Origin of the sequence: Pseudanabaena sp. FACHB-2040, from assembly GCF_014696715.1 — a bacterium.
Classification (GTDB): Bacteria; Cyanobacteriota; Cyanobacteriia; order Phormidesmidales; family Phormidesmidaceae; genus JACVSF01.
In genome coordinates this window covers 112,858-228,200 of sequence record NZ_JACJQO010000010.1, presented here as the reverse complement: position 1 = coordinate 228,200, position 115,343 = coordinate 112,858, and the positions used below count along the sequence as shown (strand labels likewise).

General features: G+C 52.6%; 102 protein-coding genes, 1 tRNA gene and 1 pseudogene (1 of these 104 running past the window's edge). 63 read left to right on the top strand and 41 right to left on the bottom strand.

What is annotated here, in order from left to right; translation table 11 throughout:
• The 4 genes from H6G13_RS13720 to ggt all read right to left on the bottom strand — a co-directional run.
• Nucleotides 1-640 carry the start of an aminotransferase class I/II-fold pyridoxal phosphate-dependent enzyme gene (locus H6G13_RS13720; protein ID WP_190483772.1) on the bottom strand. The gene continues 848 nt to the left of window position 1, outside the view, so only the first 640 of its 1,488 coding nucleotides appear in the window; its start codon is at nucleotides 638-640; the stop codon falls past the left edge of the window.
• A gap of 5 nt (nucleotides 641-645) precedes the next feature.
• Nucleotides 646-1,098: a VOC family protein gene (locus H6G13_RS13715; protein ID WP_190483771.1), complete on the bottom strand. Its 453-nt coding sequence runs from the start codon at nucleotides 1,096-1,098 to the stop codon at nucleotides 646-648.
• Between the two features lie 126 nt (nucleotides 1,099-1,224).
• Nucleotides 1,225-1,947, bottom strand: coding sequence for a PrsW family intramembrane metalloprotease (locus tag H6G13_RS13710; RefSeq protein WP_190483770.1), 723 nt, complete (start codon nucleotides 1,945-1,947; stop codon nucleotides 1,225-1,227).
• A gap of 117 nt (nucleotides 1,948-2,064) precedes the next feature.
• A complete protein-coding gene (ggt, locus tag H6G13_RS13705; protein WP_190483769.1) occupies nucleotides 2,065-3,621 on the bottom strand; it encodes a gamma-glutamyltransferase in 1,557 nt (518 codons plus the stop codon).
• 237 nt (nucleotides 3,622-3,858) lie between these two features.
• Here ggt and H6G13_RS13700 point away from each other — a divergent pair, with 237 nt between their 5' ends.
• A complete protein-coding gene (locus H6G13_RS13700) occupies nucleotides 3,859-4,683 on the top strand; it encodes a sulfite exporter TauE/SafE family protein (protein WP_347277478.1) in 825 nt (274 codons plus the stop codon).
• A gap of 110 nt (nucleotides 4,684-4,793) precedes the next feature.
• On the opposite strand, the gene H6G13_RS13695 is transcribed toward H6G13_RS13700, so the two are convergent.
• The 3 genes from H6G13_RS13695 to H6G13_RS13685 all read right to left on the bottom strand — a co-directional run bounded on the left by H6G13_RS13695 (nucleotide 4,794) and on the right by H6G13_RS13685 (nucleotide 6,705).
• Nucleotides 4,794-5,471, bottom strand: a complete 678-nt coding sequence (locus tag H6G13_RS13695; RefSeq protein WP_190483768.1) for a phosphoribosyltransferase — start codon at nucleotides 5,469-5,471, stop codon at nucleotides 4,794-4,796.
• A gap of 20 nt (nucleotides 5,472-5,491) precedes the next feature.
• Nucleotides 5,492-5,830: a hypothetical protein gene (locus H6G13_RS13690; RefSeq protein ID WP_190483767.1), complete on the bottom strand. Its 339-nt coding sequence runs from the start codon at nucleotides 5,828-5,830 to the stop codon at nucleotides 5,492-5,494.
• Between the two features lie 338 nt (nucleotides 5,831-6,168).
• On the bottom strand, nucleotides 6,169-6,705 hold the full coding sequence (locus H6G13_RS13685; RefSeq protein WP_190483766.1) for a hypothetical protein: 537 nt from the start codon (nucleotides 6,703-6,705) through the stop codon (nucleotides 6,169-6,171).
• 232 nt (nucleotides 6,706-6,937) lie between these two features.
• Between H6G13_RS13685 and H6G13_RS13680 the strand changes: the two genes are divergently transcribed.
• Nucleotides 6,938-8,383, top strand: coding sequence for a carotenoid oxygenase family protein (locus H6G13_RS13680; RefSeq protein WP_190483765.1), 1,446 nt, complete (start codon nucleotides 6,938-6,940; stop codon nucleotides 8,381-8,383).
• Here H6G13_RS13680 and H6G13_RS13675 read toward each other — a convergent pair.
• Nucleotides 8,380-9,147 (bottom strand): DUF1350 family protein, encoded by a 768-nt coding sequence (locus H6G13_RS13675; RefSeq protein WP_190483764.1) that lies wholly within the window; start codon nucleotides 9,145-9,147, stop codon nucleotides 8,380-8,382. The genes H6G13_RS13680 and H6G13_RS13675 overlap by 4 nt on opposite strands.
• Before the next feature lie 152 nt (nucleotides 9,148-9,299).
• On the opposite strand from H6G13_RS13675, the gene H6G13_RS13670 reads away from it, so the two are divergent.
• The 4 genes from H6G13_RS13670 to H6G13_RS13655 all read left to right on the top strand — a co-directional run bounded on the left by H6G13_RS13670 (nucleotide 9,300) and on the right by H6G13_RS13655 (nucleotide 16,614).
• A tRNA-Val gene (locus H6G13_RS13670) sits at nucleotides 9,300-9,373 on the top strand.
• A 618-nt stretch (nucleotides 9,374-9,991) separates the two neighbouring features.
• Nucleotides 9,992-12,076 carry an N-6 DNA methylase gene (locus H6G13_RS13665; RefSeq protein WP_190483763.1) on the top strand — a complete coding sequence of 695 codons (2,085 nt, stop codon included), beginning with the start codon at nucleotides 9,992-9,994 and terminating at the stop codon, nucleotides 12,074-12,076.
• On the top strand, nucleotides 12,073-13,386 hold the full coding sequence (locus H6G13_RS13660) for a restriction endonuclease subunit S (protein ID WP_190483762.1): 1,314 nt from the start codon (nucleotides 12,073-12,075) through the stop codon (nucleotides 13,384-13,386). The genes H6G13_RS13665 and H6G13_RS13660 overlap by 4 nt, the downstream gene beginning before the upstream one ends.
• Before the next feature lie 3 nt (nucleotides 13,387-13,389).
• Complete coding sequence (locus tag H6G13_RS13655) at nucleotides 13,390-16,614, top strand: DEAD/DEAH box helicase family protein (protein WP_190483761.1); 3,225 nt, start codon at nucleotides 13,390-13,392, stop codon at nucleotides 16,612-16,614.
• A gap of 119 nt (nucleotides 16,615-16,733) precedes the next feature.
• On the opposite strand, the gene H6G13_RS13650 is transcribed toward H6G13_RS13655, so the two are convergent.
• Entirely contained in the window at nucleotides 16,734-17,366 is a 633-nt protein-coding gene (locus H6G13_RS13650) for a tyrosine-type recombinase/integrase (protein ID WP_206756524.1), read from the bottom strand.
• A gap of 438 nt (nucleotides 17,367-17,804) precedes the next feature.
• Here H6G13_RS13650 and H6G13_RS13645 point away from each other — a divergent pair.
• Nucleotides 17,805-18,526 (top strand): IS1 family transposase gene (locus H6G13_RS13645; protein ID WP_190483759.1). Its coding sequence is split into 2 segments (ribosomal slippage): nucleotides 17,805-18,111 and nucleotides 18,111-18,526, totalling 723 coding nucleotides; the frame shifts between segments, so codons are not numbered across the junction.
• Complete coding sequence (locus H6G13_RS29475; protein ID WP_347277482.1) at nucleotides 18,448-18,789, top strand: YkvA family protein; 342 nt, start codon at nucleotides 18,448-18,450, stop codon at nucleotides 18,787-18,789. Before H6G13_RS13645 ends, H6G13_RS29475 begins: the two co-directional genes overlap by 79 nt.
• A gap of 53 nt (nucleotides 18,790-18,842) precedes the next feature.
• Here H6G13_RS29475 and H6G13_RS13635 read toward each other — a convergent pair whose 3' ends face one another.
• From H6G13_RS13635 to H6G13_RS13620, 4 genes and pseudogenes are all read right to left on the bottom strand, one after another.
• Nucleotides 18,843-19,217: a hypothetical protein gene (locus H6G13_RS13635; protein ID WP_190483758.1), complete on the bottom strand. Its 375-nt coding sequence runs from the start codon at nucleotides 19,215-19,217 to the stop codon at nucleotides 18,843-18,845.
• Between the two features lie 129 nt (nucleotides 19,218-19,346).
• Nucleotides 19,347-20,052, bottom strand: a pseudogene (locus tag H6G13_RS13630) (IS1 family transposase).
• Between the two features lie 180 nt (nucleotides 20,053-20,232).
• Nucleotides 20,233-20,469 (bottom strand): hypothetical protein, encoded by a 237-nt coding sequence (locus H6G13_RS13625; RefSeq protein WP_190483757.1) that lies wholly within the window; start codon nucleotides 20,467-20,469, stop codon nucleotides 20,233-20,235.
• A 286-nt stretch (nucleotides 20,470-20,755) separates the two neighbouring features.
• Nucleotides 20,756-21,307 carry an ankyrin repeat domain-containing protein gene (locus H6G13_RS13620; RefSeq protein WP_190483756.1) on the bottom strand — a complete coding sequence of 184 codons (552 nt, stop codon included), beginning with the start codon at nucleotides 21,305-21,307 and terminating at the stop codon, nucleotides 20,756-20,758.
• 456 nt (nucleotides 21,308-21,763) lie between these two features.
• Between H6G13_RS13620 and H6G13_RS13615 the strand changes: the two genes are divergently transcribed.
• Nucleotides 21,764-22,828, top strand: a complete 1,065-nt coding sequence (locus H6G13_RS13615) for a hypothetical protein (protein ID WP_190483755.1) — start codon at nucleotides 21,764-21,766, stop codon at nucleotides 22,826-22,828.
• Nucleotides 22,829-22,931: 103 nt separating this feature from the next.
• Here H6G13_RS13615 and H6G13_RS13610 read toward each other — a convergent pair whose 3' ends face one another.
• Nucleotides 22,932-23,999: an NADH:flavin oxidoreductase/NADH oxidase gene (locus H6G13_RS13610; RefSeq protein WP_190483754.1), complete on the bottom strand. Its 1,068-nt coding sequence runs from the start codon at nucleotides 23,997-23,999 to the stop codon at nucleotides 22,932-22,934.
• Nucleotides 24,000-24,283: 284 nt separating this feature from the next.
• Here H6G13_RS13610 and H6G13_RS13605 point away from each other — a divergent pair, with 284 nt between their 5' ends.
• The 4 genes from H6G13_RS13605 to H6G13_RS13590 all read left to right on the top strand — a co-directional run bounded on the left by H6G13_RS13605 (nucleotide 24,284) and on the right by H6G13_RS13590 (nucleotide 29,266).
• Nucleotides 24,284-25,864: a hypothetical protein gene (locus H6G13_RS13605; RefSeq protein ID WP_190483753.1), complete on the top strand. Its 1,581-nt coding sequence runs from the start codon at nucleotides 24,284-24,286 to the stop codon at nucleotides 25,862-25,864.
• A 545-nt stretch (nucleotides 25,865-26,409) separates the two neighbouring features.
• Nucleotides 26,410-27,369: an orange carotenoid-binding protein gene (locus tag H6G13_RS13600; protein ID WP_190483752.1), complete on the top strand. Its 960-nt coding sequence runs from the start codon at nucleotides 26,410-26,412 to the stop codon at nucleotides 27,367-27,369.
• 369 nt (nucleotides 27,370-27,738) lie between these two features.
• Nucleotides 27,739-28,065: a hypothetical protein gene (locus H6G13_RS13595; protein WP_190483751.1), complete on the top strand. Its 327-nt coding sequence runs from the start codon at nucleotides 27,739-27,741 to the stop codon at nucleotides 28,063-28,065.
• Nucleotides 28,066-28,951: 886 nt separating this feature from the next.
• The gene (locus H6G13_RS13590) at nucleotides 28,952-29,266 is read left to right on the top strand and encodes a hypothetical protein (protein WP_190483750.1); all 315 of its coding nucleotides are present in this window, start codon (nucleotides 28,952-28,954) and stop codon (nucleotides 29,264-29,266) included.
• 270 nt (nucleotides 29,267-29,536) lie between these two features.
• On the opposite strand, the gene H6G13_RS13585 is transcribed toward H6G13_RS13590, so the two are convergent.
• Nucleotides 29,537-30,265 carry a hypothetical protein gene (locus H6G13_RS13585; RefSeq protein ID WP_190483749.1) on the bottom strand — a complete coding sequence of 243 codons (729 nt, stop codon included), beginning with the start codon at nucleotides 30,263-30,265 and terminating at the stop codon, nucleotides 29,537-29,539.
• 307 nt (nucleotides 30,266-30,572) lie between these two features.
• Here H6G13_RS13585 and H6G13_RS13580 point away from each other — a divergent pair, with 307 nt between their 5' ends.
• The 4 genes from H6G13_RS13580 (at nucleotide 30,573) to H6G13_RS13565 (ending at nucleotide 33,926) form a co-directional block, all read left to right on the top strand.
• Complete coding sequence (locus H6G13_RS13580; RefSeq protein WP_190483748.1) at nucleotides 30,573-31,277, top strand: cytochrome b/b6 domain-containing protein; 705 nt, start codon at nucleotides 30,573-30,575, stop codon at nucleotides 31,275-31,277.
• Between the two features lie 250 nt (nucleotides 31,278-31,527).
• A complete protein-coding gene (locus tag H6G13_RS13575) occupies nucleotides 31,528-32,022 on the top strand; it encodes a hypothetical protein (RefSeq protein ID WP_190483747.1) in 495 nt (164 codons plus the stop codon).
• A gap of 27 nt (nucleotides 32,023-32,049) precedes the next feature.
• Nucleotides 32,050-32,934 (top strand): SAM-dependent methyltransferase, encoded by an 885-nt coding sequence (locus H6G13_RS13570; RefSeq protein ID WP_190483746.1) that lies wholly within the window; start codon nucleotides 32,050-32,052, stop codon nucleotides 32,932-32,934.
• 581 nt (nucleotides 32,935-33,515) lie between these two features.
• The gene (locus H6G13_RS13565; protein ID WP_190483745.1) at nucleotides 33,516-33,926 is read left to right on the top strand and encodes a hypothetical protein; all 411 of its coding nucleotides are present in this window, start codon (nucleotides 33,516-33,518) and stop codon (nucleotides 33,924-33,926) included.
• A 176-nt stretch (nucleotides 33,927-34,102) separates the two neighbouring features.
• Here the strand turns inward: H6G13_RS13565 and H6G13_RS13560 are convergent, their stop codons facing one another.
• The 3 genes from H6G13_RS13560 to H6G13_RS13550 form a co-directional block, all read right to left on the bottom strand.
• Complete coding sequence (locus tag H6G13_RS13560; protein ID WP_190483744.1) at nucleotides 34,103-35,737, bottom strand: hypothetical protein; 1,635 nt, start codon at nucleotides 35,735-35,737, stop codon at nucleotides 34,103-34,105.
• 126 nt (nucleotides 35,738-35,863) lie between these two features.
• Nucleotides 35,864-37,432: a hypothetical protein gene (locus H6G13_RS13555; RefSeq protein ID WP_190483743.1), complete on the bottom strand. Its 1,569-nt coding sequence runs from the start codon at nucleotides 37,430-37,432 to the stop codon at nucleotides 35,864-35,866.
• A gap of 374 nt (nucleotides 37,433-37,806) precedes the next feature.
• A complete protein-coding gene (locus H6G13_RS13550; protein ID WP_190483742.1) occupies nucleotides 37,807-38,613 on the bottom strand; it encodes an aldo/keto reductase in 807 nt (268 codons plus the stop codon).
• Between the two features lie 230 nt (nucleotides 38,614-38,843).
• Between H6G13_RS13550 and H6G13_RS13545 the strand changes: the two genes are divergently transcribed.
• On the top strand, nucleotides 38,844-40,037 hold the full coding sequence (locus H6G13_RS13545) for a virulence factor (RefSeq protein ID WP_190483741.1): 1,194 nt from the start codon (nucleotides 38,844-38,846) through the stop codon (nucleotides 40,035-40,037).
• 166 nt (nucleotides 40,038-40,203) lie between these two features.
• Here H6G13_RS13545 and H6G13_RS13540 read toward each other — a convergent pair whose 3' ends face one another.
• The 3 genes from H6G13_RS13540 to H6G13_RS29470 all read right to left on the bottom strand — a co-directional run bounded on the left by H6G13_RS13540 (nucleotide 40,204) and on the right by H6G13_RS29470 (nucleotide 42,621).
• On the bottom strand, nucleotides 40,204-40,536 hold the full coding sequence (locus H6G13_RS13540; protein ID WP_190483740.1) for a hypothetical protein: 333 nt from the start codon (nucleotides 40,534-40,536) through the stop codon (nucleotides 40,204-40,206).
• An 84-nt stretch (nucleotides 40,537-40,620) separates the two neighbouring features.
• Entirely contained in the window at nucleotides 40,621-41,823 is a 1,203-nt protein-coding gene (locus H6G13_RS13535) for a sodium-dependent bicarbonate transport family permease (RefSeq protein WP_190483739.1), read from the bottom strand.
• 555 nt (nucleotides 41,824-42,378) lie between these two features.
• Nucleotides 42,379-42,621, bottom strand: a complete 243-nt coding sequence (locus H6G13_RS29470) for a hypothetical protein (RefSeq protein WP_347277477.1) — start codon at nucleotides 42,619-42,621, stop codon at nucleotides 42,379-42,381.
• 391 nt (nucleotides 42,622-43,012) lie between these two features.
• Here H6G13_RS29470 and H6G13_RS29165 point away from each other — a divergent pair, with 391 nt between their 5' ends.
• From H6G13_RS29165 to H6G13_RS13475, 12 genes are all read left to right on the top strand, one after another.
• Entirely contained in the window at nucleotides 43,013-43,405 is a 393-nt protein-coding gene (locus H6G13_RS29165; protein WP_190483852.1) for a Mut7-C RNAse domain-containing protein, read from the top strand.
• Nucleotides 43,406-43,784: 379 nt separating this feature from the next.
• A complete protein-coding gene (locus H6G13_RS13525) occupies nucleotides 43,785-44,753 on the top strand; it encodes a sodium-dependent bicarbonate transport family permease (protein WP_190483738.1) in 969 nt (322 codons plus the stop codon).
• 4 nt (nucleotides 44,754-44,757) lie between these two features.
• The gene (locus H6G13_RS13520) at nucleotides 44,758-45,069 is read left to right on the top strand and encodes a P-II family nitrogen regulator (protein WP_190483737.1); all 312 of its coding nucleotides are present in this window, start codon (nucleotides 44,758-44,760) and stop codon (nucleotides 45,067-45,069) included.
• Nucleotides 45,070-45,186: 117 nt separating this feature from the next.
• Nucleotides 45,187-45,909, top strand: coding sequence for a carbonic anhydrase (locus H6G13_RS13515; protein WP_190483736.1), 723 nt, complete (start codon nucleotides 45,187-45,189; stop codon nucleotides 45,907-45,909).
• A gap of 504 nt (nucleotides 45,910-46,413) precedes the next feature.
• Entirely contained in the window at nucleotides 46,414-47,781 is a 1,368-nt protein-coding gene (locus H6G13_RS13510; RefSeq protein ID WP_190483735.1) for an ABC transporter substrate-binding protein, read from the top strand.
• Nucleotides 47,782-47,855: 74 nt separating this feature from the next.
• On the top strand, nucleotides 47,856-48,704 hold the full coding sequence (gene ntrB, locus H6G13_RS13505) for a nitrate ABC transporter permease (RefSeq protein ID WP_190483734.1): 849 nt from the start codon (nucleotides 47,856-47,858) through the stop codon (nucleotides 48,702-48,704).
• 77 nt (nucleotides 48,705-48,781) lie between these two features.
• Nucleotides 48,782-50,785, top strand: coding sequence for a nitrate ABC transporter ATP-binding protein (locus H6G13_RS13500; protein ID WP_190483733.1), 2,004 nt, complete (start codon nucleotides 48,782-48,784; stop codon nucleotides 50,783-50,785).
• Nucleotides 50,786-50,917: 132 nt separating this feature from the next.
• Nucleotides 50,918-51,754 carry a nitrate ABC transporter ATP-binding protein gene (locus H6G13_RS13495; protein WP_190483732.1) on the top strand — a complete coding sequence of 279 codons (837 nt, stop codon included), beginning with the start codon at nucleotides 50,918-50,920 and terminating at the stop codon, nucleotides 51,752-51,754.
• Nucleotides 51,741-52,607: a DUF6671 family protein gene (locus H6G13_RS13490; protein WP_190483731.1), complete on the top strand. Its 867-nt coding sequence runs from the start codon at nucleotides 51,741-51,743 to the stop codon at nucleotides 52,605-52,607. Before H6G13_RS13495 ends, H6G13_RS13490 begins: the two co-directional genes overlap by 14 nt.
• A 292-nt stretch (nucleotides 52,608-52,899) precedes the next feature.
• Nucleotides 52,900-53,673, top strand: coding sequence for a PspA/IM30 family protein (locus H6G13_RS13485; protein WP_190483730.1), 774 nt, complete (start codon nucleotides 52,900-52,902; stop codon nucleotides 53,671-53,673).
• A gap of 290 nt (nucleotides 53,674-53,963) precedes the next feature.
• Nucleotides 53,964-55,166, top strand: a complete 1,203-nt coding sequence (locus H6G13_RS13480) for an LL-diaminopimelate aminotransferase (RefSeq protein WP_190483729.1) — start codon at nucleotides 53,964-53,966, stop codon at nucleotides 55,164-55,166.
• Nucleotides 55,166-55,564 (top strand): response regulator, encoded by a 399-nt coding sequence (locus H6G13_RS13475; RefSeq protein WP_190483728.1) that lies wholly within the window; start codon nucleotides 55,166-55,168, stop codon nucleotides 55,562-55,564. Before H6G13_RS13480 ends, H6G13_RS13475 begins: the two co-directional genes overlap by 1 nt.
• Here the strand turns inward: H6G13_RS13475 and H6G13_RS13470 are convergent.
• Nucleotides 55,559-55,759, bottom strand: coding sequence for a hypothetical protein (locus tag H6G13_RS13470; RefSeq protein WP_190483727.1), 201 nt, complete (start codon nucleotides 55,757-55,759; stop codon nucleotides 55,559-55,561). The two genes, H6G13_RS13475 and H6G13_RS13470, sit on opposite strands and share 6 nt — an antisense overlap.
• Before the next feature lie 428 nt (nucleotides 55,760-56,187).
• Here H6G13_RS13470 and uvrC point away from each other — a divergent pair, with 428 nt between their 5' ends.
• From uvrC to H6G13_RS13415, 11 genes are all read left to right on the top strand, one after another.
• The gene (gene uvrC / locus H6G13_RS13465; RefSeq protein ID WP_347277476.1) at nucleotides 56,188-58,089 is read left to right on the top strand and encodes an excinuclease ABC subunit UvrC; all 1,902 of its coding nucleotides are present in this window, start codon (nucleotides 56,188-56,190) and stop codon (nucleotides 58,087-58,089) included.
• Nucleotides 58,076-58,504 carry a hypothetical protein gene (locus H6G13_RS13460; protein ID WP_190483726.1) on the top strand — a complete coding sequence of 143 codons (429 nt, stop codon included), beginning with the start codon at nucleotides 58,076-58,078 and terminating at the stop codon, nucleotides 58,502-58,504. The genes uvrC and H6G13_RS13460 overlap by 14 nt, the downstream gene beginning before the upstream one ends.
• 209 nt (nucleotides 58,505-58,713) lie before the next feature.
• Complete coding sequence (locus H6G13_RS13455) at nucleotides 58,714-58,986, top strand: acylphosphatase (protein ID WP_190483850.1); 273 nt, start codon at nucleotides 58,714-58,716, stop codon at nucleotides 58,984-58,986.
• Nucleotides 58,987-58,997: 11 nt separating this feature from the next.
• Nucleotides 58,998-59,486, top strand: a complete 489-nt coding sequence (locus tag H6G13_RS13450; protein ID WP_190483725.1) for an MOSC domain-containing protein — start codon at nucleotides 58,998-59,000, stop codon at nucleotides 59,484-59,486.
• Between the two features lie 156 nt (nucleotides 59,487-59,642).
• Nucleotides 59,643-60,233 (top strand): LemA family protein, encoded by a 591-nt coding sequence (locus tag H6G13_RS13445; RefSeq protein ID WP_190483724.1) that lies wholly within the window; start codon nucleotides 59,643-59,645, stop codon nucleotides 60,231-60,233.
• Between the two features lie 15 nt (nucleotides 60,234-60,248).
• On the top strand, nucleotides 60,249-62,201 hold the full coding sequence (locus H6G13_RS13440; RefSeq protein ID WP_190483723.1) for a M48 family metallopeptidase: 1,953 nt from the start codon (nucleotides 60,249-60,251) through the stop codon (nucleotides 62,199-62,201).
• 40 nt (nucleotides 62,202-62,241) lie between these two features.
• Nucleotides 62,242-62,478, top strand: a complete 237-nt coding sequence (rpmB, locus tag H6G13_RS13435) for a 50S ribosomal protein L28 (protein ID WP_190483722.1) — start codon at nucleotides 62,242-62,244, stop codon at nucleotides 62,476-62,478.
• A gap of 586 nt (nucleotides 62,479-63,064) precedes the next feature.
• Nucleotides 63,065-68,005 carry a hormogonium polysaccharide biosynthesis protein HpsA gene (gene hpsA / locus H6G13_RS13430; RefSeq protein ID WP_190483721.1) on the top strand — a complete coding sequence of 1,647 codons (4,941 nt, stop codon included), beginning with the start codon at nucleotides 63,065-63,067 and terminating at the stop codon, nucleotides 68,003-68,005.
• A 29-nt stretch (nucleotides 68,006-68,034) separates the two neighbouring features.
• On the top strand, nucleotides 68,035-68,805 hold the full coding sequence (locus tag H6G13_RS13425; RefSeq protein WP_190483720.1) for a type II secretion system protein: 771 nt from the start codon (nucleotides 68,035-68,037) through the stop codon (nucleotides 68,803-68,805).
• 37 nt (nucleotides 68,806-68,842) lie between these two features.
• Nucleotides 68,843-69,892 (top strand): prepilin-type N-terminal cleavage/methylation domain-containing protein, encoded by a 1,050-nt coding sequence (locus tag H6G13_RS13420; protein ID WP_190483719.1) that lies wholly within the window; start codon nucleotides 68,843-68,845, stop codon nucleotides 69,890-69,892.
• Nucleotides 69,893-69,928: 36 nt separating this feature from the next.
• A complete protein-coding gene (locus H6G13_RS13415) occupies nucleotides 69,929-70,456 on the top strand; it encodes a prepilin-type N-terminal cleavage/methylation domain-containing protein (RefSeq protein ID WP_190483718.1) in 528 nt (175 codons plus the stop codon).
• 156 nt (nucleotides 70,457-70,612) lie between these two features.
• On the opposite strand, the gene H6G13_RS13410 is transcribed toward H6G13_RS13415, so the two are convergent.
• The 5 genes from H6G13_RS13410 to H6G13_RS13390 form a co-directional block, all read right to left on the bottom strand.
• A complete protein-coding gene (locus tag H6G13_RS13410) occupies nucleotides 70,613-70,915 on the bottom strand; it encodes a hypothetical protein (RefSeq protein WP_190483717.1) in 303 nt (100 codons plus the stop codon).
• Nucleotides 70,916-71,254: 339 nt separating this feature from the next.
• Nucleotides 71,255-71,743, bottom strand: coding sequence for a crossover junction endodeoxyribonuclease RuvC (gene ruvC / locus H6G13_RS13405; RefSeq protein WP_190483716.1), 489 nt, complete (start codon nucleotides 71,741-71,743; stop codon nucleotides 71,255-71,257).
• 6 nt (nucleotides 71,744-71,749) lie between these two features.
• Nucleotides 71,750-72,859: a magnesium chelatase ATPase subunit I gene (bchI, locus tag H6G13_RS13400; RefSeq protein ID WP_190483715.1), complete on the bottom strand. Its 1,110-nt coding sequence runs from the start codon at nucleotides 72,857-72,859 to the stop codon at nucleotides 71,750-71,752.
• Nucleotides 72,860-72,935: 76 nt separating this feature from the next.
• A complete protein-coding gene (locus tag H6G13_RS13395; protein ID WP_190483714.1) occupies nucleotides 72,936-73,217 on the bottom strand; it encodes a hypothetical protein in 282 nt (93 codons plus the stop codon).
• Complete coding sequence (locus H6G13_RS13390; protein ID WP_190483713.1) at nucleotides 73,199-74,227, bottom strand: ParM/StbA family protein; 1,029 nt, start codon at nucleotides 74,225-74,227, stop codon at nucleotides 73,199-73,201. Before H6G13_RS13390 ends, H6G13_RS13395 begins: the two co-directional genes overlap by 19 nt.
• A 284-nt stretch (nucleotides 74,228-74,511) precedes the next feature.
• On the opposite strand from H6G13_RS13390, the gene H6G13_RS13385 reads away from it, so the two are divergent.
• Both H6G13_RS13385 and H6G13_RS13380 read left to right on the top strand, forming a co-directional pair.
• A complete protein-coding gene (locus tag H6G13_RS13385; protein ID WP_190483712.1) occupies nucleotides 74,512-74,985 on the top strand; it encodes a phycobilisome protein in 474 nt (157 codons plus the stop codon).
• Between the two features lie 177 nt (nucleotides 74,986-75,162).
• Entirely contained in the window at nucleotides 75,163-75,885 is a 723-nt protein-coding gene (locus H6G13_RS13380) for a phycobilisome rod-core linker polypeptide (RefSeq protein ID WP_190483711.1), read from the top strand.
• A 1,049-nt stretch (nucleotides 75,886-76,934) separates the two neighbouring features.
• Here H6G13_RS13380 and rpe read toward each other — a convergent pair.
• Nucleotides 76,935-77,642 (bottom strand): ribulose-phosphate 3-epimerase, encoded by a 708-nt coding sequence (gene rpe, locus H6G13_RS13370; RefSeq protein ID WP_190483709.1) that lies wholly within the window; start codon nucleotides 77,640-77,642, stop codon nucleotides 76,935-76,937.
• A 373-nt stretch (nucleotides 77,643-78,015) separates the two neighbouring features.
• On the opposite strand from rpe, the gene H6G13_RS13365 reads away from it, so the two are divergent.
• From H6G13_RS13365 to H6G13_RS13355, 3 genes are all read left to right on the top strand, one after another.
• A complete protein-coding gene (locus tag H6G13_RS13365; protein ID WP_347277481.1) occupies nucleotides 78,016-79,584 on the top strand; it encodes a S8 family serine peptidase in 1,569 nt (522 codons plus the stop codon).
• 31 nt (nucleotides 79,585-79,615) lie between these two features.
• A complete protein-coding gene (locus H6G13_RS13360) occupies nucleotides 79,616-80,359 on the top strand; it encodes a lipase family protein (RefSeq protein ID WP_190483707.1) in 744 nt (247 codons plus the stop codon).
• Nucleotides 80,360-80,451: 92 nt separating this feature from the next.
• Nucleotides 80,452-81,732, top strand: a complete 1,281-nt coding sequence (locus H6G13_RS13355) for a serpin family protein (protein ID WP_190483706.1) — start codon at nucleotides 80,452-80,454, stop codon at nucleotides 81,730-81,732.
• Nucleotides 81,733-81,786: 54 nt separating this feature from the next.
• Here the strand turns inward: H6G13_RS13355 and H6G13_RS13350 are convergent, their stop codons facing one another.
• Complete coding sequence (locus H6G13_RS13350; RefSeq protein WP_190483705.1) at nucleotides 81,787-83,088, bottom strand: hypothetical protein; 1,302 nt, start codon at nucleotides 83,086-83,088, stop codon at nucleotides 81,787-81,789.
• A gap of 201 nt (nucleotides 83,089-83,289) precedes the next feature.
• Nucleotides 83,290-83,745, bottom strand: coding sequence for a CAAD domain-containing protein (locus H6G13_RS13345; protein ID WP_190483704.1), 456 nt, complete (start codon nucleotides 83,743-83,745; stop codon nucleotides 83,290-83,292).
• Nucleotides 83,746-84,301: 556 nt separating this feature from the next.
• Between H6G13_RS13345 and hflX the strand changes: the two genes are divergently transcribed.
• The 6 genes from hflX to H6G13_RS13315 all read left to right on the top strand — a co-directional run bounded on the left by hflX (nucleotide 84,302) and on the right by H6G13_RS13315 (nucleotide 88,842).
• Entirely contained in the window at nucleotides 84,302-85,987 is a 1,686-nt protein-coding gene (hflX, locus tag H6G13_RS13340) for a GTPase HflX (RefSeq protein ID WP_190483849.1), read from the top strand.
• 270 nt (nucleotides 85,988-86,257) lie between these two features.
• On the top strand, nucleotides 86,258-86,449 hold the full coding sequence (locus H6G13_RS13335) for a hypothetical protein (RefSeq protein WP_190483703.1): 192 nt from the start codon (nucleotides 86,258-86,260) through the stop codon (nucleotides 86,447-86,449).
• A 9-nt stretch (nucleotides 86,450-86,458) separates the two neighbouring features.
• On the top strand, nucleotides 86,459-86,941 hold the full coding sequence (locus H6G13_RS13330; protein ID WP_190483702.1) for a gas vesicle protein K: 483 nt from the start codon (nucleotides 86,459-86,461) through the stop codon (nucleotides 86,939-86,941).
• A gap of 88 nt (nucleotides 86,942-87,029) precedes the next feature.
• The gene (locus H6G13_RS13325) at nucleotides 87,030-87,773 is read left to right on the top strand and encodes a GvpL/GvpF family gas vesicle protein (protein WP_190483701.1); all 744 of its coding nucleotides are present in this window, start codon (nucleotides 87,030-87,032) and stop codon (nucleotides 87,771-87,773) included.
• 2 nt (nucleotides 87,774-87,775) lie between these two features.
• A complete protein-coding gene (locus tag H6G13_RS13320; protein ID WP_190483700.1) occupies nucleotides 87,776-88,018 on the top strand; it encodes a gas vesicle protein GvpG in 243 nt (80 codons plus the stop codon).
• 113 nt (nucleotides 88,019-88,131) lie between these two features.
• The gene (locus H6G13_RS13315; RefSeq protein ID WP_190483699.1) at nucleotides 88,132-88,842 is read left to right on the top strand and encodes an SDR family oxidoreductase; all 711 of its coding nucleotides are present in this window, start codon (nucleotides 88,132-88,134) and stop codon (nucleotides 88,840-88,842) included.
• A 2-nt stretch (nucleotides 88,843-88,844) separates the two neighbouring features.
• Here H6G13_RS13315 and cutA read toward each other — a convergent pair whose 3' ends face one another.
• Both cutA and H6G13_RS13305 read right to left on the bottom strand, forming a co-directional pair.
• Entirely contained in the window at nucleotides 88,845-89,165 is a 321-nt protein-coding gene (gene cutA, locus H6G13_RS13310) for a divalent-cation tolerance protein CutA (protein ID WP_190483698.1), read from the bottom strand.
• 114 nt (nucleotides 89,166-89,279) lie between these two features.
• Nucleotides 89,280-90,269, bottom strand: coding sequence for a pentapeptide repeat-containing protein (locus H6G13_RS13305; protein WP_347277475.1), 990 nt, complete (start codon nucleotides 90,267-90,269; stop codon nucleotides 89,280-89,282).
• 292 nt (nucleotides 90,270-90,561) lie between these two features.
• On the opposite strand from H6G13_RS13305, the gene H6G13_RS13300 reads away from it, so the two are divergent.
• The 3 genes from H6G13_RS13300 to mnmH all read left to right on the top strand — a co-directional run bounded on the left by H6G13_RS13300 (nucleotide 90,562) and on the right by mnmH (nucleotide 94,663).
• A complete protein-coding gene (locus tag H6G13_RS13300; RefSeq protein ID WP_190483847.1) occupies nucleotides 90,562-91,224 on the top strand; it encodes a DUF2834 domain-containing protein in 663 nt (220 codons plus the stop codon).
• Nucleotides 91,225-91,295: 71 nt separating this feature from the next.
• Nucleotides 91,296-93,581: a selenide, water dikinase SelD gene (gene selD, locus H6G13_RS13295; RefSeq protein ID WP_190483697.1), complete on the top strand. Its 2,286-nt coding sequence runs from the start codon at nucleotides 91,296-91,298 to the stop codon at nucleotides 93,579-93,581.
• A complete protein-coding gene (gene mnmH / locus H6G13_RS13290; protein WP_190483696.1) occupies nucleotides 93,575-94,663 on the top strand; it encodes a tRNA 2-selenouridine(34) synthase MnmH in 1,089 nt (362 codons plus the stop codon). Before selD ends, mnmH begins: the two co-directional genes overlap by 7 nt.
• Nucleotides 94,664-94,933: 270 nt before the next feature.
• On the opposite strand, the gene H6G13_RS13285 is transcribed toward mnmH, so the two are convergent.
• The 3 genes from H6G13_RS13285 to H6G13_RS13275 form a co-directional block, all read right to left on the bottom strand.
• A complete protein-coding gene (locus tag H6G13_RS13285) occupies nucleotides 94,934-95,269 on the bottom strand; it encodes a WGxxGxxG family protein (protein ID WP_190483695.1) in 336 nt (111 codons plus the stop codon).
• A gap of 413 nt (nucleotides 95,270-95,682) precedes the next feature.
• A complete protein-coding gene (locus tag H6G13_RS13280; RefSeq protein WP_190483694.1) occupies nucleotides 95,683-97,173 on the bottom strand; it encodes an MBOAT family protein in 1,491 nt (496 codons plus the stop codon).
• 4 nt (nucleotides 97,174-97,177) lie between these two features.
• A complete protein-coding gene (locus H6G13_RS13275; protein ID WP_190483693.1) occupies nucleotides 97,178-100,366 on the bottom strand; it encodes a DUF1574 domain-containing protein in 3,189 nt (1,062 codons plus the stop codon).
• A 439-nt stretch (nucleotides 100,367-100,805) separates the two neighbouring features.
• On the opposite strand from H6G13_RS13275, the gene H6G13_RS13270 reads away from it, so the two are divergent.
• The gene (locus H6G13_RS13270) at nucleotides 100,806-101,024 is read left to right on the top strand and encodes a hypothetical protein (protein WP_190483692.1); all 219 of its coding nucleotides are present in this window, start codon (nucleotides 100,806-100,808) and stop codon (nucleotides 101,022-101,024) included.
• A gap of 141 nt (nucleotides 101,025-101,165) precedes the next feature.
• On the top strand, nucleotides 101,166-101,564 hold the full coding sequence (locus H6G13_RS13265; protein ID WP_190483691.1) for a hypothetical protein: 399 nt from the start codon (nucleotides 101,166-101,168) through the stop codon (nucleotides 101,562-101,564).
• 171 nt (nucleotides 101,565-101,735) lie between these two features.
• Here the strand turns inward: H6G13_RS13265 and H6G13_RS29160 are convergent, their stop codons facing one another.
• Nucleotides 101,736-101,867 (bottom strand): hypothetical protein, encoded by a 132-nt coding sequence (locus tag H6G13_RS29160; protein WP_277882513.1) that lies wholly within the window; start codon nucleotides 101,865-101,867, stop codon nucleotides 101,736-101,738.
• A 244-nt stretch (nucleotides 101,868-102,111) separates the two neighbouring features.
• Between H6G13_RS29160 and ppc the strand changes: the two genes are divergently transcribed.
• The 4 genes from ppc to H6G13_RS13245 all read left to right on the top strand — a co-directional run bounded on the left by ppc (nucleotide 102,112) and on the right by H6G13_RS13245 (nucleotide 108,791).
• Complete coding sequence (ppc, locus tag H6G13_RS13260; RefSeq protein ID WP_242028311.1) at nucleotides 102,112-105,165, top strand: phosphoenolpyruvate carboxylase; 3,054 nt, start codon at nucleotides 102,112-102,114, stop codon at nucleotides 105,163-105,165.
• 220 nt (nucleotides 105,166-105,385) lie between these two features.
• Nucleotides 105,386-105,925 carry a hypothetical protein gene (locus H6G13_RS13255; RefSeq protein WP_242028302.1) on the top strand — a complete coding sequence of 180 codons (540 nt, stop codon included), beginning with the start codon at nucleotides 105,386-105,388 and terminating at the stop codon, nucleotides 105,923-105,925.
• Between the two features lie 88 nt (nucleotides 105,926-106,013).
• Nucleotides 106,014-107,744, top strand: coding sequence for an ATP-binding protein (locus H6G13_RS13250; protein WP_190483689.1), 1,731 nt, complete (start codon nucleotides 106,014-106,016; stop codon nucleotides 107,742-107,744).
• A 63-nt stretch (nucleotides 107,745-107,807) separates the two neighbouring features.
• On the top strand, nucleotides 107,808-108,791 hold the full coding sequence (locus H6G13_RS13245; RefSeq protein ID WP_190483688.1) for an MBL fold metallo-hydrolase: 984 nt from the start codon (nucleotides 107,808-107,810) through the stop codon (nucleotides 108,789-108,791).
• On the opposite strand, the gene H6G13_RS13240 is transcribed toward H6G13_RS13245, so the two are convergent.
• Both H6G13_RS13240 and H6G13_RS13235 read right to left on the bottom strand, forming a co-directional pair.
• Entirely contained in the window at nucleotides 108,780-109,580 is an 801-nt protein-coding gene (locus tag H6G13_RS13240) for a glutathione S-transferase family protein (RefSeq protein ID WP_242028301.1), read from the bottom strand. The two genes, H6G13_RS13245 and H6G13_RS13240, sit on opposite strands and share 12 nt — an antisense overlap.
• A gap of 12 nt (nucleotides 109,581-109,592) precedes the next feature.
• Nucleotides 109,593-109,949, bottom strand: coding sequence for an SMR family transporter (locus H6G13_RS13235; protein WP_190483686.1), 357 nt, complete (start codon nucleotides 109,947-109,949; stop codon nucleotides 109,593-109,595).
• Nucleotides 109,950-110,083: 134 nt separating this feature from the next.
• Here H6G13_RS13235 and H6G13_RS13230 point away from each other — a divergent pair, with 134 nt between their 5' ends.
• Complete coding sequence (locus tag H6G13_RS13230) at nucleotides 110,084-110,680, top strand: TetR/AcrR family transcriptional regulator (RefSeq protein ID WP_190483845.1); 597 nt, start codon at nucleotides 110,084-110,086, stop codon at nucleotides 110,678-110,680.
• 16 nt (nucleotides 110,681-110,696) lie between these two features.
• Here H6G13_RS13230 and H6G13_RS13225 read toward each other — a convergent pair whose 3' ends face one another.
• Nucleotides 110,697-111,758, bottom strand: a complete 1,062-nt coding sequence (locus tag H6G13_RS13225; RefSeq protein WP_190483685.1) for an NAD-binding protein — start codon at nucleotides 111,756-111,758, stop codon at nucleotides 110,697-110,699.
• 216 nt (nucleotides 111,759-111,974) lie between these two features.
• Nucleotides 111,975-113,210: an NAD(P)/FAD-dependent oxidoreductase gene (locus tag H6G13_RS13220; RefSeq protein ID WP_190483684.1), complete on the bottom strand. Its 1,236-nt coding sequence runs from the start codon at nucleotides 113,208-113,210 to the stop codon at nucleotides 111,975-111,977.
• A 217-nt stretch (nucleotides 113,211-113,427) separates the two neighbouring features.
• Between H6G13_RS13220 and H6G13_RS13215 the strand changes: the two genes are divergently transcribed.
• On the top strand, nucleotides 113,428-114,165 hold the full coding sequence (locus H6G13_RS13215; protein WP_190483683.1) for a 4'-phosphopantetheinyl transferase superfamily protein: 738 nt from the start codon (nucleotides 113,428-113,430) through the stop codon (nucleotides 114,163-114,165).
• Between the two features lie 176 nt (nucleotides 114,166-114,341).
• Here H6G13_RS13215 and H6G13_RS13210 read toward each other — a convergent pair whose 3' ends face one another.
• Nucleotides 114,342-115,268 (bottom strand): glycosyltransferase family A protein, encoded by a 927-nt coding sequence (locus H6G13_RS13210; RefSeq protein WP_190483682.1) that lies wholly within the window; start codon nucleotides 115,266-115,268, stop codon nucleotides 114,342-114,344.
• Nucleotides 115,269-115,343: the final 75 nt, after the last annotated feature.

The following is a 115,343-nucleotide window of genomic DNA, read 5'->3' as shown; positions in this document are numbered from 1 at the left end:
CGGGATGAAAGGCAAAATGTGGCCCGTGAGCTTCGTCTACCAGCAGAGGAATTCGCCGCTCGTGGCACAGACCCGCAATCGCTGCTATGTCGGAGCAGATCCCCTGGTAGGTCGGCGAAACTAAAAGAACAGCGCAGCAGTCGGGATGAGCCGCTAGGGCTTGTGCGATCGCATCCACCTCCACTCCCTGCACCAAATCCCAGTCCGGGTCCACCCAGGGCTGCACCCAGACCGGCACCGCTCCCGTCAAAATCAGGGCCGAGACCACGGACTGATGGGCATTGCGAGGCACAATAATCTTGTCACCAGGCCGACAGACCGCCAGCAGCGCTGCCTCGATGCCGCAAGTTGAGCCATTGGCTAGAAACCAGGTCTGCTCAGCGCCAAAGGCTGCTGCTGCTAGAGATTGGGCTTGTGCGATCGCACCCTCGGGCGCAAACAGATTGTCCAGTTCAGGCAGCTCCGGCAAATCTGCCCTAAAGACCGATTCCCCCAGCAATGCTTTTAGCGGCGCGGGAGTGCCCTGCCCCCGCTTATGCCCCGGCGCATAAAACGGCGCATGATCCCGCCGAATACTTTGGGCCAGCGCCTCCAGTAGCGGAGCCTGACTCTGTTCCTCAAAATGCGGCCTGTTCCCCACTGGCTCTACCCTGCCATCGCCGGATCACAGCGAATCTCAACCAAAAAACCGTCTGGGTCATAGAAGTAAATTCCTCGCCCAGTCGGTCGACTGACTGGCCCATGATCAATGGGCACCTGATGCTGATGCAGCACCTCTACGGCAGCATCGAAATCTTCTGGGGCAATGTCAAAGGCCAAATGATTCGCCCGAGTAAAGGCTTTCTCAGGGTCAGGGTGAGGTGGCAGCAAGTCTGGGGTGCAAAACAGGTCCAGCACCGTCCCATCAGGCGTGACAAAGTTAGCCACCTTACCACTAGCCACCAGCTCCTTCAAGGTGCTGGGAACGTCCTCTCCCGTCAGCTCATGAAGGCCCAGCAGCGTGCCATAGAAGCGGCGGGATGCCTCTAAGCTGCGCACATTAAGAGCAATATGGTGGACTCGTCGAAGGAGGCCAGGTTTTAGGGTGGGGTGGGGCATGGGGTGAGGGGTGGATGGGTGAAGGGGTGGATAGGTGGGAGGGTGGATGGGTGGGAGGGTGGATTAGGGGCGGGGAAGCGGGGGAAATAGTAACGCCATCTTGATTCCCTGCTCCTACTCTCCGCCTCACTCTCTCAACGGCGACATCTCCAGCGCCCGCCCCATGCCTCGCATGACGGCGAACCAGGAGATTGCCAGCAGCAGCACCATGGCCAGTCGGGGCAGCAGACCGGGGGATAGGGCCAGCGCGTTGAAGAGGGCGTAGGACAAGATCGCGGCTAGCAGGCCTTTGCCGACTAGACCTTTGGAGTGGCCATCTGGAAACTTAGTGAAGCCTAACCCGTAGCCCCAGAAGCTAGACCAGAGGGCGTGGCCGAGTGCACCTAGCAGTCCTCTGACGGCAAAAAGATCGAGCACGGCCTGCAGCGGTGAGAAGGGCAGCCCGGATCCAGGAACGGTGACGCTGGTGACAGTGAAGTAGGTCAGCAGCAAGACGACAATATTTTCTAAAGTGGCAAACCCCAAGCCCACAACAGCAGCAAAAATGATGCCGTCTACAGGTTCGTCAAATTCTGCTGAGTCGTAGGCTCCCCAGCGCACCATGCAGTATTTTGCAATCTCGGCCACGATTGGCACAATTGCGATCGCAACCCAAAACCGAGGAAGGGGCAGCAACCACTGAATCAGCACGACGGGAATAGCTGCCAGCATCCCCAGCAGAAAGATTTTGAGAATCAAACCGCGCGGTTCGGGGTTGAGCTTGTCGCGGGTATAGAAGAACCAGAGCAAAAAGGCGATGGGGGCAATTGCTAAGGCAATAATACCGATGACGGTACCCAGAACATTCATGAGGCTTGACTCAGAAAAAGCTGTCTAGATAATACCTGGCTCGGTCATTTTCAGCTTCAGCGCTAGGGGGGTGATTGAGGTAATGGGTTCGAGGCTATTGCGATCAGGGCTGTGCGATTAGGGCTGTGCGATCGCACCCGCACGTCGGGCATCGCCTGCTCCCATAAGCGAACCGTCAGACTGAATTGCCACTGAATGAACACCGCCAAAGAACATATTGGGCTGCTGCCACCAAATCTTTTTGTCAGCCATTCCCACGCTCGCAGCCTCCAGCGCTGCGCGATCAAACCCCGGCTCTAGGTGGAAGGTATCGCGCTCCCAATGGACACGGGGGGCACTAACGGCTTCTTCCAAAGACATCCCGAAATCAACGGTATTGAGAATAACCTGCAAAATTGCCGTCCGAATGCGGTTGGAGCCGCCTGACCCCATCACTAGCTGAGGTCGATTACCCTGCAGCACCATTGTCGGAGCCATCATGGAAGAGATTCGCTGGTTGGGCTGCCACTGGTGAAATCCCTGCGGGTTGAGGTCTTCTTCCCCCAACATATTGTTCACCATAATGCCCGTGCCAGGAATAACGTAAGACGATCCTTCCCCGTTAGAGGTTGTGACGCTAGCCGCATTGCCCTCCCCATCGACAACGCTGACGTGGGTAGTGCTGCCCCACTTATTCACAGCCCCCCGGTAGGAGTCATGGTAGTAGGCCAGGTGCGATTCTCCTAAGAACCACTCGGCAATATTGGCCTGATAAAGATTAGCGTCGTACCCATCCCGGCGGGCCTGGTTGGTCAGGCTCATGGCCTCTCGCAGCAGGGCCAAATAGGCCGGACTGCCAGGCTGCAGCGAGTTTACAGGAGCCTGCTCCAGCACCTTCAGGGCAAAGGCAATCAGCGTGCCCCCGGTACTGGGAGGCGGGTTGGTCAGCAGAGTCGTGCCCCGGTACCGAATGCTTAGGGGTTTGCGTTCAATCACTCGATAGTTCTGCAGGTCTGTCAGGCTTAGATAGCCGCCTGCCTGCTGACAGTCATAGACAATCTGCTGAGCCAGTTCACCCTGGTAAAAGTCCTCTGGCCCAGCTTTGATCAGCCGAGTCAAAAAGTCGGCAAACTCTGGCATGGCCAAACAATCCCCCTGCCGCAGCAGGTGCCCCTGAGGCGCATAGAATGCACGAGCCCCAGCAGTCGCCGTCAAAATAGGGGCCAGCAGCTCAAAGCAGTAGGCTCGGAATTCGTCAATTTCAACCCCCTGTTTGGCCCAGTGCACAGCTGGTTCTACCACAGCTGCTAAGGGCAGTCGGCCCAAGCGACGATGCACTGTCAGCAGTCCGGCCAGGTTGCCAGGAACCGCCATCGACCCCAGCCCCACATGAAACTCCTGCACTGCATCGCCAAAATTGGCCTGAATGGGGTAGAAGTCAGGCGGTTTGCCAATGTTTTTGGCAGCAGGGGTCTGGCAAAAAAAGTCAAAGAGAACGTCTTCCCCCTCCGCAGTATGGGCCAGCAGAAAGCCGCCACCTGCCACCGAAGTCAAGGTCGACTCTGTGACGCAAGCTGTAAATACGGCAGCAACAGCGGCATCAAAGGCGTTGCCGCCCTGCCGCAGCATGTCTGCACCGGCTGCGGCTGTAAGTGGGTGCCCGGCGGCTATCACTCCCTGGGTCGGCTGTCCCATGAGCGTCTCCTGTGCGCTGTTGACAATCGTTTCAGCTTATCAAACGGTCACCTCAAAAAGGCGGCGACAGCAACAGTTGCAATTCTTCACAAATGTTATTTGTATTACCTCTGACCAATTTCTAATAATTAGAAATGCGTCAATTATGGGCATTTGAATGCAAAGAGGCAGATGGCTTAATACCCCTTTTCTGGGCAGATGGGCTAGAAACGCGAACAGCCTTTTGGAGTGCGCGCAGTGGCTATAGATAGCGCCTTGAATCTGCTTTTGTTTGCTGGGCTAGGACTGATTGCAGGAACGCTGTCGGGACTGTTTGGGATTGGTGGCGGGATGGTGATTGTGCCAGGGTTGTTCTATCTGTTCAGCCTGATGGATCTGCCGCACACAGCCTTGATGCATTTGGCTGGCGGCACCTCCATGTGCATCATGATTTTTACTGCCGCCTCTTCGACCTGGTTTCATCACCGCCGGGGGGACGTGCATTGGCATATTTTTCGCGCCATCATGGGCTTCATCGGGATTGGGGTAATCCTGGGCGGCCTGATGGCTAACCACCTCTCTACAGACTGGCTAGAGCTGGTCTTTGGCCTGTTTCTGCTGTTTGTCTCGCTGAAAATGCTGCTAGATTGGCGAGTCATGCCTCGGGAAGCGAGCACCCCTCGGCCCTGGCTGACGGCTCTAGTGGGGATAGCAATCGGTTTTAAGTCAGGCATTTTGGGTATTGGCGGCGGCGCAATTAGCGTGCCGTTTTTGCTGCTAGCTGGACTACCCATCAGTCAGGCTAGCGGCACCTCGGCCTCTTTTACGCTGCCTATTGCGCTGATTGGCACGCTGGCCTGTTTGCTGACGGCGGGGCAGACTGACGCTATCCCCCTGGCGACTGGTTATGTCTACTGGCCTGCGGTGGGGATTGTTGCGCCCTTCACGGTGCTGGGAGCACCGTTAGGAACACACCTATCCCACGTGCTGCCCGGACAACAGCTCAAGGTAGCGTTTGCGCTGTTTCTGCTGTTTTTGGGACTGCAGCTCAGCGGCAGCAGCTTCGGTCATTTGTTGGTGTGATCGTTGCGCTCACAGCAGTTCTCTCTGTTGGAGCCGTAGGCGTTGCACTAGGTGCAGGCCCCTGCCCCTCCAGTGCAGACCATCCGTAGCTAGACTTCAAAGAATTGGTGTTAGTTGAGCTGGCTATTGCGGTTTTGCTGTAGGAGTTTACAGACGGTTTCATCGCTGGTTTGGTCGAAGTGCCCATACCACAGGCTGATGGAGTAGAGCGGGTCAGGCTGGGCTAGACAAACAACTTCGTCAACCTCCTGGCGCAGTTCTTCAACAGTGCTGGGAGGCGCGACCGGCACGGCCACCACGATGCGCTGAGGCTGCTGCTGCCGCAGCACACTAATAGCGGCTTTTAGAGTAGAGCCTGTAGCAATGCCGTCGTCTACTAAGATTATGGCCTGACCCTGGATATCGAGCGGCGGCTTGTTGGGGCGGTAGGTGCGATCGCGTCTTTGAAGTTCCTCAGCTTCGGCGGTTGCTACACGCTGGATATCCTCTGTAGCAATGTTCATGCGCCGGATGATGTCGTGATTAAGAATTTGCACCCCGTGGGAGGCAATGGCTCCCATTGCCAGTTCCGCCTGCCCTGGCACCCCCAGTTTCCGCACTAGGCACACGTCTAGCGGCAGAGAGAGGGCCTTAGCAATTTCTGCTCCCACCGGGACACCGCCTCGCGGCAGCGCCAACACCCAGGTCTGAGGCTGGCGTTCGTACTTTAGGAGCGCTTTGGCGAGGTGTTGCCCAGCCTCTACCCGGTCCCTAAAAGCTGCCGATGGGGAATGCGGTATTTTGCTCATACCACAGTCTTAACAAGCTATTAGAAGTTTGAGCCAAAACCAATGGAGGGATCTCCCAATGTAGTGAAGACAGTAAGGCCCATTGGCAGGGCGATGTCTCCATTCTCATCCAGCAGATCATTAAGAAATGGCATCTCGTCGGTGACACTCACTATGCCAGTATCTGCAGGGGTGAGTGATTGATTGATTTGATCAGCTGCCGTAGTGAGATTGTTGGTATCGGGCTCGGCTGAAACAGCTCTCAGTTCCAGGGGCATCAGGCTGCTGGCCCCTTCGGTTGCAGTGTTAGCTTGAGCCACAGCGGGACTAAGCACAATAGCTGGAACTAAAACCGCCAGCCAACAGAGATCGCTTTGCATGGGTGAGTACCTGTGTGTGGAAGCAACGGAGTCGAGCATTGGGGGCTTGAGCTGTTGCCCAAGGCTTGGGGATAAGTCTTGGTGATTTTTACGATTTATAGCCTGTCTTAGGGAGCTTCTAAGAAAACTTAGTATTGGTTCACCAACAACAGACCGAATTCAACAGCCGATTGGCTTTAACTTAACAACGGGCTGCCTAAGCGAAATCTCTCGGATGACGAGTTGTGCGGAGGAAACTCATTGCTCCGGTATCTGTCTTTTAGGATAAAAAGCTGCTGCGAAAGCTCCTTCAAAATCTGTCGAGCGATTCAGAAACCCCGGATCAGGTAAACGCTCCTTTAGGTCAGCGGCAAAACCTGATGACAGATCCAGTGGTCGTCTTGATTTCTCTGGTAGTAGCGGAGCTCCCAAGTAACAGCAGCGGCGGGGTCGATCAGCTCGGTAGCCATTTGAGATAGACCTTTGGCCTGATCGGGCGAGAACTCGTAGGCTAAGCTCAGGTGCAGCCAGTCTTTCAACCGGAGTCCGCCTTTACGGGTGGGAGAGTGTGTGGTGGAGGCAAAATTGACCATTAGCTGCCTAAGCCAGGGCGATGCTAGCTCCAGCCCGTGCCAGTCAGGCCGAAAGGCAAATCCTGTCACAGCGATCGCAGGTGTAGGTTGCGATCGCAACGCCCGCTTATAGGCCCGCGTTAGCGACTGAGTATAGAGCGGCACCGAGTTTGGAGTTTCTTCAAAAAAGCTAAGCAGGGTGCAATGAGGCATATAGGCATGGGCTGCATTGGGGCCAAAAACCCGGCGGCTCTCTTCAAAAAACCGCTGCACCTGACTCGCCAACTCCCCGGTGGGGCAAGCGTACACAATAAACTTGGGCATAGGCTGAGGGCCAACGGCTGCTTTCGACAGCAGAATACTCCAGTCAGGCAGCCTCCCGATTAAAGGGGGTTTATTGGGGGATTAAGGTTTTGGGCTGGGAGATGGGGAGGATTTCTTGCGGGTAGGGGTGCCTTGCTTTGAAAGCAGAGTTGGGGTGAGTGATCTAGAGTGTAGTTGAGGCGCGGTTTTGGGATTGTGCCGGATGCTATGGGCTTGATTGAGTAGGGGTTCTATGGTTTTGAAGTCACCTCCTAGGCAAGGGACTGCAGGCAAGAAAGCGTGGGCGGGTGCGATCGCATCTCCAGCGGTCGAATTTGCGACGACGACACTGCCGGTATTGGCAGGCCAGGTGCCCTCGGGGTTGCGGGGGGTGCTCTATCGCAACGGGCCTGCTCGGCTAGAGCGCGGCGGTGATCGGGTGGGCCACTGGTTTGATGGCGACGGGGCCGTGCTGGCCGTGCGGCTTACGGGAGAGACGCCAACGGGCACTTACCGCTATGTTCGCTCTGCGGGTTACGAAGCTGAGGCAGAACAAGACTGCCTGCTTTATCGGGGATATGGCACGTTGCCTGCCCAGGGTTTCCTGAAGCGGCTAAAATCTCAACTCAAAAATCCGGCCAATACTTCGGTGCTGGCGCTGCCAGATCGGCTGCTGGCGCTGTGGGAAGGCGGCTTGCCCCATGCCCTCGACCCAGAGACCCTAGCCACGCTAGGGTCAGACAGTTTAGATAGCCTCAGTGGCGGTGAACCCTATTCGGCCCACCCCAAGCGCCACCCGCGCACAGGCGACATCTTTAACTTTGGCCTAGTGGCTGGAGCCAATGCCACTCTCAATGTGTATCGCAGCGGGGCCGATGGCCGCATTCAGACCAAGCACAGCCTTGATCTCAACGGCATTCCGCTGATTCACGACTTTGTGCTGGCCGATCGCTATCTAGTTTTTTGCGTACCTCCGGTGCGCCTGAATGCTCTGCCTGCTGTGCTGGCCCTGCAAAGCTTCAGCGATTCGCTGATGTGGCAACCCAAACGCGGCACTCAGATCGTGGTGATCGATGCCGACAGTGGCGAAGTGGTTGGCTGGAATCAGGTCGATCCGTGGTATCAGTGGCATTTTGGCAACGGCTACCTGAACCAAGACGGCGATATCGTGCTGGATGTGGTGGCCTATCCTGACTTTGCCACTAACCAAAACCTCAAGGAGATTGCTAGCGGGCAGATCAAAACCTCTGCTCCTAGCCAGCTTTGGCGGCTGCGAATTGCTCCTCAAACGGCTGAAATTCTGGAACGCCAGCTGCTGGTTGACCGCCACTGTGAGTTTCCGGTTGTCCCTGCCGACGCCGATCCAGAGACGGCTCCTATCTTTCTCTCGATAAATCGCCCAGAAGATGAGGGTCAAGGAGAAATATTTGGTGCGATCGCACGCCTCGACCCAGCCACCGGCACCCTGACTGTCGCTGATGCTGGCACCCATCGCTATCCGGCCGAACCCATCTATGCATCCGATGCCACCGACCCTCAGCAGGGTTGGATTCTCACGGTGGTCTACGACGGCAACACCCACAGCAGCGAAGTCTGGATTTACGACAGCGACAGGTTAGATCAGCCTCCCGTCTGTCGGCTAGGGTTGCCTCAGGTCATCCCTCCTAGCTTTCATGGCACTTGGCAACCCTGCAGCTAGGGCAGTGGGTCTAGCCAGGTCAGCATCACCTCTTTCAGCCGGTTCAAGTCCCGGTAAAGCTCCTGCTTCATGAACTGGCCCAGGGCATCTAGTGGCGTAAAAGAGCTGCCCGGTTCCCAGGCAATATCTTGGGCGATGGGAGTGGTATGGCTGCCCGGCAAAATCTGTATCGCAGTCAGATCGGGGAAGCGCCGCACCAGCACTTCCGACAGGGGCCGAGTTTGGTCAATGTCGTCGTTGCGGAACTTGACCAGCAGGTTGCGCCGAATCATGTATTGCTCAGCCACCAGCGCCAGCGTTTCCTCTGGCGACGGGGTAAATTCGACGTTAAAGGCTGGGTTGAACTGGATGAACTGCTCTAGAAAAGGAATCGACCGCTTGGCTGGGTAGTTATTGAAGCTCAGCAGAATGTTACCCGCCCGCTCGACCTGCCACAAGGTGTTGATCAGCAGATGCACCTTACAGCCCATGCTGTGCCCCAAGCCATATACGGGCAAATATCGCGGCCCCAAGACCCGGCCCTGTAGGTAATACAGCCCTTGGTCAAAGGTGAGCAACACCTCTTTGGCAATGGCTTCGTGGTCAAACGTGTTTACGAATGGAGTCGCAATGATTACGTAACCGGCTCGCCCCAGGTTTTCCAGCAGCCAGCGGTAGGTGAGGTGAGGGGCAGCCGCCACAAAAGCCCCTCCCAAAAAGTGAATAATCCCTCGGGGATTGCGCGGCACCAAAATCCAGTTGCCCGATACCTCCTGCCAGTCCATACCAGTCCCTGCTTGCGTCTTTCTTTATCCTAATAGGTCTGCCAGAAGGCTTCAGCGGAGCGAACGGCAGTGCTGCCACCTTACGCTCTCAGGATTTTTTGGGCAGCACATTGACAGGGCTACATTCCATGCGTTAATTTAGTTCTCTGCAAGGACATATAGCTCAGTTGGTTAGAGCACCACGTTGACATCGTGGGGGTCACTGGTTCGAGTCCAGTTATGTCCATACCCTGAAAAGCATCTCTGACAAGCGTTTTAGAGCTTGATCTAAGATCGCTGTACTAATCAGCAAAAAAGTCCACCGTCATTTTGCCGCCATTTTTTAGGTGGCACAGTACCTGTCTGCCTTCTGAATCGCCCTTGCTTATGGGGTGGGCATGACCATAGCTACCTAGCAAGGGGTATGGAGCACCAACACCGCCAATTACTCTGTCCTAATTCATACAATCGAACATGAGCGGCTTGAGGGCGTTTGGCAACGTCTCTCCAGGGAGGCTGAGGGCTGTACCGATATCGATAAGTTGGTTAAGCTCACTACGGCAATGCACCGCAATAGTGAGCTGAGACAGCGCTTGCATGGCCTGGAGTAGTCGAAACAGGACTTGGCTGACCAGAAGATGGCTGATTAGTGATGAGTTTGTGGGGTATCTGGTGGGGAGATTGTCTCCCAGCGCCTTTCAAGAGTTGCTGGAAATTATTGGCGATCAGGTAAGGGATGGGAACCTGCCTGTAAGACTTGGGCAGCCTAGGTGAAAACGCCTTGATTGTGTTTCGTTGTCCGGGTAGTTCAACACCGACAGCGATCTCTAAAATAGATTCTCCACCTGACGACAGATCGCCCCTTATGCCTGACACCACCCCTAAGCAAAACATCCTGCAATACGAATCAACGATTTGGTCAACGGCTGACCTGTTGCGGGGGTGTGGCATCAAAGAGTCTGAATGGCCGCAATACATGATGCCATTCTTTGCCCTGGTGATGATTGAGAGCCGTTTGCTGCGGATGTTTGATGAGCTAAAGGCGGAACTGGGGGAAGACACCCTTGATGAGATTGAGCAGGATGACCTGATCGAGCTGATTCAGGACAAGGGGCAAGGCTACAACGCCTACATCTTTGAGAAACACCAGACCCTAAAGGACATCTGCCAGAACGATAAATCCTTTGATGTGGACTTTGATGCTTACTTGAGGGGATTTGACGGGGAGACAAAAGACCTGTTGGGGGTGGATGCCTTTGAGGGGGAAAAGTTTCTCGACATCAAAGGGGTGGTTGCCAGTCTCAAGAAAAAGCGGGTGCTGTTTAGCTATGTCAAAGCGTGGAGCAGCATTAACCTGAAGACGTTTAACAACTCTGACATCACCACCCTAGAAGAACACATCAAACGCCGTTGGGCGGATATCTCAGCAGATACAGCGGGGGAACAGTACACGCCGGATGATGTAATCGCCCTGATTGCAGAGATTATCGCGTCTAAGATTGAGGACTCTAACCGCCTGCTGAAAATCTATGACTGTACCTGTGGGGGCGGGAACCTGCTGTTTGGGGTGGAAGATCGGATTAAGGAGAAGGTGAACCGCCTGACTCAGACCTTTGGGCAAGACTGGAATGATGCCCTATACGCCCTAGCCAAGATTGAAAGTCGGTTTCGGGTGGATTCTAAAATCGAGCATGGTAACACCCTAACCGATGACAAGTTTTTTGCGGATGAGTTTGATGTGGTGGTGGCGAACCCGCCCTATGGGGTGGACTGGAAGGGCTTTCAGAAAGACATCCGCAATGATAAGACTCAACGGTTTCACCACTTACCCTCGGTGGGGGATGGGCAGTTGTTGTTTATGCAACACCTGATTTCAAAGATGAATGCCACAGGTATGGGGGTGGTGGTTCACAATGGCTCAACCCTGTTCAGCGGGGATGCAGGATCGGGGGAAAGCAACATTCGTAAATGGATGCTGGATAACGATTTGGTGGAAGCGGTGATCCAGTTACCAACAGATGAGTTTTTTAACACCAACATTTACACCTATCTGTGGGTGCTAAATAAGCGGAAACCCGATAAGCGGAAGGATCGGGTGATGTTGATTAATGCCAGTGAGAAGTTTAAGCCCCTGAAGAAAAATAAAGGCTCGAAGCGGAAAGAGGTGGATGAAGCCAACCGCTTAGAGATTGTGGCGACGTTGGAGCAGTGGGCGGATAACGACTATGCCAAGGTGTTTGACAAGGAGTTTTTCTATTTCAATAAGCAGGCGATCATGCTCACGAATGTGGATGAGCAGGGCAGAACGTTTGCTAGTCGTCTGAAGGAAGGGAAAAAGAGCCTGAAGCTGAACCCTGTAAAGCTAGACAACGGGAAACGGACATTAACGGAATTTACAATTTTGAGTCCTCCCAATCCTGAACTTGAAGAGGGGATAGATAACGAGAAAGTCTTAGCGGTGTATCACGAACTGGATATTAAGCCCTTTGTGAGTTCTTTGGACTACAAGGAACAGCCGTTGGTAGTGACGACGGAGAAAGCACAATACAGCTTTGACACTGACCAAGAAACGCTGATTAGAGAGGTGTTGGGCAAGCGGGAAGCGTTGGGCTGTGGAAAGATTGTGGTGAAGTCGGCGTTTAAGAAAAGGACGAAAACGAAGCCGGAAAGCATTGTGATCACGGTGGAGCTAACGCCGGATTATCAGAAGGATTATGAGATTATTCCTTATCATCGTGACCCGGATGAGAATCAGGCTGCGATCGCAGCATTTATGGAGAAATACATCACGAAGCCGTTTGAGTATTTGGAAAATGTGGTGGGGGTAGAGATCAACTTTAACAAGGTGTTTTATCAGCCTGAGCAGTTGCGAAGTGTAGAAGAAATTTTAGATGAGATAGACGCTTTGAATGATGAGCTGAAAACGTTAGAGGAGGGACTAACGCTATGAGAGAGACACTACAGACTTATGAAGAATATAAAGACAGTGGGCTTGCTTGGTTGGGCAGTATCCCCTCAGATTGGCCTATCGTCCGAAACAAAGAAATTTTCAAAGAGCGGGGAAGTGTTAGCAATACTGGACAGGAAACATTATTAACTGTTTCTCACATCACGGGGGTAACTCCTCGCAGCGAGAAGAATGTCAATATGTTCATGGCAGAAACAATGGTGGGTTACAAAATCTGCCATGAGGGTGATCTCATCATCAATACCATGTGGGCATGGATGGGGGCTTTAGGGACTAGCAACGAACTTGGAATATGCAGTCCTTCCTATAACGTCTATATGCCTCAAAAAGGGATTCCGTACAATCGCAGATACTTTGACTATCTGTTTAGAATTCCTAATGCAGTCATGGAAATGACGAGAAATTCCAAAGGGATTGTTTCGTCTCGACTGCGTTTGTATGCAAAAGACTTTTTTCAGATAGAGATAGTTTTACCGTCTTTACAAGAACAAGAAGCGATCGCCCACTACCTCGACACCAAAACTGTCCAGATAGATCGCAAAATTGACCTGCTAACCCAAAAAGCCCAACGCTATGAGGAATTGAAGCGATCGCTCATCAACGAAACCGTCACACGCGGTCTTGATAAGTCTGTGCCGATGAAAGATAGCGAGATCGAATGGATAGACGAAATTCCTGAGCATTGGGAAATCAGGCGGATTAAGGATATTACTATATCAGATGTTTCAGTAAAAACGCCATCTCAATTAAAGGGTGCAGATTTAATTGAGTTCGTTCCTATGAGTAATGTTGATGAAAGCCTTGGGGCAATCAAGGAATACAGTTTTGTAGAACTTGATAGTGTTTCTAGTGGCTATACAAAATTCAAAAACGACGATGTAATTTTTGCCAAGATAACACCTTGTATGGAGAACGGAAATGTAGCTTTAGTGAAAGATCTGAGATATGGAATAGGCTTCGGAAGCACTGAATTTATGGTCTTTAGATCTCGCAAAGAACTATTTCCAAAATATTTGCATTATTTCTTTCACAACATCCTATTCAGAAAAAATGCTGAACCTTTTATGAAGGGCACTGCGGGTCAAAAAAGAATTACAAGTTTATATATGTCAACACATGGTTTTGGCTTGCCACCGCTTGATGAACAAAAAACGATCGCTGATTATTTAGATAAAAAGACAGCGCATATTGATCGAGTAATAGCAAACATTAATTCCCAGATTGATATACAGAAAGAACTCCGTAAAACCCTGATCAACGATGTCGTTACAGGTAAAATCAAGGTGGCTTAACCCATGAGTGAACTACACCTGCAAGACAAATTCCTCGTTCCCTTCATCAAGTCAGAGTTAGGCTACCGAGAAGTCAAACCCAACACCGTCACCAACTCCCTCATCATTGAGGAAGACCTGCAAGAGTTTATTTCTACCACCACCCTCAACCAAAAGCCCTACGAAACCCTGCTGAGGAAATACAACGGCGACGCCAAAGCCCTACGAGATGAATTGATCGAACTCATCCAAGAGCGGATCGCCAGCAGTCGGAATATGGCACTGTTCATCAATGCCAATAAATCCGTTACTCTGCGAGGCGTTAAGCTCCATCTGTTCTATACCGATGACAGCGTGATTCACGGTAGCGACCTATTTCAGCAAAATATATTTTCCGTTATTCAAGAACTGCCCTATCAATGCAGCTATAACAACAAAAAAGTTATTTCTTTTCGTCCTGACCTCACCTTCTTTGTCAACGGTCTCTATCTAGGCTATAGCGAACTCAAAGCCAACTTTAGCAACCAGACCGCCAAGAAAAATGGACGGGGCAAAGTCACCAAAGACTACTTTGAAGCCGTCAGAAAATATTACGAAGTCTTTGACCAAAATCCTCACCTCAGCGATGCCGAAAAAGAACGCTACCGCAGAGACTTCCTGAAAATTTTTGAGAAGGCAATTCACATCACCACCACCGATATTGCCGAAACCTATGTTATCCGCACCATCGATCAATTCTTTGACGAGGCTCTAGCCACCTGTAAAACCGGAAAATATGACCTTGAGGAATTCAAGAAAAAAGTCACTGAAGTCTTTAAGCCCTATCCTCTGCTCAACCCCGATGCCGACAAAAAAGATAAGCTGAAAGAGCTGTTCACCTTCCACTACGGCAAAAGCTTCATGGAGAAAGAAATTCTCTACTACAACTTCATTGAGCGGGAAGTTCAAACCATCAACGGTCGCAAAGAACTCAAAGACGAAAAAGGGCAACTCATTTGCCCCCGTCCCAAACAAAAATTTGGCACCGATAAGATCCTGGCAAAAATTGACGAGTTCCTAGAACACGAAACCGAAGACGATTATTTCATTCACCAGCTAGAGCAACAGCTTGCCCACGTTGCCCCCACTAAACGCGCCGAACTCATCGAAAAACGTAGGTCATACGCTAACAACAAAAACGTCTATTCCCTGTTGTTGCAATATGCCGCTGGGTTTGGCAAATCCAACATTATCGGCTGGACAGCCCTACAGCTCAAAGACCTACGCCGCAATGATGAGTATGTCTACGATAAGGTCATGATCGTGGTCGATCGTCTGCAACTCCGCAGTCAGATTGACGCCAAAATGCGGAACATGAACATTGAAAACTCCATGTTCCTTGAGGCTCACGATAAAAAGACCTTTCTCGAAGCCCTCACTTCCGATAAGCGCTTAGTCATCATCAACCTGCAAAAGTTTCAGGACGTGCGGAAAATCCTCGATGCTGACACCCTGCAAAGACTGGCTGACCTCCGTATTGTCTTCCTCATTGACGAGATTCACCGCTCCAACAGTGGCAGCCAACACGAAGAAATGGTCAATATCTTCAATGTGTTGCAAACCCCCTTTGATGCCAACGCCACTTATAACCAAATCCGCACTAAGAAAAACCTGATCATCGGCTTCACCGCCACCCCCGACGATAACACCCTGGCAAGGTTCGGAGAATTCAGCGGCTATGCCGAAAGCGAAAAGCTATGGGTGCCCTTCGATGCCTACACCATGAATGAGGCCATCAAAGACGGCTTCATCCTCAACCCCATCAAGAACATTGTTCCCGTTGCGTTAAAGATGCTGTTTGACAAACCCAGCAATGACCTAGAGGGCTTTGAGGAACCCAACTATAAAGACGCGGATAAGAAGCAAATCTACGAAGAACCCGAACGGATAGACGCGATCGCCAAATACATCGCTGATTTGCTCGTCAAAGATGTCTATCGACAAATCAGGGGCACAGGCAAAGCCATGCTAGCGGTGTACTCCATCAAAGCCGCTCGACTATATGCTCAGGTCGTTAAACGTCACTTTCAGACCATCACCCAACAACGCAAATATGAGAAGTATGCGGATGCCCCCATCTATGTGGTGTATTCCAGCAGTCAAGACCAGCAAAGCGCTACCGGGTTAAATGATGGACTCAGCGAAGAAAAAGTCTTAGAAAACTTTGCCCTCAGAAAAAACGGCTTAATCATCGTCGTTGCCAAACTGCAAACCGGATTTGATGAGCGGCGATTACACACCCTATTCCTCGATAAAGAAATTAGGGGCATTGCTGCCATTCAAGCCATTTCCAGGGTTGACCGTACCGCCAAATACAAAAACGACTGTAAGATCGTTGACTTCTCCTATAACAACGTCAACGTTCAAAACATCACCGATGCCTTCGAGCATTTCTCTGATGTGGTGGTGAGTGATTCTGACCCGTTTAGCGATCGGCAGGTGTTAGACTTCCTCTTTTCAGAACTTAAAAAAACTGCGATTTACAACCAGTTTTTTGACCTATTCCTGCAAATCTTTAATGACGAAGCCAAATGTAACGATCCAGAAAGATATCTGGATTTAGAAAGTAGCATTGAGAAGCATATCTCAGCCAACCCTGAGCATACGGCTGATGCCAAAGCCAAAGCAGCGCAATACTTCACCATCTTTAACCGCATCGAGTATGTGATCACCCTCGATGACAAATATAAAGAACCTAGCTTTCTCGCCTTCCTACGACTGTTCAACCGACTCTATAACCAACTGCATCGCACCGATGATGTCAAAGACCCCATTGAAGTCTACTTTGACAACCAAATCGGCATCGTTGAAGTTGAGCCTCAAGAAACTGAACCTAAGAAAAAGCGAGAAACTAAAATTGCAAAAGGTAAACCACCAGGAGATACAGTTTACCAATTTGATATTTTGGCAGTTATCGAAGCTCGCAATGAGCAGGAAGAACTCAAGGCAGAACGTATCAAAGAGTTTGAAGGTAAGATTCAAGACTTGTTCAAATATGTCAGAGGCTCTGATGAAGGTAAACGCTTGATCATCAAAATCAACTCTGATGTACCAGAAGACGAAATCTATGAAGACTTCGCTAAAATCTACCGCAAATACAAAGTTCTGAATCGAAGAACTGTGGGAGAGTATTTTTTCAAAGAAATGGAAGATCTCGTCAACAAACTTTGTGATGACTTTGAAGCTTTAATCCGTAGATCCTATGATTAGGTTGCTTCTAAACAAGCAATGGAATTGACTGAATTATTTCTTTGGTTGTTTTTTCTATCTATTATGAATAAGAAAAAACAGATGTTCTAACATTCACTGACTACAACTAATCGCTGAAATTAATCCACCACATCCCGAAACTGGGCAGCGCTAAGGGCTGTATAGCGTACCGTATGCTGAATCTGCTTATGGCCTAGCCATTCCTGAATAATTCTCAGAGGATATCCCTTCTCAACCATCAGATAACCTCTGGTATGCCGTAGAACGTGAGGGTGGCTTAGCTCCTCTGGTAAGGCGATCGCAGCAGCAGCAGCCTTAAAAACCTTAGATACAGCCTTACCACTGATACCCTTGCCCCCATAGCCAGCAAAGATGAAAGGGGCGGCTGGGTATTCTCGCTTTAATCTCCTCAATTTCCTAAGCTCCTGACCGTCCAGCGGGTGAGTGTTTGATTTTGACCCCTTGAGGCGGTGAATGTAGATCTCGCCCTGATCGAAGTTGACATCTACCCATCGCAGCAACCCGATCTCTTCGCGACGTAGACCGTAGCGATATGCCATGTAAAGCATGAGCCAGTTACGGTAAGCATGTTTGCCCTTGCCCTGCTTGATCGTGTTGAGGAACTGGGTTAGCTCACTCTCAAATAGGTGCTGTCGATGCCCACCATAGGGATCGGCTTTTCGTTTTCTAGCTGGCTCTAGTACTGAGGTGCGAACGCCCTTGATTTGCAGCTCTTCAGAGACAATCTTCAAAAGTTCCGTTTTTGGTGATTGAAGCACTTCGCTAGACATCCCTCAAACTCCTATAGTGTTGTGGCTAAATAGGCGGAAAGTTCCGAAAAGGGTTATAAACGGAACTTGGCAGTTTCATAAAATTTATGAGCACAATTGCTCTGTTGGTGAAGATTTGATGTGGTTTAGCAATTAATGCTGATCAGCCTCCTGTTAGTTGGCTTTCTATAGGTATAGAGAGCTATGCAAGGCAAGGCGTTAACCAGCATATGGAAGAATATAACCGTCATTATTCAGATAATTCCTTCTGGAAGAAGATAAAGGCTGTTGCTGCCTCTGCAGGGAAGGAGATTACAGGGTAGTGCCAAAGAGGTAAGGATAGCCAAACTCTAGCTGAGGTCGGATGCGGCAATAGCTGTTGAAGCCGTAATGCTGGGATGGTGCCACTTAAAGTTACCAATGTCATTAAGACTCCTCCACTGCCCCAGTTGCTCCTCCAAAAACACTGTCAAAAACGGCAAGATCCATAATGGCAAGCAAAACCATAAGTGCAACGACTGTGGTCGCCAGTTCGTTCAAGACCCCCAGAATAAGATTATCGATGAAGCCACCAAACGACTGATTGACAAGCTCCTGCTTGAGAAGATCCCGCTTGCCGGCATCGCTAGAGTAGCCGAGGTCTCAGAAGTGTGGCTCCAGCAATACGTCAATGCTAAATATGGGCAGGTGCCCCGACAACTGGAGGTCAGCGCCAAAAAAAGGGGCGCTTGACGCTTGAGTGCGACGAGGCCTGGTCGTTTGTGGCTAACAAAGCGAACAAACAGTGGATTTGGCTGGCCCTCGACCGCAGCACACGTGAGATTGTGGGCGTTCACATCGGTGATCGCAGCCAGGAGGGAGCCAAAGCCCTCTGCTCTTCTTTGCCCCCGGTCTATCGTCAGTGCGCCGTCTGCTACAGCGACTTCTGGCAGGCCTATCAAGCGGTCTTACCGAGTAAGCGGCATCGTGCTGTAGGCAAAGACAGTGGGCAAACAAATCATATTGAGCGCTTTAACTGCACCCTGCGGCAGCGAGTTTCAAGGTTGGTTCGCAAGACCCTTTCATTTTCCAAGAAACTGGAGAATCACATTGGTGCTATCTGGTTCTTTATCCACCACTACAACGCATCCTTACCTCTTTAGGACTACCGATTACAGAAAAGGTCTTAACCCTTTATTACTGTTTTTGCGATCGCGATACCCCAGCCTGGGCTAAAACTGTAATTGTTGGTGCCCTAGGGTATTTCATCCTTCCCCTAGATGCAATTCCTGACATTACCCCAGTTGCTGGTTATACCGACGACTTTGGAATGCTTGCTTCTGCCTTTGCTATGGTTGCAGTTCATATTAAGCAGGAGCACGTCGATCAAGCTAGGGAAAAGCTCAAAATTTGGTTTCAACCATAGAAACCTAAAAGTATCAACAGAGCAGCTATAAAGAATCGCCCTATGGAAATTATTTAGTAATCACTGGGTAGCAGGATGGTTGTATAACCTTCCTCATCCAAGTAAGTACTTACCCAAACATCTTCACCATTGATGCAGTAGTAAGACATGATCTGACCGTCGCCAGTTTTGATGGCGATCGCATTGAGTTTGCCATCGTCGCTAGTGGCTAGCGCTTGCAGAGAAATTTCTTCTTTGGTCAGCTCTGGCAAAATGTCGTTATAGTGCCCAGCCTTACCAAAATCGCCTGAAACATGGCGTTTGAGTAGATCGTTAGGGGAAATACCCGCTTGTTCTAAAACATCTAGAGCGGCTGGTGTGGCGGTGCATTGTTGTAGGTCAAACAGCATGGTGAAGTCTTCTTTGGTTTCATGAAATAAATTAAGCAAAGGGAAAGGGGCAGGATGAATGATTAACCCTGCCCCCATAGTGGTTAACTAGCGGCTAAGCATTGACCTATTTGCTCATACTGATCAGCCGAGACATAATCCTTTTTGGGTAGTAAAGAATAGTAATGGTTAAGAACGCAAAGAGGCATTGTAATGATGCACAAAATACCAAATTGCACCAACGTGATTACTCAACTTTTTGGAGAACGACAAGGTCTTACGAACTAAGCGTCCTACTCGCTGTCGCAAGGTGTTGTTGAATCGCTCAATGTAACTGGTTTTTCCGTTTCTTTGCCAACTGCTCGATGCCGCTTGCTGGGAAGTACCCCCTCATAAGCCTCCCAGAAATCGGTGTAGCAGATCGCGCACTGACGATAAACCGGTGGTAAGGATTGCCAGAGTCCTTTTGCGCCTTGCCGAGAACGTGCACCGACAAATACCCCAACAATTTCACGGCTATCGGCATCCATGGCTAACCAAATCCACTGCTTGTTCGCTTTAGAGCCAACAAAAGACCACATCTCATCGAGCTGAATCGTCAGCCGTCCCGGTTTTTTTGGGTGACTTCGATGGTTCTCGGCGTTTGGTAGAACTTCTGATTGACATACATTTGCAACCACCGTTGAGAAACACCTGTCACCCGTGCAATCGCTGCCAGTGCTAGGCGTTCGAGCAACAACTTATCAATCAATTGGCGAGTCGTCTCATCAATCGGTTGCCGGGTTGCCCCCTCAACAAATTGCCGTCCACAATCCTGGCACCGGAATCGGAGTTTGCCGTAATGGGTATGTCCGTATTTGATGATTTGAGGAGATTGGCACTTAGGACAGTTCATCGATTTGGCTGCAATGCTTGATGCTCCTAGCATATCAACTCGCCATTACTATTCATTACTACCATTTCCTCAATATCGATACGTAATAATCCCTTCTAAACAAAGTTCCCCAATCCTTCTAAAAGGAAACCCCTCTCAAATCATGAGAAGGGCTTCGATTTCTGGAATTAGGGCGCGGTTTTAGCTTTTGATGTCTTGGTTTGGAGCGCTCCGTTTAATCAAGACACTGATGTACTCGCCAGTCGTTCCTATGGGTTGTGGCTGAGTCCAAAAAGTCTTGTCAGCGTAATTCAAAGTAGCCAGCAGTTTTTGCGTTGCAATGATCGCTCCGTAATCCCCAATGAGGATGTGCTTAAGCGTTTCCTGGCTAGAGAGAACCGGAATGGAGCGCAGTAATTCAGTTTTGCTAGTGATCATGTTCCTACCTTCTAAAAGAAAACAGGGAGACCTCTAGGGCTCCAAGAAGGTATGAAGATGGGCACTAGGGCTAAAATGAGCCTAGCGCTTCCTTTCTACCTGCATTAGATTGGGAGCGTTAGGGGGATTGGAAAGGGTCCAAGCTTTCCTTTCTCCCGTCTAGGCTCTCCCTGCATCTAAAACGGTATCAGAACAGTTCAGTGAGTTCAACCGTATTCAAAAAAGTCTTGAAAGCTAGGGCAAAATAGGCAAATAAAAAATGCGAAGTGCGATCGCACTAAGTCAGCTACTGAGCACCTGCCTCAACCAGCATTTGAATAATCTCATCGTATGCTTGCTGTCCAGTTCGAGTTTCCTGCCGCTGAGTTCGAGCTTCCTCCAGCACAGACCCACTGGATTGAAGATTTGGATTAGCGCCATGCTGTAACAACAGCCTCACCAAATCGGAACGACCTGCAGCAGCAGCATCCATCAGGGGGGTTCTACCAGCGGCAAGCTGATTGGGATCGGCTCCATGCTGCAAAAGATGTTCAGCTATTTCGTAAAAGCCTCGATTTACAGCTTCTACCAGTGGGGTATATCCTTCATCCCCATATAAGTTGACGTTCGCGCCTCTCTCTACCAAGAGCTTGACCATCTCACTACGACCTCTAGCGGCAGCGTGCATCAGCGCATGACCGTCAATGTAGCCTCCAGCATTAGGATTAGCGCCTTCTGACAGGGCAGCTTCTGCTCCTGCTAGATCGTTGTCATGAACCGCCTGCAATAGCCGATCATCCAGAGTTGGCCGTGTGCTGGCTGCAGCATTAGATCCGGGAGTTTCGGGGGCAGCACCCACTGATACAGGACTCGTAGAAGGCTCAGGAAAATTTGCTTCTGGAGGTGTTTGACAGCTTGCAAGGCTTAAACTTACGAGGCCCATGATGAAAAAAAGCCTTTGCTGAGGAATGCCAGCCATCCCGATCTCCTTGTGGCCGATGATTTGTACTCTGGTTCTAGCAGAGGAAATGGCATCGCCAGAAAATTGCAACCTTTCGCAATTGGGGTGTGCGATCGCAACCCCGTTCTCCCCTTGAGGATGAGGACAGCTTGTTTCTCAGACTCAGATGCAGAAAAGCGGCTACCTACATTTCGCAGGTAAACAGAATATTTTCCCAGAGGTTTTACAAGATTCTGCTAACGCTATACCCGGCTAGTAGGGTTTAGGCTGGCAATTTTTCATCTGGGCAAAGGCTAGGCCTGTGCCTAGAATGGCATCATTTAAGGCGTGCCATTTCACCAGGATTTGATACCGATGCCTCTGCCCTTTGATGCGGCCTCCACCCAAAAGCGGGTTGATCGGTTTTGGCAGCTCTCCGCTAGTTTTGGCATGGAGCGCAATGCTTATCACAATTATCTCAACGAGATCGTTAGCGATCGCTATGCCCTAATCAACGGTCTTCAGATCCTACGAGACGAACTGCAGCTTGCGGCAGACAGCCCTACAGACATGAAAGCCTGCGGGGCAGATATGAGCCTGCCCAGTGTAGTGACAACCCTGGCCTATACAAACTGCGGCGATCGCATCCACCAAGGCGAAGCCACCAAACGCTACCGTGATGTGGTAGCCTCCCGGTTTGCCACCCTCTCAGAAATCGGTGAACTGAAGCTAGAAGCCTTTTTCCCCGCTGGCGGCGGCACCGATAATGGAGCCACCCTGGCCCACGTAACCGTCGCCCACGAGTTAGATGAGCACCTAAAACAGCTCGTTTACGAAGGCAACCCCCAGTCTATTTCGCTGGTCGCGATTGATCTCAAAACCCATGTAGGGCGATTGCGAGAGAATGGCAAACAGGTCTACGGAAAAACGCGAGAGTCTCCCTGGCGCGAACCGCGTGCGGCCTGTGGTGCCATTGTCGGAGCGCTGAGCCATTACCACCCCGAAAATTTTATTCATCGCCGCATTCGCAACGACCTGGGAGAGCGAAATTTTCAATATCTGTCGAGCCAGCAAATCTTGACTGAAGAGGGGGTCGATATCACGATGGCGGTGGCAGCCGCCATTGTCGCCATTCGGGGCATTCGTAATACTGCAATGGCCCTGTCGCAAGAGATGGATGAGCGGGGACTAGGGCACCTTACGGCCAGTATGACGGTCAATCGCCCTTCGCGAGATGACCTGGTGGTTTATCTTGCCCGCGCCACAGTGTTTAACGGCAAAGTGCGAATTCAGAGCATGGGCACCGAGGCCAAACGGTACAGCGGCAAGCTGGTGGAATATGCCGGAGAAAAGCGATTACAGCTTCGGTATGACGATTGGGACAGCGAAGACGTACCGGTAGAAGAGATCGACTACAAAGCTCGACCGTCGGGATTATGAGACAGCAATCCTGTAAATTCTGGTATTGGGGAAGAGGTAGCGGCTTAAATAATCCGACAAGCCAGGTCTGGAAACTTATCGCTCTGATGGGCGAGTTCCTGCGCTACCAGGCTCTCTGGTACTGTACCGGATAGCTATGGCTATCTACTTGAAGAACTTTAGCGGCTCTATGCGCCCAGTAGGGATCTCGCAGCAGTTCTCTGCCTAGCAGCACCATATCAGCCTGCCCAGTTCGCAGAATATGGTCTGCCTGCTCTGGTGAAGTGATCATGCCTACCGCTGCAGTGTCAATATCTGCTTCTCGCCGAATGCGATCGCAAAAAGGAGTTTGATACCCTGGCCCTGTAGGTACTCGCACCCCAGGAACCAGCCCTCCTGATGAGCAATCGACAACATCTACTCCCAGCGTCTTGAGCTTCTGGCTCAACAGTACGCTCTGTTCAATGTCCCAACCGCCTTCTGCCCAATCAGTGGCTGAGATGCGCACCCAAAGCGGAGTACTGTCGGGAATGGTCTTTCTGACAGACTGCACCACCTCAATCAGGAGCCGAATCCGATTGTCAAAGGTTCCTCCATACGCATCACTGCGCTGATTGCTTAGGGGAGAGAGAAATTCATGCAGCAGATAACCGTGGGCAGCATGGATCTCAATTACCTGAAAACCGGCCTCTAGTGATCTTTGGGCTGCATTGACAAAAGACTGCTTGACTTGCTCAATCCCGGCTGCATCAAGTGCTTCAGGTGTAGGGCTGCTCTCATTAAAGGGAATGGCACTGGGTGCAAAGACAGGTCGCCAGCCACTTTCGTCTTCAGCAAGGGGCTTTCCTCCCTCCCAAGGCTTAGCGCAGCTCGCTTTTCTCCCTGCATGGGCTAGCTGGATACCTGCGACTGCTCCCGTTCCTTTCAGCAGAGCTGTAATTTTTGAAAGCATCTCGATATGCTCATCCGACCAAATGCCCAAGTCAGCAGGCGTAATTCTACCCTTAGGCTCTACAGCCGCTGCTTCTGTAAACACTAGACCCACTCCCCCCACCGCTCGGCTAACCAGGTGAACGAGATGCCATTCATGAGCAAACCCATCTTGACTGGAATACTGACACATGGGAGACATGCCGATCCGATTTCGGAAGGTCACACCTCGCATTTGGAGGGGCTGAAAGAGGGGTGTCATGGAGCTAAATCTCTTTGCTGATTGGGATTTTGCTGTTTTAGGCTAACGTTTCCACCTAGAAGTTGAAGTTATCTGGCGGTATAAAAAGTTTTTGCAGTCTTATCGATTTAGCCCTATCTAGGAGTGGTTGGCCCGCTCACTCCAGCCCGAAACGTCTCCATGCAACAGCAATAACGTTTTGTGTTGCGATCGCAATGGGCATAGGCATTCTCGATATCTAGCGTTATGACTAAGGTTCACAGGGTTCAAGTAGTTCTACCGATTTTTGGGAAGGGGAGTTGATTATGAGCCAGCTAACAGGAAGACAAGAGGGAACTCCCCGAGCAGATTTGTTGTCCGGTATAGTCGAGCTTTCTGGTTTAACAGACCTGGCTGAAGCCGCGATCGTCAACGCCTCGATTGTTACCTTTAGTGGTGACGACACCATCAAAGGCACGGCCACTGTAGTCTCCAGTGAGGGCAGCGCTAAGGCAGATGGTATAAAGTCCAGCTCGCTAGATGCGGGTTCTGGCAATGACGTATTCACAGTTAAGGCCAACGCCACTGGGGCAGAGCAAGCCCTCGCCTATGGGGTACGCTGGGCCTCCCTTCGCGGCGGATCAGGGATCGATACGTTCTCTATTTTTGCCGAGGCAACCAGCCCCAACTTAGCTAAAAGCTATGGGCTTTACCAAGCCTCGGTTTTCGGCGGTAACGGCAGAGATGCCATAAAAATTACCAGCGTGGCAGGCGGAGAGCAGCCCGAAAGTTATGGAACCTACAAGGCTGCAATCTTTGGAGAAAACGGCAACGATACTATCACCGTTAGCAGCACTGGTAATGGCAGCCTAGCAGGCCAAGTCTATGGGGTTTATGGAGGCCAAGTCAGTGGCGGCAACGGCAATGACACCCTTGCCGTTAAGAGCATCAGCACTGGCGTCAATACTGCCTCCAGCGTAGGGGTCTATGCAGCCTCTATCGAGGGAGGTCGGGGTAATGACACTATTCGCATTTTAGGGGACAGCCGGGGTGTTTTTAGCGGCAATGGTTTTGGCCTGCAGGGGGGGACTGTCAGCGGCGGCAGCGGCAACGATGTCATCACCATTTCAGGCTTTGGTAGTGGCAGGGGAGCCAACGGTACCGGAGTTGATGGCGGCTCTGTGAGTGGCGGTAGCGGTAACGACCGGGTCACTATTTCTGGCACCGGTAGTGGTGGCAACGGAGGATCAGGCATCGGCCTCTCCCGAGGCTCGATCGATATGGGCGAAGGCAACGATACTATTACCATCTCTAGCTCTGCGTTTGGGAGCCTTGGGCTCGGCAGTACTGCCGTGAACGAGTCAACCGTGCGGGGCGGCGATGGCAACGATGTTATTGCCATTACTGCGATCGCAAAGTCAAGCAACCCCATTCTCGGCACAGCCTCTGGGGTGAGCAAGTCCCAGGTTGACGGCGGTCGAGGAGATGACTTGATTAGAATTTCGGCTCAGGTTGGGGATAGCTTTTTGCTGGGCTATGGAGTGTCCCAGTCAAAGGTCAACGGCGGCGATGGTAATGATGTGATTACTATCAGCGGTACCACCCTGGCCCTTGATGATGCGCTGATCTATGGAGGCAAAGGCAACGATGTCTTTAACACTGGCAGGGGCGACGGCACTATAGACGGTGGCGCGGGCAAAGACCTAATCTTCCTAGATTTCTTTGATGCAGCCACCATGACCATCATGGCCCAAGGCAATAAGGGTTTGCAGATTACTGGCGCTGTAGAAGTGGCTGGTAAGCCAGTGGGCTGGAGCCAAACCATCCTAAACATGGAGCAATTCCAGGTAGGCAGCACTATTTTTACCACTGCTGTGGAAGCAGCCGCTTTTTTGCAGCCCGCTTAACCCTACCCCAAATTACTGGTCAGCACTAAAGTGGATAACCCTCACAGACAATTCGGCCTGCCAGGATCGTGTCCTTTTGCCTGCGGTTGCTGATAGGTAGCCAGAAATATTCATTGCGAGCAAAGCGAAGCAATCCCTGAGGCTGCTTCGCTTTGTTTGCAGCAACAAGCATGTTTAATTTAGGCTACTTACTAAGTTATTACTGTCTTAAAAGTCTTGAGCCTACATCACTATTCCAAGATATTGAAAAGCTTCAATACATACTCTAGGATTTCGCTCTAACAATCTTTTTGCAATTGCATAGAACTGCCGCAAACTGCTAGCGCTGAGTTTAAATCACTTACCGCTGTTGCAGGGGAGCGTTATCCTGCCAGGGTTTTCACTTCCTGCAGCTTCAGGTTCCCCTTAGCAAAACAAACTTGTTAATTTTTGTAAAATTTTGTGTTCGTGTTATTGTGGAGGTGTAAAGAGTTCAGTTTTCCTCTCTAGAAGCTTTCGATTTCCACCTTCTGCTGAACTAAAAATTTCACAGGTAGATCCGCAATATGTCATTTACAGTCGATTCTGCACGTGGAATTTTTCCTAGCACGTTAGCTGCCGATGTAGTGCCTGCCACTATCGCCCGCTTTAACCAACTGAGTGCTGAAGATCAGCTTGCATTAATTTGGTTTGCTTACCTTGAAATGGGTAAAACGATTACTATTGCTGCTCCAGGAGCAGCTAGTATGCAGTTTGCTGAAACAACCTTAAATCAGATTCGACAAATGTCGTTTCAAGAGCAGTCGCAGGTCATGTGTGACCTCACAAACCACGCCGATACACCCATCGGGCGAACCTATGCGACTTGGTCTGCCAACATCAAACTAGGCTTCTGGTATCAGCTTGGGCAATGGATGGATCAGGGCCTAGTAGCTCCTATTCCAGCCGCTTACAAGCTCTCAGCCAATGCTGCAGCTGTCTTGCAAACCATCAGAGGTTTAGAGCCAGGTCAGCAAATTACGGTTCTACGAAATACCGTGGTTGACTTGGGGTTTGACTCAAGCAAGTTAGGAACCTACACCAAGATTTCTGAACCCGTTGTTGTTCCTGCAGAGATTGATCAACGAACTCAAGTCACCATTGATGGTGTAGATAATCCAATTATCTTGAGCTACATGAACAATCTCAATGCGAATGACTTTGATGCGCTAATTGAGATGTTCGAGCCAGATGGCGCTCTCCAACCCCCCTTCCAAAGACCCATCGTCGGCAAAGAATCTGTGCTTCGGTTTTTCAGAGAAGAGTGCCAAAATCTGAAGCTCATCCCCGAGAAGGGAATTGCTGAACCCGCTGCCGATGGTTATACCCAGATAAAAGTCACCGGCAAAGTGCAAACTCCTTGGTTTGGTGCAGGTGTGGGCATGAATATGGCCTGGAGATTCTTGCTTAGCCCTAACGATAAAATTTTCTTTGTTGCTATTGATTTGCTGGCATCTCCCAAAGAACTGTTAAATCTTGCCCGCTAAATTAATAGATGAGTAAACGCTAGATAAAAGCGATTGCTCGATCTAGCAATAGGCGTTCTCTCTTAGGGAGGACGCCTATTGCTTTGAGCCTTCTCCTCCTGCCGCCTTAAGGAGTAAGCAGCTAACTTCTAATACCAATTCCAGAAAAAAGTGCTGCAGATAAGAGGGTGAGAGAGTGGATGAGTAGCGGCTATTTAGAGAGTTGGCATAAGAAAAGCAATAAACAAGTGAAACTATCCCTCATTCTTGTGAGTTGACAATTCCAAAAATCGCGAAATATCAGGTTAAGTTATAAAATTATGAGACAGAACTTATTATAATGTTACATATGACAATCGTGCCCAGCTCAATATAGATTCCGGCTTTAGTATGCAAGCAAGTGACGTTCAATGGTCTCAGACAGAGAAAAAAGCAGCTCAAGCCGCTTTCGATAAAGCTTATGAACGTGAGATCAAAGCTTTGATAGAAGAAGTTCATGAAAGAGCAGGTAGGATTTCAGAGCTTGATGAAATTTGGCGTTTGCACGATTTTTTAAGTGCTAGGCGACATGACATAGACGGCAAGTACGACTATAGCTATTCAGTTCTTATCTTTACCTTTGCTAGATTGGTCAAAGAGGGGTGGCTACATCTCAGCGAGTTAGATGGGCTAGAGGCCGATAAACTGACTAAAGTGGCGGCTCTTACCCATATGTGAAAATCAGGTCAGCCTAGCTCTTTTGTACTTCCTACGCTAATTGCTAAAGGGCTAATCATGCGAACATTTAAGACGATCAGTAGCCGCTAATTAGGGACGCCAACACAATGGCGTCCCTGCCCTTTGTGCTGGCAGATTTATAGCCACGTAACAGCCAGGTTTGAAAGCTGTTTGATAAGACATTAAGTACTGCGTTCGCCATTACTCTGCCACTTCGATCATGACTACATTAGTGCTTCGTTCGCAATGGCAGCGCCATATTATAAAATTTTAGAGATTTCAGATCGCTATGCAAAGCCTTATCTCTGGCTTTATGAAGCCTACGTTAATGCATATTTTTAGTGCGATCGCAAACCTAGCCAACCTTTACTAATACGGAAATTAGTAAAGGGAAATCCCTTGCAGCTTTAGCTGCAAGGGAACTCAATGACTCTCTAACTACCACTACCTTTCTAAAATTCCCACAAAGGCAGATCAGCCACCGCTTAAATGGGCATAGAAATAGATGTAGTTACTTTTCTATGACTGGTTTTGACCGCCACAGTTCCAGACGTTATGGTTATGACATTGTGAAGAATCTGCTTGGCAGTAAAGGCTATGCCGTGAAGGCCTCTAGCTTTCCAACGCAGTAGGCAAATGGGATGCCGCTTCTCGGTTACGCATATAGAGTCAGGACAGGTGTACCTTATTTTGCAACCCCCACCGTCGAGACAGTGGGGGTTGCGTTTGTTCTAAAGACGGCTGGGGACTGACCTGCTCACACCTTCGGCAATTCTCAGCTAAGTTTTACTCTCCACTCATCTGAACATCAACGCGTTCTCAGATTGGCTTGCAATTCTATGTCCTGTAAGCGACAAAGCTTACGGCCTAAACAAGGACTAAATTTATGAAAAACTCAATCCTAGGCGGCATTTCTTTACTTCTCTTGGTTGGCCTAGCCCTTCCAGCTAATGCCGCAGAAACTCTAAATGCGACTCAAGTATCAAATCTGGCCTATCAAGGTCAGCTCAGAACTCAGGGCATTAACGGCTACAGCAGCCTTGTCCAAGGCGTCTTATCTCGTGAAGTCACAGGTCAATCCGTAGTTGAAGCGGCCGTTGCCGGTGGTCGCTTGCCAGAGAGCGCCCTTCAAGATGCTAAGTTTATCAGCAACGTTAACTCTATCCTTAACCAGATCGCTCGGGGAGCGACTAATAGCTAAATCGGGTACTTCACTCGGCAGTACTTCTTACTAGTCAAAACATATACGCCTTGCCCTGCCCAACGGCAGGGCTTTTTTAGGCACTAGCAGGCAGGATGGTTTGAGGGATGGGTTGCGATCGCAACCCATCCCCCACCATCCCCCAGCTCATAAGCTACTCGATCAGCCTGTCTGATACACAGCTGAGGGATTACAGCAGAGAAAGGCAGAACGACACGACTCGTCAATACTGCATCCCACGCGGCCCACGTGTACTTAAAGAAAACAGATTCAGGGTTGATGCTTCTCTGCCAAGGCCAGCAGTTCTTCTAGCAAGATAGGCTTGTCAAACTGAGAGATAACCCTAGGGGTTTCCCAGGCTAATACCTCTAGTCCTGCCAATACGTCTATTTCCCAGACAACAGCCCCCTCCCGATACACTCGAATCCACTGGCCATCGCAATCCACATCGACCTGAGGCCGAAAGATGCCGTTGGCGATGTCAATACCCATAAACTGCAGCTGTTCTGGGCCATAGAGGCTAATCGGATGAGAATCGCCAGAAAGCAGACTGGCATCAAACTGTGGGTAGCCAAACTCTTCCTTAAGAGAAGTATTCAGTTCTGGGCACTCCAACGGATGGCACCATCCCATCTTTTCAATCACCTGCAGCCCCCAAGCTCTGGCCCCAAATTCATTAGGGGTAGGATCTAGCTCATACACCCAGATGTAGTTAGGCGATAGCTGTTGCTCTGAACCATCAAACCAGCGCACGGTAGGCCCGGTTTGCCAACGCATGACTTCATCGGCATCAGGCACCGAGTTGAGCGGCACGGAGGGAGCATAAGGCTGCACCTTATCCAAGTAGCGCTGAATGTAGCTGTCTGGTTTAACGGCCCAGTGGGAGAGCTCGTGGAGCGTGGTGGCCCAATTATTGCCTGCTCGAAACCAGTCCGGCAGAGGCACCCCAATTTGATGGGCCAACTCAAAGATGTCATCAACGGTGGGAATAGTCTTCACAACAGCCTCCAGTTGCAAAAATGCAGTTAAAGCTCGAAATTCTCTCATAAGTGAGCGAATTGAGCAAGCAAGATAAAGAGCAATACCTAGCTAGCCGCATTCGGTTAGCCCTTTACGCAGTTTTCACCGTTCTAGCGAGGGCCTAGCGAGGGCCTGGCCTCGATGAGTTGGAGTGCTGACAGGCGCAGAACCCAGCCATCTCAGGAGAATTGCTCAGCGTCCTCAATACGATTGAACTCCTTAGCTGATTCTGATACTTTTTTAGTGCAAGGCTACTGTTTAAGCAACTCGCTACTGGTTGCCGTCTATGAAACTGGCTCAACCTTATCAGCCACTACTTCTTCGCATCTTACACGGGCTTACTGGTCTGTTTCTAGTGGCTGCAATCCTAACAGCTTTCTGGACCTACGATACCTATGATGGGCGCTGGGGAAGAATTCCACTGCCCTCCTATAAAGACATTGAAGGGATACATGGAACTTTTGGATTGTATACCTTACTGATATTTCCCGCGTTTGTGATCTACGCATTTCACAGAGGGCAAAAGCGGCTGATTCAACCCGATTCGTTTACTAAATTAACTCAGGTCAACAAACCTATTTGGTGGTACACGCTAAACCGTTTTACCAACACGGCTGTCCTCCTTGCCCTAACGTTTGCGCTATTTAGCGGCAAGATGATGGATGAAACCTGGTTGCCAAAAGGGGAATTAAATCATGCTTGGTACTATGCCCATTTAATTTCATGGTTGATTATGGTGATTGCGATCGCACTTCACCTGTTGATAAATGCCAAAGTTGGCGGCGCTCCATTATTGCTATCCATGCTCAACCGGCAATTTCGTGATAAAGATAGTCCTACTTATTGGTCTGCCCATCTCGCTCAGTGGTGGTTGAGCGTTCAGCAAGGCGCTTGGTCAAACTGGTTTCAATCTTCGCGTACGCTAGTTTTTTTGGAAGTGGCTATCTTAATCAGTCTGGTTGCTGCCTGGATTATTCCACTGTTTAAGTAGCTGCCATTTATTAGCAGAGTGCATTAGCGGAGAGTACATAACGCCAGAGGCGCGGCTTCGCCTACGGCAATGTTCTGAATGCACTGCCTTAAAGGAATTTCAGCCGCTGAGCACTCAAAGCCCCCGCGCAGTTGGAGCAGCTCTTTACGCAATTCATAAAGCTGCTGCCCGAAGGCACAAGCCTATAATCAAGGCAAGCCGGAAAAAGTTGACTCGCACCAAGCGACCCTTTCCGTGAACCGGGAAAACCATGCTGACACTCAAGCAACTCAGGCAAGACGCCTACCAAAACTGGGAAGTCATCTGCATTGAGCGAGGAGTTTATAACCCTGCTCCAGATTCCATCGGCCTTCCCCCAATCAGGGCCGAACAACTGCCCATCACCAACACCGCCTTCAAAAACGAAATTCGTAAACGCTTTGGCGACCTGCGGCGACACGCTACCTGGAAACAAGCGGCTGTGTGGATGGCCGCCCAAGGCGTGTCTCAGAGCTACCTAGAGCCCTACCAAATCGTCGGCTACCTGGTTTCTCCTGGCTACATGAACGATCTCGTTCGCCAGCACTATGGGAAAGAAGTCATTGAAGCCATGCTGCAATTCCCTGAGGTGTTGGGTTTAATTCGAGATGGACTAGAGCAGATACAGCAAAACGCTGAATATCACCGTGAGCGGGCGCTAGTGGAGCAATTTGTTCGAGAAGGGCACCCGCTTCCTACTGTGGGCGCGATTGCGATCGCAGCCTAACCACTCATCCGTTCAGGGCATTATCCTGTGTCGTCTGCCGCTTCCGACCCTATTTCTTATACCGCTCGCATCGTAGCGGCGAAGCGAGCCATTGAGCAATCTCACCCAGGCCGACTGTTTGAAGACCCCTATGCGGCTCTACTGGCAGGCGACGAGGTAGAGAACCTGCTGGTCAAATGGCGAGAAGTCGCACGCAGGCAGGATCGGCCCTTAGAAGATGTGATTGTCAAACGCACTCGCTACATCGCTATCCGCACTCGCTTCTTTGACGATCTTTTGCGGTCTGCCCTTAGTGAAACAGACAACTCACAAATAGTCATCCTGGGAGCAGGACTCGATACCAGAGCGTTTCGGTTTGGTTGGCCCCTAGCAACTCACGTGTACGAGGTAGATCACCCAGAAGTTTTGAACTACAAAGTACATGCTCTTCAAAACCACGCTCCAACCTGTCAGCATCACCTCATCCCTGGCGACCTGACTGATGCTCAGGCAAGCTGGGTTAAGGCTCTACTAGATCAAGGTTTTCAGTCCACTAACCCAACAATTTGGCTGCTCGAAGGGGTGGTAATGTACCTACCCGAGCCATCAGCCCATGCCCTTCTCAAACGACTGTCTCTACTAAGCTCGGCTGGCAGTGTACTGGGGATGGATGGCGTCACCGTTGGCTCAATTGCCGCTGCCCAACGCGCCCAAAAAGCAGATCGAGGCCGAGTAGTGCGCCACTGGGAGTTTGGCCATGACGACCCAAACCATCTGCTAGCAGACTACGGCTGGAGCGCTGAGATTAGCCAACCCCAAGACATTGGGAGCACTCACGACAGATATCCCAGATCCTTGCCAATTGAGGCTGAAGTCGGCGGGAACCAAGACAAACGTGGCGTTTGGCTGGTGAGTGCTAGGAAGCGTGAGTGAATTGCGATCGCTTTACTCCCTTCAGTTCGCCTGATTGAAAAAAGTTCCCTTCTTCTGGTGCCAAAAGAAGAACTACGAGTCTCAACCTAGACAAGGTTTAGCTCACAACTCCTTCAAGCATCGGGGGCAATCAGGCAATTCATAAATGCTTCATAGAGAAATGAATCGAGGCCCCTCTCAAGCGGCTAAGAGCTACAAAGGCAACCTGCGGTGTTAACCTTCTATTAAAACAAGATTAACTTTAGGTTAATAAGTCTTTGTTGCAGATAGCCCCATTTGTAGGAGCTTAGGTGAACTCTATGGAACTGATACTTTCCCCTAGGAGAATTTTCAGACTGATTTTCTCCTTTATTTTAGGGCTGACGCTGGCAAGCTCTGGAATGAAGCTAGTAAGGCATCTGCTCGGGGATTATCCGGCCGGCTACCAGCTATTTGATATAGATTCTGAGCAAAATATTCCCGCTTGGTATTCCTCGGGACTCTTGCTGATTTGCGCAGTGCTTTTGGCCCTCATTGCCCTAATCAAAAATAAAAGCGACGATCCTTACAAACATCATTGGACATTTTTATCCATTATTTTCATGGGTCTGTCTCTAGATGAGGCTATCAGTCTCCACGAAAAACTGATTGAACCCCTGCGGGCCGCCTTTGATCTTGGCGGCATATTTTACTTTAGCTGGGTCTTGCCCATGATTGGATTTCTGGGCATTTTGGCGTTTTTCTATCTGAGATTTTTGCTCGATTTATCTTTGCGATCGCGCCGTCTGTTTCTCCTGGCCTCCGGAATGTACATTTCGGGCGCAATCGGGGTAGAAATGATCAACGGCCTACTTTGGGAGAGCGCCAACGCCGCCACGCCTCTATATGGTGCGTTCACAACCCTAGAGGAGTTCCTTGAGATGATTGCAATCAGCATATTTATCTATGCCCTGCTGGCTTATCTGTCCGAAAATCTCAGCGTAAAGATCTTCTTTGATAAGGAGAAGGTTTAAATGCCCTGTACGCTCTGATACAGCCTCGGTGTGCAAAAGCCGGTGTCTAGGGCAGGAATAGTCCCTACCCATATTACCTAGAGCAAAGCCTCGCCTATCTCAAGATGCCGTTCATAGTCCTTACTGTGCCGACGGTGCTATCTTAACCAGACTGGCCGCCATTATTATTTAGCCTCTCACCAAGGCAAAGTCAGATCAGGGTTAGGGCTAGGCGGTAGAGCCTTACAAATAAACGCGAGAACGTAAATCTGATCCGGTGCTGTAGTGGTTTCAGAGGGTTTAACCGAGGCATCTGGGGTTTGGCTAGAGTCTGGAGCCTGGGGCAGGGTGGGGCGGAAAATCGCCTCCTGTTGAAGACGCCGAAAGGCTTTAGACGTAGCTTCCTGTTGCAAGATCTGAGCCGTTGGCGTAGCGAGTTGGTTGATAGCTATTGGTGGGTTAGGGTTCACCCGGAGCGGCTTGGATATGTTTATCCCCTGCAAAGCGCTAATTTGGGCAGTTTTGAAGGAGCTAGCAGGGGCAGCCTGCACAAAATTCACTTGAGTCAAATTGGGCTTAATCGAGGCTACCTGAAAATTTTGCCTGACTGCGGGTGCTGGCTGGCCCAGGGCAGGCTGCCCTAGCTGATGAGTCAGGGGTTTTGTGCTAACCACCTGCGGGTTGGGCCGAACCTTGAGGACTTGTACAGCCTTGGAGAACTCTAACCTTTCAGCTGTGAGGGGTAACTTGTTGGGAAGCACCCTGCCTGGCCCTTGGGGTGTTCCTGAGTTGGCCGGGGGGGTAGCTCGCTTAATAGTGATATTGCGGGCAAAAACAACGGCAGTAACGTAGGCGGGGCAGCGCCCAGAGGCGGGCATCTTACCATCAGAAAGCTGCTTTGAGCCATCGGAAAAGCGCCAGAACCGGGCTTTGAACAGGTCAGAGTCGAGCCAGGTACGCAAAATGGCAGCAGAGCTAAACTCCAAAGAGATGGAGGCAATATCTGAGTCTTGGCGGTCGGCGGCTAGTCGCGATCGCAACTCCGCCGGGGCCGCCCTCACCATCGCCTCAACTTCATCCTTAGCTAAGGTAAACGGCTGCCAAGATCCGGACTCCAAAGCATTAATGGGAGAAAAACTGCTGGGATAAAACTGGACATTATCCACATCCGTAAGGGCATTGATATCGGGGTTAAATTTCTCATTCCATTCGCCCCAGGTCTTGTTGGGGTTTTTTCCCCCTAAGCGGTTCCTCACCTGCTGAGCCTGTTCAACCTCCTGTTTAAAGCCCTCATTCACCCATCGCGTCTCCAGGTCACTGATTTGCTGGCGCAGCTGAGGCTCTTCCAGCGTTTGCCAATGGGTCTTAATCTCAAGGTTCGTAGCGGTTTCACCCGTTAACTTAGCAGTAGCGTAGCGTTCCTGCAGCACAAACCACTGATCGCGAAACTGGCTATACAGCCTGAGAGCAGGGCTAGGTTCAAGCCAGCCATCATCCCGCTTGCTGTTTAAAAACTGCACCGCAGCCTGGTACTGGGCTTCCTCCTGAGGGCTACGGGTTGACTGGGCCAATTCAGTGTCGTGCCCGCCTAAAACATCGCCATAAACATCCCAGAGATACTCTGCCTCTGTCGGTTGCCAGGCGTCTCCCGTCGGAATGAGGTTGACCAGCAGAGAAAACTCCTTCAAACGCGGCACGTTAAGATCTTGAACAAAACTCAGCTCTGCCTGGGTATATTGCAGCGGCGTTACCGGGAAGCTGAGAAATGTACTGTCGCTCCCAAAGACTTTTTGGGCTTTGTGCATTAAGGCCAGTTGGGCAATAGCATCCATCGTAAAATCCTCGATCAAGGGACCATCGCAGAAACCCCCTCACCCCCTGCTGAGGGGTAAAATTGAGCTGCAACAGGGGAAGCTGAGGGGATCTAATTTAGAAACCTATGTTTTTGACTCAGTGGCCTAAATCCACTTTTCGATATCGGGCAGCGGATTAGGAGACTTGGGCAACACATGGCACTTAAAGCCAATCACCTGCATACCCGGCACTCGCATGGTTTGGCCATCAAAGCTGTAGCCCTGGGTTGAAGTAGTCTCACCCAGGCTGGTCGCCCGAGTGTGAGAGCCACCCAAATTAAAGGGCCCAAAAGACAGCACGCCGCCGCCGCTAGCGGATGACCGTTCATACTCCGAGAGATATTCCGAGAAGCCGCTGCTCTGGCCCAGGGATAGCACTAGATCCTTAATCACCACCATAGCCGTGGGATAGGCAGGAATCAGGCCTTTGGCCGGGTTGCCGCCATCGCTCACCATTTGAGATTTGGCTTCGGGGTTGTTTTGGTCAAAGCGCCAGGTTTTGCTGTTCAAATACGCAGTTTTGAGCCAGGGACGGGCCACTAAAACCTGAGCGATTTTGAAAGACAGCCGGAACCGGCTGGTGTCGAAGCTTACCTTCGATTCATAGGATGTGCTGGAGTTGCTAGCCCCACCTCTGCCACCAACGGAGAGAAATCCTAGACTAAACCCACCCCCACCTCGGGTAGAAGAGGCCCGCGAGGCATACTGAGAGTTTTTATATCGGTTGTGGCGCACCGAGTTAAAGCTAAACTCCGTCCACCCAGAGGCCCGAGTAAAGTTACCCGGTACCACAGAGGTAAAGTAAAAATCGCTGCCCGAGGCCAGACTAGTGAGCTTCGCCTTAACCAGATCGTCTTGATACTGGGCTTTGAGCAGAGACATGTCTCGCTGCATGACCTGATCAATAAAGGCGTTAATGGCTTCGTAGTCATTTTTGTAGCCATTAGAAACCCAATCGCCTAAAGCCGCCTTGACCCGGTTCCGCAAAATACTGGCGTTCATTGCCCAGTAGTGCACATCTTCGGGCCTGCTAGCTGCTAGGGCCGCGATGCGCCGGTTGTTATACTCCAGCGCAGCAGATTCGTAGGCAGCCATTTTCTCCTGGTAAAGCTTGACGATAGGGCCATCTTCTGTGACCTCACGCTCTCTACCCAATAGATCGGTCTCTGTTCGAGTAACGTTTAACAGGCCGCGAAAACGCTCGATTTTTTGTTTGATATCTTCAGGGAGTTCAGACTGCATGACTTGGCTCATGCGCAAAATATATTCATAGCGTTCTGAGAGAGTTCCCTCATTGTTCATCACGCTCAGACGAGTATATTGCTGGTTGTCAAGCTTAGCCAAATCAGGGACAAAATCAACCAATCTAGCAAAACTTTCAGCCTGCATATATAGCCGAGCCGTGTCGGTAGCTCGCAGCTGATCAAGCAGTTCTGGAGTCAGTTCTGGGGTTTCTGTTTCGGTAGTGAGGTTATTAAGCGCATCTTTATTGACAACACCGGTTAGCCCTTGGCTTAGAAAGTCAAAGTCTTCGGCTTGAATGGGTATTCCTGGGGCGCTCCAGCTAAAGAAATTATCCTCAGAAGCGGGCACGTTATTATCGCCGCTCGTAAGGACATCGTACAAACTTGCCATGATCGAGTTAGCTAGAGCACTGGGCTGTTCAAAAGACATAACAGGTTTCTCCTGGTTTAGGATAGTAGCCTTTTAGCAGCAATTTGTGACTCTATCTCAAATCAAAAAAGCTTCACCCATCAAGTTAAAGTGAGCTAGTTTAATGTTGCTAATTCAGAGACAAAGTGTGGCTGTTGCTATCAGGTATGTCTTTAAGTATGAAAAGCCTTCTCTCTATTGCCATGCCCCTTGTGGGTAATCTAGTAAAGTTAGATACAAAACTAAATTTGGCGAAAAAAGAATTAGTTTGCGCTCCATCTTAGCTACTTGCTTCCCCTTGCTCGAAACGAGAGCTTTCTACTCCCTTTTCCGAAGAAAATTAGGGGGACCTCTGCTCAGCAAACGTGCTGACGAAGAGTCTTCGAACATCTTCATCAGGGCCAACTTGTCTCATAGGCATCGTTGCCCTGCCCATAGATCAAGTCCCCATAGGCTTGCCAGTAAGTTTGCTCCTCTTGAGTCATTACTGGAGTCGTAAGTGCTGCCAGATTGGCCCGAAGCTGTTCGTGGGTCTGGGGAGACGTTAGCGCTAGCCGAACGGCAGGCTGGCTTAAGCAAAAGCGGTAACAGTCAGCAGCTGAGGGAGGTGAGTGGGGCCAGCTGGGATGCCCCTTGAGGAGCGTTCCCCAGCGGGTACTGGTGAAGGTTATCACAGGCATTCCGGCAGCCTCTGCAGCTGGCAAAACAGCGGCTTCTGCTCCCCGATGCGCCATGTTATAGCGATGCATCAGCACGTCACACAGGCCTTCTTGAATAATCCGTAGGGCAATGGGTCGGTTGTGCGTTGAGATGCCCACGTAGCGGATTTGCCCTGCGGCTTTCCAGTCATAAAGCCGATCCAGTAAGGCTCTGAGCTCATGCCAGTCGTCTGTAGGCGAGACGTATTCCAGGAAAAACACATCAAGGCTGTCAACCGCCAACTTCTGCCGCGCCTGATCAAAATGGCGCTCTGTCTCACTCAAGCTGCGGCTCTCAGTTCCCGTAGCGACCATGACGTGATCTCGGTGGACTTGCAGGTGCGATCGCAATTCTTCCACCAGCGGCCCCTTACCCAAGCCGTAGGAGAAGAAGTAATTAATGCCAGCCTGCCAGGCCAGATCTACACAGCCCGGCTCCATCCGCTTTTGCCCAGCCAGGCCTAACCGGCTGGCTGGTTGGCCTTGAATAGTCGTTAGATCCATGCGGTGTGCTCTCCAGCAGCCAGCGAAGACTTAATCGGAGGGCGACAGCGTGAAAAACTGCCCAACGCTCCATCAGCAGCCTATGCCAAAACATCGTTAGGATCAAAGCTGTATGCTGTAGCCCTTCACCCAGCTGATTTGTCTTTCGATTCCTGCTCTAGAAGCAAAGCTTTATAACCACCCATCAATCCAGCCAGACCGCCTACCCACCCTAGATACTAGCCAAGGCCATGCAACTGCTCTCCATCGAAACCACTCCTAGCCCCAACTGTATCAAGCTCAATCTAGACGGAACCATTAGCCCTAAAGCGTTGACTCTGCAGAAAGGCAGCAACTCGCCCGATGCGCCTGAGGTGGCTCAGCGACTACTGGCAATTGAGGGAGTGCAGTCCGTCTTTCTCATCAAAGATTTTATTACCCTGACTCGCAAAGGAAACTCAGACTGGCAGCCCATTTTAGCGAAAGCCGCCAATGTCATTGGGGTCGCCGATAATGCCGATTCCAAGCTACTGGCGCAGGTATCGCAGCCTGCCCAGGCAGCCGAGAACAATCAGAGCACACCTGCCTCAAACTTGGGCCAGCTAGAGGTGGCCGTACAGACGTTTCGAGGCATTCCGGTGCAGGTGCGGGTTACAGCAGCAGATGGGCAGCAGGCCCGAGTTTCTCTGCCCGAGCGCTTTAGTCAGGCGCTACAGCGGGCCATCAGCGCTACAGCCGCTGACTATGTAGCTGAGCGACGTTGGGAACCCTACCAGGCTCCGGCGGGTGCTCCCGATGAGGTGGCCCAGCTAGTGGCCGATGAAATCGATAGCCTGATTGATGCCGAGGAACTGGCCCAGATTGAAGCCGCTGCTGCCCACCAATCAGACGCACAGCCCGTTGACCATACGGCCCAGCAGCAGGCTCTAGTTGCCCAGTTGAGCCACCTTGACTGGAAGCATCGACTCAAGGCACTCCAACAGCTAGAAGTTACTCCCGAAACTTTCCCAGCCGTTAAGGCACTGCTTGACGATGAGAAAAGTACGATTCGTCGTTGGGCTGCAGCGCTACTGGGGGCCAGCAATCTAGAAGCTGCGGTAGAGCCTCTGTGCCGGGTTGTCCGGCAAGATTCCTCAGCCATTGTGCGCCGAACGGCAGGAGATGCCCTGAGCGACCTGGGCAATCCTAGCGCCATGCCCACCTTGATCGAGACTCTGGCTGATGCTTCTAAGCTAGTGCGTTGGCGAGCTGCCCGGTTCTTGAATGAGCTGGGCGACCAAACTGCAGTTGAGCCGTTGCGGCGGGCAGCAGAACAGGAAGCTGAGTTTGATGTCCGGGTCGAGATGATGGCAGCGCTAGAGCGGATTGAGGGTGGGGGCGACACCCAGCTGCCTATGTGGATGAGGCTCACCCAGGGAACTGGGAGCAATCAGCCCGTCCTGTAGAAATGAGAATTGCTAGCTCTCTTCGGTCTTTCAAATGACATTGCTATATCGGGATTCTCAGTGCTTGAGCAGCTTCTTGCCAAAATGAGAATTGCTGTCAAAACCCAGCTGATCAAACCCAAAAAGCCGGGGCATGCCCCGGCTTTTTGGTCTGCGTCATCTCGATTCAACAGCCGCCTGGGCCACAGAACTTGTGCGCGTACAATACCTCCGCATCACAGATATAGGCGATGCCCGCATAATTGTCGAAAAACTCCAATGCGACCCTATCCGAAATCTTCAGGGCCATATCCTGATTTTCGGTGAGCACCTCGAACTTTATATTCGAGGTGGTGTCAGAAACGCTGGGTTGTCCCGACGAGCGCACGCTGCGACTACCTTTACCGCCAGTTTCCAACACCGTATAACCGGTAGCTCCGGCTTCGTCGATGATCTGGGCGACCCTTTTCAGCAGCAATTTCTCTGTGATGATAACGAGCTTTTTAGCTGGCTTGGACATATTGATTACCTCCCTACACATGTATTCATTTAACCACTTGGTCGCCGGGCCAGGAGCGCACCGGCAGACCGGAGTCGTTTGGGATTAGCTGCCTATCAGAGCCTGGGCGAGCCCGACGAAGAGCGGTATGCACAATGCAATCGCAACCGGCGTGCCGATGGCTGTGGACGCGCCGATGTAGGCAGAGGGATTGGCTGTCGGGATACCAGCTCGTAGCGTGGGCGGCCCTGAAATGTCTGAACTAGAGGCGGCAATGACGGCCAGGAGCGCGACACCGCCAGCGCTGAAACCCGTTACATAGTGGGCAATCATGCCGAGACCGAAGGCGACAAACCCATGCAGGAATGGTGCCACAAAGGCATATAGGGCGTACCACTGAGCCACCTTGCGCAGCTCGTTGAGTCTTGCCCAAGCCTCCATACCCATGATCAGCATCAGGATCGAAAGCAGGCCGCGGAAGAGGGGATCGTAGAAGCTCTCGTAGACACTTTCCGGCCGGGTTAGGATGCCTAGGGCAAGACCGAGCAGCAGTGCCGATAGGGCAGATCCCTGGATGCTTTCCTTCACGATGGGCCAGATCTTGACTCGCCCACTTGGAGAACCGCCCGGCCCACTGGAATACCCGCCTGCGGAACCACCTGACTCGCCGGAATATCCGCTTGCACTACCGCTGCGCTGGTCGATTGGAGTCCCGCTGGCAACTGGGTGGTCGATTGGAGCCCCGCCTGCGGCAACCGGCTGCATGCCGACATAATCTTCATTTCTGAGATACTTCTCGTTTTTGAGATACTTGTCGCGCTTCTGCTTGTTGGTATAAATGCTGGCTACGACGATCGCAGTCACGAGCGCCGGGATGTCCATGAAGGGATAGAGTGCGCCGGCCCAGGCCTCGTATTCGATGCCTTGCCCTTCCAGTACCGTTATGCCGGCGACCATGGTAGAGCCACTCACGGCACCGAACAAGCCCCCGGTCGCAACGGCATCCACAACTCTGATACCCGGCAGTTTGGCAAACGTGTGACGCGCGATGAGCACAATCACGATCCCCGTTATCACGGCGAACAGCGCAGGCAGCAGCATCTCCGCCAGACTAGCATTGCGAATTGCCATGCCGCCGGTCAGGCCGACTTTGATGAGCAGCATGAAAACGATGAACTTATAGATCGCATCGGGAATTTGCAGTTCGCTACCGAGGGCAGCAATAACGATACCGCCAATCAAAAAGCCAAGGGTCGGGGACTGCAACTGAGCCCCAAAATTCGTTAAGAATTCTGACAAGAAATCCACTAAGACCTCCTTCCGCCCCCTCTAACGAGGGGTGATTACTGTGATGAGTGAGCTTTAAGGAGTAGGGGTGAAGTGCTTCACCCCTACAGCACAGGTGTTACACGAGAACCTGTCGACAGGGTGTTCAGAGATTGGCACTCTCTGAATGGGGCTGGAAGGTGATAGTTGTCCCGCAGACCCTTCATAGACCCTTATCTATTAAGTTCTGAATCTTTATGTGCTTAAGTCTATACCGAAAACCGCACAAATTTGCGATCGCTTTATACGGATCTGCTAAATAATGTCAAATTCAAATCATAAGTTTTCCTTTTATTTCAGAAGACTTGCATATTTCTGGTCAATGTAAATTGCGATCGCAGAGTTTCCCCAATGCGACCTGCCCTTTACCAAAGAGCCAAATGGCTGTCATTTCCTCTTTTCGCTAGATCGACCCATCCGAAACCCTTGCAGATGTTGGCTTAGTCGCCCCGTCTCTGTGATGGGTCGCACCATGATCGCCTTGAGGCCAAATATACGACGTTTCAAGGAAAATACCTGCCCCTACGATGGGCCGTATCAATCCACTTGCAATGCAGGTGACTCTCTAGGTGGGGTCGGCTCTAAGGGGGGACTGTAGCGAGCGACGTTAATCCAAATTACTGAAAGCAGTAAACCAACACTGCAACCGATCAAGAAGACCCAACCATGGGAGGGCTCTAAAACACAGAGCAAGCGGCGATTACTGCCATACACCTGCACGACCCACCCCTCATCCGTATCCAACTTTGGCTGCGACTGTCTCGATTCAAACCTGTTCATGGTTTTCACTCCATGCTGATTGTGTATATCGCCTACAGGCAACAGCCTGTATCGAACGGAAGACCTGCCGAAAATCCACCTGTGTGATGTATGTAGCGGCTTCAGAACAGTGGTTGTGTCTTTAAGCTGCTTTCGCTGAGCTTATAGATTTAAATCTATGCTTCAAGCGAATACCATATTCTTAAGTTTATGCAATGCCTGGTTAATAAGCAGCATTTTCTACAAAATATTGCCTCAAACTTATTGAATCTTTTGATAATCGAAACTTATAGATTGAACCTGCTTGGCTATACCGCACCAGTGCAAGTTTTTTGACGATCAGCCGGGCATCGCCTACATCTGTGAGACGGAGGTACTGCACACGCGCACGTTCTAACTCAAAACCCCAGCAATTCTCATTCTGGCGGACATACCGTACTGGAATTGCTCGACTAAAAGTACAGCCTGCTGCGATCGCACCTGCCCCCGCAAGACCTTCTTTGATAATTTACAGGCCTTACCCAGTACCTATATATGCGCTACCTATCTCCGGCTGCTGGGGTTCGATGCGCTTCATCACAACCATTACCACGATACTGAGCTTGCCCAGATATCGAGCGAGGAGCAGCGGATCCTGCTGGCTCAAGACCAGGGCCTATTGAAATGCAGTGTTGTCACCTACAGGTACGTTGTGCGACCGCATCACCCAAAGCAGCAGGCTAGAGCGGTGCTAGAGCGGTTCAGCCTGCAGGATGCAGTGGCTCGCTGGAACGCTACCCTCGCTGTAACGGACGGATCGCCCTAGTAGACAAAGCGCAGGTAGCCGATCGACTGCCTACGATCACCCGTCTTCACTACAGTGACTTTGCTGTGTGCTAAGGCTGCGGTCAAGTTTATTGGAAGGGAGCCCCCTACAGTCGCATTCAGCAATTGCTAGACCGGGTAACGATATAGCTAGTGTCAGAACCGTCAGGTTAGCGCGCCGTGAACCTTGCCTATCAGCGCATCCCCTTCGCATCGAGAATCGGATTTTCAGCGTTAATCTAACAATTTCTATGGCAATTCATCATCTCATTGACATAAGGTGACAGGACACGATACATGATGGTTCAGCCGTTACATCAATTTTTCACAGTGCAAAGTTTTCCGAACTTTCTGCTTTATCGTCCTCAGGAGAGATAGACATGGATGCCAGCTTAATCATATCCAATATCCTAAACCCACCTATCCTCTTTTTCTTCCTGGGAATGACGGCTGTCATCGTCAAATCTGACCTAGAAATTCCCGCACCTATCCCCAAACTCTTTTCGCTTTACCTGCTACTTGCAATTGGGTTTAAGGGCGGCGTAGAGCTGATTAAGAGCGGGGTGACTCAAGAAGTCGTGCTAACGCTTCTTGCAGCAATGCTGATGGCTTGTTTTGTCCCGCTATACACCTTTTTTATTCTTAGATTGAGGCTTGACACTTATGATGCAGCTGCGATCGCAGCAACCTACGGCTCCATCAGCGCCGTTACCTTTATTACCGCCAGTGCTTTTCTGACTGAACTTGGCATTGATTTTGATGGCTACATGGTAGCAGCATTGGCTTTGATGGAATCTCCAGCAATCATTGTAGGTTTGCTCTTAGTTAATCTATTTACGGTTGATGGCAAGCGAGAGATTACCTGGCCTGAAGTGCTAAAAGAGGCATTTCTTAACAGTTCAGTTTTTCTGCTCGTTGGCAGCCTCATCATTGGCGTGTTGACAGGAGAGCATGGTTGGCAAGTTTTAGAGCCCTTCACGCAAGGACTGTTTTATGGTGTTCTAACCTTCTTTCTGCTCGACATGGGACTTGTTGCCGCCAGAAGAATTAAAGACTTGCAAAAAACCGGTGTTTTTCTCATCTCGTTTTCCATCCTAATTCCTATAATAAACGCAGGCATTGGGTTGCTGATCGCTAGATTCATCAACATGCCTCAAGGAAATGCTCTCCTGTTTGCCGTCCTGTGTGCCAGTGCTTCTTACATTGCTGTTCCGGCAGCAATGCGGTTGACTGTTCCTGAAGCAAACCCCAGCCTGTACGTTTCGACGGCTTTAGCGGTAACTTTCCCGTTCAACATCATTGTAGGCATTCCGCTCTACCTATACGGAATTAACCTGTTGTGGAGGTAATCCCATGCATCTTGTTAAAAAAATAGAAATCATTGCCAATTCATTTGAGCTAGCCAAAATTTTAGATAGCTTAAATAAATCAGGTGTTCATGGTCATGCCGTCATTCGCAATGTTGCGGGTAAAGGATTGCGAGAAGGCAGTGAAGATCTAGACATGACAATGCTTGACAATGTCTATATCATTGCTTTCTGCATGCCTGATCAGATCAAGACTGTTGCCGAAAACGTCCGACCTTTGCTCAATAAGTTTGGGGGAACCTGTTATATTTCCGATGTCATGGAGATTCGCTCAGTTAAATGCATTGCATCCCTGTGAGCCAGCACAAACTAAACCTTCATGAATTAGACCTTACTAAAGCTCAACGCTTTTAATAGGTTTTATTTTGCACCTCTAATTTCTCAGTTAATCGCTCAATTCCTGCCAGGAACTAACATGAGTCACCTAAATGGTTTCATCGGTCGTCGTGATCTGCTAAAGCTTGGATCAATCGGAGCTCTTGGGCTGACAGCAACGGCAAGCAACCTGATCTGGCAGGTTAAATCCGCTCAAGCAGCCGAATCATCTGCAGCCGCGCGCCCCGCCCTAAGTCCCGACGCCGCCCTACAAAAACTGGTGGAAGGAAATCAGCGGTTCGCGCAGCACCAGCCCCAATATCCCGATCAAACTGAAGACCGGGTGCGGGAGGTGGCCCAAGCGCAGTATCCATTTGCTACTGTGTTGAGCTGTGCTGACTCACGGGTACCGGCTGAGATTGTTTTTGATCAGGGCATTGGCGACATTTTTGATGTGCGGATTGCGGGCAACATCGCAACGCCTGAAGCGCTTGGCAGTATTGAATACGCGGTGGTGCTGCTGGGCACCCCACTGCTGATGGTGCTTGGGCATGAGCGATGTGGCGCAGTTACCGCCGCTGTCCAAAATAAAGCGCTGCCGGGTGCCATTGGCACGTTTGTGGAGGCCATTTTGCCCGCCGTAACACGGGTCAAAGACCAGCCGGGGGACGTCATAGACAATGTTGTGTCTGCTAATGTGCAGTATCAGATTGAAGAGCTGATGCGATCGCAACTGCTCACCGAGCGGCTACAGTCTGGCAGCCTAAAAATCGTAGGAGGTCGATACGACCTGGATACCGGCAGAGTAGTCATTATCGCCTAGGGATCAGCTGAACCAGATCGCTATAAGCGCTGCATAGGGCCAGGAAATTTGCTTTCCTGGCCCTATGCAGCGTATAAAATCTTTAGGAATAGTACGCACATACTGCTTTAACATAGATTAATATCAATGTTATTTCTATGTAACCCAGATATATATCAATGTTTGCTTATACCCATTATTGGTTTTTTATCTAAAAGATCAGGTTCTCAAAGCAACTACTCCAGGCTTAAACCCTGTAGACTTGGTTTCAAGTTAAAAAACAGATGCAGCTAACGCATCTTACTCCTAGTTTTTGATTCATTCCTTGTCCAAAGCCATAACTGGAATTTTCCCTCAACAGAAGTTCTAGATCTGAAATGGACTCGGTATTGCTAATTGAAAAATGAGCTTGTCTGGGGGGCCATTAGAGCCCGTAAGGCAAGCTCATTTCTCTTCCGAAAGCACAGAGCTTTTAAGCTTTTGCGCTTTGATTTGCAACCTTCATGGAGGCTGTTAGGAGCTCTTATGTCCAATTTTTCAAATGTCTCTCGCCGACGTTTTGTAAAGCTAGCAGCTGCATCCTCTGGAGCTGTTTTATTGAAGGGCTGTTTGGGCAATCCACCCGATACTACCGCTACCACAGCTGCTACGGTTGGTTCAGCCGCTTTACCTGCTGCTAATGTCGGTACAGGTGAAACGCCCGAGGTAACAACAATTAAGCTCGGATTCATTCCCATTGTGGAATCTGCTCCTCTCGTTATTGCCAAAGAAAAAGGATTTTTTGATAGGTATGGCATGACAGGAGTGGAGGTTTCAAAACAGGCAAATTGGGCCTCCGCACGGGATAACGTGGTGATTGGATCTGCTGGCGGCGGTATTGATGGAGGCCAGTGGCAAATGCCAATGCCTCATCTCATCACTGAGGGCATCATTACCAACGGCAATAAGGTCCCCATGTACGTCTTAGCCCAGCTTAATACTCAGGGCAACGGCATTGCCATTTCGGGCATGAATCGGCAGAAAGGAATGGGTCTAAAGATTAATGACCCAGAGTATGTCAAGGGATTTGAGCGCAATCAAGGCCGTAAGTTTAAGGCCGCCCATACCTTCCCCAACGTGAACCAAGATTTCTGGATTCGCTACTGGTTTGCCTCCAGTGGCGTTGATCCAGACAGCGATATTGACCTGCTCGCCGTACCCCCGGCAGAAACGGTGCAGGGCATGCGCACTGGCACGATGGATGCCTTTAGCACCGGCGATCCTTGGCCCTACCGCATCGTGGCTGACGATATTGGATTTATGTCAATCCTGACCCACCAAATGTGGAAGTTTCACCCCGAAGAATATCTGGCCCTTCGAGCCGATTGGGTAGACCAGAACCCCAAAGCAACCAAAGCTTTGCTAAAAGCCGTTATGGAGGCCCAACAATGGTGTGATGATCCGGCAAATCGGCAGGAACTTGTGCAGATTTGCTCAGGCCGCAACTACTTCAATGTCCCGTCCGAAGTGCTGACTGCGCCCTATGAGGGCAAATACGCGCTGGGAGACGGCAAGCCAGAAGTCAACGACTTCAAGGCAGGCCCCCTGTATTGGAAAGACGATATCGGCAGTGTCTCCTATCCCTACAAGAGCCATGACCTCTGGTTCTTAACCGAGACAATGCGCTGGAACTTCCACAATGGCGCTATCCAAGACTTTGATATGGCCAGAAATCTGATAGATCGGGTCAACCGCGAAGACCTGTGGCTAGAGGCGGCGAAAGAAGCTGGCTTTGCGGCGGCAGACATTCCTACCTCCACTTCTCGCGGCATTGAAACCTTCTTTGACGGCGTCACTTTTGACCCTGAAAACCCAGAAGCTTACCTAGCAAGCCTGAAGATCAAGCGGGCTTAAAGCTAGCAAACCGACAGCGTTTTTCATCCAGACCGACAGCGTTTTTTTACCTTCAGCGTTTAGAGGACTCTCCAATGGTTGCGAATACAAGAAGCCGGGCTACTAGAGCTAGTTTTTTAGGGCCGCTGCGATCTCGCCTGCCCAAGAATACGCAAGACATTCTGCTACCCATCATCGGGGTGCTTAGCTTTCTAATCATTTGGCAGCTGCTGTCAATGACGGGGATAACAAAGCTGCCGCCGCCCAGTGCCATAGTGACCGATGAGAACACCCGCATCCTGCTGCTTTATCCCTTTATGGATCGCGGCGGATTAGATAAAGGACTGTTTTGGCAAACCTGGGCGAGTTTGCAGCGGGTAGCGCTCGGCTATAGCGCAGCCGCAATTGTTGGCATTGGTCTAGGGATTTTGGTGGGCACACGGCCTAAAGTCAACAAAGCCCTCGACCCCATCTTCCAGTTTTTGCGAATGATTGCGCCCTTAGCGTGGGTACCAATTACGCTAATTGCGCTACCAAATGTGCAAACGGCAGCGATCTTTGTGATTTTCATTACATCAGTTTGGCCCATTCTAATCAACACAACTGTAGGCGTGCAGCAAATTCCAGAAGACTACAAAAATGTGGCTCGCGTACTGAAAATATCGCCTCGCAAGTACTTCTTCAAAATTTTGATTCCCTCTGCATTGCCCTACATTTTCACAGGTCTTCGGATTGCCATTGGTCTAGCCTGGTTGGCCATTATTGCCGCTGAAATCGTGATGTCTGGTGTGGTCGGCATTGGCTTCTTCATCTGGGATGCTTATCAGCAAAACTACGTCAGCGAAGTTATTTTGGCGGTGGTCTATATCGGTGTCATTGGACTGTTGCTCGACAAATTTATGGCCTGGCTGCAGGGCGCGATTTTGCCTGAAGGGAAACGGTAATTGCAAACACCGCATACCGTGCGCTGAGCTGTTTCACCTTTCGGTTCCAACTATCCACTCTCTATTTCTCTGCCGCTATGAAGACCTTTGTTGCTGTTGAAAACATTGAGAAGACGTTTCCCCTAGCCAATGGCGATTCTTACGTCGCGTTGAAGGGCATTGATCTAGACATCCAAAGAGGTGAGTTTATCTCGCTAATTGGTCACTCTGGTTGCGGTAAGTCGACCCTGCTAAATATGATTGCTGGTCTGGATTTGCCTACGGAGGGCCTGGTCATCCTCGATGGTGAAACGGTTCGCCGACCTGGGCCTGACAAGATGGTGGTATTTCAAAACTACTCTTTATTGCCCTGGTTGACGGTACGAGAAAATATCGCCCTGGCTGTAGATGAGGTGCTCTCTCACATGCCGCCTCCAGAACGACGCGCCATCGTTGAACGGCAGATTGACTTAGTAGGACTGCGCCATGCTGCCGACAAGCCCCCTAGCCAACTGTCTGGAGGGATGAAACAGCGGGTTGCGATCGCACGTGCCCTAGCTATTCGCCCCAAGCTGTTGCTGCTGGATGAGCCCTTTGGTGCACTCGATGCACTCACGCGCGGCAACCTGCAGGAACAGCTGATGAAAATCTGCGAAGAGAGCAACGTGACCGCCGTGATGGTGACACACGATGTCGATGAGGCGCTGCTGCTGAGCGATCGCGTTGTCATGCTCACCAATGGCCCCGAATCTAAGATCGGCCAGATCATGGAAGTCGATATTCCCCGCCCCCGCAAGCGGCTAGAGGTGGTAAACCATCCCAGCTATTACTCCATGCGGAGCGAGATTATCTACTTTCTCAACCAGCAAAAGCGAATCAAGCAGTTGCGAGCGCGCAAAAAAGGAGCCGTTGCCCGTCATGGCTTAGAGAAAGTCAACCTGGAGCTAGGCTTTGTGCCGCTGACGGCCTGCGCCCCGTTAGCAATCGCTAAAGAGAAAGGCTTCTTTGCTCATCACGGTCTCGATGAGGTTAGCCTGGTGCGCGAGACCAGCTGGCGCGGTATTCAGGATGGTCTTGCAGGCGGCTACTTAGATGCAGCTCAAATGCCTGCAGGCATGCCCGTCTGGTTAACCCTAGGCGGAGTGGATGGTCGCTCTCTTCCCGTAGTCAGTGCCCTAACGCTAACCCGTAACGGCAACGCCATCACGCTAGACAAACGCTTCTATGATCAGGGCATTTTCACCCTGAAAGACCTAAAACACCTGTTGCTACAAACGCCAAATACCCGCCATACATTTGGCATGGTTCACCCGGCATCGATGCACAATCTTCTCCTCCGGTACTGGCTAGCAGCAGGCGGCATCGATCCTGATCAAGATGTTCAGCTCGACACGATTCCACCCGCCCAAATGATTGCCAACCTGCAGGCCGGAAATATCGATGGTTTCTGCGTCGGCGAGCCCTGGAATGTACGAGCCGCCGTCGAAGGGATCGGATACACAATTGCCACCGACTTAGAAGTGTGGAACGGGCATCCGGGCAAAGTGTTGGGTGTGCGGGAAGATTGGGCGCTCGCCTATCCCAACACCCACATTGCGCTGGTCAAAGCCTTGCTAGAAGCCTGCCGCTACTGCATGGATGAGGCCAACCACGAGGAAATTCGCGAGATTTTATCTCGCCGCGAGTACCTGGGAACTGATTTGCAATATATCTACTTAGGTGACCCCAACCCTCAGGTATGCAGCATTCATCCTTCCCCTCGTGAGTATGCCCACCACCAGTTTTACGGCCAAGGCATGAACCGGCCCAGCCGCACAGAACACCTGTGGATGATGACGCAAATGGCCCGCTGGGGCGACGTTCCCTTTCCCCGCAACTGGGTTGAGATTTTGGAACGGGTTTGTCGAGTCAGCGTGTTTAGTACAGCGGCTCGGGAACTAGGCCTATCAGATATCACCTACAGCCGAGGACCTATTCGATTGTTTGACGGCACAACCTTCAATGCAGATGATCCGATCGCTTACCTAAACAGCCTGGATGTTAAGCACGACATCTACATGGCAGATGTGGCCTTAGCAAATCCCTTGCCTAAATCTGCGTAGCAGAGATAACCGCATCTCTCTGCTGCCGAGGTTGGCTCTAAATAGGTCCAGCCCATTTGTAAAAGCTGCTTTGCACAACAGCCAATCACCTCAAGTCCACGACACTGCCAAATACTCCTCCTCTTGCTTACTATGAAAACGCTAACTACCCAATCCAGACGGCAAGTTTCACTCTCGCATCAAGAAGCCCTTCTTGACATTCAGAAGGTTTCTAAGGTCTACCCAACTCCCAAAGGGGACTACGTCGTTCTAAAAGATGTCAACCTCCAGGTCCAAGCAGGTGAATTTATTTGCGTGATTGGTCATTCTGGCTGCGGTAAAACAACGCTGCTCAACATGGTGGCAGGGTTTTCCCAGCCAAGTGATGGGCTCGTTACGCTACACGGTAAACGCATCAAAGAACCCGGCCCCGATCGCATGGTGGTGTTTCAAGGCTATGCTCTACTGCCCTGGCTCACCGCTTACGAGAATATTTATCTGGCGGTAGATTCTGTGCATCCCCGCAAGTCTGAAGCAGAGAAAAAGCAGATTGTCCGCGAGCACCTAACGATGGTGGGGCTAGCAGACGCTGCCCACAAACAGCCCGGACAACTCTCAGGCGGCATGCGGCAGCGAGTTTCCATTGCCCGTGCCCTAGCCGTTCGGCCAGAGGTCTTGATTCTAGATGAGCCCTTTGGTGCGCTGGATGCGATTACTAAAGAGGAACTGCAGGTTGAACTGCTCAAGATCTGGAACGATCATCGCTGCACAGTTCTAATGATTACGCACGACATTGATGAGGCCCTTTTTCTGGCCGATCGCCTGGTGCTGATGACCAACGGTCCGGCTGCTACCATCGGTGAGGTAATCGATATTCCCTTTCCTCGCCCGCGCGATCGCGATCGCATTATGGAAGATCCTGAATTCTATAAGCTGCGAAACTACATTCTGGACTATCTCTATAACCGCTTTGCCCATGACGACGATTGAACAGCAGCGTGATTCTCTATTCCACGGCAGAACGGCGGTATTGGCCACCATGCACCGCAAAGAGCAGGTCATTACCCCGTTACTGCAGCAGGAATTGGGGATACAGGTTGTTGTTCCCGCTTTAGACACCGATCAGTTTGGCACCTTTACCCGCGATGTTAAACGTTCGGGCGATCAGCTCAGTGCGGCCCGGCTCAAAGCCGAAGCCGCATTGCAGCTTACCGGCAGCGATTTGGCGCTGGCGAGTGAGGGCAGCTTTGGCATGCATCCTGCTATTCCCTTTCTGCCCTACAGCCGGGAAATTGTCGTCTTGATCGATCTGGTTAATGATCTAGAGATTGTGGGCACAGCCCTTTCGACGGAGACAAATTTCAGCCATATTCAGGTAACCCAGTTAGAAGAAGCTCACACCTTTGCCCAAAAAGTAGATTTTCCAACCCACGGATTGGTGGTGATGGCAGCGCCATCAGCAGCGCCAGCCGACATCATCAAAGACATCACTACAGCAGAAGCCTTGACCGAAGCAGTGACTGAGATGCTAAGCCGATTTGGTCAGGCTCATCTAGAAACAGACATGCGAGCAATGCATAATCCGACTCGCATGAAGATCATTGCTCAAGCCACCGAAAACCTGGTTCAGAAGATCCGCCAGTGTTGCCCCCAGTGCGGTTGCCCAGGATTGGACATAGTTGAGCAGCAGGCTGGATTGCCCTGCGCTTGGTGTGGATCTCCTACCCATTTGATACTGGCCACTCGCTATGCCTGTCAAAAGTGCAGTTTCCAGCAAAAGGTTTTATTCCCCAATCAGCAAGAGAAAGCAGACCCCGCCCAATGTAATTACTGCAATCCCTAAAAATTTCTGCCGATCAGGGAATTTTCCCGGCTTGACCGCCAACCGAGCTTAGGAGGCACTGATTGGCGACTTGCCGCTGTTGATCTGCAACTCTCCCCATTGGCAGGGTGCGTTTCCCTATAGAACCCGATAGTCTTGCTGAAATTAGTGCTAAGCGTACCAGGGGACACGACTAGGTATGTTAAGACTAGGGCAGGCGGGGCTTGCTCTTGCCGTCTGAGGTCTTGGGTTACAGACCGCAACCTCAGTGAGTACCCTAGTTGTATGAGACCACGATTGTAAGGAAACGGTCATGGGGTTATTTGATCGAGTTAGTCGAGTGGTTCGGGCCAACCTGAACGCAGCAGTAAGTTCAGCCGAAGATCCAGAAAAGATTTTGGAGCAGGCCATTATTGACATGCAGGAAGATCTGGTGCAAATGCGCCAGGCGGTTGCCAGCGCCATTGCCAGCCAAAAGCGGGTACAGCAGCAGTATGAGCGAGCGCATACAGAGTCGGGCAACTGGCAGCAGCGGGCTCAGCTAGCGCTGCAAAAGGGCGATGAAGCGCTGGCTCGTGAAGCGCTGGTGCGGCGGAAGACCCAGTCTGAGACAGCGGCGGCGTTAAAAGGCCAGCTAGACCAGCAGGCAGGTACGGTCGATCAGCTTAAGCGCAACCTGATCGCTTTAGAGAGCAAGATCTCTGAGGCCAAAACCAAGAAAGACATGCTCAAGGCTCGGGCCAGTGCGGCCAAGGCCAATGAGCAGCTACAAAACACAATGGGCCGCATGAGCACCACAAGTGCCATTGGGGCTTTTGAGCGCATGGAGGAAAAGGTTCTGCAGATTGAGGCTCAGTCGCAGGCAGCAGCAGAACTGGCTGGCGCTGATCTAGAAAGCCAGTTTGCCGCGCTAGAGGCTGGGGGCGATGTCGATCTTGAGCTAGAAGCCATGAAGGCCCAGCTTTCGGGTGGTTCTGTGGGTCAGGCCTCGCTGCCTGCTAGTGAAGAACCTGCCGCAACAGCACCCCAAGACGTAGCCGTAGACAAAGAACTTGAAGAACTAAAGTCTCAGCTAGATCAGCTGTAGGGCGATTAAGTTTTTCAAAGTCTCTATTTAATAAATTTCAAGCATCCCCAGGTCTGTAGACCTGGGGATTTTTCGTAGGAATATGCAATTCCTGGTGGGGTGCACTAGCGAAGCCATACCCGAGGGGCTATGGGTTTGCACCCAGGGCACATGGCGCTGCGCACAGGTCCAAACTGAGGATATTTTGCTGGGCAATGGGTAGGTGAGCGTGCAGAATGTCTCCTCAAAAAATGCGCTTAGAGATCGCTGCACTTGCTATAAGAGAGGAGATACCCCCGAGAGGTTAGGTTATGCAGATTGCTAAACGGATGGAGCCGCTTCAGGCGAATGTTTTTGCCGATATGGATCGGGCTAAGGCTCAAGCGATCGCAAATGGCCAGCAGGTCATTGACCTCTCTCTGGGATCCTCCGATCTGCCAACCCCTCAGCACGTACTAGATGCGATCGCAACTGCTCTGCCCGACCCTCAGAGCCACGGCTACTGTCTCTTTTCCGGCACCCAGGCATTTCGGCAGGCTGCCGCTGATTGGTATACCCGCAAGTTCGGGGGAGCTGTCGATCCTGAAACGGAAGTGCTGCTGCTGGTCGGCTCTCAGGAAGGCACGGCCCACCTGCCCTTGGCCCTGCTCAACCCAGGCGACTTTGCCCTCCTGATGGACCCCGGCTATCCATCCCATGCTGGTGGGGTATACCTAGCTAGCGGCCAGATTTACCCGATGCCGCTGCGAGCCGAGGACGGCTTTTTGCCCCGCTTTGACGAGATCCCCCTAGCGGTGCTAGAGCAGTCTCGCCTCATGGTCTTGAGCTACCCGCACAATCCCACCACCGCCTCAGCGCCTCTCAGTTTTTGGCAAGAAGCCGTAGCCTTTTGCCAACAGCACAACCTGGTGTTGGCCCACGACTTTCCCTATGCCGATGTCACCTTTACCGGCAAGCCCGCCACCTCTGTGCTCCAGGCCGACCCAGATAAAACTGTTTCAATCGAATTCTTCTCTATGTCCAAGTCCTACAACATGGGGGGCTTTCGCATTGGTTACGCTATCGGCAACCCAACTATCATTAGGGCGCTACGCCAGGTCAAGGCCAACGTAGACTTCAACCAGTATCGAGGCATTCAGCGGGGTGCGATCGCAGCCCTCAACGGCCCTCAAGACTGCGTGCAGCAGACCGTCAACACCTTCCGCCAGCGCCGCGATGCCTGTGTTCAAGCCATGCAGCAGATCGGTTGGAACGTGAGCGTCCCTGAGGCCACGATGTATCTTTGGGCCAAACTCCCAGAACCTTGGGCTCAAGACTCAATCGATTTCTGCACCCGTCTAGTGCAGGCAACAGGGGTAGCAATGGCTCCCGGTCGAGGCTTTGGTAAAGCTGGAGAAGGCTACGTTCGCATTGCCCTGGTATATCCCCCAGAGATACTGACAGCCGCAATTGAAAAAGTTGCTCAGTTCTTAAATTTGAGGAATAATATGCCTTTCTCCGGAACCCAGTCTTGATGGAACCCCTACCTCCATCCTTAATACCTTCACAAAACCGCATCCTGCTAGTAGAAGACGACTACGCCAACCGGATGTTTTTCTCAGAATACTTACGCTACTGCGGGTATCAGGTTCTGGCTTTGTCAGAGGGCTTAAATCTGTTTCTACACCTCAAGGAATTTCGGCCTCATGTCTTGGTGCTAGACCTATGCCTGCCAGAAATTGACGGATCTACACTCATTCAACAAATCCGCTCCGATGGCGACTGGCAGCACTTGCCCATCATCGTAGTGTCAGGGTACGCCTTTGATGCCGACCGCGAAAAAGCAGAAGCTTTAGGCATTCAGGCGTACCTGGTCAAACCTATCCGGCTGCAGGAACTGGTTCAGTCGGTCGCTAGATACTGCGCCTTATAAGGTTGAACCGGGCGGGTCTCCGGGTTCCTCTTCTGACAAAAACTTTTCTACGTCACGGGTTAACGCCTGAACAGAATGGCCGATATCCGCCAAAGAAACTTCTAGTCGTGACGACACCATCATGGCCGATTGCAGCTGGTTCAGAATCACTCTGACCTGCTCTCGATATCGGTCCTCAAACTCTCTTCTTTCCATAGGACTTTAGGTAATCAACAATGACGACAAGGAACTGTCTGTAAAAAAAGATACTTTAGTTCTCTTTCCTATTCCGCTAAAAAATGCTTTACTCAGGTAATCTTTGCATAAAAGGCTAGTTTTTTTAAGCTTCGAAATCAGTTATCAATAGCACTTAAATTAAAAGTAAATATACGGACGGAAATACAACTAAAATTCAGCCATAAAGCGGAGGACTTAAGAATAAAATTCTGCGCAAAAAATTCTCTCGCTAATCTTCTTGCTAAGCTACATAGCATTCCCAAGTGTTATGAGATACCTCATGACGACCGCGCCTAAGCCACAGCTCGGTTCGGTTTTCCTATGGTTACAGATCGGCAAGCCAATCCGCTGCTAGCTCCGTTTCTCGTTATCCTAGAGGTCGCAGAGATGTAATTGCTATATCGTTTGTGGACTCGATCGCCCCGGCTCTAACCCTAATTCATAACCCCGAGAAGCTTGAGGCACGACTGAAGGAGATCCCCAAGGAGCCAGGGGTTTACTTCATGCGCGATGCCCGCGACCAGATTTTGTATATTGGCAAGTCCAAATGTCTGCGATCGCGTGTTCGCTCCTACTTCCGCGACACCCACGGACACGCGCCCCGCACCGCCATTATGGTGATGCACATTGCAGAAATCGAGTTCATCGTTACCGACACTGAGGCCGAGGCGCTGGCCCTAGAGGCCAACCTGATCAAGCAGCACCAGCCCCACTTCAACGTGCTGCTGAAAGATGACAAAAAATATCCCTACCTCTGCATCACGTGGTCTGAAGACTACCCCCGCATCTACATCACCCGCAAGCGGCGCAAAAGCCTTAAAGACCGCTACTACGGCCCCTATGTAGACGTCGGGCTGCTGCGGAGCACGCTGAATCTAGTCAAGCGAATTTTTCCGCTGCGGCAGCGGCCCCAGCCCCTGTTTAAAGACCGCGCCTGCCTTAACTACGACATCGGGCGCTGCCCTGGCGTCTGCCAGGAGCTGATTTCCCCCGAGGACTACCACAAGATCGTGCAGCGCGTGGCGATGGTCTTTCAGGGGCGAACGACAGAGCTGGTGGATGTGCTCACCCAGCAAATGGAAAAAGCAGCAGAAGACCTTAAGTTTGAGCAGGCTGCCCGCCTGCGCGATCAGATTAAGGGATTAGAGCGGCTGTGCGCCGACCAAAAAGTTGCCCTGCCCGACGATACCGTGTCGCGCGATGCGATCGCACTCGCAACCGACGAACAGCACGCCTGCATCCAGATCTTTCAGGTGCGGGCCGGACGGCTGGTAGGGCGGCTAGGCTTTGTTGCCGATGCCCAGTCGGGTACCCTCGGCGAAATTCTCCAGCGGGTTTTGGAGAACCATTACCAGAGCGTAGATCCGGTAGAAATTCCGGCAGTCATCTTGGCCCAGCACGAGCTGCCTGAGGGCGACATCTTGGCTGAATATTTAAGCAGCCGTCGGGGTCGCAAAGTTACCGTTGAAGTGCCTCAGCGCCAGACCAAGGCCAACCTCGTGGAAATGGTCGAGCGCAACGCCCAATACGAACTGGCCCGCACCCAACAGTTTGCTGACCGCAATGCCCAGGCCGTGCTCGATCTGGCAGACATGCTCGACCTGCCCGACCTGCCCCGCCGCATTGAGGGCTATGACATCTCCCACATTCAGGGGTCTGATGCCGTAGCCTCCCAGGTGGTCTTCGTCGACGGACTGCCTGCCAAGCAGCACTATCGTCACTACAAGATTAAAAATCCCGAGGTCCGAGCTGGGCACTCCGATGACTTTGCCAGCATGGCCGAAGTCATTCGCCGCCGCTTCCGCCGCTATGCCGCCCACCCAGAAAAGCGGCGGCATGGCGATCCTGATTGGCCTGATTTGGTGATGATTGATGGCGGTAAGGGGCAGCTCTCTGCGGTAGTTGAGGTGCTGCGAGAACTCAACCTGCTGCAAGAACTTAAAGTCGTTAGCCTAGCCAAAAAGCGTGAAGAGATCTTTCTCCCTGGTGAGTCTAAGCCTATAGAAACCGAAGCCGAGCAGCCGGGAGTGCAGCTGCTACGTCGCCTGCGCGACGAAGCCCACCGCTTTGCCGTCAGTTTCCACCGCCAAAAACGCACCGATCGCATGCGCCGGTCCCGGCTCTCAGAAATTCCGGGCTTGGGCCAGCACCGCCAAAAGGAGCTGCTAGCAGCCTTCCGCTCCATCGACTATATCCGAGAAGCTTCACCCCAGCAGCTAGCGACCGTTCCTGGCATTGGCCCCCACTTAGCGCAGCAGATCTACGACTATTTCCATCCCGCCACAGAAACAGCCGATGAACCCGCCTGAACCCAAGCTGACGGTGGCAGAAATTGATCACCTACTGGCTCACCTAAACCCCGGAGAAGCCACATCCACCTCAGCTGCCGGCATTTCGTCTGCTTTTCCGGATCGCCTGCGGCGGCTGATGGAGATTTACTGCGTGGTAAAAACTGGAGGGGTGGAGGTGCAAACCGAAGCCGCCCAAGCCCACCTAAAACGTGAACTGGCCAATCTCGAAGCCGAACTGGCAGAAGCAGAAATACACGCTCCAGACAGCGCCCAGATCGCCATTTTGCACCAGGAAATAGAAGATCTGCGCCGGTCAGTTCACTGGCGGTTGACCCGGCTAGGCAGCATTGATCCTGACGAAGCAGCAGCTGTAACTGCTTGCCTAGCAAAAATTGAGCAGCAGCTCTCCCAGCCCCCCAATTGGGAGGGGTAGGGGGGGTAGAGGAACAGGGGCGACAACGAGAGGCAAATGCCTAGTGTCTTGTGCAGGGGAAGGCTGATACTCTGGAGATGTTCAGAAACCTAAGATACAAGAACTATCTTCTCCATCCCCCTCATCTTCTCCATCCCCCTCATCTTCTCCATCCCCCTCACCTTCTCCATCCCTCTCCCTGCGCCTCCCCTCTCCCCCTGTCCCCCATGATGAAGCGCATCCAAGCTACTGTTCACGGCACCGTTCAAGGTGTCGGCTTTCGCTACTACACCCAGCAAGAAGCGCTCCGGTTGGGCGTGACGGGCTACGTCCGCAATTTGCCCGACAGTACCGTCGAAATTGTCGCTGAAGGGACAGACTCGCAGATCCAGGCTCTCCTGGCTTGGGCGCATCAGGGGCCAGCGGCGGCTCGCGTCACCCGTGTAGTTGTGGTTGAACAGGCGGCCTCCAGCAGTTTTCAAAACTTCTCTATCGAACGCTGAGGGCCAAGCCTATGCCTGGAAAAATTGTGCAGATCAGTGTTTCCCAGGGAGGCGTGCCCAAGCTTCCCGTTGTCGCTGCGCAGGTTTCGGTGGCTGGGCTATCTGGAGATCGCCAAGCTAATCTCAAGTTTCATGGTGGCCCCGACCGAGCAGTTTGCCTGTGGTCGCTGGAGGTGATCGAAAGCTTGCGGCAAGAGGGTCATGCGATCGCACCTGGCAACGCCGGAGAAAATGTCACCGTTACCGGGCTAAATTGGTCTGAAGTTAAACCAGGCACCCAGATTCGTCTGGGCGAAACAGTACTGCTGGAAGTTACCGACTACGCTCAGCCCTGCCGTAAAAATATGCGCTGGTTTGCTGATCGTCGATTCAGCCGTATCAGCCAGACTCACTACCCCGGCAGCAGCCGCGTCTATGCTCGCGTTTTGGTAGAGGGCGCGATCGCAACCGACGATCCGGTAGAGCTAGCCGCAAAAGCCACCGCATCTCTAGAAATGTGAAGGTGAGCAGGTAAATAAGCAGTGAAGTTGGCCCGCTTTCTACATCAGTGGGGCCGATTTGGGAACGCTAGGGGCGACCTCATCTTTCCGTAACCTGTTCTCGGAAGGGTGTAGTCCTGGCTTGAACCCTGCCGTAACACCCCCAGAAAAACACCTATGGGTATTTTTATATTCCTAGTTGCGGTCGTCCTGCTTGTGGGCTTCATTGTGATGGATGCTTACAATCGCCTGGTGACCCTCCGCAACCGTTACCAAAACGCCTTTTCCCAAATTGATGTGCAGCTGCGACGACGCTACGACCTGATTCCCAACCTGGTGGAGTCGGTCAAGGGCTATATGAAGCACGAGCGCGACACCCTAGAAGCGGTGATCGCCGCCCGCAACAGCGCCATTAGTGCCAACCGCCAAGCTGCTCAAGACCCCAGCGATCCTCAGGCAATGCAGCAGTTATCCAGCGCAGAAGCCGCACTTACCGGCTCTTTGGGCCGCCTGTTTGCTCTCTCAGAGGCCTATCCTGACCTCAAGGCCAATGAAAACATGGCCCAACTCATGGAGGAACTGCGCTCCACCGAAAACCGGATTGCCTTTGCCCGTCAAGCCTTCAACGACTCGGTGACGCTTTACAACACCAAGCGTGAGGTCTTTCCCAGCAACCTCGTTGCCAGCAGCTTTAACTTCCGCTCAGCCCAGCTACTGGAAGAAAGCCCGCCGGAGGTCAAGGCCGTTCCTCGCGTTTCCTTTAGCTAGGCCCTAGCTACGTCTATGAACTTCTTTGAACATCAAGACGAGGCGCGCCGCAACACGAACCGTCTGGTGCTGTTGTTTGCCGTTGCGATCGCAACCATGATCCTGGCTTTCTACACCGTGGCGCTGCTGATCCTGAGTCAGGGATTAGGTCAGCAGATGGGCTGGTGGCAGCCCGACTTGCTAGTGCTGGTTGCGATCGCTACCCTAGCCATCATCGGCTTTGGCAGCCTGACTAAAATGGCCCAGCTCAAGGGCGGCGGCAGCGTCGTAGCCAGCAGCCTGGGCGGACGGCAGCTCAGCCCCCAAACCGATGACCCAGCTGAGCTGCAGCTGCTCAACGTCGTGGCTGAAATGTCGCTAGCCGCAGGCACGCCGCTCCCTGCCGTGTATCTGCTGGACCACGAACCCGGCATTAATGCCTTTGCGGCAGGCCACTCGCCCGATGATGCCGTAATTGGGGTAACGCGGGGCTGTCTCGACCAGCTCAACCGTGACGAGCTGCAGGGCGTGATCGGCCATGAGTTTAGCCACATTCTCAACGGCGATATGCGCCTTAACCTGCGGCTGATCGGGGTGCTGCAGGGCCTACTGATGATTTATATTCTGGGTCGGTTAGTTTTGCGGGTCGGGGCCGAGGTTCGCATCGGCAGTAGCGGCAAGCGAGACAAGGAAAGCCTCAACGTTGCCCTGCTCGCAGGGCTAGCCATGATTGGCATTGGCGGCATTGGTCTGGTCTTTGGCCGTTTGATCAAAAGTGCTGTCTCGCGGCAGCGAGAGTTTCTGGCCGATGCTTCGGCAGTGCAGTTTACGCGCAATCCCCACGGCATTGCCGATGCTCTGCGCAAAATTGGTGGCTACACCAAAGGCTCTGAGATTGCCGCCCCCCGCGCCGAAGAGGCCAGCCATTTATTTTTTGGCGAAGCCTTGTCGGGCCTGTCCTTTATGGGCGACTTGTTTGCCACCCATCCACCGCTCAAAGATCGGATTCGTCGCTTAGGCGGAACTGGGGTAACTGCAGTCGCCTCAGGCTCAGGCCCCACGCCAATGCCCCAATTTCTGGCCGAGATTGCCGCTCCCGATACCGGGGTCATGGCGCTTCAGGGGGGTGCTGGCCCGTCAACGGCTCCTGCCGTAGCCCAGTCGCCTGAAGCTTTTATAGCGGCAGTAGGCACCCTCAGCCCACAAAATCTGGCCTCGGCTCATACGTTTCTCAAGGAGTTGCCAGCAGAAATCGTTGCGGCACTGCGACAGCCCGAAGGTGCGATCGCACTTATCTACGCCCTCCTACTCGACACCAAAGCTCCAATTCGCTCGCTTCAGATTGCGATCTTAAAAGAGTCTGACCTGGCAGTCGTTAAGACGGTGGTGCAGCTGGCTGATTTGCTAAAAGCGGTGGATACGCGGCAGCACCTCTCGTTAGTTGACCTCGCAGTGCCAGCCCTCCGCACGCTAACAGCTCAGCAGTGCAGTGCCTTTTTTAACAAAATCAAGGCACTAATGCGAGCAGATAAGCAGCTCTCGATCTCAGAATACGTGCTGCAGCTGATTCTGCAAAAGCGGCTACGGCCCCACTTTCAAACTGCTGTAGAACAGCCCCAAGAAATTGCCTCGATTGACCTGATTTGGTCAGACTGTTTAGCGATTCTTTCGGTGCTGGCGCGGCTGGGTCACAAGAATGCTCAAGATGCCACCTATGCCTTTAAGTCGGGGCTATACCGACTGCCAGGGGCTAAAAAGCGAGTGCTGCCCAATGATCTGCCCCCAGTAAAGCTGTACGACTTGGGCCAAAGCTTGAGCCGAGTTGGTCAGGCGGTGCCTAAGCTCAAGCAGGCCGTGGTAGATGCTTGTGCTCATACGGTGCTGGTAGATAACGATGTCACTCCCCGCGAAGCAGAGCTGCTACGGGCAATTGTGATCACGCTTGATTGCCCCATCCCGCCTTTTTTAGAGGCAATCCGGTATAATTGACGATTGTGTCAATTGCGTAGACTAACTGCTGGAGATTATCATGGGCCGTAAATGTGACCTGACTGGCAAGGAGGCAAATAATGCCTTTGCCATTTCTCACTCTCACCGCCGTACCAAGCGTTTGCAACACGCTAACCTGCAAGAAAAGCGAATTTGGTGGCCTCAAGGTAAACGTTGGGTAAAGCTGCGTATTTCTACAAAAGCTATCAAAACGCTTCAAAAGAAGGGCCTGGAAGTCATGGCCCGCGAGGCAGGCATCGATCTCAGAAAGTACTAGGTTTCTTCCATGTCCAGCACATGGAATGCCAAGTTTCTGTAAATCGTTGCGATTTGGCGGCACCCCCCTCCGAAAATATCCGTATAATTTCAACCCTTAGAGCTTGTCCTATTTTGAATGGGACGCATGTTCTAAGGGTTTTTAGCATGTCCGTAGTCTAGAAACCTAAGTTAAGCTAGCTGCATCACTTTAGCGGCATCACTCTTTTTTACATCAAGGGTAAACTGTACTGAGTGAGTCTACGGATTGTCTAAAAGCGGTAATTCCTAGGGTTGTGTGTCATGCCTTTTGGTTTGTACATGATGGCTTTTAGGGCAAAACTGGGTAGCCTACCCTAGATACGTCTATTACCGTGTCTTCACAAACGTGAAGAAAATTGGCACAATTTCTCTGGTGTTCCCTGTCAGTAGCGGTATCCCTTTTCACAGGGAGTCTGCTTGAGTCAATCCAGTTCAGCTCTACAGGTTCTAAATAGAACTGCCGCTGTCCTCTGCTGTCTCTTAACAACCTTGTTGTCAAAGGTGCGTAGGTTTTTTGCTGCCGCCCGAATTGCTCATTGGGATATTTGGTTTTATAGGGCACTGCCATGTCTTCTCTAAATCGTCGTCTTCGTCGTCTCACAAAGCTTCCCCGCTTCTGGGCCAAACGCTTAATGGTCGGGATTTTGAGAGTACTGATGATCTCAAATCGTCCTGATCGACTAGGCAGAACTGGCTTTGTACTGCCAACAACGGTGCTGCTGCTGTTGGTCGTTTCCCTATCGGCCGGGGCACTGACCTATCGCGCCTTTAGTCGCAGTGACCAAGCTATTGCCCAACGTGAGCAAAGGGTAATTACCAACGCTGCCACGCCTGCAATTGACCGGGCCAAGGCAAAGCTTGAGTATCTTTTCCAGCGAGATGATCGCTTTCCGGGCAGTCTGCCTCCCAGTGATTTTCTATCGGCCATGATGAGCCCGACGGGCAATGCCACTCTGGGTGTAACGGCCAGAGGAGAAGATGTTTACACGCTGCCCGACGAAACCCGGATGGACATCAACGGGGACGGCACTATCGACAATGCCTGGTTCTTTAGAACTGACATCAATGGAGACGGGGCGCTCGACGACAATGAGGTCGTTGCCTACTCCATCTTGATGGATGACGATGCTACTCCACCCGGCAAGACTACTAAGGTTGGGGTATCTGACGCGGTCAGTGATGATAAGGCCAAGGCTTTGGTAACTCGTACTGGCCCGGTTAGTAGCTCCAGGCTGACTAACAAGTGCCGCGCGGCTCGCTCTCCTGAATCAGGTTGGCAGCTAGTGAACCGCTCTACAGACACACTGCAGAAAAACTTCCAGGTAAACGCCTTTGTGCTCAACCGGGGAGCCGGTTCTGATGTCAATCGCACAGCCCAAACCCTAGAGTTTCAGCAGTCGCGTGAAGCGGCTCGGGGCAGTAAGTGGGGAGCCTGGTTCCGCTACGACCTAGAGGTTTTTCCCGGTCCTGAGTTTAAGTGGAACGGGGCGATGCACGCCGCCAGTAACCTCTTTGTGCAGGACAACTTCAAGGGCTACATGATTAGCTCGAACGAGTCCTGTATTTACAGTCAAACTGCCTCTGAAATTACCTTGGGTGAAGACGGTTCAGACTTTACCGGGCAATTTGTTCGGGGCACCTCAAAAACCAACACGTTTGAAAGGCTCGAGGACACCCCTGAGTTTCACTTCTATAACGATGCTGCTTTTCCAAAAGTGGGCGGCGATGGCTTGCAGTTAGCTGACAATGAAAATGCTGCATCTGATCGAGATTCTGTTAGGCCCAGAGGTGGGGCAGCAACAAGTGTACAAGATATTGCAGTTAACCCTATTAGACTATTTACTGAGGGCATTTCCAGAAGTATCAACCCCGCTACTTGGGAGCGCGACCCTGCTTGGGAAAACTCCCAAGCAGTAGCCCGTGGGCGGATATACAACAAAAGCGAGAGAAAGCCCTTCGTTGATGACTTCTTCCGGGCAGACAACCGTTGGGGTCCCAAACCTGAATATAAGGACTTTGACCTGCGTGAGGAATACACTAACAGGGGGATTACCCTAGGAACCCCAGTTGAGAATGCTGTTTATCCCGGTTTGGCAGATGGAGAAGGGTTAGACGGCTACTGGGAGCGTCAAGCTATTTCCACGGGTCTGCGGATGATTGTGGGGCAGCGGCTGGAACTGGGCAACACCTTTGGTTGGAATGTCGATCCCCGTCCTACATTATTGCCCGGTGGACTGCCTAATCCAAACGTAGGTAAGCCGGTCGCTAATATCGACCCTCTCTACCCACCCAACGCAGCCGCAGGGTCCGGTGCTGCTCGCCCGACCACCGCTGGCAATAATGCTGCTCAAAAAACCTATCCAGGGGGCATCCATGAAGTCATTCAACGGAAGTCGCTGAGAGATAACTTGGCTGCTGTCCAAGGCATGGCTGTGTACCATTACCTGACCAATGATGGAGCATTCCCTCTAGCCTGTGTTGCAACGACAGCACACCCTGGCACCCGAAAAACTGTCATCGACAGCCGTACCTTCAATCCTTGGGCTTCAGGCGGCGTAAAAACCGACTTCTTCAAAGGTGAAGGGACCAATGGTTGGGAATTTAAATACCATCCCGACTTTGACACACCAGGTGAGTTTGCGAGCCAAGTTGTAGCTGGTGCACCTTTAGGAATTGCTTTAAGAAACCTTGCTTACTTCGCGGGTGATCCCAAAGGGGGTGCTCCTTCCTTTGAGCCAATTCAAGATACCTATGTTCACCCTTTCCCCCAGATGTCTATGTGGGGAGACTTTTCACCCCTACGACGCATCATTGATGCTGGTGGCCTAAATAGTGCTACTGCCTTTAATGCCCTTAGCCCTGCTGATAGAGCCACGGTGCATACCGCAGCTTGCACATTAGGCATGCTGGCTTACAACATTGATAAAGAGGCTCAAGATTACTTAACACTAAATAACTACACGCCTCCGTCAAGCCTGCAAAACGTGACGACCAAGGTTGGCAATATGGTCAATGACCTTATTACCTACATGACAGGAGGGAACATAAGCACAGCAACAGAAACTCGCCTCCAACAGCTTGGCTTCAATCGGGCTGGCTGGCTAGCCCGGTGCGGCACGTACACTCCTGCTACTTTCTTAGGTGATGCAGGAGGAGCAGGAGCGGGAACCGTAGCTTGTGGAGCAGCTCAATACTTTGCAACTTTTAGGCTAAATGATTGGCTCTCAATCTCGAGCACAAGACCGGCAGGCCAGCAGCTATCTGCAGCTGAGGTTCAGGATCTAATTGGGGTCGCGACAAGAGTTTCCCACCTCGACTCCTTAATTAGAGACCGCGAACTAGGATTTAGAAGAGGAGTCACTCAAGAAACCCTCAACCTTACAATCGGTACCCGACCAGTAACTTGGAATTCCACGACAAAGTACACCCAGCTAATAGCACCCCAAGGAACTGGAGGGAATCAGTCTGTTTTTACAGTGAAGTGTGACCCTAACATCTTCCGCTCAATAGGTGCTGGTGGAGGCGGTGGTAACAATAACGTGGTTATGGCTGGTTTGCTTGCTTGTAGCGAAACAGGATTAGCTGATGTCCGATATCCCTCTTTGTATTACCTGTTCCCGCTTGTAAACCACGACCATGATGGGGGTGGTCTCCATGCTCAACCGGGTGGCAGCGAAGCTGTATTAGATCAGGACCCTGAGGAGTACATTACTCAGCCGTACATTCAAACTGAAAACGCTGGTGTTGAGCGCTACAAAATAGTCAGGAAAGGTACTGATCCGACTGACACCATTTCTGTTCTTAGAGGTGTGCAGCACATCGCCTCCGTACCTGCCTCAATGGACCTGACGGGTTGGGCATTGCCTGTCACATCTATTACACAAACACTGACAGCTCCAGACGAGCTAACCAGTGGCCAGCAGCCTCAAGCCTTCCGTATCAGCGTTAATCGCCCTGCTCCTGCTGCTCCTGCTGGTGCCACTGTTCCCTTCCTTGATAAAGGCATATACGACGGTCGCGAACAGATGAGTGTTCGAGTCCTCGACATAAACATTGGTCTGCTTGCCTCAACCTCAAACGGTGCTGACACCTGGTTGTCCGACGACCCGACCAAAAATGCTGAGGGCATTGTCTATGCCTACAGGGAAGATGCGGTGCGAGAAGATGAAATCGTTAGGCCCAAGGCAGCGGCAGCGACAGCTGCAACATGTTCTAATCTCGCTGCTGTCACTAGCCCAAGACAGTTCAATCTAGAAAATGATGCTAACTGTCGAATGACCGTTATTCCAGGTACAACTCCAATTCTCCAAGACCCACCGCTCACTCCTTGGAAGATTAGCCTCAAACCAGTTGACTACTATCCTGATCCAGAGCGCCGCCCCCATGGGTTCCGCTTCCGAAACGGAGCAGATATCAGTGCTGGTAAAACTCGTAGAACAGGGATGACCTTTGTCACCGATAACTCTGTTTACATTCTTGGCAACTTCAACCTCCACAGTTCCAACGGCACTGTTGGCAACATTTTAGAGGAGTTTACAGACAGGCTGTTCAACGTAGACTGGGGCCCCAACGACTTCTATGCCGGCAGTCGGACTGAAGGCAAGCTAAACACCACTAATTTCGCCAACGTCACTGTGGATCATTGGCGACCTGTTGAAATCCTGGCTGATGCAGTCGGAATACTCTCTGGGAGGTTCAGAGATGGCAACATTGGCGATACTTTCGTCATGCCCACCCCAACTGTGGATCGTGGGGGCACATATTCCTACCAAAACCAAAACCGGCCATATTTCGAAACTAATAACGTCTTTAACGCGGTCAACTGGATTCAGGAAAATGAGTGGACTGCTAGTGCTGAAGGTACTGCTACGGGTACTGCCCCCGACGTTGAAAGACTAAACCTACTAACCCCCGTCTGGATTGACCGTAACGGCACGTACCAGCTGAAAGCCCCTCAAAACGCTCCCGTTTTAGGTGGAGTTAACGAATTTACCTCGTTTGGTAATAAGCCACTGCGGATCAGGAACTTGATTGAAGGTACGACTACCTTTGTCAACACCACTATCGTGAGTGGGTTAGTACCAGCCCGGCCTAATCAAGCCTATGGCGGGTTCCACAACTTCCCCCACTTCAATGAAAGCTGGAAGAGCGGAGCTAACAGCGAACATCCACTTAATATCGCGGGAGCATTTCTCCAGCTCGACTTCAGTACCGCTTCTACCGCACCCTTTGACCAGGATGCTTGGGAACGAGGCGAAAGGCCAGTAGCCGACGAATTCATCAGCTACTACGAGCCGCCTGGACGTCGATGGGGTTATGACGTAGGCCTACAGTACGTACCGCCTGCTCCGGTGTCCCGACGCTTTGTCTCCTATGGCACCCCCCGCAGTGAGTACTACCGCGAAGTCCCCGTTGACGACCCTTACAACAACCTGCTGCGCTGTGGCCGATACCGAGATGGCGGTAACTTCGTCCCCCTCTTCCCCAATGAAACTTGCCCTGCCTAATCGCATCTAACCTCGGGAGGTGATAGACCGTGTCAAATGCCAAATCTGCCCAACTGTTGCAAAGACTGACGGCTCGGCTGCTCAAAGCTGACCCGACCCTGCCATCGGGCCTCCCCGATAAGGGCCTAACCCTAATTGAGTGTCTAGTCGCAATTGTGATGGTGTCTCTAGTTATTGGCACGGTCGCTCCCGCCCTAGTGATTAGCACGGCCACCCGCATTCAAAGCCAAAAGACCGAGCAGGCCCTCAAAGTTGCCCAGGCCGAAATTGACCGGGTGCGGACCATCGTAGAACGCGGCACCTATGAAACCGTAGAACTACCCCAGTCCACCCCAGTTACCACTGAAAACAAAACCGCAGTGAGAGGCAGCCAGTACGTGATTGAATACCCTGAATCGGTAGATGGCCCTCAAGTTGGCAATCTGCGCGATTCAACTACTGCCTATACCGGCTTAGGTCCTTTTGATGCCCGGCGAGTCGATGTCAATGGAGACGGCAACCCCGACCTAGCTGTCCAGGTCTACCGCAGCCCTGGTCGGCTCAGACCAGGCTCCAATCTTCCCGTAAATTTTGTTATGGGCGTGCGCGTCTATGACATTCAGGCATTTGAAGGAGGCAACACCGGTAATTTGCCTGTTGAGCAGAGCCGGGCAGCAATGACGGCAGGCGAAGGCGATCGGCGCAGGCAACCCCTGGCAGTGCTTTACACCTCCGTCGCTAAAGGAGACGTAACCAACTCCTACTGCGACTACTTTACATATCTAGGCTCAACTCCCTCGGCTAACTTTAGATGCGACTGATGCCCGTCGTCCTGTCCTCCGTTCTGGCTTTTCAATCATGGCTTCATCACCTTTCGCATTTCGGCTTTACCAAACGCTGCTACAAAAACGGCGAAGTTCACGGGGCGGGTTTACCCTAACCGAACTGCTAGTTTCTATAGTCATTGCTGGAATTATTATTTCTAGCCTGCTGTTCCTAGTTGTGGAAATGCTGAGGGCCGACCAAAGCGAAGCCGTCTTGAACCAGACCCAGCAAGACGTAAACAACGCAATGGATTACATCAGCCGCGAACTCCAAGAGGCGGTGTTTGTGTACCCTAGTCAGGCAGACATGGATGCTATTACTAATCAGCTGACAGATTTGCCTAGAGGCGGATCTTTTCCGCCCACACCCGTTGTAGCTTTCTGGCGAATCGACCCGGTTGATAATGCAGCCTTGAAAACTCTACGTACTAACAGCAGCAACTGCACCACAGGAGATATCGCTTTCAGGGCAAACTGTGAACTCGTCTCCTTGCGACAAAGCACCTACACGCTGGTTGTGTACCTGCGACAGGGAAATGACCCTAACGGCATTTGGGCAGGCGATGCTCGCATCCTTCGCTACGAATTTCCCCAGTTTAGAAATTTAACGACACTGGAAGAACGAACTGGCTTCACCGACCCAGCTCCCAGTAACTTTGAAGCTCCAACGGTTGCTAACGGCAATCAGGGTTGGAAAATCAAAGCAGGTGCAACTACAACCGAGGGCAATCCGCCTGCTGTTTTGGTCGATTCAATAGATGCTAATACTCCGCCTGCTAGCCTCCCAGGTCTACCTGCTTGTGATACAGCTGCTGGCTATCAGCGCATTCCCAGTGACCCAACAGTGACTAGCTTCTTTGTCTGCGTTCGAGATCCTGTTTTATCTACAGATGAAGAGCTTGCTCTATCCATTGAGTTGGGCGATGAGGAAGTTGCCCGAAACAACCAAGACTTAATTGTCTACCTCAGAGGCAATGCAACTTCTAACAGAGCGGGTCTATTCACCACTTACAACGAAAACAGTCGTCTGCCCACGTTAGAGTCTCGCATCTTAGTACGAGGAATCTTAGACAAGAGGCCATAATAGTTTTGCCATCCATTGCTGTAAGGATGAAGTCTCATGAACCGCTTTAAGTCAAGACAAAAAGCATCCACCAACGGGGGCTTCACGCTAATCGAGGCTCTAATCGTTGTTATTATGGTCGCTATCCTCATGGGTATTGCCGCGCCGGGCTGGTTTGCCTTTGTTAACCGCCAGCGCATGAAGACAGTGCAAAACGACCTGACCGAAGTCTTTAGACAAGCCCAGACCAATGCCGAACAGCTTCGCAGCCAGCAATTTGTCACTATTGACACAGCAGCAGACGTGCCCACGGTAAGGGTCAATGGTGCGCCCCAAGTCTTGGGCAGTGGCAACATCAACCCCGGATTTATCACGCTGTCTTCAAACATAACGCCTGCCACCATTTCCTTTGACTACCGGGGCATGCCTGTAGAAACAGCAAGCATTCCTTTCGTGGTCAGAATTCGACCTGATGGGGCAGGGGTGCAGCAGTGTGTAATTGTCGCCAACCTACTCGGCAGCATCAAAACTGCGTCAAATGCCCAGTGCGATAACGTGACTGCCGCATCAATGAGAGCTGAGTAATTGGCAGGGTTCCATTAGGGTGTGTTGTCGCCTTGGCGCAACGCACCTATTTTGTCGATAAGACTTGCCTTTTAGGAGATTTGGTGTGTCACGCGCTGCGATGACACACCCTAAGAATTTGCCCGTTGATTTCTCAAATTAGGCGATATCAGCCCACTATAGTGGCAGCCTAGCAGATGGGTAGCGCTGGAGGTAGCGCAACACATCGCCAGGGTCCGCCTGCACCAGCAGGCCGTTTTCAGGAATTTCGATGACGCGGCTCCACTCAAACTGTTCGGCATAGCCAAGGTGATGGAGACTTGCGATCGCACCCCGCGTATCCCCCTCAGACCCCACTAAATACAGCCGTAACCGCCTCCGCCGAGGCCGCACTAAAGGAATTTGAGGCACAGCAGGCTGAGCCGCCGCCCCCAAAGTAAACGTCTGGGGAGACGACAAAAAATATTGAATTTGCAGCATGATCAGGGGATTCCTTCAATTCAATGGGTAGGAATCCCCGAATCCTGGGTTCCCAAGGACATGAGCGAGCAGCAGGGCGGCTAAAATTAGCACAGCCCACGCGACAGCCAGATTCTGTCGTTTGGGTCAGCTGCCGGTTTGTGTTGGTCGCACTTGCCGGTAGCGTCGATCCAGTTTTCGGGGAAAAGCAAGCTGCGAGACACAGCTATGAGGATTGATATTAGTCCATCCGATCCTCAAACACAAGTCACGATTTACACAAAAAAGGCTTTCGCGAGGAAGGGTAGGCTCTCTCATGCCCGCCCTTCCCACAAACTGATTTGCACACTAGACCTCTTGCTAGCGCTTATACCAGCCAGTTAGCGCCAGGGCTAGAGCGTCGGCCGCGTCATCGGGTCTGGGAATTTTGTTAAGACACAGTTCACGGGCTACCGCTTCTTGCACCGAGGCCTTATCAGCATTGCCATACCCCGTCAAAGCCTGCTTCACCTGGGCAGGCGTAAACTCCATCAGCGGAACCCGGTACTGAGCTAGCACCAGCATCACCACCCCGCGAGCTTGTGCAACCAAAATAGTGTTTCCCATCCGGTAAAAAAACATCTTTTCAATCACGACCAAGTCTGGGGTGACCTGCTTCATTAAGCTGTGCAAATCATCGTAGATCGTGCACAGCCGCTCCCCAATATCAGTCTTGGCAGGCGTTTCGATAATGCCAAAATCCAAAACAGAAGCCCCTGCCAACGACCCAACGGAGCCCGCAGAGGCTTCAATCACCCCGAACCCTAGAATTGCCAGACCTGGATCAAGTCCTAAGATTCGAGTTGTCATAGCGTATTAGCGAACACCCATCGGCTGACGGCCATTAGCCGCTGCTGCCGCATCCGGATCGGCCAGCTCAAATACCTGGCAAAAGACCTTCTCGACCTTATGGCCAGAGTCAATCGACTCTAGCGGGTCTTTCCGCAGTCGGTGTCGCAGGCAGAGGGTAATAACCCGGCGGATGTCGTCTACCGTCACCTCAGTACGACCTTCGTAGGCGGCTAATGCTTTAGCGGCTCGGTTAGTCACAATATCGCCACGCAGACCGTCTACATCTAGCTCAGCGCAAATTTGGGAAATTTTGACCCGATAGTCATGGTCAAGAGCGACTCCGCCCAGCCTTTCTTGAGCGCTAACCAGTCGGTGCTGCAGTTCCGTCTGCTGAGCCTGGTAAGTGTTCAAAAATTCCTGAGGATTGCGGTCAAACTCAGAGCGCTGCTCTACAATCTGCACCCGCAGCTCTGGATCTTTGACGGTACGAATTTCGGCGTGCATGCCAAAGCGGTCGAGGAGCTGAGGGCGCAGCTCTCCCTCCTCTGGGTTGCCAGAGCCAACCAGCACAAACTGAGCCGGGTGACGAATGGAGATACCTTCGCGTTCGACCGTGTTCCAGCCAGAAGCGGCCGAGTCTAGCAGTACGTCTACCAGGTGATCGTCGAGCAGGTTCACCTCATCGACATAGAGAATGCCTCGGTTTGCCTTTGCCAGCAGCCCCGGTTCAAAGGCTTTCACCCCTTCTGAAAGAGCCTTTTCAATATCGATGGTGCCGCAGACTCGATCTTCGGTAGCCCCTAGGGGTAAATCGACCATCGGCACCTTTTTCTTGGCTAAAGGCAGTTCGGTAACGCCTCGTTCTGCCAGCAGATCTGCATCTTCAGGAGCGCGGTTGAAGGGGTCATCGGCCACGATATCGATCTCTGGCAGGAGGTCAGCTAGGGCCCGGATGGTGGTGGACTTGCCGGTGCCGCGATCGCCCATGATCATGACTCCCCCAACTTTGGGGTCGATCACGTTGAGCAACAGCGCCAGCTTCATCTCTTCCTGGCCAATCACGGCAGTAAACGGAAAGACTGCACGGCGGGGCGCAGGGGTCGGGGTAGGAGAGGCTGCAACGGTAGGATTCACGGGCGCTTCTGACAGTAACAGTATTTAATGACTGTCTTCCATTTTGCCACACTGCTTCCCCTCCAACCCCAGATGCCTACAGGGAGAGCAGCTCATCTAAGGCATCTAGCGCCTCACACTGAGATGGATCTCCCCTATCAGCCTTAGCCGCAGTGGGCGGGTCGGGCATCCGACGAGAGGGTGAGGCCGCTAGGGGAGGGGCGGTATCGGTAGGCAGCCGCCCATAAAGATAGTCGTCGCAGTAGCGGCGAAACACGGCTTCGATAGCGGCACGGGCATTTTTTAGCCCCCACTCAGCAGCGATAGATTCTGCCTTTTCTAGCACGTCTCGGCTGAGCCTTACTTTGTTGTCATGCATAATTGGGTATCACTCGATAGCAGAAATAGCCCCCGCACGTTGGCAAACTGGGGGTCGCCCATGACAGCGAATAGATTTCGGCCTACTAGCCGATCAGAGATTAGGTGAGAGCCGCCGCCAGTAACCAAAAAGCGGGTGACTCTAGGCATGAAAGGCGTAAATTGGGCCTTAATTGTCTGAAAAATGCCCTTAAACCATGGGTCGAGGTACTCGTCTAGCCAGCCTGTCCAGCCCAGTCCAGTATCGGCATAGAGGTGACCCACTCGGAAACCGTCCATCACAATGCAGGGGTCGGCTGTGGTGCCTAAGGCATCGCTCAAGCGACGGTCGAAGCTGATGGCGGTTGCCAGTTCGTAGGTGCCGCCCCGGTCCATGATGTTTTCGTCGATGACTTCGCCATCGGCGTCTACCAGACGGGTCAGCCAGGTGCCGCCCCCAATATCAACGACGATAGTGTAGCCCGTATCAGGGATTAACCCCTGCTTCTGGGCATAGTGGTAAGCGCCCATGCCTTCGCGTCTGACCTGCACCGACTCGACCATCACCCGAAAGTCGAGGCCATTGCGCCGAAATTCATGCGGCCCTACAAGCTGCTCTTCGATCTCAACTGCATTGCGGCCCGGATCGGGGGTGGAGATGTAGAGCTGGAGCGGAAACTCGGCTACGGTTTCGGCAATCGGCTCTAGGCAGGCATAGAGGTGGAGTCGGGCCAGCTCCACTTTGTTTTCGATCACAGTTTGCTGCTGGCGGCGGTATTTATATGCCTGGGCTCCAAAGTGGTAGCGGCGACCATCGGGCAGCTCAATCAGCGGCGAGGCTTCAGAGTAGCTGACCGCATCTCGGCCTCGGGGCAACTGGTAACGAACCGAACGAATCGCTTTAGGATGACCGTTGCCGTCAAAAAACTTAAGGTCATAGTTCCCGGCATCGAGGGCCAGGGTGCGAGGGATAGGGCTGGGGTCGGGGGCTTGCGATCGCACAGAGCGTCTGGTTTTGGTAGCCGGGGTCATAGAGTTACCTCAACGGGGCTTTAAGCAGAGTTGAAATGAGCGCCTAAACGGGGCAGCAGCAGGTATGGGCACCTTTGTCCCCGTTGGTACACGTGAACTATATCATGAGTTCAAAAGTACTGGTCGAATTTTTGTAAAGAACCGCTGCTAAAGCAGCCACCAGACTCCGTATTAAGAAACACATCACGCTGTCGCTGGTACTAGCCCACCGGGAAATCTACAGAACAGACAGGCTTCACTAACAGCAAACCCCTATTTCCGTTATTGATGTACTTTGAGCCGCTATGCCAGCCCTAAATCACAGCCTAGAACAACAGATCGTCGCCGCCGATGGCCGCTATTTAACACCAGAAGAACTGCGATCTTTAGAGAACTATGTCAACAGCTACGCTCAGCGGCTAGAGACCTACCAAAAGATCAGCCAGCACAGTGATGCTATGGTGCTAAGTGCTTTGAGAAAATTTGCTCGGGTGCATCCCGAAATTATTCAGCAAAGTGCCAAACGCTGCCAGTATGACATGAGTGAAGTGCTGCGCTATATTGCTCTGTCTATCTTGCGAGATGACGAATTTCTATTTTTAGAAAAGGTCATGTTCTGGCTAGATACCGTGCTGCGAGCCCACCATAAACAAGTGGCCTGCTCCAAAGCTTATCAGTATCTTCAAGAAGCTGTTGATGAGACACTAACCCCCGCTAACAGCAGCCTGATCCGCCCCTACATCAGCATTGTGCTCAACTCTCTTCAGCCCTACACCTGAATCAGCAGCAAGTGCCCCTCATAATCTCACGGGTTACGGGTCAAACTGCCTGGCTTTAGAGCTGGGAGGTGATACTGCTTGACTCGTGACTCTGTTTCCCCTACGCCGTGCCCCCTCTAACGGCTCTAGATAGCCCCACCCAATCGTGGTTGTCCAGCTTTGAGGAAGACCTTAATTATGAATTACACCCAAGAAGTCACTGTCAGCAGGCACTCTTCCCGAGAGGAGCGCAAAGCAGCCCTTTATCAAATCTATGTCCAGGTGCTAGAGCGACAGCCCTATGCCTTTGAGCGAAAGCAGCTAGTCAAAGCAGAAGACGATTTTCTGCACGACAAAATTGGCGTCAAGCGTTTCTTAAAGGCACTGGGCCATTCAGCAGTTTACCTTGATGAGTTTTACCATGGTTCGTCAAACCTAAAGTTTTTAGAGCTTTGCTTTAAGCACTTCATGGGACGAGCCCCTCGGGACCGCCAGGAAATGCGGCTCTATTGCGATATCCTCATGCGCGATGGTGTACAGGCCCTGATTACCTACATGATTGACTCTGAGGAGTACCGAAAGCACTTCGGCTGCTTTACAGTCCCCTACTCTCCCCAGGAGGAAACCTACGGATCTCCCAAAGCCTACCTAGAAACCTTTATCCTGAACCGTGAACTGCACGGTCGTCGAGGTAAAGTACTGCCGACAATGCTTTGGCACGAACTGGGCCTGACTTGCGACGGAGGAAACTGCCGTCTGAAAAACAGCCTAGCAGCACCCACCCAGCCCCCGGCCCGATCTCAGGGCGACTTTCTGCAGATGCTGCGGTCTATGAACCCATCGGATCTAGAGCAGATCGCCTCTGCCCTCTCTGCCGATCAGCGAGAAAAACTGCGCCAAGCTTTGATGCAGCCAGCGTAATTCTAAGCCGCTGGAGCGATTCTAGAGCGGTTTCTAATCTTTATCCCCCCTACTTATCAATTAGAAGCAGGGGGGATGTCCGGTTTAGAGGCTGTCTAAAAAGTCATTTTCAGCCCCCTTATGCTAATTCTGAAAAAAGTGCTGCGGATAGGAAGTGGGAGAGTGGATAGGTAGATAGGTGAATGAGTAGCGGCTATTTAGAGAATTGGCATTACTCGCTCAAGACCTCAGAAGTCCCCTGAAGCAGGGGACTTTTCATCCACCTTCCTCTACCCTATGGATATGCACCCATAGGGTTATAGAAAGAGAGAGCAGTAAACTATGCTACTTCTCAAATAGTCTCTTAGCTTCGCTTAAAAAGTTCTTAGTTTAGAGACTACTTCATAGCTTCTGAGCCCCGTAATGCTTAATCAACTACACGAAGTCGCCCTTGATGAAGCGCATCGTGAACCCGATTGATTAGAGCAGCATCCTTGGGGCTTAGAGTTTTCTTGGCGAAGGTTGTCATGATTAAAGTCTGGTCATTTCGGGTAATACGCCGAGTCGACAGAATTTTCTCAATGGTTTGCTCAAGGGTGGTCATGGTTGTGCACACTGATTACGTGACGAAATAGGAAATGCAATAGTTTGTTGACCGGGAGGCACCCTAGATATACCGATACGGCTGGCACTTCTTTAATCTAAAAAAAAGTTTCCATCACAGCATCGGTGCTCTAACGTATTTCTTTATAAAGCCAAAAAACAACTTGCTACAGATAGAGAGCAGTTTCAATTAGAAGCAGCAAGTTCCTGGGCAAAATTACTGAAGCATCTGCAGAGGATAGCGATGCTGATACAGCCGTTTTCGGGTAAGTACAATACTTCTCTGAATTGTACTTGCTCTTTAAATTTCCCTTTCTTAATGCCCGGAGGGCTATCTTCTGGGGAGGGTTCAATCTTTCCCAAGAATTGGGAGCTGGGGGGCCGAAAACCGCTGCAACCGAAATAACTCAAAAAAATAGGGAGAGCGACTGCTCCCCCTATAAGCTAATTCCTTTCAAACTGAAAATCTAAACCGCAGCCAGTTCGGGCGTAGGCCGCTTGCTGCTGCGAATGCTTTCGATAGCCGTTGCGTAGTCAGGCGCATTAAAGACCGCAGATCCAGCCACAACAGCATTGGCTCCTGCCTCTAGCACCTGCCAGGTGTTGTTGGCCTTGAGTCCGCCGTCTACCTCAATCCAGGGGTCGAGGCCGCGCTCGTCGCACATCTGGCGCAGAGCCCGAATCTTAGGAAGGACGCCGGGGATGAAGCTCTGCCCTCCAAAGCCGGGGTTGACGCTCATGATCAGCACTAGATCGCAAAGCTCCAGCGCATACTCGATTAGCGATAGGGGGGTGGAGGGGTTGAGCACAACACCTGCCTGCTTGCCCAGTTCCTTAATTTGGCCTAGGGTGCGATGCAGGTGGGGAGACGCATTGTGCTCGGCGTGAACAGAGATGATATCGGCTCCGGCTTTGGCAAAGCCTTCTACGTACTTCTCTGGCTCCACAATCATCAGGTGCACATCTAGCGGCTTTTGGGTGACCGGACGGATGGCCTCGACAATCAGGGGGCCGATGGTGATGTTCGGTACAAACCGACCATCCATGACATCCACGTGAATCCAGTCCGCGCCTGCCTGGTCGACAGCCCGGATCTCGTCGCCCAAACGGCTAAAATCAGCCGACAAAATGGAAGGTGCAATAACAGTGGACTTATTGGATTTGGCCTGGGTCATGGTGAGCGAGTTCTCCTGTCATCAGCATGTGTCTATCGTAACAAAACCTTAAGTTTTTCTCACATTTCAAGGTCGCTTTTTTAGGCCAAAATACTCATTTCTTTACGAGCCCTGCTGCCGCATGCTGATTTTGCTTAAGGGCAATTGCTTCAGCCCGCTCGAAATGTTGGGCAAAAATTTTTGAAAAACCCTTAGACGAGGCTTGGGATTTGTACCCGCCCACAGGTTTTATAGGGTAGAGTTTGGCCAGAGAATGCTTTGCTGACAACGTCTTATGGTCAAATCTGTTCGCGCCTGGCTACCTACTTCGCTGACTAAGCCTGCCCTTTATCTGGGGTCGGCCTTGGGAGCCAGTGCTCTGGCCCTGCCGGTGATGGCGCTCTCCCTCTCGGTTGGGCCTGAGGGCATTGATGCACGACGTTTACACGCTGCGCCCTACAACCTGACTGGGCAAAAAATTGCTATTGGACAGGTGGAAATTGGTCGGCCTAGTCAGTTTGGCCTTGACAAGGTTGCCTACGAAAACATGCCGGTTACGGTGCGGCAGGTTTTTCTGCTCAACCGCTCGGCCTCTGCGGATGAATTTATTGATGGTCATGCCGCCAATGTGGCAGGCATTATGGTCAGCCAAGACAAGCAAAATACTGGGGTGGCTCCCGAAGCGATGCTCTATTCTGCGGCGGTGGGGCCGCTGTTAGACAGAAGCGGGCAGCCGGAGGAGTGCCTCGCCTCCCAGCACTTGGCGCTGCAAAATAGCGGTGATGTGCGGGCGATCAACTTCAGCTTTGGTGAATCTTTGGGCCGCGACCCGCGACCGGAGCCGGTGCTAGATGGCAATGCCCTGTTAACCCAATGTATTGATTGGTCTCACCGAGTTCATGACGTGCTCTATGTGGTTGCGGGTAACCAAGGCGGTGGCGGCATTCCGATTCCGACAGATAACTTTAACGGCATCAATGTGGCCTATTCGCGGCTGCAGGATGGGATGTTTACTAAGGTGGACTTCTCTAACCTGAGTAGTGAGCCCGCGTTTCAGCCCACACGGGCGGCGGGGCCAGAAACCAACGAAGGGCCGCGCCGATCAATCAATTTGGTAGCCCCCGGCAGCCAGATTGCGCTGCTTGACCCAGACGGGCAGCCGCGGGTGGGCAGCGGTACCAGTTTCGCTGCGCCTCATGTGGTGGGCACTGTGGCGTTGCTGCAGCAGCTGGCCGACCGGCAGATCCGCTCAGGCTCACCCAACTGGAGTTTGGACGCCCGTAAGCCAACTGTGATCAAAGCTATCTTGCTTAACTCTGCTGATAAGCTGGCGGATACGGGGGATGGGCTGCGGCTGGGCATGTCTCGAACGCTGCTGGATCAGAAGAATCAGGACTGGCGGCAGTCGGATGCCTATCGCGATCGCAAAATTCCTCTACACAATGAGCTAGGCACAGGCCATCTCAATGCCTATCGGGCCTATGAGCAGTTCAATCCGGGGGCCTTTTCGCCCGATGCCCCAGTTCCCGCAATTGGCTGGAACTATAGCACTCTAGAGTCTCCGGTACCGCCTACCGATCTGCCTCGCACTAGCACTGAGATCCGCTACGAAGACTACGTTTTTGAATCGCCTCTGCAGGCAAACAGCTTTATCTCTGCCACGCTGACATGGGACCGGCAGGTCGTGCTTGACGATGCCAACGGCAACGATCTCTATGACCTAGGCGAAACCTTTAATGATCGGGGGCTCAACAACCTCGACGTCTACCTGATGCGGGCTGAGGATGAAGACCTGAGCGCCAGCATTTGGTCGTCTGAGAGCGATGTCGACAGTACTGAACACATTTTTTATCAAATTCCGGAAACAGGGCGGTACAAACTGAGAGTTATCTATCGGCAGCAGGTGCCGGACGAGATTATCCAGCCTTACGCACTAGCGTGGTGGGCGGTCCCGGCCCGGTAGCTGCCTACTCATCGCTGGGGAATTTGCGTCTATGGCTGAAGTTGATAATGCGATCGCATTGACCTGTGCCCGCCTCTGCCAGGAGGTCTATAAGGACTTTTCGGGTATCAAGTTTGAAGCCCTGCCCGACACCGACACCACCCTAATTCAGAGTGAAGATTCTGGCTTTACCGACACTCAGGTAGCGTTTCTTCACAAAGAAGGGTCGGAGCAGATATTCGTTGTCTTTCGAGGCAGCGACAGATCGGTTGACTGGATGAACAACTTTCAGATCCGCCAGCAGGTTTACCCCTATGGCGACGGCAACAGTGACGTTAAATTTCATTGCGGGTTTATGACGGCTTATTTTGCCGTGCGAGATCGGCTGCTGCCTGCGATCGAAAAAATTCCCCAGCCCAAAATTGTGATTACCGGCCACAGCCTTGGTGGTGCTCTGGCTACTATTGCGGCTCTAGATATTCAGTACAACATCACCAGCAAGAATAACCAGGCCATTGAGGTCTATACCTTTGGTGCACCTCGTGTGGGCAACCAGGCCCTAGCTGAGTCCTACAATCAACGGGTACCCGACAGCTTCCGCTACGTCTTTGGCTGGGACATTGTAACCCGCACTCCCCGTTCTTGGCAGGGCTATACCCATGTAGAAAAAGAGGTCGTGCTGGGGTCTCGCTGGACCTGGAGGGTTCTTAGCCGCCGCTTTAGTGACCATGCCATCGACAACTACATCTCGGCCCTAGCGGAAGAAACTAAGGGCCAGGAAGCCGGTTTGAAATAACTGGGCCGTTACCAAATCTGTAATCGGGGGAAGGGGAAAGCAGAGCCGTGCCACGGTGATACGGTGACTGTTTTGCTAAGTAGGATCTATACATGGCACTCAAATGGCTGGGCTGGCTCACCCTAGCGGCCCTGGTTACAGTGAATTTTTGGGGCTGTGCCCGTGTTCCAGGACAGGTTGGTTCTGGCGCAGTTCCCGACTCTGATGCTCGAGAAACCCCGGCAGTGGATTTAACTGCCCCAGTTGACCCCAAACTGGTTGAGGCCCAAAACCGCTTTGGCTTTGAGCTGCTCTCCCAGCTGCAGCAAGAGACTCCACAAGAAAACCGGGTGCTGTCTCCCCTGAGTGTGTCTATGGCTCTGTCTATGGCTCAGGCGGGAGCGGCTGGCACAACGCTGGACGCGATGAAGCTAACGCTCAACCTGCAGGGCATGGAGGTGACGGCGGTCAATGATGCGATCGCAACCCAAATTGCCATTCTAGAAGCGGCTGACCCCGATACCCAGCTAGAGCTAGCCAACTCCCTTTGGGCCAAAGCTGGCGGTATCGACCTCAAGCCAGACTTTGTAGACATTGCTAAGTCTGCCTACCGAGCGGAGGTGCAGGTGCTGGATTTCAGCCAGCCCTCAGCCCTGCAGACGATCAACAGCTGGGTCGAGCGCGCCACAGCGGGTAAAATTCCCGGTATTCTCGATGAGATCATCCAAAGCGATGTGCTGTTTTTGCTCAACGCCGTTTATTTCAAAGGGGCCTGGCAGTCTCCCTTTGATCCTAGCCAGACCCGTGAGGAGCCTTTTTACCAGGCCGATGGCAGCACTACCAATCGACCCTTAATGTCCCAGTTCGGCGACTTTTCCTATACCGAAGCCGAGAACTTTCAGGCCGTTAACCTGCCCTATGGCAATGGCCGCCTCAGCATGGTAGTGGTGCTGCCCAAAACAGAGGCGGCCTTAGCAGAGCTGCAAACTCAGCTTACAGCCGATACCTGGCAGCAGTGGCGCAGTGAATTTCGCCAGCGCCCCGGTAACCTGAAGCTGCCCCGGTTTCAAATGGAGTACGGCGTGGGCCTAAATGAGCCGCTGAAAGACCTGGGATTGGGCATTGCCTTTGACCCCGATCAGGCCAATTTTAGTAACCTCAGCGACGCATCAACCTTTATCAGTGAGGTCAAACACAAGACTTTCATTGAGGTGAATGAGGCTGGCACTGAGGCGGCTGGAGCCACATCTATCGGCATCAGCGTGACTTCAGCTCCAATTCAGCAGCCCTTGCCCTTTGTAATGACGGTTAATCGGCCCTTCTTCCTAGCAATTCAAGATCAGGTTAGCGGTTCGATTTTGTTTATGGGCTGGGTAATGGATCCGACATCATAAACTGCCAAACCTTGTAGAGAGCAGCTAGTCGCCGCTCTACAGGTAGGGTGAGGATTATGGGTTCGATTCTCGGAGACGACGTCGCCATTCTTCATCCACCTTGTCAGGGTTGGCAGCTTCTTGCTCGATTAGATCCTGCTCGGTGGTATAGGCCAGGTTGTCTTGGGTGATGATGGCCTGAGCCGCAAACTGACGAGCAAAGCTCAACTTCTCCTGGAGGGTTGAGTCGGTGGCGGCCAGTGCGATCGCATGCTCCTCCCGCCGACTGTTGCGAGCATCGATCTTGCGGTTTTGCTGCTGCACCCAGAAATAGCGCACCAGAGGTAGACCCAAAAAGGCAGCTCCATAGCCCAGCAGCAGCCAGTAGATAGAGCTAGCAAAAGCAACCAGCCCACCCAGTTCAGCGACTAGAACCTGATCTTGCAGCAGATTTCCCAAAACCAAGGCTCCGATCAGATTCGCTGAGCCCAAGCCAATCGCCATCATGATCTGGCCTGAGGTAGCCTGACTAAAGCGGCGCGGCAGTTCCTGCAAAAACTGGGGCACAGAAATAGACCGGCGATTGTCAGCAGTTACCTGCAGTTCGGGGAAATGGTAGACCAGCTGCCCCTGAGGGCTGACCTCAGGCTGACCGTTGAAGCGGCTCAGCACGGGCAGCATAAAGTCCTCGTATTCTCGTGACCAGCCTTGACCCAAAGTATCGAGATAGGGAGCAATTTGCTCGGCCACCACTGCACCCCGATTGTTGCGAATCACAGCAGCGATGGTCTGCCAGCGCCTATCTTCTAAATCAGCGTTAGGGTCACCGTCGCCAAAGAGAAACGAAAAAATCGCTTCTAGAAAATTGAACTCACTCTTCTCTCGGGGCCGTCGCTGCCGACCGTATCCGTAGTTAAAGTCAAACAGGTAGAACGGGTTGCCCAACCAAATGCGGGGCATAAAGATAAAGCCACCCCCGCCTCTTCGATCATTTCGATTGTCTCCTTGCTGAGAAGACTGGGCAGCCATCACCAGAGCGAAAATGGCCACCGCAATTAGCACCAGCGACAGGATCAGCAGAATCCCAAAAGAGATGCGGATCAGGTAGAAGAGAACGCGCCAGATCCGGTTCCAAGTTTCTTGGAGCCGCAGTCGCCAGGACTTGCTGAGTAAGATAGTACGGGCATTGCGAGGAAACTGATAAGCAATTTCCCCAACTTCAGACACCTGCAGGTGCGCTTGAACATCACTAGCTAGCGCCAGGACTCCCTGCTGAGCCACATTCAGGGGTAGGCCTGCTTCAGCAGCCACATCCCCCACCGTAACCCGGTAGCCCAGCCGTTCAACCGCCTGCAAAACTGCGGCGTTTTGAGCCATGTCGAAAATTCCTTCGGATTTGCAGTCTCTTCTAGTATAGAAATTGCCGACTGCTCCCTTAGGCGGCAAACCGAACGCAGGTAACCCGTTTGTCCTCCCTAACCCATTAAAAAGCAGGCCAAGCGCTTTTGGGCCGTTGACCTGCTCAATCAGAAAATTAGCTGCACAGTGATTTAGAACTGGGGCTTGTTAGAACGGACTCTAAGCACTTTTGCCCAGCACCTGAGCTTTTAAGGTATTGATATCTTCGACCAGTTCCTGACGGTTTGAGGCTCGCAGCAGATAGCGATAAACAAACCAGCCGCTGTAGGTCAAGCCAATCAGCTCAAAGGTGGGAGACAAGAGCGGAATCTCATTGATAGCCCCTAGGATTGCAAGCACCAGTTTGACTGAAATGATGCTGGCAAAAATAAGGCCTACTGTGATAATCGGGCGCTGGTATTCCCTGAAGAAGTCCGTTACGTACTCGGGCAGGTCACCTAGCAGTTCTGAAACCTTGTCCAAAACCCGCTGCACCTGTTGAGAATTGCCACCACCCAGATATGGATCTGAGGACTCTAACAGTGCAGTCGCTTCAGACTGTGCAGTCGCTTCAGGTGTAGTAACCGAGCCGTCCGGTTCAAGCAGCATGGGTTCCGACTGAAATTCTGTTTCCATGTTTAATCTTCCGGGGGGTCTTCTAACAACAACAGATAAGAATACACTCAATTTTTGAGCGTTAGCAGAGTTATAGACCGAAACTCGAAGTTTTTCAAATCCTCAAAAGGGTGAGAATTGCCTGCGACGACTAAACCATTGGTCTAGTTCCAACGATCTAGCGTTTCTCTACTCACCAGAAAAGCTCTCCAAGGAATTTAGTAGATTACGGAGCTTACGGCGATCGATGACAATCTCAGGGTCGGCCGAGCTTGATCTCGCTTGATCAAGGCTGGGCTGTCGAGGAAGATGTTGAATAAATCGGTATCTCGATTGCCCTTGATTGGAAGGTTTGGTCATCTCAGGGAATCCTATCCTATTGCGATCGGTTCAAACGTACTAAACTCTGCCTACATTAATCTTCCTGGCAAATGCCCGAAAAAGATTCTCTCTCCTGAGAGATGTGACTGCTTGTTACAATTTTCTAGAGAATTGTCTTTAGCCTGAGCAACCCTGTCGGCTCTATTAAAATACGTCATATAGCTAACTATTTTTTGCTCAGGAGGGCGGGGCACTTATCGATACGATCTATGGTCAGCTGCAGGGACTCAAACCCAGTCAGCTCAAACAGCTTCAGAGGCTCTACTACCAGCGACTGCCGGGCGATCGCATTACCACTCCAGAATTTGCCCAGCGGTTAGCCGCGATCAGTACAGAGATTAACCAGCCAGTCTGTGCCTATTTCAACCGTCGGGGGCAGGTGATTCGCATTGGTGTGGGCACCCCACGCCAAACCCAAATTCCACCCTTAGAGCTACCCCGCTACGGAGCCGAGCGTTTATCGGGTATTCGCTGTGTCGCTACCCAGCTCAAGGCTGAACCACCCAGCCACAGCGTCCTCACCGCAATGGCCCTGCAGCGGCTCGATGCTCTAGTGCTGATCACGCTAACGGGGGGAGGCTTTGAACGGCGCGGAGGCGGCGCAACCGGCTATGTGCAGGAAACCTACTTGGCTCATTTGGTAGCCCATCCTGAAGAGCGCTGGACAGTCTCGCCACCTCTCAGCCTAGATATATTAACCCAGCAGGACTTTTTAGAGCTGGCAGAAGGGCTAGAAGAGGAGTTTCGTAAGCAGTTCATTGCCCGTCAGGTTGATGCTGACCACGACCGGGTGTTAATTGTTGGCATGATGACGGCCAAACAAAGCAAGCAGCAGTTTCAGAACCGAATTATGGAGCTGGAGCGGCTGGTTGAAAGCGCCGGGGGCGATGTTCTCGATAGGCTGCACCAGCGGCGAGAGCGGCCCCATCCCCAAACGGTTTTGGGAGCTGGAAAGGTGCAGGAAGTGTCTTTGGCGGCTCAGACCCTAGGCGCTAACCTGATCGTGTTTGACCGAGATCTGTCTCCCACCCAGGTGCGTAACCTGGAAAATCAGATCGGCATTCGCGTGGTAGACCGCACTGAGCTGATTTTGGATATTTTCGCTCAGCGGGCCAAGAGCGGAGCGGGCAAACTTCAGGTGGAGCTGGCTCAGCTTGAGTACCAGATGCCCCGGCTAACCGGACGCGGGCAGGCGATGTCTCGACTGGGCGGCGGCATTGGCACCCGAGGCCCCGGTGAAACCAAGCTAGAAACCGAGCGGCGAGCGATTCAGCGGCGCATCGCCCGACTGCAGCAGGAGGTCAACCAGCTCCAGGCTCACCGAGCTCGGCTGCGGCAGCGGCGACAGCACCAGGAGGTGCCCTCTCTGGCCGTGGTGGGCTATACCAACGCGGGCAAGTCTACACTGCTCAATGCGCTGACCAATTCTGAGGTCTACGCCGCCGACCAGCTCTTTGCCACCCTCGATCCAACCTCCCGCCAGCTCACGGTGCTCGACCCCGACACCCACGCCCCGCGCAGCCTTATCCTGACCGACACAGTGGGCTTTATTGAGGACCTGCCGCCGCCGCTAATGGATGCCTTTCGGGCCACTCTAGAGGAGGTCACCGAGGCCGATGCGCTGCTGCACGTAGTTGATCTATCGCACCCGGCCTGGCAGGCGCAGATCCACTCAGTGATGGGGCTACTGCAGCAGATGCCGATAACGCCCGGCCCCATCTTGCTGGTGTTTAACAAGCTAGATGACGTGGGCAGCGATGAGCTTGCGATCGCACAAGAAGAATACCCCCAAGCTCTCTTTATCTCCGCCACCCAGCGCCTCGGCCTAGAAACCCTACGGCAAAAGCTGCTGCAGCTCGTAGATTACGCTGTCAGCGTATAGGCTGATGCTGCAACCGTCTGATCTGCAAGTCTGCAAGCACAAGCACCAGCTGTGCGATAGAGGTTGCTGAAGATTGCTGCGCAATGGCTTAATAGGGTCATTGCGCAGCAATCCTAAAGAGCACGCTGCGCCTCCTAAGAATGCGTTTCCTAGCACTGAGAAGTATCCAAGATTAAATCAGCATATTTCGGTCTGCTGAGTCTGTAGGACTTCTGAACTTGAGGGGCACTCTAGAGAGAGTCTTCACTTAGCTGCTCTTTGGAGGCACCCATGCTCACAGTCCGCACAATGAAGCACATTGCTACGAGCCGGACAATTCCCAGTTTTCGCTCTTGCCGCACGACTAGCTCGATGTCTGCCAGCCTGATTCAGGATCAGGGGCGGATGGTAGCAGGCTACACCCAAATGCTGGCTCACGACTCTCAGAGGCAGTGGCGCGATATGATGTGGCGTCGGCACTAGGCTGAGGCCATGACCTCCAAGAATCCTGCTGGAAATTCTGCTTTTGAACGCCTCCCTGACGTGGCGATTCAGCCTAAGAAAGGAGCGGATGCGGGCCTAGCTCCGTTGCTGCTAACGGTGATTGAGCTGTTGCGTCAACTCATGGAAGCTCAGGTGATTCGCCGTATGGAGGCGGGCTACCTCAGTGATGAGGAGCTAGATCGAGCAGCTGAGAGTATTCGCAAGCTTGAAGAGCAGGTGCTTAACCTCTGTGAAGTTTTTGACGTGGATCCAGCAGATTTGAATCTCGACTTGGGAGAAGTGGGTACGCTGCTGCCTAAGGAAGGGGGCTACTACCCCGGTGGAAACTCCCAAAAACCCACGATTTTAGAGCTGCTGGATCGACTCCTGAGCACTGGGGTAGTGGTCGAGGGAGATGTCGATTTGGGGCTGGCGCAGCTGAATTTGATTCATGCCAAGCTGCGGCTAGTGCTGACCTCTAAACCGATCTAAAAGCTTCTCTTTTGACGCAGGGAGAAGTCTTATCGGATTGCTGACTGACTCCTTAAATTAATGCGGGTGGCTGGGCCACTCTACTGATATGGCAGATCGCTACTACCTATACGGTATTTTTCCGGCTCCTGGCCCTAGTGAGCTTGAGGTTGAGGGACTAGATAAACAGCAAGTGCGATCGCACCCGCTAGAGGGATTCACGTTTCTCTATTCAGAAACCGGGCAGGAGCGCTACCTAGCTAGCCGCAAGAACTTGCTGGGTCACGAGAAAGTTTTAGAAGAAGCGATGCAGCACGGCCACCGCACGCTGCTGCCGCTGCAGTTTGGGCTAATCATTGAGGGCTGGGAGCAGGTTGTGCAGCAGCTCGTAGAACCCCACGGATCAGGACTCAACCGGCTGTTTGAGCGATTAGAGGGGCGGCGAGAGGTCAGCGTTAAAGTGCTGTGGGACCAGGCAGCCGAGCTAGAGATGCTGATGCAGGAAAATGCCTCACTCCGGCAGGAGCGCGATGCCTTAGAAGGCAAGCAGCTCAGTATGGATCAGATAATCAGCATTGGCCAAGATATCGAGCAGGCAATGAATGCTCGCAAACAGGGAATTATCACCGCCTTTAGAGCAGCCTTGAACTCGCTAGCCGTCGAAGCCGTGGAAAACGACCCGATGATGGATTCAATGATTTACAACGCAGCCTACCTAATTGACTGGGAGGACGAACCCTCCTTCAGCCAAGCCATTGAAGCCCTAGATGCTCAATTCGAGGAGCGGCTGCGGATTCGCTACAACAATTTCACGGCTCCCTACAACTTCGCACAGCTTGATCGGCTGGATTAACCATGTTGAATCTTCTACTGCTGCCTGTGACCGGCCCCCTTAGCGGCGTTACCTGGGTTGCTGAAAAGCTGCTTGAGCAGGCCGAGGGCGAGACAAACGACCTAGAGGTGCTCCAAAAGCAGTTGCTGGCTCTACAGCTAGCCTTTGACATGGGCGAACTCGATGAAGATCTTTTTGAAGCCCAGGAAGAGGAGCTGCTGCTGGCGATTGAGGATCTGCAAATTCAGGCCAGTGAGGAAGCCTAGGGCCTAGAGAAAATATTAAAGACATACCCGCCAACAGAGGCTAGACGAAGCGCGATTGCGTAAGGTGTCAGTAAAAGCTGATTAACAGTTGTTACAGGCACAGGTAGGTAAAAATGGCGGCAGAACAGCGAGTCGCTTTGGTAACGGGAGCCAATCGTGGCATTGGTTTTGAGACAACTCGGCAGCTAGCCAAACAGGGGATCAAGGTAGTTCTGGGCAGCCGCGACCCCAAAAAAGGTGAGGCGGCAGCAGAAAAGCTCCGGCAGGAGGGGCTAGATGTCGTGGCCCATCAGCTGAGTGTGACAGATTCAGGCGGCATCAAAATTCTGGCGGAGCTGCTGGAGTCTGAGTTCGGTCGGGTAGACATTCTGGTAAACAACGCCGGAATTTTGCCCGATGCTCACGACGGCAGCATTCTCAGTATCGATGTGGGGCCGATTCGAGAGGCAATGGAGACTAATGCCTATGCCCCTATCCTGCTGGCTCAGTCATTTGTGCCGCTGATGAAGCAACAGGGCTATGGCCGCATTGTCAATGTGTCTTCGGGCATGGGGCAGCTGAGCGACATGGGCGGCGGCCACACTGCATACCGGCTGTCTAAAGTTTCTCTGAACGCTATCACCCGAATTTTGGCCAACGAGCTAGAGGGCACCAACATTAAGGTAAATAGTGTCTGTCCAGGTTGGGTTAAGACGGATATGGGAGGCACAGGGGCAACGCGCAGTCCAGAACAGGGAGCCGACACAGTTGTGTGGCTGGCAACCCTGCCGGATGATGCTCCGTCGGGGCTATTTTGGCGCGATCGCAGCCCCATTCCCTGGTAGGACTACTTGAATGTTGTTTGCTCGGCTAGCCAATCTAAGTAGGGTTTTGATCCCTGGGTAATGGGCAAGGCAATCACCTCTGGCACCTCATAGGAATGAAGTTCTTTAACTCGGGCTGCGAGCAGGTTGAAATAGTCTAGGTTGGTCTTAATCACCATCTGCCACTCATCATCGTGATGGATTGTGCCCTGCCAGGAGTAGACCGAGTGCATAGGAAAGAAGCTGACGCACGCAGCTAAAGACTCATTTACCAAGTGGTCGGCCAAGCGCAGAGCCTCCTCGCGGGAGCTAGCGGTGACGAGAACCACTCCAAAAGTTGACATGATTTTCTCCTCTTGGTCTGCCGTTGTGACAATGCTGCAAGCTGGAGTTGACCTAGTGGGTATAACGACAAAGCCCCTGAAGCTTAAGGGGGCTAAGTCTACTTCAGAGGTTGCTCAAAAATTGAGGCGATCAATAAATTCTGAGTTTTTCAGCGTGTCGCGCGACTCTCGGTGAGTCCATCGGGTGGTGCCGCGTACAGCTTCCAGCAGGTAAGCTCTGGCAGCCTTAGGCAAAACAGCATCGGTAAACTCAGTGCCTTCGACCACGGCTCCTTCTAAGGAAGCGTCGCCTAAATTGGCCCGGGTCAGGTCGGCCCGAGTTAAGTCGGCTCCATTTAGTCGGGCATTCCATAGAATGGCTCCCGTCAGGTCAGAGCTGCTGAGGTTGGCTCCAACAAGGCTGACACCTCGTAGGGTTGCCTGGGTTAGGTTAGCGGCACTCAGATTGGTATTGTCTAGGTTTGAGCCGTTGAGCTTGGCATCCTTCAGGTTAACGCCACTGAGGTCCATGCCGTGCAGATCGACTCCGTTGAGCCAGGCTCCCTCAAGATTGGCTGCATCAAGGCGAGTTTCATCGAGTTCTGCGCCGCTGAGGCGGGCACCGCTGAGGTGAGCCCAGGCCAAGTTGGCTCCACTGAGGTTAGCGCCCCGCAGGTTAGCCCCACACAAATTGGCCCCACACAAATTGGCCCCAGCTAGGTTGGCCCGACTCAGGTTGGCATGGCTGAGATTGCTGCCGCTCAGCCGCGCCCCTGCCAGGTCGGATCTGACCAAGAAGGAACCTCGTAGATTGGCTTTGGTCAAGTCAGCCTGGGCTAGGCTGCTCTCGCTCATTTTGGTAAAGCTAAAATCGGCCCAGTTGAGCTTGGCTCCTTTTAGGTTGGCTTTGGTCAAAAAGGTGCGCTTGAGGTCGGCTCCGGTTAGATTCGCCCCCGTCAAGTTGACGTCGACCAAAATTCTGTTCTTGAGATCGGCACCACTCAAATGAATCCCGGCAAATTCCCGGTATCCAGACTCGTATAGCTCTAGAAAATAATTGATGTGCATAGCACGGCGGTTACCGGCCGGTGTTTGCTGCGGCCATCGAACAGTAGCAAGGGGCACAGTGCTTTCCCCGGAAATGAGAATTGAACGTAACGAAACTTACTATCTGAGGGTATAAAAATTGTTCTTTAAAAGTTTTTGTCTCCAGATCAGACGTTTGAACTGGGTGAACACAACAGTGGAGAGGTCTGTACTGAAACTGTTTTTAATTTCTTCTTAAGGCTTGCTTTAGGTAAATGACAGAACTCTCTATCCAAGCCTAGTTGCTGGGAGCCTCACTGTCTGCTTTGTTTTAATTTGATTGATAAATTGGATTGAAACTTAGTAGTTCTGGGTGTTTATTTTAAGTATCATGATGCGCTTTGGTTTATCTGTCCTCTGGATTAGTGTTCTAGTTTACGCTTTTGTGTTCGCACCGCCCAATCAGCCGGGCACTACTGATTTGATTGTGAGGCTTTCTGTGGGTGACTGGGACGGCATTAATCCAGCTGTTTCAGCCCTGTTTAGTGTCATGGGAATCTGGCCCATGATCTATGCTGCGATCGCACTGATCGATGGCCATCAGCAGCAGGCAAAAGCTTGGCCTTTTGTAGTGGCCTCCTTTGGGACGGGGGCCTTTGCGATTTTGCCATACCTAATTTGGCGATCGCCCAACCCGACTTTTAACGGGGCTAAGAACTGGCTGCTGAAGCTGCTAGACTCTCGCTGGTTGGGACTGGGGCTGCTGCTCTCCTCTTTGGGGCTAGTGGCCTTTGGCCTGATTGCGGGGGACTGGAGCGACTTTTGGCAGCAGTGGCGCACCAGCCGCTTTATCCATGTGGCCAGCTTAGACTTTTGCCTGCTGTGGGGGCTGTTTCCGGTGCTGCTGGGAGATGACATGGCCCGGCGGGGGCTCAAGCAGCCTGCCTGGTTTTGGGTAGTAGTGCTGCTGCCGTTAATAGGGGCGGCAGCCTATCTAACGCTACGGCCCCCTTTACCGGAGGAACAGATCGGGCTGGCAGAAACTCCCGTTTAGGCTGACGCTAAACGCATCTGCGGTTCGACTCGTTATCCTGAAAAGGCTGACAGGACTGAGGATAAATGGCAATGCAGGCGACCCAACCGATAACAACCGACGTGGTGCTGGTTGGGGGCGGACATACCCATGCAATTGTGTTGCGCAAACTGGGTATGGTAGCTCTGCCAGGGGTGCGGCTGACGCTGATTACTAACCTGGCAGATACTCCCTATTCTGGGATGCTGCCCTGCCACATTGCCGGCGTGTATGGCTTTGATGAGTCTCATATTGACCTGCGGCCGCTGACTCGCTTTGCTCGCTGTCGCCTGTTTATGGATCGAGCCATTGGGCTAGATCTGGAAAAGCAGCAGGTGATTTGTGCTAACCATCCGCCAGTCAGGTACGATGTGCTGTCGCTTGATACGGGCAGCACACCAGGGACGGTAGCGGTGCCGGGAGCGGCAGAATACACCATTCCAGCCAAGCCGGTGCCGGAACTGCTGCGCCAGTGGGATCAGATTTTGGCAGCGGTGCGGCAAGCGCCAGACCAACCTTTGACCCTAGGCGTGGTGGGAGCGGGGGTAGGCGGGGTGGAGCTGACGCTGAACCTGCAGGAGCGGCTGCGAAACCTGCTGACTGAACTGGGCCGCTCGCTAGATCAGGTAACAATTCACGTTTTTCATCGGGGGGACACGATTGCTACCGGGCGCAACGGCTTAACCCGGCGGCGGCTGCAGCAGATTTTTCGAGAGCGGGGCATTCAGCTACATCTGAGCGAGACAGTAGTGGCGGTAGAGCCGTCAGCTGACGGCTCCACTCAGCAGGTGATCTGTGAGTCGGGGCGGCGAGTGAAGTGCGATCGCATCTTCTGGGTGACCAGCGCCGCTGCCCCAGCCTGGCTGCAGGACAGCGGCCTCTCTCTAGACGATGAAGGCTTTGTTGAGGTGCGTGATACGCTGCAGAGCTGCTCCCACGGCAATGTGTTTGCGGCCGGGGATGTGGCGACAATGGTCAATCACCCTCGGCCCAAGGCCGGAGTCTTTGCGGTGCGCCAAGGACCACCGCTATTCAAAAATCTGGTGCGCTACCTGCAGGGGCAGCCGCTCCAGCCTTTTCGGCCCCAGCGACGGTTTCTCAACATTATTGATATTGGCGGCGGCAGTGCGATCGCATCAAGAGGCCCTTTTACTGTTGAATCTCCCCTCGCTCGTCAGTGGAAAGACCGGATCGACCGCAAATTCATGCGGCTCTTTACTGACTTTCCTGACATGGCAAATCCCAGGGAGCTATCTCTGGCTGAGTCAGCGCCGCCCACCCCAGCGATGTTTTGTGCCGGATGCGGTTCCAAAGTGGGCAGCGGGGCCTTGAGACGGGCGCTACGCCGGGTGACGGCAGAGCTTCCCCCCGTTGCCGGCACCTCCATGGGCGAGATTCTTTTGGGGCTAGAGGCTCCAGACGATGCAGCGGTGGTGACTGTACCCACCGGAAAGGTCATGCTGCATACGGTGGACTACTTTCGGGCCATGCTGGATGATCCCTTTGTCTTTGCCCAGATTTGTGTCAACCACTGCCTTAGCGACCTCTATGCGATGGGAGCTGAGCCCCAGAGTGCTCTAGCGCTGGCGGTTGTGCCCTACGCCAGCGAAGCCCTGCAGGAGGAGACGCTGTACCAGCTGCTCGCTGGGGTGCAAAAGGCGCTAGGGGCAGCGGCAGCTCCCTTAGTCGGTGGTCACACGACCGAAGGGGCAGAACTGGCTTTGGGATTTGCCTGCAATGGGCTGGCGGATCCGGCTCAACTGCTGCGCAAGGGCGGGATGCAGCTGGGGGATCACCTCATTCTGACTAAGCCGTTGGGGACGGGCACTCTGTTTGCCGCCGATATGCGTCAGCAGGCCAAAGGCCGGTGGATTGAAGGGGCAGTCGCTCAGATGCTGCACTCTAACCGAGAGGCGGCCTACTGCTTCCAGGCGCATGGGGCAACAGCCTGCACCGACGTGACAGGATTTGGTCTGCTGGGGCACCTCTTGGAGATGGTGCAGGCGGCTCAGGTCAGCGTGGAGCTTGATCTAAGCCAGTTGCCAGTGCTAGCAGGTGCCAGAGAAACCCTAGCTCTGGGAATTGTCAGCTCTTTGCAGACCCAAAACGAAGCAGCTGCGATCGCAATTGACAATAGAGAACCCTTTACATCCCGTCCCGATTACCCGCTCTTGTTCGACCCGCAGACGGCTGGAGGGCTAATTGCTTCGGTCCCAGCAGATCAAGCGGCTGCCTGCCTAGAAGCGCTGCAAATTAAGGGCTATAGGGAGAGCACCGTAATCGGTGAGGTCATACCGCTCAAGAATTCAGCCCAACCAATTAAGATCAGTAAATGGTGAGACTCGTTCAGATTGAAGCTTTTCTCAACGACACTGGCCCCGTTCTAGACGTGCGCAGTCCGGGCGAGTTTGAGCAGGGGCATTTGCCAGGGGCCGTGAGCTTCCCGCTATTTAGCGACGAGGAGCGGGCTGAGGTGGGCACCTGCTACAAACACCAGGGCCGAGATGCGGCAGTGGAGCTGGGGTTTGCGATCGCAGGCCCTAAGTCAGCCGAGTTCATCCGCCAAGCTAAGAAACTAGCCCCAGATAAACGAGTGCGAGTTCACTGCTGGCGAGGCGGCATGCGCAGTGGTGGCATAGCTTGGGCGCTGGAGCTAGCCGGATTTCAGGTGACGACTCTAGAGGGCGGCTACAAGTCCTTCCGCCGCTGGGTGCGCCAAACGCTGGTGCTCCCCCGACCCATCATCATGCTAGGCGGCATGACCGGCACTGATAAAACCTCTATTCTCCACGCCTTGGTTGGGCAGGGAGCCCAGGCTCTGGATCTAGAAGCTCTGGCAAACCACCGGGGCAGCAGCTACGGCGGCTTAGACATGCCGCCCCAACCCTCAACCGAGCAGTTTGAAAACCTGATTGCCGTAGAGTGGGCAGCATTTAACCCAGCAGAACCCGTGTGGGTAGAGGCCGAAAGTCGCCGGATTGGCACCTGTCGCTTGCCCGATGAGCTGTTTCAACAGATGGAGGCAGCCCCCACCCTAGAAGTAACCCGGCCTCTCTCAGAGCGGCTAGATTTGTTGGTGCAGCTCTACGGCCAGGTAAACCCAGAAGACTTGGTAGTAGCGACAGAGCGAATTGGCAAGCGGTTAGGCGGCCAGCGAACCCAGGTTGCGATCGCGCTAATCCGCCAACGCAATTTCAGAGGTGCATTGGAAATCATTCTCGACTACTACGATCGCACCTATCGCTACGACCTCGATCGCCGCCAGAAAAAGATACCTCAAATTGACATAACCGGGCTTTCTGCCAAAGCCAGTGCCCAGTGCCTGTGTCAGGCCGCAGCTCAGCTATTTGACGACCTACAGCTCAGCAATCAGCAGCCCCAAGCCTCTTCGCCCTTGTTATCTCCGCTTGCGGTTGAATAGGTTCCTTTAAAAATAAAAGGCACTGCAATGCAGTGCCGGTGAGGATTTTAAGAGTCGATATTGCAGAATCAGCAGCGTTCTAAACAGAGCCTCAGATAGAGAGGGCAGGGACGAGGGTAGAACCTAGGAGTCGCTATACCAGCGTCCCTGCACAAGACAGTCCAAACATCGCTGTTTACCCACTCTGGAATGCCGCAATGTCCTAAGCTGTTCACTACAGTAGGCTTAGCCTATATAGGACAGCGGCAACTTCCGGAAATCCTCCCGGGATTAGTACCGAGAACCGGGAGTGGTGGTGGTGGTTACATCATCGGTCGTGCGATAGCGAGTAGCGGTGTCGTTATCTTTCCGACCCATCAGACCTGCCAAACCGATTAGGCCCAGCAGACCCAACCAGCCCCAGTCAAAACCGTCATCTTCAGTTTCAGTGGCGTAAACAGGATCGGTGCCAGTGGTGGTGCCAGTGGTGCCAGGAGCAGTGGTGGTATCAGTAGTGCCAGTGCCAGTGGTGGTCTGCGCAGCAGCGGGCATAGCAGAGGGCAGGACAGCCAGGCTCAATGCCAAAGCACTTGCACCAAACCACTTAGTCAAAGAATTGCGTTGCATATTTCGTACCCCAGTAATTGATTGCATCAGGTTTTATGGATGGCTAAGCTAGGTTTGCTTAACTCTATGACTCGCTAAAAGCGGGCCTCAGCCATCGCTTGGTTCTTACCTTATCCATTTCCCTAGCAAGTCAAATTCACCCATGGTTAGAAACACAAGAGCCACTCAGGTCTAGCAAAAGGTTGAGCTTGCCAAAACTAAAGGCATAAGCCCGCCTCCAAACCCTTGCTGTAGCGTTCATAGCGCCGACTTCTAAGAAGAGCCAAAAGTCAGGTCAAAAATGCCTAAATAACTTTCTACTGCCAAAATTTAGAGCAGAACAGTTAGGAGCCAGCCAGTAGCCCCTCTCTCAGTCGACAAACACCATCGACAATAGCAATGGTGAATTGAATAACGATTAGAAATCGAAATAGCTAGAAATCAAAATAGATGTAGGGCAAAGTCTCTGCTGGGGCTAGCAGCCAGGCTAGAAAACAGAAGATGGGCAGCAGCAGCAGTTTGACCGGCCAGCTCAGCTCAATCTTCAACCCTCGGTTAAAGAAGTAGGCCACCCCCATTAGACCCACCAGACCCCATAGCATAATGGCCAGCTCAGTGTAGGTGAATCCTAGAGACTCAAGATAGACCCTCTGGGCAAACTGGGCATCTGCAGGCACCCCCCAGAGCCGCTGTAGGGCCAGCATGAACTGTTGCGGATCGGGCAGGCGGAAAAACAGCCAGCTAAAAAACACGACCAGTTGGGTTATTCCCCAGCTCAAAATTGCCCCAGGAACAGTTTCCCAAAGCTGTTTTAACGGAGCCCAGGCTTTGGCTGCGGCCTGATTGAGCCGGTGTACCCCCAGCGCTAGGCCGTGAATTCCCCCCCAAATCAAAAATCCCCAGTTGTTGCCATGCCAGACTCCGGCAATCAGCATCACGATCATTAGATTCAGGCAGGTGCGCCAAAGGCTTTGGCGAGAGCCGCCCAGCGGAAAATAGAGGTAGTTACGCAGCCAGGCTCCTAGAGTCATGTGCCAGCGCCGCCAAAAGTCAGCAATGCTGGTACTGAAATAGGGAAAGTCAAAGTTTAGCGGCAGCACAACCCCCAGCAGCAGCGCACTGCCCCGGGCAATATCGACGTAGGCATTGAAATCGATATAGAGCTGAAGGCCATAGGCGAATACGGCCAGCCAAATATCGGCACTACCGGCTCGCGGCAGGTTATCAAAGCTAAGGTTGACCAAGATGGCGATGTGGTCTGCCAGCAGCAGCTTCTTAACTGCGCCGGAGGCAATCAGCCAGCCCCCCTCAATGGCGGTAGCCAGACTGGGGGGCGTAGGTTGGGCAAACTGGTCAATAAAGGTGTGATAGCGGGTAATAGGCCCTGAAATAAGCTTGGGGAAGAAAAACTTATAGGCCGAAAAATTAATAAAGCTTGGAGCAGGGGGTGAGCCCCGATAGACGTCTACCAGGTAAGCAATACACTCAAAGCAGAAAAAGCTGATGCCCAGGGGCATCAAGATCTGCCAAAAGGGATCTTCTGGCCTGCTGCCAGTGGCCCCTCCGGTCCAGCCCAACAGCCGGGGCAGCGCCTCGGCATACTTAAACCCCAACAGCAACAGAACGTTAATGGCAATGCCCACGCCTAGCAGGAGAGTTCTCCGCTGGTTCCAGCCGTGTTCGGCCACCTGCCAGTTTTCGTTTGAGATGCGCCAGTCTAGGGGAGCCGTCAGGATTTTGCCGAAGTAGAAAGTTACCCCTGCCAGCACCAGCATCAGGGGCAGGTACTGGAGCTGTAGGGAGGCATAGAAAATCAGGCTGGCTGCAAACAAAAGCCAGAGCCGCAGGCGCAGTGAGGTCAAAGACCAGAAAAGACCGACAATGCTGAGCAGAAAGAGGGCATAGGTAATCGAGGGCAGCAGCATACGATTAGTTCACCTCTGAAGGCAGGGAACTGGCGGCTGACTGAGCCCGAATTCTGGGCCAGGGAATCATGGGGTCTTGAGCGATCTTCTGGGAAACCTGGTAAGCACCGTATCGGTTTAGGTGACTGGGATCAGAGAAGTAGTCATAGCGATTGATCCAGGCCTGGCCAAGATCGCGGAAGATAAAGCCGGTTTCGGTTGCAGACAACCGCAGCATGTACTGTAAGAAAGCGTCTTCTGCTTCTTTGCGATAGTCGTCTAGGTACTCGTCGGTGAGGGGAGTGTTGATAAAGACAAGGGGCACTCCCTGAGCCTGAGTGAACTGCAACAGTTCTCTAAAAGCCTCGTCTTGCTGGCCGTCTAGCCGGAAAGATTCGTAGTCGCCGTCGTAAACGCCCTGAACCCGAGCATGCTTTTGGTAGTAGGTAGCCGGATTGAACCGCAGGGAGAGGGCCAAGAACCCATCAAAGTCGATGAAGCTGCCCTCTGGCATGACGGCGTCCATAGGTTCGGCTTCGCCCGTTGCGGTTGCAACTGGGGTAGCCAAAACGCTCATTTGCTGCTGAAACCAGGTCTTGAGCCGTTCTCGATCAGGATACACGGCTGAAAAGCTGACCAGCTGATCGCTTAACCAGGTGTCCATTGACTGATAGCTATTGGCTAAAGATTTAGCAATGCCTGAGCTGTCTGCTCCAGCATCTTCTGAGGCGCTGCCTTCGACAGCAAGCTGACCGCTGAGCAGTTCACGGTAGCCTTCGGAAGTTGCGATCGCATTGTACGTAACATCTTCCCGGCCGCTGTTAAAGGCGCGCGCCCCATCTGCCCAAATAATCACCTTAGGAAGCTGACCTGGCTGCAAAATGCGGCGCAGGGTCAGCTCTACAACCTGGGCCGTAGCCCCGTTGATGCCGAAGTTAAAAACGCTGACGCCTTCATAGCCCAAGTTAGACAGCTCTTTTTGTAAAGCTACCGGGTCAACTCCTCGCAGCGCCCGAGAGCTGCCTACAATCAGGACATCGGTTGGGCCCTCCTGCTGTAGACGCTGGTGGTAAAGGGCCAATTTCTCATCCATCTGCTGACTGCGGAAGGAAGGATAGGGCGAGGCTCCCAGCAGGTCATCGGTCATGGCAATGGGCTGCTGTGGGCTGGTCGGCAAGTCTGCCGAAGTTGCCCCAAAGGGCTGGCTGGGCGTTCCGGTAAAGGTGCCGCCATCCTCAAGGTTTGTACCTTCCTGGCCCCAGTTTAAGTCAGCTAGCTGTTCTTCCAGAGTGGGTTCTGCTGTTTCGGGGCGGGTGGGCTCGACCACCTCGGGCAGAGGAGTTGCTTCTGCAACTCCCGCAGCCGCTGGAGGTCGCAGCAGCTGGCCCATCAGCCAGTCTAGCTGTAGAGCCATCAGCAGGCCCACCGCGCCCCAGACAACGGCAATTCGCATACCGTCTTGAGTCGCAGGATCGGGGGCAGACTGAAGAAAATCGGGGGCAGACTGGGGGGCAAATAGGTGCGATCGCACCAGCCCTTGCCGGATTATCTGCAGCAGCCCATTGCTCCACTGCCCCAAGGCTGGCCCTATCTGGGTCTGGGTATCGTCGATCTCCAGTTCCTGGACGGGGCCTTCAGGTCGAGCTAGCAGTTCGTTGACATAGGCATCAGAGGCCGTGAATTCGGGCGTCGCCTCAGGCACTAGGCGGCGGCGAGAGGTAAAGTCAGCCCCATAGCTCCAGCTAGGCTGGGCTTGGCCTGAGCGCCGACCATAGATGCGCACACCTTGAATGCCGCTGATATCGAGCTGGCGCAGCCGCTGACTGGCGCTAGCAGCCACCTGCCGCCGCTGGGGCGCAATAGGTCCATCGACCATGACGTGGAGCAGCTTGTCTCGCACCAACAGCTGCACCCGCAGTCCACCCGTGGCTAGCTGCTCCTCTAAATTGGGGTTGAGCAGCCGCGTCAACAAAAACGCGATAGCTGGCAGGTCTCCGACAGCGGCTAGCGCCTCCGGCGTCAGAGCCAAATTTTCGTGCTCAGCTCCCGGCAGATCGGCATAGCCAACCCAAGCTGCTGCATCTGCCGCCGCCTGACCATAGACCACAAGGCGGTGAATGCCCTGGGGGGCTAAAGGCTCCAGCAGGGGCAGCACCGCTTCCTGCACCGTAGCCCAGGGGGGCAGGTCAGCCCCTGGGTCAGACTGGCACACCACATGCAGGGTGCTTTCTTTCAGCTCAGCCGTGGCCTTCAGGTGTAGCGGTTCTAGGCGCGTGGTTAGAAGGGTTGCGATCGCATCTACCTCACCCCAGCGAGCCCATTCCCGCAGCATCTCCTCTGGCGGAGTGAGGTCAATGCGCAGGCTCCAGTCTGGAGTGGCCTCTCCCCGCACCTGCATCAGCAGGACGGCATCTTTATACTGGGTGAGCTGGAGCTGCCGCAGCCGCTCAGCGGTGGGCAGAGCTATCAGTGAGGGATCCGGGCTATAGACCGCTTCACAGAGAATCCACAGCCGGGGAATGGCGGCTTCGCCCGGACCGGGCTGCTCAACTGGGGCTGCTGCTTCTGCCCCATGGTCTTCAATCGTAATGGCGGCCTTAGGCAAGTGGGCCGTTCCCGGAATCGCCTTGATGCTGACCCAAACTCCCACATCTAAGGTGCTCAGCGTCTCACTGAGATACCAGGCAATCGCCTCAGGGTCCCCCTTACGGGCCAGGCTCAGGTTAGAGAGCACAATAGCGCCTCCGGCCCCATCTTCGGCATAGGCCTTCAGCGTCTTGGGGTCGCCCTCGGTGTAGCTCCGCAGGAGGGCCTGGGTGGCCTTGAGATCGGCCTCGTCTTGAGACTCCAGCACTAGCTGGGCTAGGTGGCGCTCCAAGCGGTTCAGGTAGATGGGGGCGGTCCATGCCGGAACCGGATTTCCTACGGCCCGGCTGTAAAGATAGATCTGGTAGACCTGAGGATATGCCTGCTTTATCAGGGTTGCCCCTTGAGGGTCCAGCAGCCCCCGAACTAGATTTAGAAGGACAGGTGCCTGCTCAAGGGCCTCTGGTGTCTCACAGAGGAGATGCAAAATGTTGCCCCGCAGCTTTATGTGGAGCTTGGCTGCAGGGGTACCCACGATTTGCTGCAGCCAGGGCACAATCCCAACAGTTGGCCCAACCGTTGGCCCAGCCGTCGAGGGTATATTGGAGGGTGTACGGGAAAGGGGCACAGGCATAGATGTCTACAACGAGTCCTCAATCGCCAAAGATATAGGCACTAGGGACAAAAGGTGCAAAACTTCGGGCGGTACTTCATCAACTTGACCCAGGCTGAACTTGACTCTGAACTTGCCCCTGGGTTTAAGCTGTGGGAAGTTCCTCAAAGCGAGCACTCCCTTGACAAAATGCTTAAGCCCAGTTTTACCGCAACTAAGTAAATTTCGGTAACACGGCTTCCATCAATGCGCTTCAAATATAGCAGTGAAGGTATAGCAGTGAAGAATACATTAGACCAAAATTTTTGGGCTCAATTCACTCAGTCAATTATTTGCCCTCTATTGTAGTCATGCAAAGAAAGCTTGCGTTCCTGTGACAAAGACTCACGGGCAGGCGGGCAGGTAACTACCGTAAATAGACCACGCTTAATTCCCTCACCCTTTTCTGCTCCCTATGGACTCATCTCGCTCCCCGGCTTCTCCACCCGCTGCTGCATCCTTAAAGCCAGCCGATTTGTGGCTCAGCCTCCTGACGCCACCGCTGTTGGTCGGCATTGTAGGCATTCGCTCGTTGGCAGATGCGCTACAGCAGGTTGGCCTAGCTAGTGAAGAACTGTTTCGTGGCGATCGCCTACCGTCCTTGACCATTCCTGAGCCGCCTTTCGAAGATTAAAACGACTCTAATTGCTGTACTTGCGATCGCACTTGCTCGTTAGGGTCTAGAGCCACTACTAGTTTTGGACAGGTTGCAGATCAAGGCAGTTGGGATTTGCGATCGCAGTCCCCTGTATCGAGCGTGGACAGTCCCTCCTTCATGAAACCTCTGATAAAAAAACACTTTGAGTTAATTCAGGTAATCGAGAGCAACTACAGATTGCGGGATATAGAGGCTGGAGCCTTGAAAAAAGCAATTTCGGCCTGCAACGAGCAAATTGCGATCGCGCCTGAAGTAGCACAGCTTTTTCATCAAGAATTTGAGGCGTTGAATCAGCCTTCAACCAAGGACAACAAACAGCCTTTAGCAACGCCTGTTGTAGCTTTGCCAGTACACACCGGCTACACCCAACTCGCCATTATTCGAGAGCAGCAAGCGCGATTCGCAGAGGCCATTTGCCTTTGTCGTGAAGCTCAAGCCCTGGGCTGGGCTGATGACTGGGACAATCGTATTGCCAGATGTCAGCAAAAGCAGAAAAAGCAGGCAGCCAATTCTTGATTTTTCTGCTGGAGAGCTGTGGGAGGAGCAACCACTGAAGCAGATCTAGTCGTTATCCGGCTTCAAAAGATACTGGCAGGGAGGGCGGTGTGCTCCTGGGTCAGAACTGAGGCCCGCTACTCCCCCTAAACCCGGATCAAAGTACTGCTCAACCACTACACAAAACTATCCCTAACCAGCCACCGCTGCAAAACTGCGCAGGGGCTTCAACAGGTGCCCCGTTAAGCGGGCGATCGCAAACGCAATCAGCACTACCGAGCAGCTCACTCGCTCAGGCTGCACCTCCAATTCCAGGCTAATCACAAGAAGGGTGATCAGCGTGTCAGTGCGACAACAGGAAAGTTCTGTAGGATGCTGTATAAAGAACTTGTTTGCGAATTTGCTACCCACCTAGCAGACCCCTAAAAAGGGAACTTGAAATTTGTTAGGGCCTGGGCGATATTGCTGTACTGCACAATGGCTTACTTTCATGAGTTCAACCTTGAACACGCCTGGTGACGCTTACCCTGCGGGGCAAACCCTTTTGGAATTGCCAAACTCTACTTCAATGGCAGATGCCTCTGCCCAGGATTTCTCTTTGCGGCACCGACTCAAGGTCGTTGAAGATATCTGGGAAAACGTTCTGCAGCACGAATGTGGCCAAAATCTTCTCGACCTACTGCGTCAGCTGCGCCAGATGTGCTCCCCCGAAGGGCAGGCTCCCACGGCAAATGAGGCCAGAGTCAAAGCGGTTGTAGACGTCGTCGAAGCGCTGGATTTAGAAGATGCGATTCGGGCTTCGCGAGCCTTTGCCCTCTATTTTCAGCTAATCAATATCGTTGAGCAGCACTATGAGCAGCGAGGGCAGCAGCAGCAGTATCGAGCAGCTTACGAAGACTCGGAGCGATCGCAAGCCCAAGCCCAGTCCATCTTTAACCACCTCGAGGCTCCAGCCCAGCTGCTAGAAGATGGCCCCACCGCCGATGCTCGTAGCCACCTCTTTCAGGCCGATCTGCTCAATCGCAGCCTGCAGGAAGGAGCCGACAGCCGTAAGGAAATGGGCACCTTTTACTGGCTGTTCCCCATGCTGAAGCGGCTAAATGTGCCGCCCCAGCTAATTCAAAACCTGATCAATCAGCTCGATGTGCGGCTAGTGTTCACGGCCCACCCCACCGAAATTGTGCGCCACACCATTCGAGATAAGCAGCGGCGCATTGCCGATATTCTGCGTCGGCTAGATCTGGCAGAAGAAGGAGCCCAAAATATTGGGCTGTCTTCTACCTGGGAAGTTGAAGGCCTTAAATCTCAGCTCACTGAAGAAGTTAGGCTGTGGTGGCGCACAGATGAGCTGCACCAGTTCAAGCCCTCCGTCCTTGATGAAGTAGACTACACGCTCCACTACTTTCAGGTGGTGCTGTTTGATGCGCTGCCCCAGCTCTACCTGCGTTTCGAGCGGGCGCTAAAGGCCACCTTCCCCCACCTGCAGCCGCCCCGCCATCGCTACTGCCGCTTTGGCTCCTGGGTAGGCTCCGATCGCGATGGCAACCCCTCGGTGACCCCCGAAGTCACCTTCAAAACAGCCTGTTTTCAGCGCAACCTGGTGCTGGAAAAGTACGTTATCTCAATTAAGAACCTGACCAACCTGCTCAGCCTCTCACTCCACTGGAGCGAAGTGCTGCCAGAGCTCCTGGAGTCGCTAGAGCAAGACCAGGTCAAAATGCCTGAGATCTACGACCGGCTGGCCATTCGATATCGACAAGAACCCTACCGGCTAAAGCTAGCCTATATCCAGCAGCGGCTAGAAAATACTCTGCACCGTAGCCTTCGGCTCTATGAGGGCAACTACTCCCTCAGCCAACCTGGCAAAGATTTTCAGTCGGCCAACAGCTACCACTCAGGAGAAGAGTTTCTAGACGAGCTGCGGTTAATTCAGCGCAACCTGGAGGAAACTGGCCTGACTTGTGACGATCTTGAGACCTTGATTTGCCAGGTGGAGCTGTATGGCTTTAATCTGGCCCAGCTCGATCTGCGCCAGGAAAGTTCGCGCCACTCCGATGCGCTCAACGAGATCACCCAGTATCTACAGATTTTGCCGCAGCCTTACAATGACCTTTCCGAGGCTGAGAAGGTGGCGTGGCTGGTAACTGAACTGGAAACCCGTCGCCCGCTGATCCCGGCAGAGCTGTCCTTCTCTGACAAAACCTGTGAGACCATCGAGACGCTGCGGATGGTGCGTCGGCTGCATCAGGAGTTTGGCTCAGAAATTTGCCGCAGCTATGTCATCAGTATGAGCCACAGCGTCAGTGACCTGCTAGAGGTGCTGCTGCTGGCTAAAGAAGCCGGACTCTATGACCCTGCAACAGGTGTCGCGAGTATTCAGGCAGTACCTTTGTTTGAAACGGTAGAAGATCTGCAGCGGGCTCCTGCAGTACTGCACGAGCTATTTGAAATGCCGTTTTACCGCAAGGTGCTGCAGCAGAAGGGGCCAGAACACCCTGACCTGGCAGCGCCTCCGGTGGTGCCGCTGCAGGAGGTCATGTTGGGCTACTCCGACAGCAACAAAGACTCCGGCTTTTTGAGCAGTAACTGGGAGATTCATAAGGCCCAACAGTCTCTGCAAACTGTTGCCGATGGCTATGGGGTGGCGCTGCGAATTTTTCACGGGCGCGGTGGCTCTGTTGGGCGTGGCGGCGGCCCTGCCTATGAGGCGATTTTGGCTCAGCCGGGGCGCAGCATTGCCGGACGCATCAAGATCACCGAGCAGGGCGAGGTGCTGGCCTCAAAGTACAACCTGGCCGACCTGGCCCTTTACAACCTAGAAACGGTGACCACGGCGGTCATTCAGGCCAGTCTGTTGAGCAACAGCTTCGACGACATTCAGCCCTGGAACGAGATTATGGAAGAGCTGGCGGTGCGCTCTCGCAGCCATTACCGCGAGCTGGTTTACGAGCAACCCGACCTGGTCAACTTCTTCCATCAAGTAACGCCAATTGAGGAGATCAGCCAGCTCCAGATCAGCTCTCGTCCGGCCCGTCGAGGTGGGCGCAAAGACCTCAGCAGCCTGCGGGCTATTCCCTGGGTATTTAGCTGGACTCAGGCACGCTTTCTGCTGCCCTCCTGGTACGGGGTAGGGACGGCTTTGAAGGAGTTTTTAGACGAAGCGCCGGAGGAGCACCTAAAGCTGCTGCGCTCTTTCTACTACAAGTGGCCCTTTTTTAAGATGGTCATTTCTAAGGTGGAGATGACGCTTTCTAAGGTCGATCTACAAATCGCCGAGCACTATGTGCACGAACTGACCCAGCCTGAAGATCGGGAGCGGTTTCAGAGCCTGTTTGAGAAAATTGCCCAGGAGTTTTACCTGACCTGCGACCTGGTGCTGCAAATTACCGGCCATACGCGCCTACTAGATGGTGATCCGGATCTGCAGCGGTCGGTGCATTTGCGCAACGGTACGATTGTGCCTCTGGGCTTTTTGCAGGTAGCGCTGCTGAAGCGACTGCGCCAGTACAAAAATCAGGCCGCTACTGGCGTGATTCGCTCTCGCTATAGCCAGGGTGAACTTTTGCGGGGAGCGCTGCTGACGATCAACGGCATTGCCGCTGGCATGCGGAATACGGGCTAGTTGCAATTCTGTAAAGAATAGATACAATTACCATGCGTTCTCTAGGGTATTTGGTTGAATTACCGGTATCTCAGGGAGAAAAAGGGACGAAATCCCTGATTTCTCTGGGCTAGATAGGTCAGTCTGGCTATTTTTTGATCCCGGTAGAGTAATCTGGCGGCCAACTGGTGGGCCGAGTGGGGCAGTAGCCCCGGGTGTTTTCTGGCGTGAGGAGTAAAAAATGGAGAGTCTAACGCGTTGGATGGGTCGGGTTGCTTCCGCTTCAGTTTTGGGTGCTGCTGCGATCGCAACAGCCGGACTGCTGCAGGCTCCTCCGGCTCAGGCCCAGGTGGCTTACGGTAGCTATGTTGGGGTGGGGGGTGCCGTTGGTCTGACCAACGATGCCGCCACCGGGCGAGGCAATAATTTCTCGGGTGTGCTTGCCGGTCGCTACCGCTTTTTGACTATGCCGATCTCGCTGCGGGGTCAGGCATTTTTGTTTGGCGGTAACTTTGCGGTTGTGCCGACTGTTTCCTACGACGTGCCGTTGAACTGGAATTTAGATGCCTACTTGGGCGCTGGGGTGTCTTTTGCAGGGGGTGGCGACACGCCTTCTCCGGTGGGCAACCAGACAGCTTTTGTGCTGCAGCCAGGGGTTGACTATATGTTCCCCAACAGCAATCTGGTGGCTTTTGGCAACGCTATTTTTGCCTTTGATGCTTACCGGGAAGGCAGCAATATGGCCATTTCTGTCCAGGGTGGCGTGGGCATTCAGTTTTAGTTTCTTGGAACAGATGTATTAAAAACTTAAAAAGCTAAGTTACGATAACTCAGAGCATTCTCGTTAAACCGTTTGAGGTGCCTGGGTTATGGACTTAGAGCGTCCGTTGGGATCGGTCGTCCAGGGCTCGCTGAGCCAGGGTCTAGAGGTGCGGCTGCACCCAGACGTGCTGGTGGAAGATATGCGCGTAGGGAAGTTTTTGGTGGTGCGGGGGGTGCGATCGCACTTTTTTTGCATGCTCACCGATGTGACCCTGGGCACTGCCAGCAGCCGCATTTTGGCCAATCCCCCAGAGCCGTCTAACACTTTTTTGCAAGACGTATTGGCAGGAACCGGCACTTACGGCACCATTGCATTGACCCCAATGCTCATGTTCACGCCCAAGGCAGAAGACTCTGTGCCAAGCTCAGTGGCAGCGCAAAAGGCTCAGCGCAAGGCTGCCAAGGCCAGCGGCCTAGCGTCCTTTGAGGCCAATAGCAATGCTGTTGAACTCCTGCCGGTGAAGACCATTCCGGGCCACTTCAGCCAAGTCTACGACGCCTCAGAACGTGATTTCCGAGCTGTGTTTGGCTGGGAAGACGATCCCCATCGGCGCAACTTTGCCATTGGCCAACCCATCGATATGGACGTGCCTGTCTGTATTGACTTAGATCGCTTTGTCGAGCGCAGTAACGGCATTTTTGGCAAATCTGGCACCGGCAAATCCTTCCTGACCCGTCTGCTGCTGGCAGGCACGATCAAGCGCCAGGCTGCCGTCAACCTGATTTTCGACATGCACTCCGAGTATGGCTGGGAGGCGGTCAGTGAGGGCAAACGCTTTAGCACCGTCAAAGGGCTGCGGCAGCTTTTTCCGGGACAGGTGCAGATCTTCACCCTCGACCCCGAGTCCACTAAGCGCCGAGGTGTGCGCGATGCTCAGGAACTCTACATCAGCTACGACCAAATCGATGTCGAGGATCTCCTCTTAGTGCGGGGCGAGCTAAATCTCTCAGAGGCCAGCCTAGAAAACGCCATTATCCTGCGTAACGAGTTTGGCAAGTCCTGGATCAACCGCCTGCTGACCCTAAGCAACGAGGAGATTCAGGAGTTCTGCGAAACCAAGATGGGCAGCAAGTCCTCAATTATGGCTCTGCAGCGCAAGCTAACCCGGTTGGGCGACCTGAAATATATTCGCAACACCTGTCCTCACAACTACGTTAGCCAGATCCTCGACGCCATTGATGCGGGCAAGCACGTCGTGATTGAGTTTGGCTCCCAGTCCAATATGCTCTCTTACATGCTGGCAACTAACGTCATTGCCCGCCGCATTCATGCCAGCTACGTGAAAAAAGCCGACAAGTTTCTGCAGAGCAAAAACCCGGCAGATCGGCCCCAGCAGCTCATGATCACTATCGAAGAGGCCCACCGTTTCCTTGATCCGGCTACGGCTAGGCAAACCATCTTTGGCACCATTGCCCGCGAGATGCGCAAGTACTTTGTGACGCTGTTAGTGGTTGATCAGCGGCCCTCCGGCATCGACAACGAGGTGATGTCTCAGATCGGCACCCGCATCACGGCGCTGCTGAACGATGAGAAGGATATTGATGCCATCTTTACCGGCGTGTCAGGGGGGCAGGGTTTGCGATCGGTGCTGGCCAAGCTCGACTCTAAGCAGCAGGCTCTACTGCTGGGCCACGCCGTGCCGATGCCGGTAGTGGTGCGCACCCGCCCCTACGATGCCGCGTTCTACAGCGAGGTGGGCGAAACTGCCTGGGAAGAGATGCCTGATTTAGCGGTTTTTAAGGCCGCAGAAGCTGCTAAAGCCGATTTGGGCTTTTAAGGTAAATGAAATTTTCTCTGCACAGTTGATAAGGTATAGGCGTGACTATAGAGAATTTTGATCATGTTGTTGCGCCGCTGCTTTGCTCTCCTGCTTGTGTTGGCTGCCTTTCTTGGGTCTTGTGCAGCGGTAGCCGCAACGGATGATGTCAAGATTACGGCCCTCGGCAGTCATGAGGGTGAGTTTTGTGCGCGCGACCGGGCTATGGTGCTGGAAGATCCCAACGGGCTTCGCATTCTCTACGATGCAGGCAGAACGGTGGCGGGATCTGGCGACCCCCGCTTAGGCGATATCGATGTCGTGCTGATCAGTCATGTTCATGGCGATCATCTAGGCGATAGCCGCATTGCCGCCGTTAACCAGGGCACGTGCGCTCAACCCCAAACCAACGTTGGCACGACCCCCGATTCCAACAGCGTTGAGATTGCAGTCGGCAAAGAGGCCCGCATCGTGGTCGGCAGCGAGATGGCGAGCTTTCTATCCCGCAAGGTTGAGAAGTTAGGCGGCGACCCAGATTCGGTGCAGTTAGTTCGCTTTGGGGCATCGCGCACCATTGATGGCGTCAGTTTTACGACAGTGCCTGCTGTTCATTCAAACGGTTTGAGCGGTGATTTTATTGAAGGCGATTTGGGCGAGAGCCTTAGCACCGCTGGCCTGACTGCTTATGTTGGCCCACCGACTGGCTACGTCATCACCTTCTCTAACGGTTTGGTGGTTTATCTCTCAGGAGATACGGGCGTTACCGCTGAACAGGAAACCGTTGTTGCCAATCAATACGGTGCCAAGCTGGTGGTGATAAATATTGGCGATACCTTCACCACTGGGCCAAAGGAAGCGGCCTATGTGATTAATGAGCTGATCAAACCGACTGCCGTAATTCCTTCCCACGCCAACGAAGCCGCGACTAGGGGCGGCGCGCTGCTGCCAGACACTAGGACCGCAGTCTTTGTAGCAGCAACAGAAACCCCTGTGTATCTGCCGCTTAGTGGCCGAACAATTTCATTCGATGCCGATGGCCTGTGCACATCTGGGTGCTCAAATCCCTAGAAAAATGCGCCGTAGCCCTGACAAGACCATGCTCACGGGCATCGTGTCATTTTGAATGGCGGCGCTGTAGCTGGGGCGGGCTTTCAGACGGCTGAGGTAAGGTGCGATCGCATCCCGTTTCCCGCCCTCCCAAAGGGGACCAAAGCCCAGTTCTTCCAATCGGCTGAGCACAGTCGTCCACACAGCATCTGCCAGCGAGTAGTCAGCACCACAGAGCCAGTCTGATTGGCTGAGCTGATGGGTCAGCGGGTCGAGCAGGGGCTCAATTTGAGTGTTGATCTGAGCTATCTTTTCAGCATCTTGAAGGGTTTGGTTCCAAATCTGCACATCGGCTAGCTTGGCTGCATACAGCTCCTTGAGGTCAGGATGTTGCTGGATCAACCGAGGCAACAGCTTTTCTTTGATCGCCACCGTCCTGTGAGCAACCAGCCTATCTATTCCTTTTAGGTTGCCGTACATAATTGCCCGCATCGGAAAACGATTTTGTCGGTCAATCCAGGCATTCATTGTTTCTTGCAGGGCAGGGTCAGCAGGCGTCAGCTTAGGGCCAGGAAAGTGCTGATCTAGATGGCGAATAATCACCGCTGAGTCACAGATCACCTTGCCATTGTGAACCAGCGTTGGCACAACCCCTTTGGGGTTCAGGCGAATATAGTTAGGCTGCAAATTTTCAAAAGTGAGCCAGTTAACGATATGACTTTTCCAGGCAATGTTTTTCTCGGCCAAAACAAGTCTCACTTTCTGAGAGCACAAAGACTCGGGGAAATGATAGAGCTCTACGCCAGTCATCCTTGGTTTCTCCTATTTTTGAGACATGATGACAATGCCGGCGCTAATCAGGCCCAAAGCAACCAGCTGATTTGCCGTTAGGCGCTCGGCTAGAAACACGTTTGAAAGCACCAGAACCGCGCTCAGCATGATGCCAAAAAAGACGGGCAGTGCGATCGCAACCGGCAGGCGGTCCAGCGCTTTTGCAAACAGCAACAGATCGAGACAGTAAAAAAACAAAGCCCCTATAAACCAGGGGGACGAAACCAGCGCGAGCAGCCCAGGATCGGTGGCGACCAGCCGGGACTTTTTCAACAAGACGTTGGCTATGCCGGTACTGAGAGCCCCCATCCCGACCAGCAGCCAATGACCCCAAAGGTGTTGCACCATGGGCAGCTATCTCCAATCCACGTTTTTTCTGAACACCGTTACATCACAACGGTTGTTATGCAACTTATAACAACCGTTGTGATAATCTGTCAACAGTAATGTTTGCCTGCAGGCCGAGAGCGTTGTCAAAACTGATGAGCCATGCCGATCGCCGTCTTGAAGTTTCTGAAGCTGCCTGGCGGGTCATTGTCCGCGAGGGCCTAGACCGCACCACTATGCGGGCCATTGCCCAAGAGCTTGGTTCGACAACGGGCGTTGTAACCCACTACTTCCGAGACAAGGATGACCTCATGCTCTTTGCTTTGGATCGGGTGATCGAAAGGACAATTAACCATATGCAGACCTGCACGCAGGGCTACGAAGGACTCGATCGCCTCAGGCAACTGGTTTTCTCTCCGCTCCCGCTTGAACCCGGCGATGAGGACGGTTGGAGTGTATGGATTGCGTTTCTAGGCTATGCCGTAGGGCGAGAACATCTGATGGCTGAGCATCGCCGCCGCTATGCCCAACTCCACGAGATCCTTGAAAAGGAGTTGAAGGCTTTGCAGGCAGCAAAGCTAATTCGAGAAGACCTTGACCTGAGCCTTGAGGCCAATGCACTGATTGCCTTCATAGATGGAATTGGCACCGGATTTGTTGTAAATCCAGCTCAATTTGATCCAGACAAGCAAAAATATTTAGTGCTGCGCTACATTAATTCACTGCTGATGCTTTCCCCCGCCCAAGTTTAAAGCGCAGTAGCCACTTCTAAACGATTCGCTCCACATTGCGAAATGCCATCACAATCAACGAATCTACTGCGGCTAGCCGCTCAAAGTGGCTTTGCTTGGGATTCAAAAGGATTTCGCCATTGCCCAGCTTGACTCCAACTAGCAGCAGAGGGTTATCGGCATGGCAGGCGCTGTACCCACTGATCCAACGACTCAGCTCTGCAAAAGTTCTGCCCTGGAGATGCTCTGGGTACCTCCCTGGCGCAATGAAATAAAATTCGTTTGAGTCGTCTGAGTAGGTGAGGAGCTGCTGGTAGACAACCGACATGTTCTTAAACACAGCGCTCTGAGCGATGATTCCTGAGCTGTAGTCTCGGGCCGAAATCAGTTCATCTACACCCGCTTCCTTTAGGTGCCGGCGGCGATCTAATTTCACCAGTTCTCCGACAACATGAATGTCTTTTTGATGCCCTGGTATCTGTTCGAGGTGTTTAATTGCCAGGGCAATCAGGGCATTTTTCTCATCGGGGCCTTCGCTTTCTTCATCAGCTAGCAAAATAACGGCTTTTGCCTGGGAGGCTTGCAGCCTTTCTAGCGTGGCGTGATGGGTGGGATCGGCCTGGATGAAGTGAACCTCGTCTCGCTCCTCAAGGTCGCTGCGGTCTTCAACTTCTGAAGCGGAAATCACCACGATATCTCTAGGATGTCCCTTATTTGCTTCAAGCAGCTGGTGGACGATAGCGGGTGCCTTTTCATTCCAGTTGCAGATAATGATGTGATCGTTGAAATGCTTCACAGCTTCTTTTCGGTGAAGGGCACGCGTGACAAAAAAGGATGAAACCCTGCCGACAATTGCTCCAAAAGCAAGGGTTCCAAAGACTAAAAGCAGCAGTTGGATAACCCGTCCGGCAATCGTCTCGGGCTTATCTGGATACTCGCCCATCAGCGTGATGATGGCGTCTTCTAGGACTTCCCAAACAATCCTTCTTGAGGTGAAGGCCCCTTCGCTCCACAGAAGCGAGAGGATTAAGCCAACTAAGAATAAGACAACGGCGATAAACCCCAATCTTAATCTCAGGCGGCCGTTTCTTTTTCTCATCACATCTGTAGGGTTGGCAGTTCACCAAGTAAGGATTCAATCAACAGCGGCAGGCAACCTGAAGTCTATCGCTGGTTGATTGAGAGAGTGCGATCGCACTCTCTCAATATCGAACATTAAACCCTATTGCCTGTCGCACTCGGGTTTGAGGGAACTGCGATCGCACCTTCCTAGCTGCCGCGTTTCCCGTCTAGCGAACTGGCAGATCTGGAAAGTTTAGAGAGAACCCTTTGATCCCCGCAAAGCATGGAGCAACACTTGCCAGCGGTGCCGCCAGGTCGGCATTCTAAACCAGTACGCCCAGCGGCGCACTAAGCTACCCAGCCAGCCCGTTAGCGTTAGGCCAAAGCCGCAGACTACGGCGTTATTTTGGCCTAGAGTGAGCATGGTGCCTAGGTGGTGATAGGTGAAGGGTTTGAGGGGGCGATTTGCGATCGCAGCCCACAAATTATGAGCCACGATCGGAGCCGCCTGAAAAGCGGCCTGAGCCGTCAGCGGCGCATAGCCCCGATCTGCCCAAGGCATCGCTGCCATATCGCCCAACACAAAAACCTCTGGGTACTCCGGCAGCTGTAAGGTTGGACGGACCAAGCACTGCCCCCGCTCGGTTGCAGGCACCCCATCCACGCTGGGCCAGTGGTAGGGGCTAGCGCCCACAGCCCACAGCACCAAATCAGCATTTAGAATCTGCTGCTGACCGCCCTGGTGATAGCGCATCTGATGAGCTTCGACCGCATCGACTGCGGCATCAAGGTGGATCTTGATGCGGCGGGAGCGAAGAGCCTTGAGGGCTGCCTTTTGTACTGGGATCGGGTAAGTTCGCAGCAGGGCCGAGCGGCGGTCTAGCAGGTGAATCTGCCCTCGGTGGCCTAAGCGATCCGCCAGTTTGCAGGCCAGTTCTACCCCACTAGGGCCACCACCCACCACCGCTAGCTGAATCAGCGGCAAGGGCGACTGTTCTAAAACCGTCAACCGCTGCTCCAGCTTGCGGGCATCTTCTAAGTTGGAGAAAGGCAGAGCGTGGCTTTTGACGCCGGGAGTTGCAAAGGTGCGCTGCCGGCTACCTAAGGCCACCACCAGATAATCGTAGGTCAACGGCTCGCCGTGGCGTAGGTAAACCCGACGGTGGGCCAGGTTAATGCTCTCTACCCAATCTTTTTGAACCCTGACGGAGGTTTTGGCCAAGAGCTGAGAGTAGGTAGGCGCTACTTCCTGCTGCCCCAACTCCCGGGTCAACAGCTCGTACAGCAAGGGAGTGAAGGTAAAGCGGTCGTGCGGTTCAACCAGGGTGATGCGGCAGGGGGTAGGATAGCTTTTTAGCCGCTGATGTAGAGCCAGGGCTGTGTAAAGGCCACCAAAACCGCCTCCCAGAACGCAGAAGTGGAGCCTTTGGGGCTTTTTGCCGCTGGGCTCAAAGGAGCGGGTATCGGTAGGATCTAGCCTTAAAACCATGCCTGACTTGTGATCCAACTAATGAATATGAATCAGAGGCGTTACCGCCTAGCTGCATCAGCCTCGCTCAAGAGACTGCGCCGTATTGAACACGCCTTTACTCAAGTTAACGACACTTATAGATTGGAGGGCAGCGGTGACAGGCCCATCCATAGATTGCCCTGCTAAGGGTTTAACAGCGCACGATGCAACGGTAATGGTAGTAGACCCGGTTTTGATGACTAATCTTGCTAAAGGTACAGATGCTGCCTCTGCTTTAACCGCCGGAACGCTTCATATCTGGCACCTACACCTGCAGGGGCTGGAGCCTTATTTAGAGGGTTGGGTCAGCTGCTTGTCCCCAGAGGAGCGCGATCGCATGAATCGGTTTGTGTTTGAGCGCGATCGCATTCGCTACGGGCTCAGCCGGGGCGGGCTGCGCCAGCTTTTAAGCCGTTATGTCAACTGCGATCCCGCTGGGCTGGGATTTGAGTACGAAACTAGGGGCAAGCCGCACCTGTGCATTGATGGACAGCGGGCCGATCTGCAGTTCAACTTGTCTCACTCGGGGGACTGGGTGGTGTATGGGGTGAGTTGCGATCGCGCCATCGGCATCGATATTGAGCAGGTGCGGCCCCTGAGAGATCTGCAGCAAATGGCTCAGCGCTGCCTCACCGCAGAAGAACTGCAGGTTTTTGAGCAGATCCCGGCCGAAGCAGCCCAGGCCCAGTTCTTTGAGTATTGGACCGGCAAAGAAGCCTTTCTAAAAGCCACCGGCCAAGGGTTGACCCGATCTATGTCTGATGTAAAAGCTGACTTAAGGGAAGGCAAAATCATTCCCCAATTCGGGACAATGGGGTGTGATCAGTCCTGGCATCTGCATCTATGGCAGCCAGAGGCAGGCTATATCGGGGCTACTGTCTATTCTGGAGTTCAGTGCCAGTGCCATCATCTGAGCTATTCCCCTGCGACCTAAGCTGACTTAAGGGAAGGCAAAATCATTCCCCAATTCGGGACAATGGGGTGTGATCAGTCCTGGCATCTGCATCTATGGCAGCCAGAGGCAGGCTATATCGGGGCTACTGTCTATTCTGGAGTTCAGTGCCAGTGCCATCATCTGAGCTATTCCCCTGCGACCTGGGCTAAACCTGGTTAAGCGCCAGGGTGCTTTTTGCCGCGCTGCCGCAGCATTTTTCCATAAATTCGGGGAACGTAGGACAGCTTGTTAAAAAACAAATTCCAGAAGTAGCCGTACTGGGGAAAGCCCTTGACCAACAGCGCGTCTGACACCACATGAAAGCGCGGCGGCTTTTGGGACGGATCACCCACCATAAACCGCACTTGAGCCGGTTCTGGCATCCAGTGGCCTACCACCGTTCCTTCTTGGTAAAAAGCCGCCTGCAAAAACAGTCCCATTAGGCGATCAAAGCCCCAGTTAGGAATCCAAGTCAAGGAACCACAGAGCACCGTTACTTTAGACAGCTCGGGCAGAACCTGCTGCACCTTGTCGTTACGCCAGACCTTATTGTTAAAGTTCTCGATATGGGGGCCGTGATCATCGGTGCGTTTAGTGAAGGGCCAAATTAGGTAGCGCCAGTCAAAGGAGCGCTGCAGGGGCGCAACTGGCACTTCTTGAAGCGTAGTCTGCCGATCGCTCTCACGCCGCGAAACCACCTCTAGGGCGGCAATATCGGGAATGGTGCCCCAGGGCTGACGGATCGCCTCCTGATCCTGGACTGGGATGCGCGCCTGCATTAGCCGGAGTCCCAAACTTTGGGGGAACTTAGCAAAGTATGCTTCGACGGGAGTGACTACGTCGGGGTGCACATAATCATCATCGTCTAGAGCCAGGACGTATTGGCCGTCAGCATTGAGCAACGCTAAAAAACGCTGCATCATTTCTCCCTTGTAAGGACTGATGAGGGACTTGACTCGGGGGTCTGCGATCGCACGCCGAGCCACCCCAGGCGGGTACACGAGCACAAACTGAACATCTCCCTTAACCGCCAAGAGCTGCTCTAGCCAGTAGTCGGAAAAGTTGCCCAGTGTGGGAGTGACAATAGACAGCAGCGGTTGCAAGCGACAGTCCCTGAAATCCGACAGCAATCACCCGCTAGTATAAAGGCTTTTAACCTATCTAGAAGCTTGCCGCTG

Bases quoted from the DNA above. Each gene is read 5' to 3' on its own strand.
- H6G13_RS13715 (WP_190483771.1), bottom strand. From the start codon at position 1,098: ATGCCCCACCCCACCCTAAAACCTGGCCTCCTTCGACGAGTCCACCAT.
- H6G13_RS13710 (WP_190483770.1), bottom strand. From the start codon at position 1,947: ATGAATGTTCTGGGTACCGTCATCGGTATTATTGCCTTAGCAATTGCC.
- ggt (WP_190483769.1), bottom strand. From the start codon at position 3,621: ATGGGACAGCCGACCCAGGGAGTGATAGCCGCCGGGCACCCACTTACA.
- H6G13_RS13695 (WP_190483768.1), bottom strand. From the start codon at position 5,471: ATGAGCAAAATACCGCATTCCCCATCGGCAGCTTTTAGGGACCGGGTA.
- H6G13_RS13690 (WP_190483767.1), bottom strand. From the start codon at position 5,830: ATGCAAAGCGATCTCTGTTGGCTGGCGGTTTTAGTTCCAGCTATTGTG.
- H6G13_RS13685 (WP_190483766.1), bottom strand. From the start codon at position 6,705: ATGCCCAAGTTTATTGTGTACGCTTGCCCCACCGGGGAGTTGGCGAGT.
- H6G13_RS13680 (WP_190483765.1), top strand. From the start codon at position 6,938: ATGGTTTTGAAGTCACCTCCTAGGCAAGGGACTGCAGGCAAGAAAGCG.
- H6G13_RS13675 (WP_190483764.1), bottom strand. From the start codon at position 9,147: ATGGACTGGCAGGAGGTATCGGGCAACTGGATTTTGGTGCCGCGCAAT.
- H6G13_RS13665 (WP_190483763.1), top strand. From the start codon at position 9,992: ATGCCTGACACCACCCCTAAGCAAAACATCCTGCAATACGAATCAACG.
- H6G13_RS13660 (WP_190483762.1), top strand. From the start codon at position 12,073: ATGAGAGAGACACTACAGACTTATGAAGAATATAAAGACAGTGGGCTT.
- H6G13_RS13655 (WP_190483761.1), top strand. From the start codon at position 13,390: ATGAGTGAACTACACCTGCAAGACAAATTCCTCGTTCCCTTCATCAAG.
- H6G13_RS13625 (WP_190483757.1), bottom strand. From the start codon at position 20,469: ATGATCACTAGCAAAACTGAATTACTGCGCTCCATTCCGGTTCTCTCT.
- H6G13_RS13615 (WP_190483755.1), top strand. From the start codon at position 21,764: ATGCCTCTGCCCTTTGATGCGGCCTCCACCCAAAAGCGGGTTGATCGG.
- H6G13_RS13610 (WP_190483754.1), bottom strand. From the start codon at position 23,999: ATGACACCCCTCTTTCAGCCCCTCCAAATGCGAGGTGTGACCTTCCGA.
- H6G13_RS13605 (WP_190483753.1), top strand. From the start codon at position 24,284: ATGAGCCAGCTAACAGGAAGACAAGAGGGAACTCCCCGAGCAGATTTG.
- H6G13_RS13600 (WP_190483752.1), top strand. From the start codon at position 26,410: ATGTCATTTACAGTCGATTCTGCACGTGGAATTTTTCCTAGCACGTTA.
- H6G13_RS13595 (WP_190483751.1), top strand. From the start codon at position 27,739: ATGCAAGCAAGTGACGTTCAATGGTCTCAGACAGAGAAAAAAGCAGCT.
- H6G13_RS13590 (WP_190483750.1), top strand. From the start codon at position 28,952: ATGAAAAACTCAATCCTAGGCGGCATTTCTTTACTTCTCTTGGTTGGC.
- H6G13_RS13580 (WP_190483748.1), top strand. From the start codon at position 30,573: ATGAAACTGGCTCAACCTTATCAGCCACTACTTCTTCGCATCTTACAC.
- H6G13_RS13575 (WP_190483747.1), top strand. From the start codon at position 31,528: ATGCTGACACTCAAGCAACTCAGGCAAGACGCCTACCAAAACTGGGAA.
- H6G13_RS13565 (WP_190483745.1), top strand. From the start codon at position 33,516: ATGGGTCTGTCTCTAGATGAGGCTATCAGTCTCCACGAAAAACTGATT.
- H6G13_RS13560 (WP_190483744.1), bottom strand. From the start codon at position 35,737: ATGGATGCTATTGCCCAACTGGCCTTAATGCACAAAGCCCAAAAAGTC.
- H6G13_RS13555 (WP_190483743.1), bottom strand. From the start codon at position 37,432: ATGTCTTTTGAACAGCCCAGTGCTCTAGCTAACTCGATCATGGCAAGT.
- H6G13_RS13550 (WP_190483742.1), bottom strand. From the start codon at position 38,613: ATGGATCTAACGACTATTCAAGGCCAACCAGCCAGCCGGTTAGGCCTG.
- H6G13_RS13545 (WP_190483741.1), top strand. From the start codon at position 38,844: ATGCAACTGCTCTCCATCGAAACCACTCCTAGCCCCAACTGTATCAAG.
- H6G13_RS13540 (WP_190483740.1), bottom strand. From the start codon at position 40,536: ATGTCCAAGCCAGCTAAAAAGCTCGTTATCATCACAGAGAAATTGCTG.
- H6G13_RS29470 (WP_347277477.1), bottom strand. From the start codon at position 42,621: ATGAACAGGTTTGAATCGAGACAGTCGCAGCCAAAGTTGGATACGGAT.
- H6G13_RS13525 (WP_190483738.1), top strand. From the start codon at position 43,785: ATGGATGCCAGCTTAATCATATCCAATATCCTAAACCCACCTATCCTC.
- H6G13_RS13520 (WP_190483737.1), top strand. From the start codon at position 44,758: ATGCATCTTGTTAAAAAAATAGAAATCATTGCCAATTCATTTGAGCTA.
- H6G13_RS13515 (WP_190483736.1), top strand. From the start codon at position 45,187: ATGAGTCACCTAAATGGTTTCATCGGTCGTCGTGATCTGCTAAAGCTT.
- H6G13_RS13510 (WP_190483735.1), top strand. From the start codon at position 46,414: ATGTCCAATTTTTCAAATGTCTCTCGCCGACGTTTTGTAAAGCTAGCA.
- ntrB (WP_190483734.1), top strand. From the start codon at position 47,856: ATGGTTGCGAATACAAGAAGCCGGGCTACTAGAGCTAGTTTTTTAGGG.
- H6G13_RS13500 (WP_190483733.1), top strand. From the start codon at position 48,782: ATGAAGACCTTTGTTGCTGTTGAAAACATTGAGAAGACGTTTCCCCTA.
- H6G13_RS13495 (WP_190483732.1), top strand. From the start codon at position 50,918: ATGAAAACGCTAACTACCCAATCCAGACGGCAAGTTTCACTCTCGCAT.
- H6G13_RS13490 (WP_190483731.1), top strand. From the start codon at position 51,741: ATGACGACGATTGAACAGCAGCGTGATTCTCTATTCCACGGCAGAACG.
- H6G13_RS13485 (WP_190483730.1), top strand. From the start codon at position 52,900: ATGGGGTTATTTGATCGAGTTAGTCGAGTGGTTCGGGCCAACCTGAAC.
- H6G13_RS13480 (WP_190483729.1), top strand. From the start codon at position 53,964: ATGCAGATTGCTAAACGGATGGAGCCGCTTCAGGCGAATGTTTTTGCC.
- H6G13_RS13475 (WP_190483728.1), top strand. From the start codon at position 55,166: ATGGAACCCCTACCTCCATCCTTAATACCTTCACAAAACCGCATCCTG.
- H6G13_RS13470 (WP_190483727.1), bottom strand. From the start codon at position 55,759: ATGGAAAGAAGAGAGTTTGAGGACCGATATCGAGAGCAGGTCAGAGTG.
- H6G13_RS13460 (WP_190483726.1), top strand. From the start codon at position 58,076: ATGAACCCGCCTGAACCCAAGCTGACGGTGGCAGAAATTGATCACCTA.
- H6G13_RS13455 (WP_190483850.1), top strand. From the start codon at position 58,714: ATGAAGCGCATCCAAGCTACTGTTCACGGCACCGTTCAAGGTGTCGGC.
- H6G13_RS13450 (WP_190483725.1), top strand. From the start codon at position 58,998: ATGCCTGGAAAAATTGTGCAGATCAGTGTTTCCCAGGGAGGCGTGCCC.
- H6G13_RS13445 (WP_190483724.1), top strand. From the start codon at position 59,643: ATGGGTATTTTTATATTCCTAGTTGCGGTCGTCCTGCTTGTGGGCTTC.
- H6G13_RS13440 (WP_190483723.1), top strand. From the start codon at position 60,249: ATGAACTTCTTTGAACATCAAGACGAGGCGCGCCGCAACACGAACCGT.
- rpmB (WP_190483722.1), top strand. From the start codon at position 62,242: ATGGGCCGTAAATGTGACCTGACTGGCAAGGAGGCAAATAATGCCTTT.
- hpsA (WP_190483721.1), top strand. From the start codon at position 63,065: ATGTCTTCTCTAAATCGTCGTCTTCGTCGTCTCACAAAGCTTCCCCGC.
- H6G13_RS13420 (WP_190483719.1), top strand. From the start codon at position 68,843: ATGGCTTCATCACCTTTCGCATTTCGGCTTTACCAAACGCTGCTACAA.
- H6G13_RS13415 (WP_190483718.1), top strand. From the start codon at position 69,929: ATGAACCGCTTTAAGTCAAGACAAAAAGCATCCACCAACGGGGGCTTC.
- H6G13_RS13410 (WP_190483717.1), bottom strand. From the start codon at position 70,915: ATGCTGCAAATTCAATATTTTTTGTCGTCTCCCCAGACGTTTACTTTG.
- ruvC (WP_190483716.1), bottom strand. From the start codon at position 71,743: ATGACAACTCGAATCTTAGGACTTGATCCAGGTCTGGCAATTCTAGGG.
- H6G13_RS13395 (WP_190483714.1), bottom strand. From the start codon at position 73,217: ATGCATGACAACAAAGTAAGGCTCAGCCGAGACGTGCTAGAAAAGGCA.
- H6G13_RS13390 (WP_190483713.1), bottom strand. From the start codon at position 74,227: ATGACCCCGGCTACCAAAACCAGACGCTCTGTGCGATCGCAAGCCCCC.
- H6G13_RS13385 (WP_190483712.1), top strand. From the start codon at position 74,512: ATGCCAGCCCTAAATCACAGCCTAGAACAACAGATCGTCGCCGCCGAT.
- H6G13_RS13380 (WP_190483711.1), top strand. From the start codon at position 75,163: ATGAATTACACCCAAGAAGTCACTGTCAGCAGGCACTCTTCCCGAGAG.
- rpe (WP_190483709.1), bottom strand. From the start codon at position 77,642: ATGACCCAGGCCAAATCCAATAAGTCCACTGTTATTGCACCTTCCATT.
- H6G13_RS13365 (WP_347277481.1), top strand. From the start codon at position 78,016: ATGGCGCTCTCCCTCTCGGTTGGGCCTGAGGGCATTGATGCACGACGT.
- H6G13_RS13360 (WP_190483707.1), top strand. From the start codon at position 79,616: ATGGCTGAAGTTGATAATGCGATCGCATTGACCTGTGCCCGCCTCTGC.
- H6G13_RS13355 (WP_190483706.1), top strand. From the start codon at position 80,452: ATGGCACTCAAATGGCTGGGCTGGCTCACCCTAGCGGCCCTGGTTACA.
- H6G13_RS13350 (WP_190483705.1), bottom strand. From the start codon at position 83,088: ATGGCTCAAAACGCCGCAGTTTTGCAGGCGGTTGAACGGCTGGGCTAC.
- H6G13_RS13345 (WP_190483704.1), bottom strand. From the start codon at position 83,745: ATGGAAACAGAATTTCAGTCGGAACCCATGCTGCTTGAACCGGACGGC.
- H6G13_RS13335 (WP_190483703.1), top strand. From the start codon at position 86,258: ATGCTCACAGTCCGCACAATGAAGCACATTGCTACGAGCCGGACAATT.
- H6G13_RS13330 (WP_190483702.1), top strand. From the start codon at position 86,459: ATGACCTCCAAGAATCCTGCTGGAAATTCTGCTTTTGAACGCCTCCCT.
- H6G13_RS13325 (WP_190483701.1), top strand. From the start codon at position 87,030: ATGGCAGATCGCTACTACCTATACGGTATTTTTCCGGCTCCTGGCCCT.
- H6G13_RS13320 (WP_190483700.1), top strand. From the start codon at position 87,776: ATGTTGAATCTTCTACTGCTGCCTGTGACCGGCCCCCTTAGCGGCGTT.
- H6G13_RS13315 (WP_190483699.1), top strand. From the start codon at position 88,132: ATGGCGGCAGAACAGCGAGTCGCTTTGGTAACGGGAGCCAATCGTGGC.
- cutA (WP_190483698.1), bottom strand. From the start codon at position 89,165: ATGTCAACTTTTGGAGTGGTTCTCGTCACCGCTAGCTCCCGCGAGGAG.
- H6G13_RS13300 (WP_190483847.1), top strand. From the start codon at position 90,562: ATGATGCGCTTTGGTTTATCTGTCCTCTGGATTAGTGTTCTAGTTTAC.
- selD (WP_190483697.1), top strand. From the start codon at position 91,296: ATGCAGGCGACCCAACCGATAACAACCGACGTGGTGCTGGTTGGGGGC.
- mnmH (WP_190483696.1), top strand. From the start codon at position 93,575: ATGGTGAGACTCGTTCAGATTGAAGCTTTTCTCAACGACACTGGCCCC.
- H6G13_RS13285 (WP_190483695.1), bottom strand. From the start codon at position 95,269: ATGCAACGCAATTCTTTGACTAAGTGGTTTGGTGCAAGTGCTTTGGCA.
- H6G13_RS13280 (WP_190483694.1), bottom strand. From the start codon at position 97,173: ATGCTGCTGCCCTCGATTACCTATGCCCTCTTTCTGCTCAGCATTGTC.
- H6G13_RS13270 (WP_190483692.1), top strand. From the start codon at position 100,806: ATGGACTCATCTCGCTCCCCGGCTTCTCCACCCGCTGCTGCATCCTTA.
- H6G13_RS13265 (WP_190483691.1), top strand. From the start codon at position 101,166: ATGAAACCTCTGATAAAAAAACACTTTGAGTTAATTCAGGTAATCGAG.
- ppc (WP_242028311.1), top strand. From the start codon at position 102,112: ATGGCAGATGCCTCTGCCCAGGATTTCTCTTTGCGGCACCGACTCAAG.
- H6G13_RS13255 (WP_242028302.1), top strand. From the start codon at position 105,386: ATGGAGAGTCTAACGCGTTGGATGGGTCGGGTTGCTTCCGCTTCAGTT.
- H6G13_RS13250 (WP_190483689.1), top strand. From the start codon at position 106,014: ATGGACTTAGAGCGTCCGTTGGGATCGGTCGTCCAGGGCTCGCTGAGC.
- H6G13_RS13245 (WP_190483688.1), top strand. From the start codon at position 107,808: ATGTTGTTGCGCCGCTGCTTTGCTCTCCTGCTTGTGTTGGCTGCCTTT.
- H6G13_RS13240 (WP_242028301.1), bottom strand. From the start codon at position 109,580: ATGACTGGCGTAGAGCTCTATCATTTCCCCGAGTCTTTGTGCTCTCAG.
- H6G13_RS13235 (WP_190483686.1), bottom strand. From the start codon at position 109,949: ATGGTGCAACACCTTTGGGGTCATTGGCTGCTGGTCGGGATGGGGGCT.
- H6G13_RS13230 (WP_190483845.1), top strand. From the start codon at position 110,084: ATGAGCCATGCCGATCGCCGTCTTGAAGTTTCTGAAGCTGCCTGGCGG.
- H6G13_RS13225 (WP_190483685.1), bottom strand. From the start codon at position 111,758: ATGAGAAAAAGAAACGGCCGCCTGAGATTAAGATTGGGGTTTATCGCC.
- H6G13_RS13220 (WP_190483684.1), bottom strand. From the start codon at position 113,210: ATGGTTTTAAGGCTAGATCCTACCGATACCCGCTCCTTTGAGCCCAGC.
- H6G13_RS13215 (WP_190483683.1), top strand. From the start codon at position 113,428: ATGACTAATCTTGCTAAAGGTACAGATGCTGCCTCTGCTTTAACCGCC.